Genomic DNA, 88240 nt, shown 5'->3' on the forward strand with positions numbered 1-88240 from the left:
CATGATCACCGACGTGATCTCACCCGCTCCACAAAGGCCGCTCACCCCTTGAACTCCCAGCTCAGGGCACCCGTCGGCCGACTACGCAATCACCCTGCCCGTCGAGGTCGTCGGTCAACAGCATGACCACTTTGCGAACCATGAATTCACTCCCTTCGAGGAATTGGTGCCTTGGGCCCAATTTCCGCCTACAAGGCAGTATTGAGGTGATCTCAACAAGAGATGGCGGTTGACGCGGACGACACGCCTGCAACCGTCCATACCGGACAGTACTGGAAGAGGGCGTGGGGCCCTCGATAGGCAGTTCTCACCACAAGATCAGCCATGAGGTGAGGACCCCACGTGATTGCCTATCGTGCCATGACCGACGTGCCCAGGGAACTCGTGCAGCACGTGGCGCGGCTGCTGCGCGCCGAGCGCCGCGCGGTCGGCACCCGCCGCCGAACCCGGAAGCTGACCTGCTTCTACCAGGCGCTTCTGGTCCTGGCGTGGTTCGGCAAGGGTGAGGACAAGACCACCCTCGGGGCTGGCTTCGGGGTGTCCAGGGCCACCGCCTACCGGTACGTCGCCGAGGCGGTGCGGGTCCTGGCGGCGCAGACACCCACCCTGCACGACGCCCTCGCCCGGGTCGCCGCTGACGGCTGGTCGCATGTGATCCTCGACGGCAAGCTGTTCGACACCGACCGGCTGGCCGAGACCACCACCAGCGTCAAGGGCGAGACAATCGACGCGTGGTACTCGGGAAAGCACCGTGACTTCGGCGCGAACATCCAAGCCGTGATGCGTCCCGACGGGCTACCGATCTGGACCTCCGATGCGATGCCCGGCCACCTGCACGACCTGACCTGCGCCCAGCGGCTGGACGTCACCGGCGCCCTGTACTGGGCTGCCTCCACCCTCAACCTGCCGACCCTGGCCGACTCCGGCTACGAAGGCGCTGGCCAGGGCATCCACACCCCGTACAAGCAGCCCACCGACGGCCGCCGCCTCGCCGTCGACAACCGCACCTACAATGCCGTCCTTCGATCCCTACGCTGCCTCGGAGAACGCGGCTTCGCCATCCTCACCGGCCGATGGCGCGCGCTGCGCCACACCACCGCCAGCCCTCGAAGCCTCGGCGACATCGTCCGCGCCGCACTCCACCTCACACATTTCGAATACCGATACCTACCCGAACCTTGTTGAGATCACGTCATTGGCCGCCGCCAGCACCCCCGACGGCGGGGTGTCCCAAAAGGAACACCGAGAGACCGAGCCTGGGAAGCCCGCCTCGAGACTGGCGATCAAGGGCCGATCACGAGCGATTGAGGAGCCCGAGTGGACCAGCATCAACGGCGCGATCCGTGCAGCTGTTTCTGAGGGGCCTACCTTGACGATCAGTGTCCGTAGGCGACTTGACGTCTGGTCGTGGAGCTGGGGGTGGAATGGGGTTCGCGAAGCCGGCGATGATGAGCGCAATGGTGGGGGCAGCTGTTCGTGGATGTCCAGCAGGTGCCATTCGCTTGCGAGCAAGTGGTGCCTGAACTGAGTGATGCATGGCAGCGCCGCCGCCGCGCCGACGGCAGGGTTGGCAACGTGAGACTCGCCGCGCTTGATGACCGAGGCGATGATGTGCTGGACCTGGGCCGTGAGGTCGACGACGTGCTCTGCTTCGACGAACCTAAATTCGGATACCAGCGCCCTGCACGTCTGAACGAGGCGTGGATGCGATGCAGCCACTCCCGCATGACCGCTTCCCGAAGAGCCGCCCTCCGACGGGAAATGCCGGTAGATGCTGCCCGGACTGACCTTGAGCCCTCGCATGGCATCGGCGACGTTAGCCTCTGCCGGGGCCGTAGCGGGGCAGGACATCCTCAGCGCTACCCCTCGGGAATTTCGCCGCAAGATCCCCTAATCCCCTAACGCCAACCGCCGCCCCTGCCCCAACCCGGCCGGATAAGGCTGGGGTGCAACCCCGATGTCCGATACCGCCGCTTCGCCTTACGGTCGATCCCGGGTCCGGGCGATGTTGTCTGAGACCACGTCCGAACAACATCGATCGAGGAGACCGGCAACATGAGTGAAAGCGCCAGCACAAATTCGACCGCCGACGTGAACTCGACCTCTGCAGCCAACTGGACCGGCAACACGGAGGCAACCGCCGATACCAGCGGGACCACCAACGTGGATTCCACCGCCAGCGCGGGGTCGACCGCCGACATGGGCGCAACCGCTGACATGGTGTCGCCGCAGAGCCTGCAGGACTTCGTATTCGGCCTGCTCACGAACGGTGACGCCCGAGCGGCGTACGAGGTCGACCCGCAAGGCGCGCTGGACAACGCAGGTCTCAACGACGTGACCCCGGCCGACGTGCAGGACATCGTTCCGCTGGTGGCCGACTACGTTCCTGTACAGGGCATCACGTCCTTGCTTTCCGGAGACAGCCTTGGCATCACCGCCGGCGCCACCGTCGACGGACTCGGGCTCAGCGGCGCGACCGGCACCCTCGGCGGACTCGGCCTCACGGGTGTGACCGGCCACCTGGGCGGCACCCTCGACAGCGTTAGCCTCAGCGGCGGCGTGACCGGCACGCTCGACAGCACCGTCGGCGGACTCGGCGTCGACGGCGTGACCGGCGACGTCGGGGGCACCGTGTACAGCGCCACCAACCTCGTCGACAGCACCGTCGGCGGACTCGGCGTCAGCGGCGTGACCGGCGACGTCGGGGGCACCGTGTACGGCGCCACCGGCCTCGCCGGCGGCACCCTCGACAGCACCGTCGGCGGACTCGGCGTCAGCGGCGTGACCGGCAACCTCGGTGACACGGTGCACGGCGTCGGAAGCGTCACCGGTGACGTCGGTGTACACGGCGACGCGTACGCCAGCACGGACGGACAGCTTCTGGGGGGCCTCACCGACGGCCTGCTCCTGAGCTGAAGGCGCTGTGCTATGCGGAGGCCGGGATCTGCCCACTGCGCGGTCCCGGCCTCCATCTTGGTTTACCTACCGCGGATTTCCGGCCGCACGTATGCGTTGTGGAACCGGTGGACGTGTTGTGCAGGCGCCGGGTCCGCGGTCAGATCGCTCTACGCCACGCATGCGGGCCGCGCTTCGCCGGAACTGAGGTTCTGGTCGAGGAGGACCTGGCCGCCACGCAGCGCCAGCGCATCACGCGACGCTGGCGGCGCCGTTGATGCGGCACATCATCGCGGACCAGAGGTGGCTGACGGCCACTGGTAACGGCCAGCCACCTCGCATCGAGCTCCTTGGCCAGTTCTTCAAACTGAGGGCCGTAGACGTCGTGGTTGAGCGCCGCATGGAATGTTCGACATGGTCGCGTGCCGTGACCATGGCGCCCCGACACCTGGGCCTGCCTCGGCCACGGCCCCTCTCGCCGGCCCTCGTCATCTGATCCGCCGTGCCCTGGATCGGTGACCTCGCCCGACGGCGCCCCGTCCGTGAAGAGACGGGGCGCTCTGGTCGTCGCCGAGTGTGCTGTCAGCGCAGGTGGGGTGGTCCAGCCCGCCCACCCGGCGGGCGTATCAGTCGGCGGCGACCTCGATCCGTGGGGTCGGGCCCGCCGGCAGGTACGCCATGTCGGAGATGATGACCACATCCACCTCACGGTTCATCACCATCCAGCTCACCGACTCCCACGGCCCGCGGACGATGCCCTCCAACCGGTAACCGCGCCGGCGGCTGTAGTCGAAGCACTTCGCCACGGCGGGCTCGGTAGGTTCGATGCCGCCGGGTATCCAGATCACGGCCGTGTCCATGCAGCCTCCTGATCAACTTCTGAAGGTTAAGCGAGCGAGGATGATCAGGAGCCCCGGGGGGCAGGGATAGACGCGGTGCCGGTGGACAAGCATCGTGGTGCGGTCCCGGCAGGGTAAGAGGCGGCCGCCATGAACTTCCGGTGGTTCGCTACCCCAGCGGCGGAGCCGGCGATCGCGGGTGAGGAGCCTCGGCCCTCACGTTGCCGTTACTCGCGTCTGCTCCCAGGTCCGCCGTGGTCGGCTATTGGGTGATCTCACCGCTAGGGGAATGCGCTGGTCCGCGGTCTCGCGCCAGAGTGCGTGGACGATCGTGCCGTCGGGGAGGGCGAAGGGATCGCGGGCGGTGTAGCCGTGCCGGGTGTAGAGGGCAGCCTCGGCGGCGGTGGTGGCCTCTGCGTAGGTGGGAAGCCCGAGACGGTCCATCCGGACGAGACTGCGGGCGAGCAGGGTGGAGGCGCGGGCGTGGCGCCAATCGGCGGGCGGGGCCGCGAGAAACGCCAGGTGGTTGTGGGCGTCGGTGGGACGGTGGGTGTTGAGGACGCCGTCCAGGGTCCGGAAGCGGTCGAGGTGGTCACCGCAGGCAGCCGCGAGGCGTTGGCGGTAGTTGGCCGGCGGCGGGATGGGGCGGTAGCGGTGGAACCAGACGGCGGCGGCGGAGCGGTCGTCTAGGAGGAAGACCTCGCCGAACAGAAGGGCGTGTTCGACCCAGATGCGGGAGACGGCGGTGAGCATGCGGCGTCGCTGGTCATCATCAGGTACGAGCCACGTGCCGATGGTTGAGGTGTGCAGGGGGGCAGCGACGAGGCGGACGACGTCGTCGATGTCGCACCAGCGGGCACGGACCGTGGGCGGAATACCTGTCATGGTGGATCTCCTGTATTGAGCCATTGTTGCCCGGTGGCCGGCGCTGCTGTCCGGTCGGGCGAAGCTGTGCAGTCAGGTCGAGTTGCCCGCCACCGGGACGGACGAGCCGGCGCGTGCCGTTTGGCTTCACGGATCAGCGCGGCGAAGGACACGTGGCACCCGGTTGAGCGGGCGCGTAGGACGCCCAGGGTCACAGCAGGGCGGCGTGGCCGTGAAGGTGCGTGGGGCGATGATGGTGCTCGCCGTTCACCGACAGCGGATCACCACCGCGTCGCCCCACCCGCCGGCTGGAGAGGTGTCCACGACGCGCGGTCGCATCTCAGCTGCCTGTCCGGCCGTGGGTCAGCCGTCACCGCATGAGGTGACGCTCAGGCAGGTCTGGTGCCCGGCTGCGGCGATCGTTGGGCGAACGTGTCGCACGGGGACGAAGCGCAGCGCTGGGATTCCAGCTCCGGCATCCATGGGCGCGGCGAGATGTCAGCCGCCGCCGTGCCGGCGCCTGAGGCGGCGGAACTGGTCACGCTGCCGGACGAGATCGGCGTCAGGCCGCCGGTGCCGGTACCACCGACGCGCCCGGGACGACTACTCACGTCGGCGGCTGCAGCTGGGGCCGGCTCGCCGCCGCTGCACCGCTGCACCGCCACGTTCCAGTAGGGCGGGGGCTGCGTGGCTTCCTGGCGGTTGGCGGTGACAGCTGGCACGCGGACGGGATGCTCGGTAGCGCCTGGAGTAGTGGCGACCGGCACCGGGCCGCCAGACCCGGGCTGCGGTTCTACCGGATCGCCGGGCGGGACCGCCGGGTCCGCCGGCTGGCCGAGGATCGGCCGCGTCACCTCGAGCACCGGGGCGAGGACGGGGTGCAGGGTCTCGAGGATCGGGTCGGCGACCGGGCCGACCACCGCGTCAACGGGTTCGAGCAGTCCCGTGCCGGTGATCCCCCGCACCACCGGAGCCGCCGCGTCCACGACCGGACGCGTCACCGGCGCGACAGCCTCGACGACTCTCGTCAACCCCGTACCGGCCGGCCCGCCCACCGTGCGCCGCACCGGCACCATCGCCGCCGTCAGGTCAACGGGCGGGACCCGCATCGCCGAATCGGGCGTTGCGCGGGCTTGCGCCAGGGTGCCGGCTGGTTCCGGGGTCACGGAGGTTGGCTCCCCGACCGCGTCGGTCCCGGCCGGGCTGGGATCGACGGTCGCCGTCTCTTCGGGCGGGGCGGGCGGGCGTGGAAGGACAGTTTCGACCACCGCCCCGGCGCCGCCGAGCAGGTTGCCGACGATGCCCGGACCTGGCTCGTCGACGGCGTAGGCGGGATCGTTCATGATCGTGTCGCAAGCGCCCCAGGTGGCGATGACGCCACCGAGCAGAAGCATGCCGCGCACCGTCGCCTGAGCGAGTCGTCGGCTGCGGCACCGCATCACGGGCACCCCTCCCGACTTGTCGGTCTACCTCAGGCAATAACCGCTGATTGTTGCCGGATGCGGTCGGCGGGTCACCTTCCGACACGCGGGATTGGCATTATCCGCACAACGACCGAAGGCAACTTGCGCGCGTGCCCTACCAGGCAACCCGGCAGCGGACGGCTGCCGAGCTCGACGGCGTCAAGCCGGCAGAGCTATAGGGTGGATCTACCTGCGGATGAGAGGCGAGTGCGCGTGAATCCAGACTCGACCTGGCAGTATGAGGTCCGAACCGACGGTGACGCGAGGACCATCGTGCTGTCCGGCGAGATCGACATCAATGGCGCCGGCGAGCTGCACCGCCTGTTAGAGCAGGCAATCAATGCTGCGAACGAGGTGAAGGTCGATCTTGCCGAGGTCACCTTCATCGATTCCACCGTGATCACGGCCCTCGTAACATCCCAGAACCTGGCGAGGGCAGCCGGTCGCCGCTTCGCCGTGGTCAATCCCGAGGCCCAGGTGCACCGGGTCCTCGCTGTCACCGGTGTCCTGCAGGCTCTGACCACCGAAACGCGGTGACGAGCCACCACCTTTGACATGAGGCGCGGGGGTCGGCAGCCGACAGTGGCGGGATGCTCCGGGTTGCCGGGCGGGCCCTAGCCTTCGCACGTCGGCGCGGCACCTACCAGGTCTGAGTTAACGATCGTGCACGGTGAGCTGGGTACCGGGGTGTGTGAGCTGGGCTCGCGACAGCGGGATACGCGCCAAATCCCCTCGTCGGCGCGCTTGAGCAAGGTGCGGAAGCCGGCGCGGACCAGCGAATGGTCGTCGGCAGGCCGCCACGAGCGTGAGGTCGTGCTCGACGCGGACCTGGTCTTCCAGGTCGGCTTGTTCATTACTGGTTGTCCGGCATGGGGCCGTTTATCTCGCCGCCGGGTGGCGAGGTGGGCGCGGGGGTGTCGGTGCCAGTAGTCGGCTCGAGGCAGGCGGTCACGGTGGCAGTCACCCCATTGAGCCGGCGGGTGAGGACGAGGCCGTCGGTCAACTGGTGGGCGAGCCACAGTCCGCGGCCCCCGGCGGTATCGACCGCGGGCAGTCGCACCCGCAGGCTGCCCGGCGCCGCGCCTTGGTCGGTGACCTCGCAGATCAAGACGTCGGCCTGGCGGCGCAGCTCGAGGTGGCCGTGGCCACCGCCGTGGCGCACGGCATTGGTGATCAGTTCATGGACGGCGAGGACGAAGTCGTCGCCGGCATCTCCGGTCAGTCCCGCGGCGGTCACCTGCGCCTGGAGTGCGTGTCGGAGCGTGCCAACCGTCGCGCTGGTGAAGTCCTGCGACATGATCGGAACGACGGCAGCGACGAGGGCCGGCGCCGGATGTCCCGGGTCGGAAGCCTCAGCGTCGCCGGTCACTCTCGCAGGCTACCCACCGCTGGCGGTACCGGAACCACTGAGTACAACTACGCGCGATCGCGGAGGCGCGGCCAACGATCTCGGCGTTCCTCGCCTACGTTGGCCCGCATTGGTCATGGGCGAGAAGCGGTCGTCGGCCTGGACGGGCCTGACCCGCTCCCGCCAGTCTGGCCCCACCCCTTCGACGCTTCCCCGTGCCCAGCGCGGACGTGGCGCCGATAGGTCGCCTACGGGACAGCCTCACGGCCGCGGGCCCCGATCGGCGCGGCGTGACATGGAGTCAGCTATCTGCCGTCGGCGGTACTGATCGTGGAGCCGTTACCGCCGTTCGCACACCAGGCCGTCGCCGTTCCGGTCGCGGTACCAGGCGTATTCCGGGTCGATGCCCCTGCGGTATGGGCCGTAGCCGGCCGCGTTCGCCTCCTTGCACGTGCCGAACCGAGGATCCGTCACCGGCACTGGTGGCGGCATTGGCCTGGTGCTGGTCGGGGCCGGTCGTGGACTGCTGGCGCGCGTGGCCGTCGGCTTGACGGTCGCCTTCGGCGCCGCGGTCGTGGTTTTGGCGCTGCTGTCCCCTGCAAGGGGAGCCGGCGCGGTGGGCTCCACTGGTGCAGGGGTCGGACGGGTATCGGCGTCAACGAGGCGGTTGCCGGGCGTGGCGTTAGGCGTGGTGTTACGGGCACTGGGCCGCGCCGTGTCGGAGTCGTTGTCCGCTGCGTTGATCACCGCGCCGCCGCAACACAGCCCGACCACAACGGCGGCGGCAGCGATCAGCCATGGCAATGCCTTCCTCTTGACCGGCGCGGGAGGCGCGGGATATAGCGGCAGGACTGCGGTGTCGTCGAGCGACATCTCGTGCGGGCGGCCGTGGGACGGCGTCGGTGTCGTCATCGGGGCTGTTCCTGACAGTGGGAAGCGAGTTCGGTTTCCGGCAGGACCGGGCCGGGACGAGGGTGTTGGGCGAAGACCCAGGAACACACCCGACCCGACCTGGTCACTCTGGTGGCCGGACGCGTTAGCAATGGTCTGGGGACCAGTGCCGCAGCTTAGGCACCTCCGGCCAATGCGCGCCAGATCTCCCGCGGAGGTCCGGCAATGGTTCCGGCGTGCGGCGGGGCGATGTGACGCCGGGTGGTGGCTGCCAGGCATCCGGCAGCCACACCCGGCAGGCGGTGCGGACAATTTCAGGAGGAGACTGTTGGGGCCAGGTTGTGCCCCTACCTCACCTGGTGTCCGTCACGGTGGGGGTGCCCGGAACTGCGGCGCCGAGCCACAGTTGGGTCAGGACGTAGCGGGCTCCGCTCGGGATGGTGCCGGACTCGTCCGCGGCCGACGACGCCGCCGAGCCGAGCAGGGTGCACGACTCGTCGTAGAAGTACAGGTCGAAGTCGTACGGCGTGACGGTGTCGCTGTGAACACGGACCTCGTGGGCTCCGTCACCGAAGCTGTCCGGCAGCTTGGTGACCCAACCGTCCGCGCCCTGCGCTGGCGTGGCCGGCACCGCGCAGGCCGTCTTGAACGCGGTGGCGTCGTCGGCCGTGCCGGTGGACGGGTTACCCGCGGCGATCACCCCGGTCTCGGTCACCGGCGCGTCCGGCGGGGACGGCGGCAGCGGCTCGACCCCGGTGGCGGTCTTCGAGAAGACCTGCAATTCGGCGGCCTGCACGCCAGTCTTCGTCTCGCCGAGCGCGGTGTCGGTCCAGAACCGCACGTACTGCGCCTGCACCGGCTGCGGCAGCGCGCGTCCCAGGCGGCCGGCCCGTCCGATGGCCGGGGTGCCGGAAGGCGCCACGAACAGGAGTACGGCCGCCATGGTCGAGGCCGGGACGATGAGTTCGCTCGGACGGCCCACCGGCTCGGCCGCCGACTCACCGACACCAGCGGTACGCAGACGACCTCACACGAGGGCGGGGGCGGTCAGTCGTGTCGCTGCGCCCCATGATGCTTCTGGTTTTGTCGCAGGGCTTCCTCGAGTTGGTCTTCGAGGATGATGATCCGGCAGGCGGCCTCCAGGGCGGTGCCCTGATCGACCATCTCCCGGGCTCGGGCCGCCAGGCGTAGCTGGTAGCGGGAGTAGCGGCGGTGGCCGCCGGCGGAGCGGTGCGGGTCGATCAGTTTCGCCTCGTCCAAGCGGCGCAGGAAGTCCTGCGAGGTGCCGAGCATCTCCGCGGCCTGGCCGATGGTGTAGGCGGGGTAGTCCTCGTCGCCGAACATGTCATCAGGGCTTTGGCCCATGTCACCTCCACGTCGAGGGCCCCGGCGCGTAAGCGCCGGGGCCCAGGGTTACGGGTCAGAACACCATCTGCCGACAGGAACGTCGGCTTGTCGTATCCGCACCAGCCGTCACTGACGGCTTCGGGTGCGAGGATCGCATAAGCGTGACCGGAGACCACCTCTCGTTCGATGGAAACTGCGGTGTCCGCCCGGCCTGGATTGACGGCCAACGGCGGGCGATCCAACGGTGTACGGCCCTCCCTTTCCTCTGCCTTCTCTTTCCCTTGCTGACGTGCGGTCCACCGGTGTCGGAGCCCACGCGACTTCATGGCCCCTACACGTACGGCAAACATCAGATGGAGCCCTGAAGACGCCTTGGCCCCACCTGTGGTGCCCCGTCGCGCATCACGTCGGGGCTGACGTGCTTCTACTGCCGAAAGGAAACGGTGAAACTCGTTCCCGCTTCCCGCCGCCCGTCGTGACCTCACGGCCGGGCGGTCCGTCTGCATCTTGTGGCTCTCTGTTCTCGACTCGAAGAAGAGTACCCCGCACCACTAAGGATGTCTAGTCGTTTCAGCATAGATTTTCGGGCTGGCTGTCAGTAGCCTCGGCGGCCAGCCAGAGGGGCATCAGGGAGAGCTGGCGGGTGGCACGGTCGCGCATCGGCACGGACGTCGACATGAACGGCGTCGCCATTCTCGGCCCCGTCGGCGACCTCGATGCCGACACCAGCGAAGACCTCACCGAGGCGATCACCGCGTCCTGACTCGCCTCCGGGTGACGCACCTGGTGGTGACCCTCGTCCGGGTGTCATCCCTTGACTCGCGGCCTGCCCGTGCTCGTCGAGTGCCACGGTCACCCGACGGCGTCCGGCCGACCGTGGCGTCGTCCAGTCACTGCCCGCCCCCGGCAGTGACCTTACCGGGATCGTTTCCTGATCCGATCGATCTGTGATGGTCCCCAGTCTTGCCCGGCTGTGTTCACCCACGCGGAGGGGGCGGGCGGTCCTGCCGGCGCGGTTTGGGTGAGAGACGCCGGCGGAGCGGATAGCGGCCGAGGGACAACCTGAGTCGTGCGATGGCTTAGGTGGGCGGCGTTTTGGTGATACGCGTTGCCGCGGTGACCAGCCGCTTGCGTACGGTGTGTTCGGTGCGCTGGAGGTCTGCCGTCGACAGGACGCACGCCAAAGCTGCCGGCTGACCCGCGGTCGAGACGAGCACAGCAGCCGTGGCCGTGGCCGGATGGTAGTGGCCCGACTCGCTGTGCAAGCGGCCCCGGTTGGCGGTGGTCAGCGTCGGGTTCAACGCCTCGACGTCGCTGACAGTGGAGGTGCCAAGGTTGGACGTTGGGGCCTGTTTGAGGTAGCTCGCGCGGGTGGGAGTGAGCGTGGACAGCAGCGCGAGGCCCCAGGCGGTGACGTGCGGGGCCTCGTGGAATCCGGGGACCAGCTGGTCGTGGTGGGCAGTCCGAGGACCGGGGGCGACGGCGGTGAGCGTGATCCTGCCGTCGACGAACTGTGCGAGGCAGTGGGTGTATCCGGTGTCGACGGCCAGGCGCCGCAGCTCGTCGGTCACCGCGGCAGACGGGCGGATGGCCTCGCGGAGGTCCCGGTATCGGTGGGCTACCTGCAGGCCGGCAGTGAAGGTGCCGTCTTCGCGCCGAACGAGATAGCCCTCGTAGGTCAGTGTCCGGACTATGTGGTAGACGGTCGCGGAGTTCAGGCCACACCGGCTGGCCACTTGTTTGACGGTCAGACCGCGCGGCGTGCCACCGACGGCTTCCAGCACCCGCAGCGCCCGGGACACGCTGGAGAGCAGATCCGATGGCGGTATCAGGGGCTGCTCACCCACAGCGGTCCTCCGATTAACGCTCGACTCGTAGCGGCCGGTTCTCCCCTCACGTCATACCCGCGTCGGGTCCCGCTATCTCGCATCGCGGCTCACCGCGAGGACGACTGACGGCCCCGCAAACGAAGGTGAGACCTGGGCGATGACCAGCGCGGGGGGCATCTCATGGTCAACATATCGCGCCATCGCACAAGGACGGGACGCGTCTTGCGGGAGTCCCGTACCCAGGCCAGGGTCTTGGGCCACCGCGGGACGGCCGCAGTGCCGGAGGCTGACGCCGCGGGTGATTTCGCCGCCCGCGATTGCGGGCAGGTCGGCGTGGGGCGGCTACCGCGGGGCAACTCTCCGGGGTGATGATCCGGTACCGCAGGGCCCTGGCCGCCACCCCGGTCGGCGACGACCAGCAGCCCGGCCAGCACCAGCAGAAGGACGACGAAGGTCGGATTCGCTATCCGCTCCGAACTGGCCGCCTACGTGATCAGCTTAGCGGAGGAGCACACCTACAAGGCGCGACCGTCGCTACGAGCTGGTCACCGGCTGCGGCCACTCCTGAACTCGCATGTTCCGGCTGACGTGGTCGTGCCCATCGAGGGCGCTGCATCATGTGGAGGCCTGGTGCTGTTGCGTTGCCGGATCGACAGACGTGTTGAGCCCCGAGGGCTGGTCTCGTGTCAGATCGCCCGGGCGAGTTCGGTGAATGCAGCCGCGACCCGCTGAGCGGGCGGAGCGTCGATACCGAGCTCGTAGTGGCCGCGCCGGAGATTCTGCATGAACGCGTGCCCGGTGATAACCACCTGGGCTGTGTTGTCCTTCCGCAGCCCACGCATCGGTCTCAGCCTGTGTTTGAGCTGGCTGTGATCAGCCTCTATCGGGTTGTTGGCGTGCTGCTCGACGTGGTGCCATGCGTGCGGGATCAACTCGTCGAGCACGGCGGGGTAGACCGCGGCGGCGTCGGTGACCACCTCGGTCGGCTTGACCTTGAGCGTGGCGATGGCGCGTCGGAAGAACCGCCGGGCCGCGTCGGCGTCGCGGCGGGTCGAGACCAGCACGTCGATGACCTGCCCGTACTGGTCTATCGCACGGTAGACGTAGCGCCACACGCCGTTGACCTTGATGTAGGTCTCGTCGACGTGCCACCTGTCGCCGGGCGCGTGCCGGCGGAATCTGGCGGCGCCGGCCAGCAGCGGGGTGAACCGTTGCACCCACCGGTAGACGGTGACGTGGTCGACCTCGACGCCGCGTTCGACCAGCAGTTCTTCGACGTCGCGGTAGGACAGGTTGAACCGCAGGTACCACCGGACCGCGACGATGATCACCTCGGGTGGGAACCGGAACCCGGCGAACGCGGACTTCGGCGGTAGCCAGGGGCGAGGACGGTTCGACAGCTTCACTGGTCAAGCCTGCCTCGATCTTGCCAACGACCAACGCAACAGAGCCCTGCGGACAGGCCAGCGCGTGGGTGGTGCAGACTGGGCCGATGAGTCCTGCCGGCCGTGGCCCACGAGGCAAGCAGAATACGACATCCGGTCGCCGCTCCGACCTCGTCGTGGTGGGCAACGTGGAGGAGAAGTGCGACTGTCCCGCGTGTTCAGGCGGGGAGCTGGATCCCGAACAGATGCTCGCCGAGTTGGTGGACGGTGCCGCCGACCTGGCCGGTTGCGAGGATCCGCTGGAGGCGGAGCTGGCCGGCGCACTGTTCGTGGCGATGGCGGTGGCCGGCGGTGACGACACCGTACCCGCTTTCGCCCAGGCATTTATCCCGGCGATCGAGGCACGCGGTAACGATGCGGCCCTGACGCTGCTGACCGCGATCGGCGCCGCGGCCAGTGCCGGTCCCGAGCAGGTGGCAGAGGCCGCCGTGGCAGCCGCCGGCCGGTTGGCCGTCGACGGAGTCCCCGCGCCGGCCTGGGCCCGGAAGCTGGAGCAGCCGCTGCACTCTGGCCCCTTCACTCGGCTGTACGACACCGAGGGGACCATGTCGGTGTTGGTCGGCTCGTTCCAGCGGGCGGGGCACGAGCACGCGGTCATGGTCCTGGTGGATCACGACGACTGCGGCGCCGCCGACGGCATCCTCGTCGTGGACGGGGCGGACCTGCCGGTGGCGCTGAAGGACATCCGCGAAAGCGGTCGGCGCGACGGCCTGACCATCAAGACCCAGAAGCTGGGCGCGCCTGAGTTCCGCTGGTACGTCGAGCAGGCGATGCAGGCGCGTGCCGTGCACGACGCCGAGAACGGCGACGATGGCAGCCAGGACGCGCCGGAGCTTGTCGACGAGGAGGACGGGCCCGGGTATGACGTGCTGGCGGTGCTGGTCCGTACCCGGTTGGCTGCTCTCCCGCAGCCGCGTAAGCCCAAGGGGGCGGTCGTGTCCGGGCACGGCGCTGGTGGCCGGGACGCGATGGCGGTACTGCAGCAGTTCGCCCAACTCGTCAACCGTTCGGGCGACCCTTCCGATCTCGGTCTCGACTTCCTGACAGCAGGGCGGGCGCAGCCGGCGAAGCTTCCGGCCAAACGGAAAAAGACCGCCGGCCCGGCACAGGTGTATCAGCTCAAGGTGAGTCTACGTGGGGCGAAACCACCCATCTGGCGGCGGCTGTTGGTGCCTGCGGACATCAGCCTGGCCCGGCTGCACGACACCATCCTTGCGGCATTCGGTTGGCACGGCGGCCACATGCACGTGTTCGAGACGGCGTACGGCGACTTCGGGCGCGCCGACCGCGAGTTGGGGCACCGGGCGGACGGGTCGGTGACGCTGGAGCAGGTCGCGCCCGAGGCGAAGGACAAATTCCGATACACCTACGATTTCGGGGACGACTGGGTACACGACATCCTGGTCGAGAAGGTGCTCGCCCCAGACCCGTCGACAGACCATCCCAGGTGTACCGGCGGGAAGCGGGCCGCCCCGCCCGATGACTGCGGGGGAATCTGGGGATACCAGGAGCTGGTCGAGGTACTCACCGACCCCGCACACCCCGAGCACGAAGAACGCCTGGAGTGGCTGGGACTGGCCGATGCCCGCCAGTTCACCCCGGACACCTTCGACATGGAGGAAGTGAACCGCCGGCTGCGTGCCCTTCGCTGAGCGGCCAGCCATCGCCAACCCGGGATACTCGCCGGACCGGGTGACGACGTCACCCGGATCGTGCGGGTTAAGTGGGATGGACAGCATCGAACCTGGTTTGCTGGCCTTGCGAACCGGGCTGTCACACCTTGAGGACGTCCACGTCGTACAGCGCGATCGACACGTCACGGGTGACCAACGTCAAGCCTTCGGTGACCGCCTGTGCCACCAGCATGCGGTCGAAGGGATCACGGTGATGGAATGGGAGGCGCCCGGCAGCGATCGCGTGAGCGTGAGTCACCGGCAGTTCACGGAGGCCCATATCCCGTACCCGTTCGGCGAGGTCCGCCGGTCCAGCGAGCTTTCCAGCGGTCTGCTTGATAGTGATCTCCCACAGGCTGACCGGGGACAGGAAGATGTCAGGGTCATAACGCAGCCGGTCAAGGAATTCCTCGCCAAGGGTGGCATCGCCGGTGATGGCCCACAGCGCGATGTGGGTGTCCAGCAGCAGGGTCATTCGCCGATACCAAAGTCGGCAGCGATCTCGGCGTTGGTGTGTGGCGAGTCCCAGTCGCCCGACAGGTCTACCTGCCCGGCAAGGGAGCCGACGGCGGTGCGGTTGACCCGACGCACCAGTGGAACCACTCGCGCCACAGGGGTCCCCGCCCTATCGATGATGATCTCCTCGCCGCGTTCCACTCGCTCGATGATGCGCGACAGGTGCGTCTTCGCATCATGCATGTTGTAGTGCACGGCCTCCGCCGACATGGCTCCACCTCCCCGGCTAGCTAATAGCTTAGTCCACCCGGCCTGACTGTGCCACAGACTGCTCGACTGCCCAGCCCCTGAATTATCGGCGGGCGGCCGGTCCCGCCTGGCCGGTGTCCGGTCCACGCTCGCGGCGGCGTGGCCGGCCGAGGTGACCGGCGATCGGCGGCGACGGCCGGTCCGCCGGAGGCGGTCGCCGCCGGGAGTGAACAGGCTGGCCGGGCGGGCGGGCGGCACGGTGGGCGGTCGGAGCCGGCCTTGTCGGGACCCCGTGGTGAACCACTCGGGCAGCCCGGTCGGAAGTCCGGAAATCAGATGGGTGGGGCCTCACGACCGTCACCACCGTCGCTCGCCCTGACCGGGACACCTGCCCGACATCACCGCCAGGCCAGCGGCGGCCGACCGCCCTGCAACCATACCGACAGCGAAGATCCACAACTCCGACCACAGTGGCAGAGGCCCCGCACCGGTGCGCCAACACTGGAATCATGATCCAGACCAGGCGACACGCATAACCACTGGTCAGCACGGACCGGCACGAGCCCTCGCCAGAACGGCACAGCGACAACGGAGCACCATCGGAGCACCAGATTCCAAATATTGGGAAGATCCGTCCCAAGGCTTAGAAGCAGTCAAGGTCGTGACCTGCGTTTCCGCATGTCACGACTTGATCATCTGTGCGCCCGAAGGGACTCGAACCCCTAACCTTCTGATCCGGAGACCGATGCTTGTCTATGGGCATGATCGGGCTGGTCGATCGTCCGCCCCGGTCCCTCCCGGTCCGCGCGGGTCCCCATAGATACCGGCAGGTCCAGGCCCTACATCAGGTTTTGTCGATCACTGCTCGCCGCCAGATGAGACCCCGGAATCCGAACGAGTCCCTGCACGTCCGGACCAGTTTTCCGGCGTCCGAGCAGCCACGGAGCAGCATGGATCGCCGTTCACGCCACCTTGCCTCGAACCACCGCGGACGTATGGATCTTCTTTGCGGAGCCGGCACCGGCGCTGGATGCGCGGGCGTTGGGGTTCGGGTTGCTGCGCGAGGCGATAGCCGTCCGCGCGGGTCGGCACCACGACCCAGATGCAGGGTCGCCAAGATTGCGTGAAGATCACCCGTCGGCGCGTTAAGAAGATGTCAAGATCTACGGATCTTGCCGGCGGCCGCGTGACGTTGGAGCCGTGTTCGAGTTCTTGAAGCGGCTACTGGTCGGCGCTCCGCTGCGCAGCGACCGGCTCGGCGAGCAACTGCTGTCCAAGCGGATCGCACTGCCCGTCTTCGCGAGCGACCCGCTCTCCTCGGTGGCGTACGCCACGCAGGAGATTCTGCTGGTCCTGACGCTGGGCGGGCTGGCCTACCTGTACCTGGCCCCGTGGATCGGGCTGGCCGTCATCGTGCTGCTGGCGGTGGTTGTCCTCTCCTACCGGCAGGTCGTGCGGGCGTACCCGTCCGGCGGTGGCTCCTACGAGGTGGCGACCCGCAACCTCGGAGCCTCGGCCGGTCTGGTCGTAGCGGCGGCGCTGCTGGTCGACTACATCATGACCGTGGCGGTGTCGGTGGCCGCCGGGGTCGACAACATCATCTCGGCGTTCCCCGATCTGAACCCCTGGCGGGTGCCGATCAACCTCGGCTTCGTCGCCTTGGTGACGGCGATGAACCTGCGTGGCGTGCGCGAATCGGGCCGGATCTTCGCGGTGCCGACCTACATGTTCGTCGTCGGCGTGCTCGCGCTGATCGCTACCGGGGTCATCCGGATGGCGTTCGGCGACACTCCGGTCGCCGAGAGCGCCGCCTGGTCCGTCACGCCCGAACCCGGACACGGCAACTTGACCGGCCTGGCCCTGCTGTTCCTGGCGTTGCGCGCGTTCTCCTCCGGCTGCACCGCGCTGACCGGCGCAGAGGCCATCTCCAACGGCGTACCGGCGTTCAAACCGCCCAAGGGCGAAAACGCGGCCGGGACCATGCTCTTGATGGGCGCCCTGTCGATCACCATGTTCGGCGGCATCACCGCACTGGCGCTGATCTCGAAGGTGCGCTACGTCGAAAACACGTGCGACCTGATCGGGTTCCCCGGCGACTGCGCCACCTCGGCGCAGCGGACCGTCATCGCGCAGCTCGCGGCGGCGATTCTCGGCGGCACCAGCTCTCCCATGTTCTTCTACATCCAGGCGGCCACCGCCCTGATCCTCATCCTCGCGGCCAACACCGCCTTCAACGGCTTCCCGCTGCTCGGCTCGATCCTGGCCGAGCACCGCTACCTACCCCGTCAGCTGCACACCCGCGGCGACCGGCTGGCCTTCTCCAACGGCATCCTGCTGCTGGCGCTGATCGCCGGTGCGCTGATCTACGCGTACAAGGGCTCGGTCACCAGCCTCATCCAGCTCTACATCCTCGGCGTGTTCACGTCGTTCACTCTGTCGCAGACCGGCATGGTCCGGCACTGGAACACGCTGCTGCGCACCGAACGCGACCCCGGACGGCGGCGGCGCATGCACCGATCCCGGCTGATCAACGCGTTCGGCGCCGTCTTCACCGGCCTTGTCCTGGTCATCGTCACCATCACCAAGTTCACCCACGGCGCGTACCTCGTGGTGATCGCGATCCCGGTGCTGTTCGCGATGATGCGGGCGATCCGCCGCCACTACGACCGCGTGGCCACCGAGTTGGCGCCGGAACCGGGCGGCATGGTGCTGCCCAGCCGCATCCACGCGGTAGTACTGGTCTCCCGCCTGCACCGGCCGACGATCCGGGCGCTCGCCTACGCCCGCGCGACCCGGCCAGACACGCTCACCGCGCTGACCGTGGCGATCACCCCAGAGGAGGTGCGCCAACTGCAGGCGGAGTGGGACGAGCACGACATCCGGGTGCCGCTGACCATCGTGGACTCCCCATACCGGGACATCACCGGGTCAGCGCTGGCCTTCATCGACAGCCTGCGCAAGGAGCACCCGCGTGACCTGGTCATCGTCTACATCCCCGAGTACGTCGTCGGCCGCTGGTGGGAGCACCTGCTGCACAACCAGTCGGCGCTGCGACTGAAGGCCCGACTGCTCTACAAGCGGGGCGTCATGGTGACCAGCGTGCCGTGGCAGCTGGAGTCGAGCCGCACCGAGCCGGAGATTCATGCTCCAGCCCAGGTCGGCCGATAACTTGGGCGGTATGCGGGACAGGTCGCGGCGGGCGTACCAGCGGATGCTCACCGGCGTGCTACTGGCGGCCGCCGGGCTGGCCGGACTCACCGCACTGCTGGTGCCGGTGCGCGGCGACCTCGCGCTGGCCAGCGTCGTGCTGCTCTACCTGGTGGTCGTGGTGGCGGCTGCCGTAGTCGGCGGGCTGACCGCCTCGCTCGCCGCTGCGGTCGCCTCCGACCTGCTGGTCAACTTCTTCTTCGTCCCGCCGTATCACACGCTCACCGTGGAGAGCCGGGATCACCTCATTACGCTCGTCGTCTACGTCGCGGTCGCGATCACGGTCAGCGTCGCGGTAGATCTGGCCGCCCGCCAGCGCGCGGCCGCGGCCCGCACCGGCGTCGAGGCGGCCGTGCTCGCGCGGATCAGCGCCGAGCCGATCGGCGCCGGCTCCGTGCACGCCTTGCTTTCCCGGGTACGCGAGGCGCTGCACATGGACAGCGCGGCGCTGATCGAGACCGATCCGAGCGGCGCCGAGCACATCGTCGCCGTAGCCGGACGGGAACCGACCGGAGTGCCGTCGCTCTCCGTGACAGCTCGGCCGAATCTGCGCCTGGTCGTCGAGGGGCCGGACCTGTTCGCTCCCGATCCCCGGTTCCTGGCCCGGCTGGCCGCGGCCGCCGCCCGCACCCTGGACGCGGAGCGCCTGGCCGACCAGGCGGCCCGCGCCCGGGAGCTGGCCGAGATCGACCGGTTGCGGGCGGCCCTGCTGGCGGCGGTCGGCCACGATCTGCGTACGCCGCTGGCAGGGATCAAGGCCGGGGTGTCCAGCCTGCGCGACCCGGACCTGGAGTTGGCCCCGGCCGAACAGGCGGAGCTGCTGGAGACCATCGAGGAGTCCGCCGACCGAATGTCCGACCTGGTAGAGAACCTGCTGGCGATGAGCCGCCTGCAGGCGGGTGCCTTGATAGTCGAGAGCCGTCCGGTCGCCGTAGACGAGATGGTCGCCGCGGCGCTGCTGCATCAGGGGCCGGCCACGGTCGAGGTCGACGTGCCGGACGATCTGCCCTTCGCGTACGCCGATCCGGGGCTGCTGGAACGGGTCGTGGCGAACCTCGTCGCCAACGCCGTGCGCGAATCGCCTTCGGTGCGCGTGGTCGGCCACGCTTCCGGTGACCGGCTGTCGTTGCAGGTGGTCGATCACGGTCGCGGCATACCGGCCGAGGACCGCGAGCGTGTCTTCGCCCCGTTCCAGCGCCTCGACGACCGGTCCGCCGAGGGCGGGCTAGGTTTGGGGTTGGCCATCGCCCGCGGCTTTACTGAGGCGATGGGCGGCACCCTGACGGCGACCGACACCCCGGGCGGAGGACTGACGATGACGATCATCCTGCCGCAGGCGGCAGCCCAGTGACCCCAGTCCTCGTCGTCGACGACGATCGTCAACTGGCGCGGGCGCTGCGCATCGCCCTGTCGGCCCGCGGCTACGAGGTCGCCGTCGCTACCGACGGGGCCAGCGGGCTGGCGGCCGCTGAGCGAACGCCGCCCGGCCTGGTCATCGTCGACCTCGGCCTGCCCGACATGGATGGGGTCAGCGTCGTCCAGGCGCTACGTGGCTGGTCGGCCGCCCCGATCATCGTGCTGTCGGCCCGGCTCACCGAGCAGTCGAAGATCAACGCGTTGGACGCCGGGGCTGACGACTACGTGACCAAGCCGTTCGCGATGGGTGAGCTGCTGGCCCGGATGCGGGCCGCACTGCGCCGAGCCGCTGCCGGTGAGCAGACCTTCCCCGTCGTCACGACGGCGGCGTTCACCGTGAACCTGTCCGCGAAACGGGTCACCACGACCGCCGGGGCGGAGGTTCGCCTGACCCCGACCGAGTGGCACCTGCTGGAGGTGCTGGCACGCAACCCGGATCGGCTCGTCACCCACCAGCAGCTGCTGCACGAGGTGTGGGGGCCGCGCTACGAGACTGAGACCAACTACCTGCGCGTGCACCTGGCAAACCTGCGGCGCAAGCTGGAGCCCGACCCGAGCCGGCCGCGCTATCTGCGTACCGACCCGGGCATGGGCTATCGGTTCACCCCTGAACAGTAGGAGACGATCAGGCCTCGGCCACGTCGAGACAGCGCTATACCGCTACGAATTGCGCCGACGCAACCACCGACATCGTTACCGCAAGCCCCCGAACAGCGTGAATGCGGTTCGGTTCCGCCACATCGGGTCCACCCGTGTTGGTTGCATGAACACTGGCTGCCGCGCGAACTGGCAGGTGGTTGCATTCCCGCAGCGCCACGGCGACCCTCCCGTCGCCGACTATGGAGGGCAATTCGGCAGGCCAGAGTCATGTGATAGCGACCGGCCTGGCGGGCGGCGAACGAGCCGACCTGGTCAAACGAGGCCGAATCAGATCGGCGCGTTTCATGGTTCCGGTGCGGGGACTGGTGTGCGGGTTGGTATGCCTGTGGGGTGGCAGAGCAAGCGAACAACGAGCAGCCTCCGCAAGGCGAGGGGCCGGCGGAGGACGGTGGGACCGCGTCTCAGACATCGCTGGCGGGTCGCCGGACGGCGGGGCTGGGGTTGCTGCTGGGCGCGTTGGGTGTGGTGTACGGCGATATCGGCACGAGCCCGCTGTACGCGCTGAAGACGGTCTTCACCCTCGACCGTGGCCTGGTGCCGGACGCTCCCGACGTGTTCGGCGTGATCTCGCTGGTCTTCTGGTCGATCATCCTGATCGTGTCGGTCAAATATGTCGTCTTCATCCTGCGGGCCGACAACGAGGGCGAGGGCGGGGTGATGGCCCTGGCCGCCCTCGCCCGAAAGTCGCTGCTCAAGGACAGCGGGAGGCGCGCCGGTGCGGTGTTGGCGCTCGGGGCGCTCGGCGCTGCCCTGTTCTACGGCGACAGTGTGATCACCCCGGCGATCTCGGTGTTGTCGGCGGTGGAAGGTCTGGAGGTCATCTCCCCGCAGTGGGCGGTGGTGGTGCTGCCGGTGTCGGCGGTGATCCTCACCCTGCTGTTCGCCATCCAGCGATGGGGCACCGGACGGGTCGGGGCTGTGTTCGGGCCGATCATGCTGCTCTGGTTCGCCAGCCTGGGCGTGGCCGGCACGGCCGAGGTGATACGTCACCCGAGCGTTCTGGCCGGGCTGTCACCGACGTATGCGGCCCTGTTCATCGTGGGCCACCCGGTCATCGCGTTCATCGCGATGGGCGCCGTGGTGCTTGCGATCACCGGTGCCGAAGCGCTCTACGCCGACATGGGTCACTTCGGCCGCGCCCCGATCCGCCGGGCCTGGTTCGCGATCGTTTTTCCCGCATTGACACTCAACTACCTCGGCCAGGGCGCGTTGATCCTCCGGGCACCGGACAGCCGGGACAATCCGTTCTTCCTGCTGCTACCAGGCTGGGCGCAACTGCCGATGGTCGTCCTGGCCACCGTGGCCACCGTGATCGCGTCCCAGTCGGTGATCTCCGGAGCGTTCTCGGTGTCCCGGGAGGCCATGCGGCTGGGCTTCCTTCCGCACCTGCGCATCCGGCAGACCTCCCGCCGCCAGTACGGACAGATCTACGCCCCAGGAGTGAGCTGGGCCCTGTTCGCCGCAGTCTTGCTGGTGACGTTCGCGTTCGGCTCATCCACGAACCTTGCCGCCGCCTACGGGGTGGCGGTCACCGGCACATTCCTGATCACCACGACCCTGTTCCTCGTCGTCGCGCGGGTGCTATGGCACTGGACCACCTGGCAGGTCGCGCTGTTCGCGGTCGTCGTCGGCAGCATCGAGCTGACCTTCTTCACCGCGAACCTCGCCAAGGTCACCCACGGCGGCTGGCTGACCCTGCTCATCGCGATCATCCTGTTTACGATCCTGCTGACCTGGCGGCGCGGAGCCGAACTGGTCACCGCCCGGCGGATCGGGAAGGCCCACTACGGGACTTCATCGACACCCTCCACGCCACAGACATCCCATGGGTGCCGGGCATCGCCGTGTTCCCCCACCCCAACAAGGAGACAACGCCCCTGGCACTACGCGCCAACGTCGCGCACAACCACGTACGACACGAAAGAATCGTGATCATCACCGGCCGCACCGCGAACGTCCCGCACATTCCCTGGGATCAACGACTGACCATCGACGACCTCGGCGACCCCAATGACGGCATCATCCACATCACCGCCGTCTTCGGCTTTCAGGACCCCCACCGACTTCCCCGAGGTCCTGCGCCGCGCCGCCGCCCACCCCCTCGCACAAACGATCGACCTCGATCACGTCTCCTACCTCGTCTCGAGGATCACACTGCGGTGCACCCGTCAGCCCGGTATGGCCATCTGGCGTAAACGCCTGTTTATCGCCCTCGCCCACAACGCCGCCAGCCATGCCGAGTTCCTTCACCTACCCGAGGAACGCACCATCGTGCTCAGCGCCGAAGTCCCCGTCTAAACCCGCCCCGAGCAGCGCCTCCCATCGAAACGGGTAAGCAGGGGTCGGGCTCAATTAGTCAGGTGCGTCGACGTCGCCGGGTGGCGGCAACGGAAGTGGGTCGCCTTGCAGGACCGAAGTCACCGACGAGCGGCCCGTCACCCCTGCCAACACCGCTCTGGCGGCATGCCGTTCTCACGATTCGGCTCGCACTCTCACCGCCGCTGCGCTCCACCGACACAGGCCGAATCCCTGTGATGGCATTAGCACTCCGAGCGCCCTTGGGCGGAGTAGGAGTCTCGCCGGTAGAGAGACCTCCAGCACGGCCGTCCCACGATCGCATGCCGAAGATCAAGGGCTCATTCCGGCGTGCAGGTCAACCCTTCCGTCCCATCAGGTCAGCCCCTGTGCACGGCGGTCGACCTATCGATTCTTTGAGGGCTGGTCGTGGTCGGTCGTCTTTGGCCAGCACTTGGGGGCCCCGGGCAGGCGGCCCAGAAACGGCCCAACCGCCAGATCAAACGGGCCAAGGTGATGATCACCACGCACGCCCGACTCTCCCCTTACGGAAGGGTAGGGTCTGTCGAGGTCGTCAGGGTCTGACCGAAGGTCCCCTTGACGACCGTGCCGCGTCTTGGCCGATGAGGTCCAGGATCCGGATCCGGCGCGGCCGTCGCTGATCGTTCCGTAGTCGTCTGCCCCGACCCCGGGGCGGTTGCTGTGCGCCCGACCGAGTGCGCCCGAGTGGAAATGGCTCCATGTCCTCTGTGCTGTCCGCGGTCGTCCGGCCGCGCCTGTCCCGTCCGTCCTGGCTGTCACCGAAGGTGTTCCGCACCGAGGTCCTCGCCGGCCTGGTCGTCGCTCTCGCCCTGATTCCCGAGGCAATCTCCTTCTCGATCCTGGCCGGGGTCGATCCTCGGGTGGGCCTGTTCGCCTCGTTCACGATGGCGGTCACGATCGCGCTGTGCGGCGGTCGGCCGGCGATGATCTCCGCCGCGACCGGTGCCATCGCCCTGGTCGTCGCGCCGCTGGTCAAGGAGCACGGACTGGACTACCTGATCGCGGCGGTGATCCTCGGTGGCGCGATCCAGGTCCTCCTCGCGGTGCTCGGCGTAGCGAAGCTGATGCGGTTCATCCCGCGTAGTGTCATGGTCGGCTTCGTCAACGCCCTCGCCATTCTGATCTTCGCCGCGCAGATCCCGCACCTGATCGGCGTGCCGTGGCTGGTCTTTCCACTCGTCGCGGTCGCGTTGGCGATCATCGTGGGGCTGCCCCGGCTCACTCGCGCGATCCCCGCGCCGCTGGTCGCGATCGTCGTGCTGACCGTCGTCACAGTGGTCGCCGGCGTAGCCGTGCCGACGTCGGGGATGAGGGCGCCCTGCCGGACAGCCTGCCCGCCCTCGGTGTTCCGCAGGTGCCCTGGACCCTGGACACCCTCACCCTGATCGCCCCCTACGCCCTGGGTGTGGCGCTGGTCGGGCTGATGGAGTCGCTGATGACCGCCAAGCTCGTCGACGACATCACCGACACCCACTCCAACAAGACCCGCGAATCCTGGGGCCAGGGCGTCGCCAACATCGTCACCGGGTTCTTCGGCGGTATGGGCGGCTGCGCGATGATCGGTCAGACGATGATCAACGTGAAGGCGTCCGGTGCGCGTACCCGGCTGTCGACCTTCCTGGCCGGCGTGTTCCTCCTGGTTCTGGTCGTCGCGCTCGGTGACGTGGTCGCGGTCATCCCGATGGCCGCTCTGGTCGCCGTGATGATCATCGTGGCGGTGTCGACCTTCGACTGGCACTCCGTCGCCCCGGCCACGCTGAAGCGGATGCCCTACGGCGAGACGATCGTCATGCTGGCCACCGTCGCGACCACCCTGGCCACCCACAACCTGGCCGTCGGCGTCGTCGTCGGTGTGCTCACCGCCATGGTGATCTTCGCTCGTCGGGTCGCCCGTCTGGTCGAGGTCACCAGCGTTCTTGACCCGGACGGCACCACCCGGATCTACTCCGTGCATGGTGAGCTGTTTTTCGCCTCCAGCAACGACCTCGTCGGTCAGTTCGACTACGCCGACGACCCCGGAAATGTCGTGATCGACATGACCCACGCCCATGTCTGGGACGCCTCCTCCGTCGCCGCGCTGGACGCGATCAGCACGAAGTACGCCGCCCGGGGCAAGACCGTCGAGATCGTCGAGCTGAACACGCCCAGCGCCCGCATCCACGACACCCTCGCGGGGCAGCTCGGAGTCGGCCACTGATGGCCGCTGCCAGCCGCAGCGCCGGGCCGGAGCACGCCTCCGGCCCGGCCTCGGCTCGTTTGATGCAGATCGGGGAGGCCGCCGAACGGGTCGGGCTCAACATCCGCACCATCCGCCACTACGAGGAAGCCGGCCTGATCGTCCCCAGCGCGCGCAGCGAAGGCGGCTTCCGGCTGTACACCGAATCCGACCTCGACCGTCTCGCCGTGGTCAAGCGGATGAAGCCCCTCGGCTTCACCCTCGACGAGATGCGGGATCTCCTCACCGTCCTTGACGCCCTCGACACCGCCACCGACCACAGCGAGCTGCTCGACCGGCTGGGCATGTTCCACACCGCCGCCACCACCCGCGTCACCGCGCTACGCGACCAACTCGCCCTGGCCGAAGGCTTCGCTGGCACGCTCCGCGCAAAGCTCGACCACCACACCGGCCCAACCGCCTGACCCCCGCCGAGCCGGTTGCCGACCACAGCGCGTCCGTCAGCGGCGGACTGCCGTCTTGCTCCGATGAACGGTCACCGCGTCCTCGTGGGACGCCTGGCTCGTCAACACCAGCACCGGCACCAACACAGCGGCGACCGCCAGATGCATCAGGCCGAGCACCAGGCGGGTCGACAGTGCGGTGCCCGAACCGGTCAAGGGCAGGAACGACACCAGAAGCACCAACCCCGCCGTCACCACGCACACCACCCGACCAAGGCGGGTAAACCGCTCCAGCAGGGCGATCGGGCCCCACCCGGCCACGGCGGCGCTGAGCAGTTGCTGCGGCCATGGACGAACGCTCTGGCGCTGCCCACATTCGCGCTGTTCTCAGCCGGGGTTGCGTTCGGGTCGTTCGGAGATCTGCTCGGCAACACCGTGGCGATTGGCGTGTTCCTCGGTCTCGTCGTCGGCAAGGTCATCGGCATCGCCGGCGGCACGTGGCTGACCACCAGAACTCAATGTGGCCGAACTGCCCCAGCCTAGGGTGGCCCGACATCATCGGCATGTCTCAGCTCGCCGGGATCGGCTTCACCGTCTCTCTGCTCATCAGCGAACTCGCCTACCCAAACAACGAAGGGCTGCTCAACGCCGCGAAGAGCGCAATCCTTGTGGCGTCCGCCGCTGCCACCGTTCTCGCCGCTGCCACCTTGCTCTGGCGCGGTAGGCACCACCGACGAGCGAGACACCAGGCTCATTCCCACACGTCTCGTGGGTGAGCATCGCTAGGAGTAGCAAACGTTAAGGAGCCACCTGCGCCCGGGCCGCGTCCGGGTCACGTTGCGCCATTTGCGCACATCCCGTCGACAACGATCATCGTTGGTTGGCCTTGTCCGACCTTCGACGGCCTAGATGCTTCTGTTGTCGGGGCTTGCATCTGGTACCTAGGTACAGGCTTACCGTCGAAGTATGAGCGACCGACACGTCACGACAGACGACTCCTGGGTCCCGGATGCGTGCACCTTGCCGACGGCTGAACGGCCGCTGCGGCTTGCTGAGTTCAATCAGTTCTTCCGCGATGCTGTCCGGGGTGCCGACCGGCTGTCGCCGCAGCATCTGCGGTTGCAGCTCGACAGCGCGAAGCATGTGGAGGAGACGGCGCGGGATTTGACGGCCCGTGAAACGTCCTGCTGCTCGTTCTTCACTTTCGACATCGTGCGGCCCCGCCCGGATTCGCTGACGCTGGACGTTCGGGTACCGGCGGCACACGTCGACGTGCTCGATGCCCTCGCCGAGCGGGCGACGTCTGTCCGGGTCCAGAGATGACCGGATCGGGGCTGCGCAGCGGGCAGCTCGCCGACGCGGCCGGGGTCAACCTACAGACCCTGCGCTACTACGAGCGCCGGGGACTGCTCGCCTCACCGCAGCGGTCGCCGGGCGGACATCGGCTCTACCCGTCCGACACCGTCACCCTGCTGCGGATCATCAAGACCGCACAACGCCTCGGCTTCACCCTCAACGAAGTCGCCGACCTGCTCGACGCCGGCCGACATCAGCACAGCGGCCGACCCGACACCGGCCTCCAGGCACGGGCCAGAGAGAAGCTCGTCGAGGTGGAACAGAAGCTGGCCGACCTCACCGTCATCCGCGACACCCTGCGCGCCGCCATCTCAGCAGGCTGTGACGACCTGGTCGCCTGCGCCGGCAGCTCCTGCTGCCCCCTGCCGTTTGCTGAACTCGTCGAAAGGAATGACCGTGCCGACACCTGCTAACCGGCTGCGCCGCCTGCTCCCCTCCAGCATGACCGGATTCGCAGGAGCGGCCTGCGCCGCCTGCTGCATCCTGCCGCCGCTGCTGGCCGCCGGAGTTCTCGGCGCGCCGGCTGGGCCGCCGCCAACCGCTTCATGCCCGGCGTCGCCGTCGCCCTGGCCCTGCTCGCCGGCCTGTCCTGGTGGTGGGCCAGCAAGCGCCGCCACACCACCGGCTGCGCCGGCGGCAACTGCTCCTGCGGCCAGGGTGACCAGAAGGACCGCCAGGTGGTCAGGCTACGGTCCGACGCATGACGGTTGCCCGCTCGATCCTGCTGTTCCTCGTCGCCGCGCTCGCCGAAATCGGCGGGGCCTGGCTGGTATGGCAGGGCTGGCGGGAAAACCGCGGGCTGCTCTGGATCGCGGCCGGAGTCATCGCGCTCGGGTTCTACGGCTTCGTCGCCACCTTCCAACCCGACCCGAACTTCGGCCGCATCCTGGCCGCCTAAGGCGGCGTCTTCGTCGCCGGATCCCTCGCGTGGGGCATGGTCGTCGACAAGTTCCGCCCCGACCGCTACGACCTCATCGGCGCATCCATCTGTCTCGTAGGGGTCGCCGTCATCATGTACGCCCCGCGCAGCAGCTAGCGCAAGCCGTCACGCTCGATAACGCCGCATCCGGATCCGTTACGGCTGCGGGCGTTCCTTGTGCCCGGCTTCGAGGAGTTGGACCATCTCGGCGATACGTTGGGGGCGTTGATCGGGTCGGCGTGTGGTGGCGTCGATCCAGCGTAGGTAGGCCCGGCGGTAGAACTGGGCCAGGGAGTCGAAGAACGCGGCGGCCTGCGGATGCGTTTCTAGGGCGGCGGCCACGTCTTCGGCGAGGTCGTCACGTTGGGGGCCTTCCGGCTCGATGGTCACGGTGACGCTGTCGCCGGCGGCAAGGCCGCAGCAACGTAGCCACGCCGGGCCGAGGGTGAATCCGAAGCCGTCACCGTCTAACGACGCCACGCACACCCATGCCGTTGACGGTGCCCCGGATGTGGTGGCGGGGCTTGGTCCCCCAGACGGTGTCCGGGCTGAAGGGGACCGGGATCAGGACTCGACCGCGAGTGGCGGCGGCGACGGTGGCGGTGGCGGTGGCGGTGAACTGTTGACCCTTCACGGAGTTGTCCATGTGAGGCACCTTTGTTCGGTTCGGCAGCGGGCGGGCCGGCGATGCCGGGTGTCGGCCTCAGGCGAGCAGCGGCTCGAAGATGTAGCGGCCTCGCGTGACGGCCTGGTCCTGGTCGAGGACGGTGGCAGCCAGACCGGGATGGGCGGCGATCCACGCCTGGGCGCTGGAGGCGTTGGTGAAGAAGTTGATGGTGGAGCAGCAGGTATCGACCGAGCGGCCGGTCGCTCCGGTGGCCGCGTACACGATCACCGCTTCCGCCGGTTGGTAGGTCGCGGCACCGTTGGTGATGGTCACGCGGACCTGTTGGCCGGTGTGCGGATCGGCAGAGGTGATCGTCGCGTCGGTGCAGAGCATGAACGGCATGCCCAACGCGTCGATGGCGCACATCGCGAACACCTCGACGTCGCCGAGTGACACCACGTGCGGCGTTGGCGTTGGTGAGAACGGGTAGGCGGCGACCAGACGCCCGGTGCGGTCGACTGCGACAAGGTCCTGCCGAGCAAGTTCCCGCAGTGCGTTGGCTGTGTCCAGGTCCGCCACGTTCACGGCAGCGCGTATGTCGGCGTCGCCGGGGGCGGTCCCGGTGGCGGCGAAGTGACGCAGGATCGCCCGATGCACCTGCCGCAGCCTGTCTGGCAGCTGCTCGGCACGGCGGGGCCGGTCGGTCCGGAGAGCGTTGCCCGGCTGTGCGCAGCAATCCGCCAAGCTCGGCTCAGACCCGCCGGTAGCGGATTCGGCGCCCATTGCCTGGCGCAGGGCAGCGCGTATGCGCTCACCGGTGGGCAGATCCAGCCGACACGCCGCCGGCCCGTCGCCGGTGCCGCCCATCACGTCCACGCCGTTGACCAGGATCGACGGCGACGGATAGTCCCCCACCACCTCGGTCACCACCGCGGGCAGCCCGACGTCGACCAGCGCGGCGTGCAGCGCATGCCGAGCCGGGGCAAGGTTCGGACAGTCCGGCACGGAACGGAGTTCGACATTGACCTGGCCATGCAGAGCTGATCCGACGAGGGCGTCAATGAACCGGCCCGCGCCGTCGATGGCCAGGTCGACAGGGAACGCCGCGATGTCCTCGCGTCCTTGGGCCCCAGCCCAATGACGTGCAGCCTGCCCGCTGGGAAAGAACAGCTGGTCATGGCAGTAGCTGGACAGCACTGCGGGAACCGTGTCGCCCACACTCTTGCTGCGAGCTCGCACGAAGGACAGGACAGCGCCACCGACGGAGATTTCCTCGATGCCGTTCGGTCCGATGAGCAGTAAAATCGGCTGTCCGGTGGTCTCCAGCGACGACTGCACCGCGATGGTCTTGCCCAGCACACGCGGTAGCCACAGGGTGTCCGGCGCGCACCACGCATACAGCGTCTTCCCGTCGACCGTCAGTCGGTGCGGCGACGGCATCTCGGGCAGAGACAGGCCCCAGAAGGCGATGATCCTGCCCTGGTTGTCCTGATGGTGAGTGCCGGCCAACACGCCATCGATAGCGCCGGCCACCTGCTGTTCCGGCAGGCCGAGTCGCCCGGCCAACGCTGAGGCGGTGACCGGCGTGCCCTCGGCGAGCAGCCGCCACAGCCCGACGCCGATGCGCGCCTGCGCCGGATCGAGCACCGGCATGATCTTGAGGTACTCCGCCAGGAGCCGGTCAAGCTCGCCCACCTCGTCCCCTACAGCATCTGCCGCTGCGGTCATCAACAGCCTCCTCACGGCAAGCGGCCTCGGTGGCAAAACGCACACCGCCTGGCCGTCACGGCTCTACCCGTACCAGACTGGACCTTCCAGTACAGGGGAAGGTCAAGGGCGACGACAGGAGGTCGCCGGATGCGGATCGGGGAACTCGCCGAGGCAACCGGCACCACCACCAAGACCCTGCGCTTCTACGAAGCCAGCGGCCTGCTCCCGCCCGCCGCCCGCACCCGCGCCGGCTACCGCGACTACGGCGACGATGCCGTTGCCCGGCTCGACTTCATCCGCCGCGGCCGTACTGCCGGGCTCACCCTTGCCCAGATCCGCGACATCCTCACCGTCCGCGACACCGGCCACGCGCCCTGCGGACACGTACGCCAACTGCTCGCCCAACAGCTCGACGCCATCGACGCCCAGCTCGCCGACCTACACGCCCTGCGCGCCACCGTCGCCCAGCTCCACCACTCCGCCACCAACGCCGAACCCGACGTCTGCCCGCCCGAGCAGGTATGCCGCTACCTATAGCCGCCCAGGTGTCCTGGGGCTCTCGACGTTGAAGCGGAGCTGAAACAGGCCCTGGTCCTCGCTGACCAAGTGGCCGAGCGCTTCCCGGCCGCGGCGGTCCTCGGTCCGGTGGAGTCGGGCAGCCGCGGGCGGTGGGGGCCATCGCCGCGACGCCTCGCCAGTCGCCTCGCGACGAACGGCCAGGCTCGCGACAAGCCGGTCAGTGTGCGCGTGCTGTCGGCAAAGATCGCAGGGTCAGGCCGATGCGGGCCAGGCTGACCGGAACCGCCACGAGCATTGGCCACACCAGGGTTGGGGCGACAAGTAGAACGGCGGCCACCATCGCCACGTCCAGGGCGACAAGGCCGAGCCCGCCGGCGTCGCCGAGGCGAGCGCGGCGGTAGCTGCGCCGGCTGGTCGCCGAGGTGACCAACGCGGCGACGACGGCCAGCAGCGCGAGTCCGAAGATGGCCGCGGCCGGTGGGGGAACCGGCCACTTCCAGGCGTGGCCGGCGACGAGGGTGGCGCCCCAGCAGGCACCGACAAGCGGGCCGGTGGCCAGCAGCATCCGGGCGGTGCGCCGGCTCGGGGAGTGCACGACGAACGCGTCGGTGATCTGGTCGACGGTGCCGAATTCGGCGATCGCGGCGCGGGCCGCGTCCGCCGGCGGCAGCCCGGCGGCGAGGTGGTGGCGCCAGGTCTCGGTCAGCCCGTCGGCGAGTTCGTCGACCGCGTCGGCAGGCAGGCGGCGGGCCAGGACGCCGAGGTGGGCGTCGATCAGCTGGTGGCTGGCCACGGTCTGGTCTCCAGCAGTGTGGTGATCGCGGTGGCGAACTCGCGCCAGTTGCTGCGGTCGGCGTGCAACCGCCGCGCGCCGGCCGGGGTGAGCTGGTAAGTGCGCCGGCGCCGGCCGTCCATGCTCGACCAGGACCCGGCGATCAGACCGGCGCTTTCCAGGCGGTGTAGGGCCGGGTAGATGGTGCCGGTGGGCAGGTCGAACCGGCCGCCGCTGCCCTCCCGCAGGGCCTCCTTGACCGCGTACCCGTGCCGCGGACCGTCTTCCAACGCGGCGAGGAGCAGCACGTCCAGATGACCCTTGAGTTCCTGTGCGCCCACCTTCATGAGCGGAGCCTATCCGCTCGATAGGTAGTTATGCTACTGTCCCGCCAATAGGTAGTAATCCTAGCTATTGGCGGGGTGGTCGAGATGGGTGAGCGGCCGGCGGTCGAGGCGCAGGGCCTGGTCAAACGGTTCGGTGAGGTGCCCGCCCTGGCCGGCGTGGACCTGCAGGTGCCGGCCGGCGGGGTGCTCGGGCTGCTCGGCCCGAACGGGGCGGGCAAAACCACTGCGGTGCGGATCCTGACCACGCTGCTGCCCCCGGATGCCGGGCGGGCCAGGGTGATGGGGTTGGACGTGGTGCGTCAAGCGGACGCGGTGCGACGGGTCATCGGCCTGTCCGGCCAGTACGCCGCCGTGGACGCCTACCTGACCGGTCGGGAGAACCTGCGCATGATGGGTCAGCTGTCCGGGCTGCGCCGGGCCGCTGCGCGGCGGCGGGCCGATGACCTGCTGGAGTTGTTCGACCTCACCGACGCGGCCGGCCGCACCGCCCGAACCTACTCCGGCGGGATGCGCCGCCGCCTCGACGTGGCCGCAAGTCTGGTCGCCGCGCCTGCCGTGCTGTTCCTGGACGAGCCCACCACCGGTCTGGACCCGCGCGGGCGGCTCGGGCTGTGGCGACTGATCGGTGAGCTGACCACGCAGGGCACGAGCATCGTGTTGACCACCCAGTACCTGGAGGAGGCCGACCGGCTCGCCGACACCATCGTGGTCCTCGACCACGGTCGGGTCATCGCCACCGGCACCGCCGACGAGCTGAAGACCCAGGTCGGCGGTGACCGCCTGGAGTTGCAGGCACCCCCCGGCGCCAACCCGCACCTGCTCGCCGCAGCGATGACCGGCCTCGGCTCGGCGCCACCAACCGTCGACGTCGAGGCCGGCCGCATCGTCGTTCCGGTCGCCGACGGGCCCGGCATCCTGCCTGACATCGCCGCTCGCCTCGCCACGAGCGGGCTGCGGATATCGGACCTCGCGCTGCGCCGCCCCACGCTCGACGACGTGTTCCTCACCCTCACCGGGCAACCCACAACTGCGCCGTCCGCATCGGACACGATTGCGGCCGGGAGCGTCCGATGACCGCGACCATCGCGCCCGGCGACGCTGTGCGAATAATCGGACCGGGCTGGCTGCTGGCAAACATCGCCACGGTCACCGGCCGCAACCTGCACCGCCTGGTGCGGGTACCGACGCTGATCGCGTTCGCCACCGTGCAGCCGCTGCTGTTCGTTCTGCTGTTCACCTACGCCTGGGGCGGCGCCATCCACCCGCCCGGCGTCACCCGCTACATCGACTACGCGCTGCCGGGCATCTGGGTCCTCGCCATCGCGTTCGGCGCCTCCCAGACCGGGGTCGCCCTCGCCGACGACCTGGCCACCGGCATGATCGACCGGTTCCGGGCACTGCCGATGGCCCGCTCCGCCGTCCTGGCCGGCCGCGTCGCCGCAGACGCCGCCCGCAACCTGTTCGTCCTCGCCCTCATGACCGGCGTCGGCTACGCGATCGGGTTCCGCTTCCACGCCGGCCCCGCCGCCGCGCTGACCGCGATCGGGCTCGCCCTCGCGGTCGGGATAGCGTTCTCGTGGATCTTCGCGCTGCTCGGACTGCTCGTCCGCGACCCCGAGCCGGCGGGTATCGGCGGACTCTTGGCCGTCATCCCGCTGATCTTCACCAGCTCCACGTTCGTCCCGGTGGCCACCTTCCCCGGCTGGCTGCAAACCTTCGCCAACGTCAACCCGATCACCGTGACCGTCGACGCGCTGCGGGCGCTGTGCCTGGGCGGCCCGACCGCCACCTACGTGTGGCAGGCCCTGATCTGGACCGGTGGGCTACTTGCCGTGGCAATACCCGCAGCTGTCATCCGCTACCGGCGCACCACCGCCACATGAACATCGAGCCGGCGCTCGGCTACGACTGAGGTGCCAGGCCCGACACGCGACTTCGAGGAGATGACCAGCGCGCCTCACCGCCTGCTGGGCCCGCGCTGCGGACAGGCTCCCCGTTCTAGGCCCTCCCCTCCTGCAGGTCAGCGTTCGAGGCCATCTGCGGAGAGGTTTGTGCGCGTAGCAGCATGCCCGCTGTGGCGAAAGCGCAGCAGATCGCGACGGCGATGAGCAGCGACTTGTAGTTGCGCGTGGCGTGGAGCAGGCCGGCGGCGCGCCAGCTCGGGAGATGGTGACGGGCGGAGCGACTGGATCGGCCCACCCTGACGTGGTGCCCGGTTTCACCATTTTGTGAGACCTCTGAGGTTGGCCAGCCCAGCATCAACTCCTATGCTGGTTAGGTGTCGTGATCGGAGGTGTTTTGTGCGAGGGTTCGGCGAGCTTGAAGCGGTGATCATGGACCGGTTGTGGGTCCGTGGTGAGCCGGCGACGGTGCGGGAGGTTCATTCCGATCTGCTCCCTGATCGGGACATTGCCTACAACACGGTGTTGACGGTCGTGGACAACCTGTACAAGAAGGGGTGGCTGCGCCGCGAACGCGAAGGCCGGGCCCACCGGTACGAGCCGACGCGACCGCGTGAGGAGTACGGGGCGCGGCTGCTGCGCGACGCCTTGGACGAGGCGGGCGACCCGGCGGACGCCCTGGTGCGGTTCGTCGGCCGGATGAGCACCGACGAGGCCGCAGCGCTGCGCCAGGCCCTGCAGGCGCACGAGCGGAGCGACGCCAAGTGACCGGAATTCACCTGCTGCTGTTCGCCACTGCCGTCTCGATGCTGGCGCCGCGGGGCCTTGCCAGGGCGGGCTGGGTGTACCGGTCGCCGGGGCTGGGCATCGCCGCCTGGTATGCGGTGCTTGGCGCGGTGCTCACGGCGGCGGCCGGGGCGGTGCTGGCCGTGGTGGCGCCGTGGCAGGCCACCGACGCTCCGGTCTGTGTGGCGTGGCGGTGGTGTGTGCAGGCCGCTCGCGGCGAGTTCGGCCCGCTAGGTCGGAGTGCGGCAATTGTGGTGCTATTAGCGGGGTTGGGATTGGCCGCCCGGCTGCTGTTGACTGGGGTGCGGCTGGCTCGGGCCGCGTCGGCGCGACGTCGCGCCCATGTGCGGATTCTCGCGATGGCCGGACGGACGGCGCCAGAGTTGGGCGCCACTGTTGTGGAGAACGCGCAGCCGGCTGCCTATGTGGTGGCCGGGCACGGCCGCCGGGTGGTGGTGACCAGTGGTGCGCTGCAACAGCTTGCCGGCGACGAGGTGGCTGCGGTGCTGGCGCACGAGCAGGCTCACGCGGCGGGCCGTCACGATCTGCTGCTGGACGGGGTGCGGCTGCTACACCAGGCGTTCCCGCGTTTGGCGCTGTTCGCGGTGGCGCGTATTCAGTTGTGCCGGCTGGTGGAGATGCGTGCCGACGATGTGGCTACCGCCCGACACGCCCCGATCAGCCTCGCGCGGGCACTGGTAACGATGGCTACCGCCAACGCCATCGACCACGGCTCCCGGACGCCGGCTCTGGCTGGGATGGTGGCGGCGACTGGCGGTGACGCGGCAGAGCGACTGCACCGGCTGTTGACTCCACCCGCACCACTCGGCCGCGCGCAGCGGGCGGGGCTGGTGGCGGGAATCACCGTGCTGGCGTTGACCCCGGCTGTGGCGCTGCTCGCGGTCCAGGTGTTCCCGGTGCTGGGAATGTGTCCGGCGTTGCCCTCGTGACCCGACCAGGATGCCCCGCCCGGCCCTCCATGCGGCGGCTGCTGGTGGCGCTGGTCGTTGTGGTGGCGGCACTGGACGCGCTGGGTCTACGCCACCCACACAGAGGAGTAGCCATCGGCCCAGCCGATCGCCAGTTGGCGCGGCCGTCGCCCTCCTTGGGCGCAGGGGCCGCCGCCTATGACGGCTTGGCGCCGTTGCGGGCCAGCACGGCCATGAACGCCGTGATCTCGTTCTGCTGACTGTTTTTCATGGATTCGGCCAGGGAACGGACCTCGGGGCAGTCGCTGCGGCGCAGGACCTCCTCGGCCATCATGATCCCGCCGAGGTGGTGGCGGATCATCAGCTGGCTGTAGAGGATGTCGAGGTCACGGCCGGTGGCGGCCCGCAGCCGATCCAGCTCCTGCCGGCTGGCCATGCCGGGCATCCGCCCGTCGGCGGTCAGGGTGTGGCCGGGAGTCCAGGCCATCGCCGGGCGGCTTCCGGTCGGCGGCAGCTGCCACTGGTCGAGCCAGTCGCGCATCGTGCCGACTTGCGCCTGCTGAGTCAACGCCACGTCCAGGCCGATGGTCTGGATCTCGGGGTCGCCGAGCGCCGGTAGGCGATCATCGACATCTCCACGGCTTGGGCGTGGTGGGTCTGCATGTCGCGGGCGAACCCGGCCTCGGCCGACCCGTCGCCAGGGCGGGAATCCGGTACGAGTAGGCCGATGGCGACACCGACCGCGAGTGCCACCACCGCGGTGATGAGCCCGCCGAGCAGGTAGGCACGGCGGCCGGTGCGGGCGGCGGGTTCGCCGGTGGGTGGTTCGGTCATGGCGTTGATGCGTCTCCCGCTCGGGCGTTGTGGCTGCGGCGTCTGAAGCGCGGGTCCGTGGTCCGCGGTGGGTGAGGGTGCCGGTGTCACCCGCCGGGCGTGTTGTGCGGGGTGGTGCCGGTGGCGGTGACCCCGTTCGAGCAGGGCGCGCCCGGCTCCGGTGCGGCCTTGATCCGGAAGTCCCGGATGAACTGGTCGACGCGCGGGTCGGCGGCGGTGTCGAGCTTGAGCTGGTAGCCCCACGCCTGCAGGGAGATCGGCCGGTCCAGTCCGGGGAAGGGCGACATGAACAGGTAAGGCGTGCCCCGTACCTTGCCGGCGAGGGTCTCGATCTGGTCGGCGGGCAGATCCGGTCGGTAGGTGATCCACACGGCGCCGTGTTCGAGGCTATGTACCGCGTTCTCGTTCGCGATTGCTGCCGGGTACACGTCGCCGATGCAGTCCTGCCAGATCGGGTTGTGATCGCCACCCACCGGCGGGCTCACCGGGTAGGCGACGGCGCCCCTGACGTGGTTGCGGGTGAGCATCTTCGGGTCGCTGGCCCGGTAGTTGGTCAGCCCGGCGATGTTCGTCCCAGCCGGCTGTCCGCCATCGCCGCGGGTGACCGCGTATATGGCGTAGCCGATGATGGCGGCGGCGAGGACGCCTACCGCGACGAACGTCGCGATCAATGCTGGCGAACGGCCCCCAGCCACTGCTTTCGCCACGGGGCGGCGCGGCTTCGGCCTGGCGCCTGATCGGTTGGGTTTCGCCATGGCTACCTGACCCCACATCGCTCATGCGTGGCCCCGCCGCGCAACCGGGCCAACTGTTCGCTGCTCGTGTTCTGCGGCTTCTCGTGCCGTGTGCGGCACGGACACACCGGAGGCGTCTCGGCGGTGGCGAGCGTCAGGTCGGTCATGCCGTCGCGCCCGTTCCGGTCGATGCCTGCTGGCCGGGCTGGCCGGCGCGCAGGGTCGCGACCTCAACCCGCAGGGCGGCGATCTCCTCCTGGCTACCGGGCTGCGGCGCAGCGCTAGTGTGGTTGCCCCGCATCATCATCCACATCATCGCGCCCATCATGAGCGGGCAGACGAGAATGGGCAGCAGGTAGACGAGCTTCTCCATGGTGGGTTACTTCCTGTCGTGGGTGAGGTTGCGACGGTCGAGGGCGCGGCGCAGCGCCCGTTCGGACAGCCGGCCGAAGGTGAACGGCGCTCCGTCGAGAAAGATGCCGGGAGGAAACAGCACCCCGGCTTGGGTGGCGAGCAGGCTGCCCTGTTCGCTGCCAAGGGCGATCTCCTCCACCACCACCCCGGCAAGCAGGGAGGTGGCTAACACCGGCCTGACCAGCAGATCTCCCACGGCGGATACCCCCAAGAGCCGACGACCTAAACTCCTTAGGAGATTAGGAGGTAATGTGGCGAGCGTCCACCGAAGGAGGTGCCTGTTGGTCCGCCGACCTCACGCGACCGCGCTGCCTGGCGCAGCTCCGCGCCACCGTCGGCCCCGGCCAGACCGGCATCTAACCAACCGAAGGGATCACCTGTGAATCTGGGTGCTGTACTGGTCACCGGCCTGTTCGCCGGTGGCGTCTCCTGCGCCGCCGTACAGGGCGGGCTGCTCACCGGCCTGGTCACCCGCCAACGCAACGCCGCACCGGCGGCTCAGCCCGGGGCGCGGGCCAAGGCCACGGTGGGCGCCGCCCAGGGGCCCGCGTCAGCAAAGTCGTCCGGTAAGGCGCCCGGCAGGACCGCACCGCCGGCTCGCAAACCGCAGCAGCAGTGGCGTGCCCGCACCATCGAACCTCCGAAGCCGCTGGGCGTGCGCGCGGTGGCCGGGCTGCGCACGCTGCAGGCCCAGGCGGGTGACGACTTCGCCCCGGTCGGGGCGTTCCTGGGCGGCAAGCTCGTCTCCCACACCCTGCTGGGTGCGCTGCTCGGCGCGGTCGGCGGCGCGGCACAACTGTCCCCGACGGTGCGGGTGTGGACCCAGCTGGCTGCCGGGGCGCTGATCATCGCGTTCGGGCTGGCCCAGCTGGGTGTCCCCGGGTTCAAGAAGTTCACCCTCGAGCCCCCGGCGGCCTGGATGCGGTTCGTGCGCGGCCGGGCCCGGTCCCAGGCCGCTTTCGCCCCCGCCCTGCTCGGCTTCTTCACCATTCTCGTCCCGTGCGGGATCACCCTGTCCATGGAAGCCCTCGCGTTGACCTCCGGCTCCGCGCTGTCCGGCGCCGCCACCATGGCCGTGTTCGTCATCGGCACCAGCCCACTGTTCGCGATCCTCGGCTACGCCGCCCGCAGGGCAGCCGCCGCCTGGCAGGGCCGCCTCGCGGTCGTCACCGGCCTGGTCGTGCTCGGTATGGGCCTGTACACGCTCAACGGTGGCCTGACCCTCGCCGACTCTCCGCTGGCCGCCCGCAACCTGCCCCAGACCGTCGGCGTCCAAGCCCCGCCGCCGGTCACCGACCCGGCCGTGGTGCACCCGGTCGCCGACGGCCGGCAGGAAGTCATCGTGACCGTACGCGACACCTCCTACAGCCCGAAGAACATTGCCGTCCGTGCCGGCGTGCCCACCACGCTCGTCATGCGCTCCGACGGCGTCGTCGGGTGCACCAGCTATTTCGTGATCCCCTCGCTTGACAAGCAGTTGGCCCTGCCGCAAAGCGGTGACACCCGCATCGACCTCGGCGTTCTGCAACCCGGCACGCTGCACTACACCTGCGCCATGGGCATGTACAGCGGCCAACTCACCATCACCCCCTGACAGGAACGACAGGAGCCTGACCATGGGACAGACAGTCACCCGCACGTTCACCGTCGAGGGCATGCACTGCGCCAGCTGCGGCATGCTCATCGACGACGCCCTCGAAGACCTCGACGGCGTCACCTCCTCGGCGACAAGCCTGCGCGCCGGCCAGGCGAAGGTGGACCTGGACCCGGACCGGTGCGCCCCCGACGACGTGATCGCCGCCATCGCCGAGGCCGGCTACACCGCCCGGCTGGACGCACAATGAGCAGCCTCGCGGGCGCGGCGGGGATGCCGGCGGCGCCGGACCGTCCGCGCGGGTGGGTACGGTTCGCGCCGCTCTGGGCGCTGGGCGTGCCCGCCGCCTGGTTCGGCTACGTCCTCGCGTTCAACCCCACCGACCGCGTCGGTGACCCGACCGGCCCCTGCCTGTGGCACATGGCCTTCGGCATCGACGGACCGACCTGCGGCATCACCCGAATGACCTGGTACCTGCTACACGGTGACATCATCGACGCCGCCCGCATGCACCTGGCTGCCCTCGCCCTGGTCCCGGCCGGCGCCTACGTGTGGCTGTGGTGGATCGCCGGCTGGGTTTTCGGCAGGCAGCTACCCACGCCACGGATCAGCAGGCGCATCGCGATCGGCATCGCCATCGCGTTCGTCGTCTACTCGGTGGTGCTGCGCAACCTGCCTTGGGCGCCGTTCACCTGGTTCTACGTGCCGGACCTGATGGCCTGACGGCCCCCCGGCCGCCACGCAAGATCAGCACCAAGAAAGACGAGATCGGCGAGCCGTGGATACAGACGTCGCATGAGACAACCCGACAAGCGGCCACCGATGGGGTGGCGGCAGTCCCACTCACCGCCGCCTGATCCGAAATTGAGGAGACAGAGCATGACGTCGCAGACCACCGGGCCTGCACTGCCGGCCGCCACCGGCCTGATCGAGCTGCAGATCGGCGGCATGACCTGCGCCTCCTGTGCGGCCCGGATCGAGAAGAAACTCAACAAGCTCGACGGCGTTACCGCCACCGTCAACTACGCCACCGAGAAGGCGCGAGTCCAGTTCTCGCCACAGCTGAGCCCGGCCGACCTGATCGCTACCGTCGAGCAGACCGGCTACACCGCGCACGTCCCGCAACCACCCTCGCCCACCCCGGCTACGGGCCCCGATTCCGAGGAAGACAACCTTCGGCGGCTGCGCCAGCGGCTGTGGGTCAGCGTCGCCCTCGCCGTCCCTGTGGTGGTGTTGGCCATGGTGCCGGCGTGGCAGTTCACCAACTGGCAGTGGCTCTCGGCGATCCTCGCCGCACCGGTCGTCGCCTACGGCGGCTGGCCGTTCCACAAGGCCGCCTGGACGAACCTGCGTCACGGCGCGGCCACCATGGACACGCTCATCTCCGTCGGCACGTTGGCGGCGTTCGCCTGGTCGATGTACGCGCTGTTCCTCGGTGACGCCGGCCAGCCTGGGATGACGCACCCGTTCACCTTCACCATCGAACGCGGCTCCGGCGCCGACAACATCTACCTGGAGGTGGCCGCCGCGGTCACCGCGGCCATCCTCGCCGGCCGCTTCTTCGAGGCCCGCGCCAAACGCCGCGCCGGCGCCGCACTGCGGGCCCTGCTGGAACTGGGTGCCAAGGACGTCGCCGTGCTGCGTAACGGACGGGAGGAGCGCATCCCCACCGACCAGCTCGCGGTCGGGGACCGGTTCGTGGTCCGCCCCGGCGAAAAGATCGCCACCGACGGGGTCGTCGACGAGGGCGCCTCCGCGGTCGACCAGAGCATGCTCACGGGCGAGTCCGTACCCGTCGAAGTCGGCCCCGGTGATGTGGTGGTCGGCGCAACCGTCAACGCCGGCGGCCGGCTCATCGTCCGGGCCACCCGCATCGGCGCCGACACCCAGCTCGCCCAGATGGCCAAGCTGGTCGAGGACGCGCAGAACGGCAAAGCGCAGGTGCAACGCCTCGCCGACCGGGTCTCCGCCGTCTTCGTCCCCATCGTCATCGTCCTGGCCATTGGCACCCTCGGCTTCTGGCTCGGCACCGGAGAACCGGCCGGGGCGGCGTTCACCGCCGCGGTCGCCGTCCTCATCATCGCCTGCCCCTGCGCCCTCGGCCTGGCCACCCCGACCGCGCTGCTGGTCGGCACCGGCCGCGGCGCCCAGCTCGGCATCCTCATCAAGGGCCCCGAGGTGCTGGAATCCACCCGCCGGATCGACACCGTCGTGCTGGACAAGACCGGCACCGTCACCACCGGCCGGATGGCGCTCACCCGCCTCGTCACCGACGAGGCTGTCGAGGAGGCCGAGGCGCTGCGTATCGCGGGCGCGCTCGAGCACGCTTCCGAGCACCCCATCGCCAAGGCCATCGCCGCGGCAGCAATCGACCGGGTCGGCCAGCTGCCGGCCGTCACCGACTTCACCAACCTGGAAGGACTCGGCGTATCCGGGATCGTCGAGCAGCGGGCCGTCTTGGTGGGCCGGCCGCGGCTGCTCACCGACCACGGCCACGAGCTGCCGGCTACCCTCGCGCAGGCCATCGATGCAGCGCAGGCTGCCGGTAAGACTGCCGTGGTGGCCGGCTGGGACGGCGTCGTACGCGCGGTGCTGATCGTCGCGGACGAGGTGAAACCGACCAGCCGTGAGGCGATCGCGCAACTGCGGGCGCTTGGCCTGACCCCGGTGCTGCTCACCGGGGACAATGAGACCGTGGCCCGGACCGTGGCTGCCGACGTCGGCATCACTGCGCACGCGCCGGGCGGCGAAGGAGCCGGGCAGGTGATTGCCGAGGTGCTGCCGGCCGACAAGGTCGAGGTGATCAAGCGGTTGCAGGCCGACGGCAAGGTGGTGGCGATGGTCGGCGACGGCGTCAACGACGCCGCCGCCCTCGCCCAAGCCGACCTCGGACTCGCCATGGGCACCGGCACCGACGCGGCGATAGAAGCCTCCGACCTGACGCTCGTCCGTGGTGACCTGCGAGTTGCCGCCGACGCGATCCGGCTATCCCGCCGCACCCTGGGCACCATCAAGGGCAACCTGTTCTGGGCGTTCGGCTACAACATCGCGGCCCTGCCACTAGCCGCCGCCGGCCTGCTCAACCCCATGATCGCCGGTGCCGTCATGGCCTTCAGCTCAGTTTTCGTCGTCTCCAACAGCCTGCGGCTACGTACCTTCCAGCCACATGCTTCCAAGGGGTAGCGGCGGCAATAGGCGCGGCAGGGAGGGCTGCCGTACGGATCAGACCCGGGTGAGGCGTGGCAAGGGCTGCTCAGCGACATTTAATCGGCTCGGAAATTCGGCTGCTGGAGGTAGGTATGTGTATGAACGGGATGGGCCCGGCGATGATGGCGTTCATGGGCCTCGCAATCCTGGCCGTGCTGGCCGTGCTGGCAGCACTGGTCGTTGGCGTGATCTGGCTCGCCCGCCGCAGTTTCTTCCCGGGTCGTAATGAGCAGGGCGAAAAGGGGGAGGATGTGTTGCGCCGCCGCTACGCTGCCGGCGAGATTGGCGACGACGAGTACCGCCAGCGCCTAGCAATGCTGCGCGGCCATCCCACCGAACCCGGCCCTGCCGATACGACGGACCGGAAAGGCAACCCGCAGCTATGACCGGCGGCGGGAAGGCAGGCCGCGAGCGGTCACGCCGCCAGTCGACTGGGCACCTGGCCTCTACGGCAGGTCAATGACCCGGATCGATCGCCCGCTGTCCGCACGCGGGTGATCATCAACCACACCCCGATTTGCGGCGCCGCAGCAGGCTGCCGGCTGCAGCCCTGCTGCGCCGCCGCTGCTGCAACAGCCGGGCCACCTCCCCTACCGGCGTGCCCAGCCCCAACGATCAGGTGCCGGGTGATCAGGACCGCGTCGAGCGTCGCGGCGGGGAGCGCGAGCAGGCCGAGGACCTCATCGCCACTTGGCGCTATCATCACGGTATGGCGATTGGTTATTCTCTGGATCTGAGCCCGGCTGTGGCGCTGTTCCGCTCGCTGGCCGACCCCACCCGACTGGCAATCTTGCAGCTTCTCGCTGCGGGCGAGGCGCGCGTCGTGGACCTGACGGGGGAGTTGGAAACTGGCGCAGTCCACAGTGTCGAAGCACCTGGCGTGTCTTCGTGACTGCGGCCTGATCGACTACCGGGTTGAGGGCCGCCAGTCGTTCTACTCACTGACCCGCCCGGAGCTACTCGACCTGCTGCGCTCAGCGGAACAGCTTCTGGCCGCCACGGGCGAGGCGGTCGCCCTGTGCCCGGTCTACGGCACGCCGGCCGACTCCCCGGCGGCGGTGACGGCGTGAGCGTGTCGCTGCTGACGCCGGAGCGTCGGGCGGTGCTGTCCCGGCGCAGCCTGTGGCTGGCCTACGCCACCGCCGGCTACAACCTGTTGGAGGGCCTGGTCGCCATCGCCGCCGGCGCGGCCGCCTCCTCCACGGCACTGATCGGCTTCGGCCTGGACTCGTTCGTCGAGGTGTCCAGCGCCGCCGTCCTGATCTGGCAGTTCCGCTCCCGAGTGCCCGAGGATCGAGAGCGGCTGGCACTGCGACTCATCGGCCTGTCGTTCTTCGCCCTGGCCGCCTGGGTGACCTTCGACGCCGCCCGCTCCCTGCTGGCCGGCGGCGACGCCGACGCCAACTCGGCGGGCTGCGCGCCGCTATCCTGCCCGGTCGGTATGACACCCCCACCCTCTGCAACCATCGCGGCGAGCGCATCCGCCAGCTCAGCGACCGTCCGCTCCGTATAGATTCGTCCATCAAACGGACGAGCAAGCTCGGCCGTGGTGTTCCGTTCTGCCCAACCCGGGCCGACCAGAACCACGCTGCAAGCGATGCCCAGGCGCGCCGGAAGCGTGCCCAGCCTGGCACCGCTTTTCCTTGCCGTTCCGCCGTCCCGTGCAACCGAGACGGCGACCGCGTGCGTCACCGCCGGCGAATGCACAAGCACGGCGAGTTGCCCACCCTCGTTACGGCCATCCTCTGCGGCAGCGGCCGGGTTGGCTCCCACGCGGGTCAACAGCTCACGTGACGCACCGTTCATCGCAAGCCGGTGGTACGGGACCGGACGGTCGTCAAGCAGCTCGCACAGGGAGGTCGTTACCGCAGCTTGCACCTTTTTGCCGGTACTGCTCCTATGGGCGACCCATGCACTGCCCACCGCTCGCTGGGTCAGCAAAAGTTCGTAGGGGACGCCGTGAGCCCGCATCTGCTCAACCAGCGCCCATCCGCGCTGCCGTCCAGGCTCGTCGTCGATCTCAGGCAGCAGGTGTTCAACTGGCCGGGCCGGCTGGGCGGCCGGACTGCTCGCCGTCACTCGGCCGGTGATGACCGCGTCGATGACGTCAAACACGGCCTTCAGCTGGTCGTTTTTCCACTTGCCACGTAGGTCGGTAGGGACCGACGCGTCGCGGACTCTGGCGCGCAGGTCCCGATAAGACAAGCCCGCTGCTGCGCAGAGCGCGGTCACGACATTGCCGTCGTCCTGCTGTGCGGCGATGACGGCGGCCAGCGTCACGCTCGCCAGGGTTCGAGTCGCGGTCCGGGCGGCCAGCGTGTCAAGGGCGGCCCTGTACTGCGCCGGACGCAACACCTCATCCAACGCGAGAAGCTCCTGGCTCGGATCCAGTTCGGAAACCACCTCGGCGCGGCAGACCTGCCGAATGACCCGGCCAGCTAGTCCTTGGACATCGGCCACCGGCGCCTGATCTTCAATCGTCAGCAAGGACGCCAAGAGGTTCGGCAGATTGATCGGCTGAGACACCGCGCGTTCCTCGCTGAGCCACGCCAGCGCATCCCTGGTAGACGTTCTCCGGGTGACTTGCCTGACGTACGCCTCGGCGTCTTGCAGCTCCAACCTAGATCCTTCCAATTTGCGAGACGAACCCCAGGCACCCACACCAGATGCGCCATCGCCGGCGCGGGGACGGCGACCGCCAGGGCGGCCCGGTCCGATTCTGCCGCACGACGAGTGGTTACGTCCCACCCCGAAGGGGCAGCTTCTAGTGAGCAGGACGCACCGGCACGACGTGTGGCAGCGAGCCGTGCCGCCACGTCGCGGGCAACTAGGCGAGCAACACTGCTTTACGCGGCAGGCCCGCCGTCGGTCTGCATCCCCGACCCTCAACCCATCAATGATGTTCACGCCGACCAGCCCTTACGGCATCGCCCCAGTCGGCACGAAATCATCGCGTAACGGCACATAGCAACTCTCCACCGTCAGCTAGGGCGCCCGGGCTCGCCGGGCACCGCCGATGGAATAGCGCCGACGGCTACGAAGAGATCGAGGCCGGCATCAACGGCAGGATCGTCTATGCGGGGATCAGCACGAACATGAGCCTGCTCGACACCGCACCGCGGGCCGGTTGGCCGGGCCAACGCAGGTCAACGCAGGTCAGTCTCTGCCAACGCGGGTCGACGCGCAGGTCGTTACACTGACCACTCGCGCCCCCGTAGCTCAGGGGATAGAGCATCGGTTTCCTAACCCGACGCTCCGCTTGTAGCCGCAGGCTGATGACCTGCGGCTTTCCGTTTCGCTGCCCATGTGTTCCGGTCGCAGCGGGGTGTTGCTGTGGTCGCTTGCTAAAGATCAGCCAGGCGGTGTTCGTAATGGTCCAACCGCAAAGAGTAGGACCACGGTGGACAGTGCATCGTTGCCCCTGCCCATGCGATGCAACCCTGACTCGAACCTTCTGATCCGTAGAAGGGTGACCCACCTCCCCTCCAAATACAGAGTCTCAGGTCTTGGTCGGGTCGGTCCGGAGCGAGAAGTCTCGCCGCAGCGCTGTGATCTTGATTCTGAGGTCATCGTGGGCGGCGGAGTCGTCGAGGCTGTTCTCGAGCCGACGACGTTGAGTAGCCGAGCGTTGTCCGACAGCTTTCCCAAGCTGCATGGCGACCCGGGCGAACGGCCGTCACTCGTCTTTGAAGAACGCTGTTTTGAACAGGTCGGCAGCGTCGATGAGCTCGGCTGTGGTGACCTCGAACTCGCCCCTGGTGACCGCGTCGTTACCGTCCTCTGTCAGGACCCACGTCACGGACACCAACCTCGCTTGCGGGTCCCGCGCGAGGATCACGTAGTCGTCTTGGTCGCTCGTCCATGGCACGTTGGGTCGGAACGACTCCGGCGTGAGCACGACCTCGGCGTCGTCGCCTCGATTGGTCCATACGATGGGGTAGCCGCGCGGCGTGATCCGAAGTTCGCCGGGGTCGAATCCCGTCCCGAACGGGTCGTGCCGTCGCATGACGGGCTCGACCACCTTCTCGTAGTCGGCATCGTCAGCCTCGCGGTAGTCGAAGGCTTCGCAACCATGAAAGTTCACGATGAGATGGGGCTTCGCGACGAACCGGTCACGGCTGACGACCCTGACTCCTACGCCAGGCAGACCGACGCCGAGGAAGTGCTCTCGCCCCTGCGCGATATGGGCGGACTTCTCGCTCCGCCACGCGTCCAGACGCTCCGCTCGCTCCTCTGCCGTCGGCGGCGGTCCCCCTGTGAGGATGCTTGATGCCAGGGGCGCCGATGTGGACGCGAAAGTGCTCTTCTCCGGCTCGTGCTGCTTGCTGAACTGTTCTTCTTCCAACTGGTACAGGCGCTCCAGCACCTCGTCAACGAGATTAACGCGCCCGATGGGGCCGAGAATCTCCACGTCGATATCGATCGGCGCTCTGCCGCCTCCGCGAGCCCGCTCGACGAGAGCAAGCACCTCGCCGGCCCGGGCTGGGCGGGTATTGCTGGTTCCCCGCACATAGACCGCACCGTCCTCGAGATTGTCCCGACGGTCATCTCCCTGGAAGCTCTTGTGGCATGGGTAGATCGGCTGACCATCCTGCGGCGGCTGCGCGATGACGAACAGCACCTCGCGATCGTCACCGACGCCGATCCTCCCGAATTCAAACGCGGGGAACTGCGACCCGAGATATGGGCGGAGCCGGTCCTCCAGCTCGTGAGCCTCAACGCCACGGGGCACGCCCGGCGTGCTGCCCTTCTGCGCGCCGATGACCAGCACCGCGTAGCCGTGGAAGTGCCGTGCCGCCTCGTGCGGACGTCGGTTGGCCGCTCCCAGCAGGAACTTGGCCACCTTCGCCACGCCGGCCTTGCTGCCGAGATCAAGGCTGCTCTTGACCTCGAGGTAGGTTGTCTCGGCCTCGTCGCCGACTGCGATCACGTGGTCGAGAATGCTCCGCTGAGCGCGCTCACCGAGAGGGATGACGTCGGTCGCAAACGTCACGGGCTTCGGCTCGGGCGGCTCAGCCGCAGCGGCATCAGCAGGCATGGGTCGATTGTCCCACCCACCGCCGACACCACGGTATGTCGAAAGTCGGGCTGATGAGGGCCTCGGACACACACGCATCATCAGGACGCGTAGCCAATGGCCGGGAAGCTTCGTGTGTCGGTAGCCCCGGCCATACTCGGAACATGTGCAGCGATCGTCGTTAGGCGTCGCTCTCCCGGGAGGAAGAGGCCCGGGAGAGTACCTGCTGGGCGCGAGAGGCTCGTCGTAGCCTTGGCCGCGATACCACCCGTCGGCCAGCCAAGCCTCGCTCCAGCACACTCCGCTGCCGCATGGTCGGGCCAGCAGCGGCGTCCAGACCGCGGGGGCCGGCCGGACTCCTATAGGTTGCCGCCTCTCAATACACTGGGCCGGGTCGTGACTACGGAGGTGCCGGGAGTGCGGGATGTCCTGCTCGCGGATCTCGTAGGCCGGGTGAGCGACTTCCAGGCGGGTGGACCCCCGCAGCGGGTATTGGATGCCGAAGGGTTGGGCGTCGCGGCCGATCTGCTGCGTCTTACGGCTGATGAGGTGACTGACCGCGAGTCTGTCGACACCGACGCTCTCTACGCGGCCGCAACATACTACACGCGCGGTCTGTCGCCTGGCAGAACCTCGTGACGTCCGTACAACGCGACTCACAGGCGCCGTCCGGCGAGGATTCGCACGGCAGTGCCAAGGACGATCTTGCCACAGCGCTCGACCTGTACGGGCAACTGTTCCTGGCCGACCACAGGCGGGTACCGCGGGACCTGTGGCCCTACGTGATCCGAGAGACCGGACACGACCCGTGGCGAGATCCTCTTGACCGCGCGGCTGATCTGATCATCGATGGGGAAGAGTCCGGGGACTTGGCCCCCGTCGGGCTTCGGGAGCCGGTGACAGGACGAAGCGCTGACGTCGCCGGCCCCCGGCGAGGGCCGCACCGTCGTATTCTGGAGCGCGTCATGACGGAACACGTCCGCGTCCCTGAGGACAGCAACCTGCCGGAGCCAGCAGACACATCGTCTGCGGAGGCGGACGACAGGGTGCTGCGGGCCCTCGCCGGGTCCAGGGCACGGCATGTCACGCTGCCGAGTGGACGGACGCTCACTGCGGACGAGTTGGCGACGTTGGCAGCCGCCGACACACCGGCCATCGCGTCCTATACCTGGGCGTTTCAGGATCTTGCTGTGATGTGTCTCATATGGACATAGAAAAGTGCCTCTGATCTGGGAAAATCTGAGTGTCTAGGTCAGAGAGAACCCGAATCGAGAGGCACTTTTCGCGTGAACGACTCTACCCGATGGTCGCAGCGGCTGACCATCACGGCCAACGGCACCGGCGTCGTTTCCCACGCAGACGCCACCCTGCTACGGCTGACCGCCGACCGCACCGGCCTGACCAGGGCCCTGTCACACATCCTGCACCGTGACGATTTCAGCCCCGAGCACGACCGGGGTCAGGTCTTGACCGACACGGCAGTCATGATGGCCGACGGCGGCAACACGATGCGGGCCATCGAGGTGCTGCGCCATCAGCGGGATCTTCTCGGCGAGGCCGGCGAAGTAGCCGCCGGGCAGCGCCAGCCCGACCGGGTCGGTGGCGAGCCAGACGAGCGTATCGGCGCCGCCGGTTGGGCCGGTCATGGTCATCGGCAGCAGTTGGCCGGCCAGACAGCTGGGGCTGATGCGGGCGAACCTGGTGCGAACCAGGCCGGGTTTGGAAGCAGGTCGGCACCACGCCGCGGTCCGTCCAGCGGCGGGGCGGCCTCGGCGGTGTGAACAGGATTTTGGCCTGCTTGCTCGGCGTACGCCAGCCACCTGCTGTACCAGCGGCGCCGCGGACGGCCCACGCGGTCCGGGCGCACCCTGCCCCACCACTCGGCCAGCGACGCGGTCGTGATCAGCCGCCCGGGCGGGTCGTCGGCCAGCCGGTCCAGCAGCAGGTGCGTGAGCAGGTACCCGGCGAGGTGGTTGACCTGCATAGTCAGCTCGTGGCCGTCGGCGGTGCGGCGGGGTCGGGGCGCCAGCAGTCCGGCGTTGTTGGCCAGCACGTCGATCCGGTCGTACCGCCCGCGCCGCCAAGCGCCGAGCCGCCGCACCTGGTCGAGGACCGCGAAGTCGGCCAGCTCGTGGTCGGGCGCCGCCTCGACCTCGGCGACCGCGTCGCGCAGCCGGCCGGGGTGGCGGCCGACGAGCACCACCCGGTCACCGCTGGCGGCCAGCCGCACCGCCGCGGCGCGCCCGATACCGGAACTGGCGCCGGTGATCACGACAGTGCGCATGCCCTCCCTGAGCATCGCCGGACCCAGCGACCAGGATTCCAGGTGGGTCAGGGCAGCAGCTTCTGGACTGCGGTTTTCAGGTCGGCCATGGCTGCGCGGTAGAAGCGGGGTCCGTAGGACACCCGCGCCACACCAAGTTCCTGGAGCGTGGCCAGGTCCAGCTGCTCACCGGTGTTGCCGTTGACCGGGCCGGGTAGCTCCCTGATGAGGGTGGCGATGTCGCGCTTGTGGCGCACGCCGATCGGGTAGATGCAGTCGGCACCGGCGTTCCGGTAGAGCAGGCCCCGCCGGATCGTCTCCGCGACTCGATCCGGTTCCGGTATCCCGCTGGGGGGCAGGAAGGTGTCGACGCGGGCGTTGATGACGATCGGGACTCCGGCATCGCCAGCCGCGGAGCGGACGTCCGCGAGCCATTGCGCGTGCGCGCCGGCTTCGACCAGACCGCCCGCCCGGTGGTCGGTATCCTCCAGGTTGCAGCCGACCGCGCCGATGGCCAGCAACCGGTCCACCAGTTCACGAGGCCGCATGCCGTATCCCGCCTCGGCGTCCACCGTCACCGGGACCGGGACCGCCCGGATGACCCGTCCGGCTGCGGCGAACATCTCCTGCCACGGCGCACCCTCGCCGTCGGGATAGCCGAGCATCGCCGAGATGGCAGCGCTGGCAGTGGCTACCGCGGGAAATCCCGCTTCGGCCACGATCCCTGCACTGGCCGCATCCCACACATTGGGCAGCACGAGCATCTTCCCGCCGTGCAGCTGGCGGAGCCTTTCGGCGAGGGCCTTCAGATCCGTTACCTGTGTCATGCTGGTATCCTGGTCGTAAATTTGGGCCGAGTTATGAAGTCGGGCAGGCTCACCGCAAGCCGGTGTGTGGTCGGTGGCAATCCCATGAGGGACCGCGCATCCCTCGGTTCGCCCTCCGCTGGAGTACACGAAGTGCCGGTGGAGGCCCTGGCCGGCGGCACGCCGATAGCGAGCCCGCCACACGGCCCAACCACTGCGGGCCTGCCGGGCAGGGCCTGCATCGCCTTGGGGGCTGTCAGTCGACGACCAGGCCGCCGGTGAGGTTGGCGATCGCGCCGGTGATCGCACTGGAGCGGTCCGAGGCGACGAATGCGGCAACGTTGGCGATCTCGGCGACCGTGGGCAGGTGCTTGCGCACCGTCAGGTCACGAATGCGGGCAGCGAACGCGTCGCGGGTGATGCCGTAGGCGTCGGCGTGCAGGCCGTACACCTCGGTGAGCTGCGGTGTCTCCGGCATGCCGGCCGCGTTCAGGCATACCACCCGCACACCGTGCGGACCGACCTCGGCGGCCAGCCCCCGGGACAGCGACTCGATCGCCGCCCACGCCGGCGCCATACCTCCCATGCGTGGAGTGGCCGTCCGGGAGGGGCTCGCGGTGATCATCAGGATCACGCCCGAGCCCTGGTCGGTCATGCGCCGCGCGGCGGCCCGAGCGGTCAGGAAGTTGGCCTTGGGGTAGGTGGCCATCGGCAGGTCGAAGCTGTCGGGTGACAGGTCGACGATCTGGGTGCCCTGAATGCCCGTCTGAGGGAGGCTGACGAGGTTGAACGAGATGTCGAGGGATCCAGCGTTCTTGACCACCGCGTCGGCGTGCGCTTCGACAGCGTCCTCGTCCAGGACATCCACGGTGGCGACGTCGGCGACCCCGCCGGCGGCCTTGATCTTTTCGGCGACCGCCTCCAACGCAGCGCGGGTGCGGCCGGCGAGGAACACGCGTGCCCCCTCCGCGGCGAAGGCCTGCGCGACCTCGGCTCCGATGTACCCGCTCGCTCCGTAGATGACCGCGTTCTTCTTCTCGAGCAACACTGGTTCCTCCTGGTTTCGTGATGCAACCACATGACCGTAGCAGTAGCCAGTAGTGTCATGCAACCAGTCGGAGGTACGCTGCATCCATGCTTGGCCGTACGTATGACACGCAGGACTGCTCGGCGGCGCGGGCGCTCGAGATCGTCGGTGAGCGGTGGAGTCTGATGATCATCCGTCATGCGCTCTTCCGTGGTGTCACCCGCTTCGGAGACTTCCAGCGCAGCCTCCGAATCGCCCGCAACGTGCTTGCGGCGCGGCTCGACCGGTTCGTTGAAGACGGGCTGATGTCGCGGCAACCCGATGTGGCCGGGTCGGCGTACCAGGAGTACGTCCTGACCGAGAAGGGCCGCGAACTGCAGCCGGTCATCATCGCCCTCACGCACTGGGGTGACCGCTGGGCCGCGCCAGACGGCCCCCCGATCATCTTGAGGCACGCCAGCTGCGGCGGTGAGGTCCACGAGCAGACCTTCTGCGACGACTGCGGCCAACCCGTGCCCATAGACGCAGTCGAAGCCCACCCCACGCGCCGATCGCACCTAGCGTGACGCGCTCGACTGTGAGCGCGGGCAAATCTGGCCGTAATGATTGATCGCTGTGCCGAAGTCCACGGCGCCGCGAGGCGGCGTAACAACCTGGTGGGCCCGCGTACACCGCGCTGACCCGGGGCCTGGGCCGGCCGGCCCACCACCTACCGCGCATCGGCGGCGGGCTGCTCGCGGTCTCCGGCGCGTACCTGGCCGCCACGTGGGCAACCGCCCAGTGCGGCGCCCCCACCAGCTTGTGCGGTGCCAAAACTGTGTTTCGGGCTGTGAGCTGGGGATTCGCAGGTGGATCAGGCAGCTCGGTGATACTCGTTGATGACGCCGCTCAGGACGCGGCGTCGCTGGATCGGTTTGTCGATCGCGACGACCACGGCGGGGTCGTGGTCGGGTGGATGCTGGTCCAGGCGCTGGTGCGGCCGGTGCCGGTCGAAGTGGTCCTCGTAGTCGTGGAGCACCGTCCGGGCGTGCTGCTCGTTGTAGATCAGGACCCGGTCGGCGCACTCGGCCCTGACACTGCGCACGAAGCGCTCCGCGAACGCGTTTGCCCGAGGTGTGCGCGGCGGGATCTTCACGACGTCGATGCCTTCGGCGGCGAACACGGCGTCGAAGGACGCGGTGAACTTGGCGTCGCGGTCGCGGATCAGGAACCGGAACCGTGTCACATGCTCGCCGAGGTCCAGCACCACGCGTGCGCCATACTGCCGCACGCGTCAATGATCATTCGGATTGTGTGACGATCACGCATCCGTTCCACCCGTTGGCGGGGCAGCGTGTCACAGTGCTGTTCACCGCCCGGCGTGGCGGGGTACGAATGTTGACATGCCGGTCTGGATCGAGGCAGGTCACCGTGGCGGAGTCCTGGACTGACCACGGCCCCGAGCCGCAGCAGCAGCGACTGTCGGTGGAGGGCCTGCAGGAGTTGCTCGCCTTGGTTGCCGCGTTGCGGCAACGGCGGGACGTCCAGCAGGGGGCCGACGGCGAGGGTGAGCGGGAGATACGGTCGAAAGGTGACAGCCGAGGCTCGACGGGTCGAGATGGTGATGGTCCTGGCGAACATGACCATGACGGCCCTGGGAGGCGGCCATGAACGGCGAGCAGAAGGTCACCGCCGGTCACCGGCAGCGGTTGGCTGTCGTCTATCTGCGACAGTCCAGCCTCGCTCAGGTTCGTGACAACACCGAGTCGACGCTGCGGCAGTATGACCTGGCCGAGACCGCCATCAGGCTGGGCTGGCCCTCGACGCAGGTCAAGGTCATCGATGCGGATCTGGGCTGCTCCGGTCGACAGGCGGCCTCACGCGCGGGTTTGCAGGAGCTTGTCGGACAGGTCTGTATCGGCGAGGTCGGCATCATCCTGGTCCTGGAAGTCTCCCGACTGACCCGTTGCTCGGCAGATTTCGCCCGGCTGTTGGAGTTGGCCCGTCTGGCCGACACCCCATCAGAACTCGAAACACCAAAGGAGAAGGGCACTATGAAGCCATCATCAGGTTGCGGGCCTGCCGGGTGGTCCACGCCGCGGTCGGGTGGGCGGTGACACCGAGAATGTGGACCCGCCGGGTCGCAACCTCCATGACGAACAACACATAGTGCTCAACGAAGATCCGGAGGTTCCGGACATGGGTTCCTTCAACATCACCTTATCGAACATATGTTCGACAAGCACCACAAACTCGGTCCGTCACTGCATCTTTACTGAGCGCAAGCTGGAGGCGTTAGGTGCGCGGCGGTAGGCAAGCCGTCGACATGACCGACCAAAGGCCACGTCAACGACGCCAGGACGCATCGACTCGAACGCAACGGTGGTACACCGGCTCTCGGGACGCCCTGTCGCCGGAGGCGATCACGAAGGGATCCACAGTGGACGGACAATCCACTGGATTTCCGGTGTAATCGGGCCCACTGAGCGAAGCCGATCAAGGCTCTGACCAGGGACGCCGACCTTCTGGACTAGTTGAGTCGGCCTGGAGCGCGGTGCCAGCATTGCTGCTGGTCCGTTTCTCCAGGCCGCTCGCCGAGTGAAGTGGGCCGCCAGCGAGGTGCCCGTGGCGTGGGTCCTTTTCTGTCGGCCTCTTCCCGAACCGTGCTGGTCGGTTTCCCTGACACACGGCTCTCCAGTGGTCAGTTCCGGAGGGATGTGCCTTTCCGGCCGGCGTGGATGTCCTCGTGGCAGGTCCGGCAGATGACCAGGGTCTTGCGGCGCCGTTTCGCCATGAGGTGCACCCATGCGGGTTTGTCGGGCCGGTCGTGACGGTTGAGGTCGGCGAGTTTGCGCAGGTGATGGACTTCCAACCTGTCGGTGGACTCGCAGAGCTCGCATTGTCCGGCCAGCAGCCGGTGGATCAGTTCGTTGCGTTTGGCGCTGGCCATGATCGGTGACTGGTCGGTCAGGACTGCTGCGCGTTGGCGGCGTAGCGGGATTCCGCCGAAGCGGGCGACCAGTGGTTTCCTGCCCCGGTCCCGGGTGACGGTGACCTGGAAACAGGTCCGTGGCCCGTCGGGGGTGCCGATGACCGTCTTGTACTTGCTGGCCATCTTCGTGACGGTGGACCGGTGTTTGCCCGCGAGGGTCTTGAGCATCGAGGTCTCCATGACCCAGCGCAGGGTGTCCAGGCGGAACACGTCCTGGGCGAGCAGGTAGTACTGGACCAGGCCCCGGTACTCGGCCTGGTACTTCGCGACGATGGTGAAGTCGTCGTCGTGAAGCAGCGCACCGCGTTGAGCGGGTTTGCCTTCGCGCAGGTAGTTCGCGCATCGCTGCCTGATGACGTCGCGGGGCACGAACAATCCAATCGCTCCGTTGACCGCTCGGCGGCCTCGGGTGATCTTCGTGTCCGAGTGTTGCGTCTTGATCTCGTAGCCGAGGAACCGCGCCGCCTGGCTGGTGGCGTGGGTGATCAACGTTTTGGACGGCGAGAGTTCCAGCTTGAGCTGGTCACGCAGGAACGTCGCGATCCTCGTCTTGATCTGTTCGGCTTCGTGCCTCGGTCCGGCAAATCCGAGTAGCCAGTCGTCGGCTTATGCCGGATGGCCAGTTATGCCGCGCTCTCGCTCGGATGGCTGGCCGATAGGTGTTTGTCAGAGCGGTGGCTCGGCATAATCCTCAGACCTCGACGGGTGCCGTGATGCCATAGATAGATCCAGTATGGGTGTTAAGGCCCACACTGGAGGTAATCGTGGAAGTGGATGTGGTTCAGCGAAAGTTTGGTCATCGGTCTCGGATCGAAGTACGCGGGCCGCTGGCGCCCTATGCGATCGGGTGGCGGGCTGAGCTCGGCCGACAGGGTTATGTCCTGCACGCGATCACCCAGCAGATGTCGCTGATGGCGGACCTGAGCGGCTGGATGCATGACCGGGATCTGGCAGCTACGGGGTTGACGACACCGGTCGTGGTGGAGTTTCTCGACGGGAGGCGAGGGCGCGGGCAACGCAAGATGATCTCGCCTCGGGCGCTGGCGCCGTTGCTGAGCTATCTGCATGGCTTGCGGGTTGCACCTGACCCGTCCCTGCGGTACGCCATCACGCCCCTGGACGAGGTGCTGGAGTCATACCGCGTCTTCCTGGAAGGTGAGCGGGGTCTGGCACGGGCAACGGTTGCCAAGTACGAGCGGCTTGCTCGTGTGTTCATGGCGGACGTGGCCGGCCCTGACGGCATCGTGGTGCAGGAGCTGACGTCCGGGCACGTCACGGGCTTCATGGTGCGTTACTGCGCCGGGTTGAACCCGTGGTCGGCGAAGGGCATGGTAGTGGCGTTGCGGTCACTGCTGGGGTTCCTGCATGTGGCAGGCCATGTATCGACGTCGCTGGTCGCGGCGGTGCCATCCGTGCCGGGATGGTCGCAGTCCGCATTGCCACGCGGCCTGGACACAATGAAGGTGACCGCGCTGTTGGACAGCTGCGACCGCGGCACCGCCAAGGGCCGCCGCGACTACGCGATTCTCGTCGTGCTTGCCCGGTTGGGGCTGCGTTCGATCGAGGTCGCCAACCTGCGGCTCGACGATATCGACTGGCGTGGCGGAGAGTTGATCATCTGCGGCAAGGGCAATCAGGTTGAACCGATGCCGCTGCCCACAGACGTCGGAGACGCTCTGGCGGACTACGTGCGGCATGGCCGGCCGCGCGGCCCAAGCCGGGCGCTGTTCCTCATCACTCGAGCACCGTGGAACGGTCTGACTCCGATGGGGGTGCGCGAGGTGGTGTCCACCGCGGGGAAGCGGGCAGGACTCGACGGCCGGGTCGGGACGCACCGCCTGCGCCACGCTGTGGCCTGTGACCTGCTGCGCCGCGGCGCGGCGCTGACCGAGGTCGCGCAACTGTTGCGACACCGGGACCAACGAATCACGGCGACCTACGCGAAAGTCGACCAGGCGGCGCTGGTCGCATTGGCCCAGCCCTGGCCAGGCGCGTCGTGAACCCGCTGCGTCGAAGGGCCGAGGAGTACCTGACGATGCGCCGCGCGCTGGGCTACCAACTGGACCGGCACGGCCGGCTGCTGTTGCAGTTCATTGACTACCTTGAGCGCGCGAGAGTGTCGACGATCACCGTCGACGCCGCGGTGACCTGGGCGAGGCAACCGGTCGATGCGACGCCGGCCTGGTGGGCCTCCCGGTTGTCGGTCATCCGATGTTTCGCCCGGCATCTGCACGCTCTCGACCCGGCGACCGAGATCCCACCAGCCGACCTGCTGCCCGGCCACTACCACCGCACCGCCCCACGCCTGTATTCCATCGCCGAGATCACCGACATCGTGCATGCGACGGGGCTCCTGTCCGCACCGTTGCAGGCCGCGACGTTTCGCGCGTTGATCGGATTGCTCGCGGTGACCGGCGTCAGGGTGGGCGAAGCCGTCCGCCTTGAGCGTGACGACGTCGACCTCGACACGGCGACGTTGACGATCATCAAGTCCAAGCACGGCCAGTCACGCCAACTACCGCTGCACCCCTCGGCGGTGACGGCGCTCGGCGAATACGCGCGACGCCGCGATCACCTGCTGGCAACAGCAGTCGCGGCCCCGAGCTTCTTCGTCTCCACCACCGGCACCCGCCTGGCGGTGGCAAAAGTCGACATCGTGTTCGCCCGATTGCTCTACCACTGCGGCATCCAACCGTCCCCGGGTCGGCGAGCACCCCGCGTCCACGACCTTCGCCACAGCTTCGCCGTGGCGACCGTCCTGCACTGGTATCGCACCGGCGCGGACGTCCATGCTCTCCTGCCGTCGCTGTCGACCTACCTCGGTCACGTCGCCCCCGAGTCCACCTATTGGTACCTGCAAGCGGCGCCCGAACTCCTCGCCCTGGCCGCCGCCCGGCTCGAACACCCTCGGGAGTCGACATGACCTCCTTCGCTCCGCTCCTCGAAGCATTCTTCTCCGACAGGTTGATCAACCAACGCCACGCCAGTAGCCACACCGTGGCGGCCTACCGCGACTCGTTCAAACTCCTCCTCACCTTCACCGAACAGCGCACCGGAAAGCAGCCCGCACAGCTGGACACCGCCGACCTCGACGCACCCCTGATCGGCGCGTTCCTCCAGCACCTGGAACACGACCGCGGCAATTCCGTACGCACCCGTAACGCGCGTCTGGCAGCGATCCAATCCTTGTTCCGCTACGCCGCCCTGCGCACCCCCGAACACGCCGCGCTCATCCAACGGGTGCTGGCCATCCCTACCAAACGCGGCGACCGCAGGATCGTCAACTTCCTGACCAGCGACGAAATCGACGCCCTACTCAGGGCACCCAACAGGTCAACGTGGATCGGAAGACGTGATCACGCGCTGCTGCAACTTACCGCCCAGACCGGGCTACGCCTGACTGAACTGACCGTCCTGCAACTGCAAGACCTGCACCTCGACACCGGTCCGCACGTCCGATGCCACGGCAAGGGCCGCAAGGAACGCTGCACCCCGCTGACCACCCAAACCGTGAAAGTCCAACGAGTCTGGCTCGCCGAACGAGGCGGAGGCGACACCGACGCCCTCTTCCCGTCCCATCGCGGCGGCGCATTGGGCCACGACGCGGTCCAACATCTCGTCGCCAAACACGCCGCGACAGCCGCGGTCAGCACCCCGTCGCTGGCCGCCAAGAACGTCACCCCGCACACCCTGCGCCATAGCGCCGCCATGGCGCTGCTCCACGCTGGCGTGGACATCACCGTCATCGCGCTCTGGCTCGGCCACGAGTCCACCCAGGCCACACAGGCATATCTGCACGCGGACATGAAACTCAAAGAACAAGCCCTCGCCCGCACCTCGCCCGCCGGCACCAGCCCCGGACGCTACCGCGCACCAGACACCCTGCTCGCGTTCCTCAACGGCTTGTAGCTGATCCGATCCGATCAACCCGACCCGTTATGCCGCGTCCTCGCCACAAGCCCGACCGGCTCACCAGCGGACCAAATCGAGAGCGCGGCATAACTGGCCATTCGGCATAAGCGCGTAGGCACAGCCAGCTCGTGTCGTACCCGATCGAGGCCAGATCACTTTCGACGACGTCGAGTCCGCGTCGGAGGAGGGCGGCGACGTTCTCCACGAAGACGAGCGGCGGTCGAAGTACGCGAACGGCGTGGGCGACGCAGGTCCAGACGCTGGAGTGCTCGCCGCCGATGCCGGCGCGCTTGCCCGCGTTGGAGATGTCCTGGCATGGAAACCCGGCAGTGAGGATGTCGACGGGTTCGACGGTGTTCCAGTCGACGGCGCGGATGTCGCGGAGGTTGGGCACGCCGGGCCAGTGGTGGGCCAGGACGGTGCGGGCGTGCCGGTCGGTCTCGGCGTACCAGGTGAGCTGGCCGCCGAGCACCAGCTCGACGGCCATGTCGAGTCCGCCGTATCCGCTGCACAGCGATCCGATGCGCGGTTCGGGCCCCGGCCCGGCACGGTGGTCACTCACTCCACCTCCCGCACAGGCATCGCCTGCAGGTCCGCGTCGGCGCCGAGGCTCAGGTACGGTGTGGCCCGTTCGCTCATTCGCGGCCCTCCCGTTGCTCACTCGGGGTCTTGGCGAACACGAGGACGTCTTCGTGTGCGATGAGGTGCATCGGGGTGCCTGCGGTGCGGGCCCGGCGGACCTGCTGGAGCTGGAAGAAGCTGGGCCGGGCGACGAGGTGCCCGTCGCGGACGGCCGCCAGGAGTGCGACGCACCGGTCGACCGGGGTCAGGCCTGCGCGGATCCCCGCGCCGATGACCGCGGACGGCAGGTCGACCAGCTGGCCGTGCTTGCGCCACGGCCGTGCGGTGACCACGACGACGCCGCCGGGGCGCAGCAGTGTGTGGCAGCCGGCCAGGATCTGCGCGAACCCGTCGGCGAGTCCGGTGAGGTCGCGGTAGGCGAGGTTGCCTCGGTCGGTGCCGTCGTTGTAGGCGTTGGCGAACTTCGCCACCCCGTCCGCGCCTGGGCGGACCAGTCCGTGGACGGTCGGCCCGTACGGCGGAGATGTCACCACCAGGGCGACCTGGCCGGCAAGTGCGGCGGGAACGAGGGACAGGATGCGGGTTGCGTCGCCGCGCATCACCGCCGCCCTGCCGGTCGCCCCTTGGCCCTGGGCGTGGGTGGTGTTGGCGTCGGCGATGTCGGACCAGCGGGACTCGTATTCGACGCCGATGGCGTCGCGGCCGGCGTGGATGGCCTCGACGAGGGTGGTGCCGATGCCGCACATCGGGTCGAGGACCAGGTCCCCGGGGTTGGTGTAGGCGGCGACGGCGTGGGCGGCGATCGCCGGCAGCATCCGGGCGGGGTGCTTCACCGATTCGGGCACGTAGCGGCCTCGACGCTGCACCGGCCCGGTGCTCTGGGCGGTCGCCCACACCGACAGGCCCTCTGGCCCGGTCGGGGCCGGGTGGCGTCCGTCGTACTCCCGGTGGCGATCCTCGGTGTCGCGGTGCATGCCGCCGGTGCCCTCCGGCCGACCGGCTCGTCCGGTCCGTGGGTGGTGGGGTGCTCAGCCACGGCGGTCACCGCCCTCGCGGTGCCGCCGCCGTTGCGACGGGGTGGCCGGTGGGGGGCTGAACACCAGCAGGTCGGCGTGGACGCGGTGGTGCGTGAGCGTCCACTGCTGCCCGGCCGTCTCCTGGGCGAGGGCGAGGAGTTCTTCGTCGGTGACGTGGTAGACGAAGGTGTCGACGTCGGTGTCGGCGGTGACCGCGACGATGTGCTGCAGGTAGCCCAGCTCGACGTTCGCCGCCGCGGCGGCGAGAGGGCCGAAGTCCTCCGGCGTCGCGATGGCGCCGGCGGGGACCGCGACGATGAGCACGAGGCAGCCGCCGGGGCGCAGCAGCCGGGCGCACGCGGTCAGCAGGCACGCCAGGCGTACCCGGTTGGCGGCCTCGTTGGCGTCGAGGGGCCAGGAGGCGACCAGCAGCCCGGTCGCCTGCGGCGAGCCAGCGGGGTCGGCCGGGTCGGTGAGGTCGTCACCGAACCAGGCGCTCACCTCCGGCACGTCGTCGTACTGCTGCTGCTCGTCCGACGGGTTGGGTTCGGCAGGTTCGCTGGCCGGACCGATGAGGAGGTTGGGTCCGTCGGTGAACCAGCCGGGGTGGTGTCGGCGCCGTCCGGCGAGGCAGGCGGTGGTGAGGGCGTGGTCGTCGGTGCAGTCGACGACAGTGTCGCCGGGCCGGCTGTAGGCGGACACGAGGCGGTAGGCCAAGCGGGCGCCGACGGTGCGGCCTGCGTCGGCGGAGGTTCGGGCGGTCCGCCACACGGTGATCGGCACCGGCGGGTCGCCGGCCACAAGATCGGTCAGGGTCGGGTCGGCGCCGGAGCGGTCCGGGTCGACGGGGCGGGCGGGGGCCTGGTGCTGCGGCGTGTGCTCGCTCATGTGGTGTCGGCTCCGCGCCGCGCGGGCAGTGCGCTGACACCCTCAAACCCGTGTTTGTGTGCTCTGGCGAACGCCCCCCGTTCTCACAACGGCTCACAGCCGCTCACAACCAGCGCGAAATGAGGTACTTAGCCCCGATGTCTCGCCTCACGACCGCGTGGTTGCTCCGCTTCGCAGCGGAACGGTGTCGCCGGTGCCGCGCCATTGGGTCAGGGTGCGCCAGCCGAAGGCGAGCAGCAGACCCAGCAGGTAGAGCAGCAGCGCGAGCCAGGCCACGGGTTAGGCCTTCCGGTCGGTGCAGCAACCATCGGTGCAGCCCGAGCCTTGGCCGGTGGCGGCGTCGACGGCAGGCAGGGGTGCGCAGTCGTCGCAGTGTTCACCGCGCCAGGCTTCAACGCCTTCCTTGACCGCGACCCCGGCGATGACGAGCGCGGCGATCGGGTCGGCCCACGACCAGCCCCAGACGGCGTTGAGGACCAGGCCGACGAGCAGCACCGCCGAGAGGCAGGTGCACAGCATGGTCTGGGTCGAGTCGGCCATGACCGTGGCCGAGCCGAGCTCCCGGCCGGTGCGGCGCTTGGCCCGCACGAGCAGCGGCATCACGAGCAGCGACGCGATGGCAAGGCCGATCCCCACCGGGCTGGCGTCAGCGTCGCCGCCGGCCAGCAGCGACCGGACGGCATCGAACGTCACCCAGGCGGCCAGAGCGAAGAACGACGCGCCGATCAGCCGCAGCGCCAGCCGCTCCCGATCCTCGGGCACCCGCGAGCGGAACTGCCAGATCAATACGGCCGCGCTGGACACCTCGACGAACGAGTCCAGGCCGAAGCCGATCAGCGCCGTGGAGGAAGCCGCAGCGCCAGCGGCGATCGCGACCAGGCCCTCCAACAGGTTGTAGCCGGCGGTGGCGTAGGCGAGCCACATGCTGCGCCGGGACAGCACCACACGACGCTCCGGGGTGAGCAAGGAGGCGCTCATGCCCTCAGCTCCGCCGGGGAATCGGCCGGGCTCCCGTAGGCCGGGCACAATGCGACCGCCTCGCCGGTCGCGGCTAGAACCTGTTCTGCCGAGCGCAGCAGGTCCAGCAGCTCTGGGCGGGTCAGGGCATAGAACGACTGGCGACCCTCGACGCGGTAGTCGATCAGGCCGCAGCCACGAAGACACGCCAGGTGCTTCGACACCGTCGACTGCGCCAACCCCAACTCGCCTGTCAGGTCCACCACCCGAGCCTCACCGGTCGCGATTCGGCGCAGGATGGCCAGCCGGGTCGGGTCGCCGAGGGACCGGAACAACGCCACGGCAGGGTCGAGCCCCGGGGTGCAATTAATCGCCACACCGTGATGATAGCCAGATGTAGCGATGGCTTGCCAAGGCGGGGCGGCATGCAATCTACGTGCAACAGGCGGCCGGGATCACCGGCCAAGCGCGGCCAACCAAGGCAACGGCGACCAAGGCGGCGGGGGCAGATACAAAGAGGTCCCCACCCACGCTTGCGCAAGTGGGGACCGGCAGCCCGGTGAAAGGCCATGTGGCCAAGGGCGGGGCCGAACCGCCGACCTTCCGATTTTCAGGCATCCGCATTTCCGCAGGTCAGGCAGCCGCCGCACCCCGTCGTGCGATGGTCTGTGCGATTAGCTCCGCGTAGTGACAGCCGTGCGACATCGCGGGTGCAGAGGCGCAACAGCGTAGGGATCTTGACAGCCGGGAATTGAGGGCCCCATGAGCCTGAATGACGCGGACCCGGTGTTGGTCGCCGTCCGGCTGGTGGTGGCGGTCATCAGCCTGGGGCTACTCGTGTTCGGCGTCCGCGTCGCCGTGACGCGCCAGTTGCCCCGGAAGCAGATCCACTTCGGGCGGTCAACAGCGGAGCAGCGTCCCCAGCCGGTCCGCATCGGGGGCGGCGTTGCGCTGGCGGGCGCGAGCCTGTTGATCCAGCAAGTCGCGTCGCTCATCTCTATACCCTCCGCACTCGAACTTGCCCTGCTCGGGGTGGCACTGGTTCTTTTCGTAACTGCGGTTGGATGGTTTGCCCTCCGGCGGGATTAGCCGCCCTAAAGGACGTCTCGTAACTCGGTGAAGGCGTTGCCCGTGACCGCGCTGGGGCTCAGCCGACGAGGGCGATGTTGTGGAGGTGGGCGATGGCGGAAGCGGTGTCGGTCAATGTGCTGGCAGCGCGGCGGTAGTCGCGCAGGATCTTCCAGCACTTCATCCTGGCCAGGGCGTGTTCGACCTGGGCGCGGACGGTGCGGTGCTGGGCGTTCAGTTCTTCCTTCCAAGCAGGTAGCGGGCTGCCGTCGCGGTTCTTGCGGTAGGGGATGATCACGTCGGGGTTGCCGCGGTAGGCGCCGTCGGCCATGACGGGCCTGCCGGCCAGCTTTTGGTCGATGCCGCTGGTGCGGTAGACGATCGTGTCGTTGCGGTTGCCGGGTTGCGGGTCGCCGAGGGCGATGACGAGGCGGGCGGTGGCGTCGATGGCGACCTGCAGATTCGTCGAGTAGCGGTAGTTCTTGCTCGGTGCGGCCAGACGGTGGTCCCGGGTGGGGATCAGGGTGCCGTCGACGATGGCGATCTGGTCGACCGGGCGCCGTCGCACCGGGGCCAGGGCCAGTAGCGGTCCGAGCGTGTCGATGACTCGGTGTGCGGCGGAGTGCGAAACTCCGAACAGCGGGCCGATCTGGCGCATGGTCAGGTTGGTGCGCCAGTACACGGCGACCAGCAGCACCCGGTCGGGCAGGTCGAGGGCCCACTGCCGGCCCGGCCGGCAGTCAGCGATGGCGTCCCCGCCGCGTTCGGCGACCAGACGGACCAGCCGGCGGAACTGCGCCGGCTGCAGGCCGGAGAACGGGAAGATCCACTCCGGCCGGGCTGAGGAGATCACCTGCACCACGACATCTTCGACAACTGTCCTGGGGGGACAGACAGTCGGTTACGAGGCGTCCCTGAGCCCGCTGTGGCGGCGGCCGCCGGAATGACGTCGCGAGCGGGAATCAGGATGAGGAGGCGACCTGTGGCAGGTGGCGGGCGAGTTCGGTACGCAGGACGCCCGTCGCGGGCGGAAGCAGGCCAACGTTGACCGTGTAGACCGGCTGGCCGGCACGGATCCGCGGATGAAGCGTCGTGGCCGATGGCACGACCGCTCCGGGGCGGAGGGTGACTTGGAGCACGGCGTACGGCCCGCGACGGCGGACCGCCGCCGACTGGATCGCCTGCCACGGGAGGACGGCCATCCGCCCCTTTTCGACGAGCCCCAGCGCCGGGCTGGTGACTTGGACCGATGACCAGTTCCTGCGTTGCAGGACGACCCAGAGAGTGCTGAAGATGACGGCGTAGAGGACACCCGACGCGGCGATGCGCGTCAGGTCGGCCGGCGACCGGTCGGCGACGAGTGAGAACACGGCTTGGACGAAGACCCAGGCCAGGAAGCTGATCAGCAGCATGACCACGAACATGAGGCGGGCGGACGTGCGGAACGTCGTTCCCTCGCTCTCATCCATGAGGGGTCCTTCCGTCGACCGATGCCGTCGACTGTAGGGCAGTTCCCGTCCGGCGGATGACCTCAGCTGTGGTGCAGGTGTCGGACGAGGGCGTGCCTGCTATCCCGGCCCCACGAATTCGGCCCCTCGGACAGCGGTCATCCTCAAGGGATTAAAACCGAGTTACGAGACATCCCTTACCCGCGCATGGTGATGTGCCGGGGGCAGCCGTGCGACATCTCCGTGCGCTGCCATCTGGGACAGGGCTTTGGCGATCTCTCGGTCACGCCCGTCGACGGCGTGCAGGTATCTACGGGACGCCGCCATCAAGGCGGCCCGCAAAGCGGGCCGCACCGGCCCGGCTCCGGCCTGCTGGCGACCTGCGGCCGGCATCGGCCGGGCGGCCGGCCACGCTGAGGGACGACAAGACCGTGAAGACCTCGGGGCTCCGCCCCGAACCCCGACCCTCCTCAGAGATGCCGCCGCAGATCACCTCGCCGGGCACCACAAGGGCTACCAGCCTCCCCGGACGGGGCCATGGTCGTTCGTCCGGTAGGGCGCTCCACCTTGTCCCCGTCGGGGAGCTGGACGGTCTACGACTGCCGACGAGGAGATCCGCTCACCGGAAGCCAGTCTGATCCCCCGCTGCCGTCAAGCCGAGTCAGCCGGTCAGGACGGGCGCTAACAGGTCCAGCAGGGCGTCATGATGGCGTCCGGTGCTGAGCAGGGCAGTTCCGTCTCCGGTAAGTAGGGGGCCACCGTGAAGGTCGGTCGCTCTTCCGCCAGCCTCTTCAAGAATCAGCGGTAGCGGTGCGAGGTCCTCGTATCCCATCTCAGGACCCGCGATCACCAACGCGTCTACCAGGCCGGTGAGCAAACCGCCGAGGCCGCCCAGGTGACCGGTGATGCGCGTATGGCGGTGCAGCGTGAGTAGCACATCAGCGGGCCAGCCGGCCGGATTGACGAGCTCCACCCGGGCGGCGGCCAAGTCGGGGTTGTCCCGCAGCACCGGTACGAGATCCCTGCCGTCAGTGCGGACACGGCACCCGCGGCCGCGGCCTGCGTAGATCAGTTGGCGGGCCACTGGCTGGTTGATCACGGCAAGGGCTGGACCGTGCTCGTCCTCAAGCGCAAGGTTGGTACCGAAGATGGGGATGCGATATGCGAAGTACTTGGTGCCATCGATCGGATCGATGACCCACCGCCGGCCGGAGGTGCCTGCCGTCGCACCGGTCTCCTCGCCGTAGATCTCGTCCGGCGGAAAGCATGCCGCCAGCTCGCCACGGATCAGCGCCTCGACGGCGAGATCAGCATCCGTGACCTCAGTACCGTCCGCCTTGATCGCCAGCGCGAAATCAGCCGCGAAAAACCTTTCGGCGGCGAGCGTGCCCGCGCGCTCTGAGAGCCCGATCGCAAACTCCAACGTCGTCCGATCGAGCCGGGGCGCATTCACCCGTCCAGACTAGCCACAGCGCTCGTGCAGCTTGATCAAGCAACACCTGGCTGGGGCACTTGGGCCATCCACGGGCCAGTAACCGTGGCACCCAGCGGTCACGAGCGGGCAGCAGATGCACCCACGCGGACCGCCTGCGGCAGGCGTTTCGGGCATCACGACCGGTTGAGCACGCTCTTCCAAACTGAGGCTCCCGAGCGCCGTGCGGCCTGAGGGGCGCGGACGCCTGCCGTGCCAGGTTTGAGGCCGGCCACACCGAGGCGCTCCACGCGTAGCAAGGTCCGTCTGTGCGATCCACGTGCGATAAGGTGCGGCCACTAGTGGGATTCCGGGGTCAACGAGGGGCAGACCGGACAGGCGGGTCCCGGGGCGCAAAAGCAGAGCGCCGACCGGCGTTTCCCCTGGTCGGCGCTCCTGTAGCCCGGCGAAAGGCTATGTGGCCAGGGGCGGGGTCGAACCGCCGGCCTTCCGATTTTCAGTCGGACGGTTGGTGCATAGGTTGGTGGCCGCCGGGTCACTGCTGCCGCCCCACGGCCGAACAGAAGAGCTGCGGTCCGTGGCCGTCCGTATTGCCGCTCAGCTCCTTACCTGAAGGCGGAACCAGCGAGCTGGCGTGCTACTGCCCCCGCTCGCGCACGCGCGCCGACACCTGTAGAGCACGCCGTGGCTGGCGACGTTCTGGAAGGACCTGGTGTTGTCCGAAGTTCCTGGCCTCCGCATCGTGATGTACCCGCACCTACATAAATCGACCTCTATGACATCTGCCGGTCGGCCCCTGCGGTGATAGGTGCGGTCATCGTCGCCCCCTCGCCGGCCCTGTCATGACACCGTCTCCGATGACATCGGGCTGCCACGTCCCAATGACTGCACCGTCGTCTCAGCGGTCGACGCCGCGATGACATCGACGGCGTCCGGTGTGACATTGCGGTCTGCGGCCGTGTCGCCGTAGCCGGACGCTAGTCGTTGTGAGCGCTCGTGAGCGGCTGTGATTGTCATCGCCGGCGTTGTCATCGTCGCCGTCACCAGTCGGGCGGACACCTCGCCCGCCGCGCGGGGAGAGTCGATGCCATGGCGGTTGGCCGTGTCATAGTGCAGTTCAGGGGCTGTGTCACACGCCGCTGTCAACGACCACAGTCGATGCCAGGGATTCGGCGTCAGAGATCGTGCCATCGTCGGCGCGGCGGTGTCAGACCCGGCGCAACCTGCGCTGTGAGTGCTTGTGAGCGGCTCGTGTCGTAATCGGTGCCTCCTGACGCAGCGACACCACCACGGCGTCAACCGACGATCTTGGTTGCTGGAGTGTGACATGACCGCCTCTGACATCGACTGGCCCGCCTCCCCGCTGGACGCCGCCGACGCCGCGTTCGCGGCACTGACCTGCGACCCCGCACCGATGACACTCGACCTTGACACGTTCGACCCTGGCACCGGCCTGCCCTGCCCGGCGGCGCTCCCCTTGACCGCCCGCGCAGCTAGCGCCCCGCCGCCCCGCCCCTGGTGACGGCGACGGGGCCGGAGGTGACCCCACTCATGTCCCGCATCCCGGCACTCCTGCGTGCCCTCACCCACCACCGCACCATCCGCCTCGCCGGCCGGACTACCGCCCTCGCAGCCCAGGTCGCCCTTTTCCTGTCCGTTCCCACTGCGGCGTTCGCCGACATCGGCGAGCCGGTGTACCTGGCGGCGAACTCGCTGCCGGTCGTGATCGGCAACCTGCAGACGTGGCTGATGGGCATCCTCGCCGCCGTCGCCACCCTGTTCCTCGTCCTGGCCGGCGTGTACTGGGCTACCGCCGGGGGTGACCCGGCCCAGGTCGACAGGGCCAAGGGCGCGCTGAAGAACGCCCTGGTCGGTTACGGCCTGGCGGTTCTCGCGCCGGTGCTGCTGCAGGTCGTCCAGGGCATCGTCGGGGTCTGACGATGAGTTGGCTGCTGGATCAGATCCTGGACTGGCTGGCGGCGGCGATTCTGGCCTGTCTGGACGCGCTGATCGGGGTGATCAGCAGCGCGCTGCTGGTCACCCCGAACGTGACCGCGCTGCCGCAGGTGCAGGCGTTGACCGGCCGTTCAGTGCTGGTCGTGGACACCGTGTTCGTCCTGGCGTTCGTCGCCGCCGGCGTGCTCACCATGACCGCCGGCGGCAGCGAGGGCTCCCGCTACACGGCCAAGGACCTCGTCCCCCGGTTGATCGTCGGGTTCGTCGCCGCTCACTTCTCGCAGCTGTGGTGCGGCATGCTCATCGACCTCGCCAACGCCCTCACCGCCGCCCTGACCACGCCCGAGGATGACAGTGACGGAGCGCTGCGAGCGGTCAAAGCTCACATCACCGCCGGTCAGGACAAGATGGCGGTGCTGCTGTTCGTCGTCTGCGTGGCCATCATCGCGGTCCTTCTGGCCAGCACCGCGTTCAGCGTGATCGTCCGGTTCGCCGTCGTGCTGGTGCTGACCGCGTTCGCTCCCCTGGCCCTGGCGTGTCACGCCCTGCCGCAGACCGATCCGGTGGCGCGGCTGTGGTGGCGCTCCTACGCCGGCACCCTCGCGGTGCCGGTGGTGCAGGGTTTCACCCTCTACGCCGGGCAGTGGATGCTCACCGACCCCGACAATCTGCTGCCCGTGCTCGGGATGCCGGTGGATCCGGGCGGGGCGATCAACCTGTTCGTGGTCATGGTGATGCTGTGGACCACGCTGCGGGTGCCTGTCCTGATGCGCCGCTTCGTCTCCACGACCGGCGGTGGCGGGGGCGCGAACATGCTCGGCGCGGCGGTGCGGGTGATCGTGGTGCAGCAGGTCACCCGGTCGATACCCGGCCTGGGCCGGATCCGGGCGGTGACCCGATGAGCGGGCGCGACCGGGACGCCGAGCCGGGGCGGGCGCGGATGCCCGCCGACGTCGACGCACCCGACAAGGTGCTCTACGGGCTGACGTTCCGGCAGCTGGCCATCCTCGCCGTCGCCGCTCTCGCCTTCTACGGCGCATGGCGGGCCCTGCACGACCTGCTGCCGGCGCCGGTGCTGCTCGGCGCGGCTGTTGTCATGGGTGGGCTGGTGTTCGGCATCGCCGTGGGCCGCCGCGACGGGCTGTCCCTGGACGTGTGGCTGCTCGCCGCCGTGCGGCACTCGCGGGCACCGCGGGCGCTGTCGACCACCGACACGACGTCGAAGACGCCGGACTGGGTGCACGCCCCGAAGAGCGCCGTGGTGCTGCCCGCGCCGTTGAAGCTGCCCGCCGACGCGATCGCCGACAGCGGGGAGATCCGCCTCGGCGGGACCCGGGCGGCGATGGTCGCCGCCACCAACGTCAACCTCGCCCTGCGAACCCCGGACGAGCAGGCCGCGCTGGTCGACACGTTCGGCCGGTGGCTCAACTCGCTGTCCACGCCGACGCAGATCGTCGTGTCCGCGCAGCCGGTCGACCTGCGCTCTCACGCGCGGAAGCTGGCGCAGGCGGCGGAGGACCTCCCGCACCCGGCCCTCGCGGACGCGGCGGCCGATCACGCCCGGTTCCTCGACACCCTCGCGACTCGGCGGGATCCGCTGCGGCGGCAGGTCCTCATCGTCACCCGCACCGGCGCGGGGGAGCGGGGTGAGCACACCGCCCGCCGCCGCGCTGACGACACCGTCCGGGCCCTGTCTGGCCTCGGCGTCGCCACCCGCGCCCTCGACGGGGCGGCGGTCACCGCCGCGATCGCCGCGTCGGCCGACCCGTATCGGCCGCCCCGTCCTGGCGGCTTGGCCGCACCCGACACCGTTATCAGCTCACCCCGCCCGGTTGAGCGGGGACCGCGCAGAAAGAAGCGACGGACATGAGGATTCCCAGAAAGTCCACCACGACCGGCCCAGCCGCTTCATCCAGCGGAGTGGCGGCCGCGGTCGCTCCCGCCTCGGTGGAGGTCACTCCGCGGATGTTGCGGGTCGGCGACGGCTACGCCGCGACCCTCGTGGTCACCGGCTACCCGGCCGAGGTCGGCCCCGCCTGGCTGGAGCCGCTGCTGTCCTGGCCGGCCGGCTCGACCTGGCCCTGCACATCGACCCACTACCGGCGCCGGTCGCGGCATCACGGTTGCGTAGCCAGCGGGCCCGGTTCGAATCGTCCCGGCGGGCTGACAGCGGGCGGGGCAAACTGCCCGACCCTTCCGTCGAGGCGGCAGCGGACGACGCGGCTGACCTCGCCGAGCGTCTCGCCCGCGGGGCGGCGAAGCTGTTCCGCGTCGGCCTGTACCTGACCGTGCACGCCCGCACCGAGGACGAACTACTCGAGGCGTGCGCGCAGGTCAAGGCCGCCGCCTCCTCAACGCTGATCGAGGTGCAACCCGCCACGTGGCGGCACCTGGCGGGGTGGACCACCACCCTGCCCCTCGCGACGGACTCCCTGCAGATGCGGCGCACCATGGACACCGCTGCCCTGGCCGCCGCGTTTCCCCTGGCCAGTGCCGACCTGCCCGCGCCGCTGCCCGGCGACCCGCTGACCGAGGGTGGACTGCTGTACGGGGTCAACCCGGACTCCGGGGGCGTCGTGTGGTGGGACCGGTGGGCGCAGGAGAACCACAACTCGGTCGTCCTCGCTCGCTCCGGCGCGGGCAAGAGCTACTTCGTCAAACTCGAGATCCTGCGGAACCTGTACCAAGGGGTTCAGATCGCAGTCATCGACCCCGAGGACGAGTACCTGCGACTCGCCGACGCCGTCGGCGGGGCCATCGTGCGCCTCGGCGTCGCGGGAGTGAGAGTCAATCCGCTCGACCTGCCCGCCGGGGACACCCGCCCCGACGTGCTCACCCGCCGCGGCCTGTTCCTGCACACCCTCACCGCGGTACTGCTCGGGCAGCAGCCGCCGCCGGCCGAACGCGCCGCCCTGGACCGGGCGATCCTGGCCGTCTACCGGCAGGCCGGCATCACCGCCGACCCGGCCACCCACCACCGCCCGGCCCCGCTGCTGCGCGACCTCGCCGTCACGCTCGACGGCGACGCGGACCCCGCGGCGCGGCAGCTCGCCGCCCGGCTCGCCCCCTGGGTCGAAGGGTCGTTCTCCGACCTGTTCGACGGGCCGACCACCACCCGCCCGGAGGGGCATCTGGTGGTGTGGTCGCTGCGGCACCTGCCCGACGAGCTGCGCACCGTCGGCACGCTGCTCGCCCTCGACTCCATCTGGCGGGACGTTGACGCCCCCGGCCGGGCCCGCATGGCCACCCGCCGGCTCGTCGTCGTCGACGAGGCGTGGCTGCTGATGCGCGACGGCGAGGGGGCCCGTTTCTTGTTCCGCATGTCCAAGGCCGCGCGCAAGCGCAATGCCGGGCTGACCGTCATCACCCAGGACGTCGCCGACGTCCTCGGCACCGACCTCGGCCAGGCCGTGGTCGCCAACGCCGCCACCCAGGTGCTGCTCAAGCAGGCCCCTCAGGCCATCGACGCCATCGGCGACGCGTTCGGTCTCACCGCCGGGGAACGGCGGCTGCTGCTCGCCGCCCGAACCGGGCAGGGGCTGCTCATCTCTGGCACCAACCGCAGCAGCTTCGAGGCCATCTCCTCGGACGGAGAGCACCTGCTGTGCACGACGCGGCCGGCAGAGCTGGCCGCCCTCGACGACGAGGAGGCAGACGACCTATGAGAGCACTAGAGATGACCATGCCGGCCTCACCGGCACCGGCGCCCAGCCCTTCGGGGCCGGGCGCCGGGTTCGTGGTGCCCCCGACCGGCCCAGGCCGATGGGTCGTCGACGGCGCGCAGTGGGCCACACAGCGGCCGTGGCTGCTCGCCGTGGCCGCCGCCGGGCTCATCGCCTACGTCGCGGCACGCAACCTCCTCCAGGTGTGGCGGCACCGCCGGCACGCCGACGGCGCTCGGCTGGTCACGATCGCCCCGCCACCTGAAGTCGACCCGCACGGCGCCGCCGCCCTGTGGGCGAACCTCGCGGGAACGCTGACCCCGTCACGGCGGCGAAGGCTGCTCTACGGCAGCCCTCACGTGGCGTGGCAGTACACCTGGACCGGGCGGCAACTGCTCATCTCGGTATGGGTGCCCGACACCGTGCCGCCCGGCGCCGTCGAGGCCGCGATCCGCGCCGCGTGGCCCGGCGCCGCCTGCACCACCGACGACACCGCCACACCGCCGATCCCCCTCGACGTACCGGCGGCGGTCGGCGGGCACCTGCTGCCCACCGCCGCCGAATGGCTCCCCCTGAACACCGACCACGACAACGACCCCCTGCGGGCGCTGATGTCCGCCGGGTCCGGGCTGCGGGCCGACGAGTACGCCTGCGTGCAGGTCCTTGCCCGTCCCGCCACACCCCGACGCGCCCTGCGCGCCCGACGGGCCGCCAGCCGGCTGCGCGACGGCAAGACCGCCGTACCGGCGATCAACCCCGCCGCCCCGCTGCTGTGGCTCATCGAGCTGTTCCTGGCGGCGCGCACCGGCGGGGCGAGCCGGCCCGCACAGCCAGCCGGGCGGCGGGACCCGGGGGTGGAGCGGGACGTGCGGGCGATCCTCGACAAGACCTCCCACCCGCTGTGGCAGACCGCAGTCCGCTACGCGGTGGCCAAGGACAGCCAGCGCGGCGGCTCGAGCCCACTGGAACGACTGCGCGGGGTGGCTGCCAGGATCGCCTCGTCGTTCGCGGTCTACTCCGGCCGCAACCGGCTTACCCACCGCGCCCGCATGTCCGCGCCCGTCGCAGTCCTCGCTGGCCGGCGCCTCGGCTCAGGGTTCCTGACGTCCACTCCCGAGCTGGCGGCGCTCGCGGCGCTGCCCCGCGACCTCGCCGTCCCCGGTCTCGACAGGGCCCGCGCAAAGTCCATGCCCACCCCCGTCGCCGTCCCCACCGGCGGACGTGGCACGAAAGTCCTCGGCACCGCCGAGGTCGGCGGCCACGGCGTCGCCCTGTCCGTGCCGGATGCGCGCTATCACCTGCACGTGATCGGATCCACCGGCTCGGGGAAGACCACGCTGTTGGTCAACATGGCCGTCGACGACATCAAAGCCGGTCGCGGCACCGTCGTCATCGACCCGCACGGCGATATGGTCCTGGACATCCTCGACCGGCTCCCCGCGAGCGTGGCTGACCGGGTGGTGCTGTTCGACCCCGACCAGCCCAACCCGCCCACCCTCAACCCTCTCGCCGGCGATGACCCCGACCTGGTCGTGGACAACCTCGTGTCGATCTTCGGGAACATCTTCGCCAAGGCCTGGGGGCCGCGGATGGATGACGTGATGCGGGTGGCCTGCCTGACCCTGCTCCGCCACGCCAACGTCACCCTCCAGCACATCCCACCCTTGTTGAACTCGGCGCAGTTCCGGTCGGCGATGACGGTCAACCTCGACGACCCGGCAGGGCTGTCCGGGTTCTGGCAGTGGTACGACGAGCTCAACCCCGCCCTGCGCTCCCAGGTCATCGGCCCCGTCCTCGCCCGCCTGCGGGCGTTCCTGCTCCGGGACTTCGTCAAGCGCACCATGCGCTACCCGCACTCCAGCTTCGACATGGGCAAGGTCCTCGACGGCGGAGCGCTGCTCGTGCGCATCCCGAAGGGGCAGCTGGGCGAGGACACCAGCAAGCTCCTCGGCTCCCTCGTCCTGGCGCAGGTGTGGCAGGCCGCCACGGCCCGCGCCCGCATCGACCCCGACAAGCGCCGCGACGCCACGTTGATCATCGACGAGGCACAGAACTTCCTCACCCTCGCCAACTCGCTGGACACGATGCTCGCCGAGCCCCGCAAGTACCGGTTGTCCCTGGTCCTGTCCCACCAGGACCTGGCCCAGTTCCCCAAGGACCTCCTCGCGGCGGCGTCGGCGAATGCCCGGAACAAGATCTACTTCTCCTGTGCGCCGGAAGATGCCCGGGTCCTCGCTCGGCACACGCTGCCGGAACTCGACGAGCACGACCTGACCCACCTCGACGCCTACACCGCTGCCGCCCGCCTCGTCGCCGACGGACGGCAGACACCGGCGTTCACCATGAAAACGCGCCCGCCCAAGCCGGTCGTCGGCGAGGCGACCGCGATCCGGCAGGTCGCCGCGGCAGCCATCACGCCGCAGGACGCCAGCACCATCGACGCCCTCGTCGACCGGCTCTCCTGCGGCGAGCGGACCGGCACCAGCACCGACGCGAGCAGCGCTGGCGACATCGCCGGCACCAGGGGCGGCAGCCGCAGGGCCCGTAAAGCCTGACCCCGTCCCGCCGGCCTACCAGGCGATGGCGGTGCTGCGGCGAATCTCGGCCTTCCGTGACGCCTTCCGCTGAGGCTTCACCGCTCCTTCACCACCTCCCACCACCTCACGTCGCTGACAGGTGCCCGGATGGGTCTGTCAGCGCAGCACACCGCCCGTGAGTGCCCATCGTCATCGGCGTCGACAGTTCCAGACTCCCTCCCCATGGGAGGGATCCACTCCTTCTACTTCCTGAGGAGATCCCCTCATGTCCAGCGAATCCCCCACTCCAGCGTCTCGTCCGCCCTCCTCCCGTTCCCCCGCCGGCAAGCGGCAGCGCCTGGCCTACTTGCGTCGCCTGACCCTGCGCGACCGGCAGCTTCTGGCCTGGCTTGCCGAGCACTACGTGCTGTCCACCGACCAGGTCACCCAAGCCCTGTTCCCGTCGGCTCGCTCGGCCCGGCTGCGGCTGGCCACCCTGCACGCCATTGACGCCGTGCACCGGTTCGTCGATGTCACCACCGGCGACAACCAGCACCTCTACACCCTCGGACCGCTCGGCATGCTCGTGCACCCCACCACCTACACCGACCCCCAGCGAGCCGACGCCCGACCGCCACGCAGCAGCATCGAACGCACCGAACGCATCATCGGCAGCCCGAGGCTGCGCCACCTGCTCGGCACCAACCAACTCTTCGTCGACCTACTCGCCTACGCCCGCACCGACGACAACGCCCGCCTCGCGCGGTGGTGGTCCGAGCAGCACACCACCGCCGCCTACGCCCTCGCCGAGATCCGACCCGACGCCCACGGCATCTGGCAGGCCGGCGGCCGAACGGTGGGGTTCTTCCTCGAACACGACAACGGCACCGAACCCCTAGCGGTCGTGGTGCGCAAGCTGCGCGCCTACGAGCGCCTCGCCGAGTTCGGTCCCCGCTACCCGGTTCTGCTGCGCGTACCGAACCGCCGCCGCGAGACCAACCTGATCGACGCCCTCACCGGCGTACCCACCGCCATGCCCATCGCCACCGGCCTGCACAGCGAGCACCCCGCCGGGCCCGCATGGACCCTCACCGCCGACCCCGGACCCCGTCGCTGGCTGCACGAACTGCCCAGCGACCACGGGCCCCGCAACATCGCCACCAACCCCCACCGCTTTCACGCCGAGGACGACCTCTGACATGGGTGTAGCGCAAATCCTCAGATAGCCGCAGCGTTCACGGCACATACCCACGCCTGGCTCTGACGGCCTGAGTTGGCCCCACCAGGACGGCTTGATCTGGCCCCACGACCCTACTGAGCACCGGACACGCCGTAACGCTGCGTTAGTTTGGGTCGCCACTGACTGACCGCTGTATCCGCGGGCTCGTAGAGCGCTTCGCGGCAAATGCGCGCATCCATTCCTTACCGGCTATGGAGTCCAGCGGGCGCGCAGGACTCCATCGGAATCGGGAAGTACGGCCGTCATTAGGGGGCGGCGTTGCTCGGCGTACACCGATAAAGCTGTTGCGGCAGCGGCATCCGCTAGTCGCGCGCGTACTGCAGGCTGGTCGGACTCCTCGATAAGACGGCTGGTGATCCGGCCGGCATGGTCCTGCCAGACCACCTCGACAAGTCCTTCGTCGGGCAGCGAGTCCAGCACACCCGGGACATCGGCGCTCAGGTTGGGCCAGACCAGCAGTCGCGCGCGAGGTGCCAACCTGTCACGGACCGTGTCAACGGTGCTCGGGGTCAGCCGGTGCCATCGCGAGTCGTTGTGCACGTAGCCCTCCTCGAGCAGCGCGGTGCCGAGTTCGTCAACCAACCCCGCCAGGTCGGCCCAGAATGCCGCGTCGGCGGAGCGGACGTCGATGTGGTCGTCGTCGTCCAACCCGAAGACGTACGGCGAGCCGGAGATCGGCTCCGCGAACAGACCATGCTTGTGGGCGAAGGCGACCGCCCTGGGGCAGCCAGCGCTGCTGCCGACATAGACGTACTGGTCCCAGCCGACGTGAACGAAGAAGTCGTCCCCCGCTTCCAGCCGGCACCATACGCCGTCGCCACGCAGCATCAACCGCACCAGCTCCACGGCATGATCCAGCTGAAGAGGAGCGCCGTCGTGGTAGCCGTTCCGGTCGACGCCGAACAGCTCGACGAGCCCACCGAAGCGTTCGTGGATGTCCGATCCGATGCCCGTGACGATGGGGACCGACGGCTCCCGGATCTGTAGGACGTCCACGCCGGTGTCCTCGGCGAAGGCCGCCACCGTGTCCAGATAGGCGGCCTCGACCGGACCGTAGTCGCTGTCGGTGTCTTCGCGGCCGATGTAATGGCCCCGCTCATTTCGATCAGCCGGGTTGTACTTCGTCACGCGCCAGACGCGAAGCGTCGGAGCCTGGCTCCCCATAGTCACCTCACGATCATGGCAGAACCTATGACGCGGACCGACGGCTCGATGCGCGTGGTTTCCGGGTTCACTGACTGGTTCGAGCGCACTACTTTCGGCAGATGAGTGACTCGCGAGCCAACGCGGGCCGGCGTCAGCATTGCGCCCTATTACTATCCCTTCCATGATCGGTCGCGCTTGATCTCAGTGGGACTTGCCAATGGAGTCTGTGAGACCTGTTGGGCTCGTAAATTCGGTTCGGTGGCTGTGACGTGCGGCTTTGTGCGAGGTCGGCCCAATCAGGGCGGCGACGATCCAAGGTATGGCGGCCTCGCTGGTGTACCTGCTCCTGCGTCAGATCCTGCAGATGCTGACCCAGCTCGCCCGGGACGGCGGCGCGAAGGACGTCGAACTCCTGGTCTTACGGCATCAGGTGGCGGTGCTGCGCCGGCAGGTGCACGACCCGATCTCCAGCCCGCGGACCGGGTGGTGCTGGCGGCGTTGTCGCGGCTGCTGCCTCGGCAACACTGGGCGGCGTTCTTCGTCACCCCGGCGACCCTGCTGCGCTGGCATCGACAGCTGATCGCACGACATTCGACCTACCCACACGCGCGACCCGGCCGGCCACCCGTAGACCGCGAGATCCGGGAACTGGTCCTGCGCCTGGCCGCGGAGAACCCGACCTGGGGGCATCGCCGGTGCAGGGCGAGCTGGCTCGTCTGGGCCACCCGCTCGCGGCCAGCACGGTATGGAAGATCCTGCACCAAGCCGGCGTCGACCCGGCACCCCGCCGAACGGGACCGACCTGGAAGCAGTTCCTGACCGCTCAGCCGCACACCATCTTGGCCTGCGACTTCTTCACCGTCGACACCGTGCTCCTGAAACGGATCTACGTACTGTTCTTCATCGAGCTCGCCACGCGGCACGTCCACGTCGTCGGTGTCACCGCACACCCGACCGGCACCTGGGTCACTCAGCAAGCACGGAACCTGCTCATGAGCCTCGACCAGCGCGCCGACGGGCTCCGGTTCCTGCTCCGCGATCGCGACACGAAGTTCACCGCCGCCTTCGACACGGTCTTCACCGCAGTGGGCATCGACGTGATTCGAATACCGCCACAAGCGCCGAGGGCGAACGCCTACGCGGAACGGTGGGTCGGCACGGTACGGCGCGAGTGCACTGACCGGATGCTCATCGCCGGCGAACGGCACCTGTCGAGCGTCCTGACCGAGTACACCAAGCATTACAACGGCCACCGGCCACACCGATCACTCGGCCAGCGACCACCGAACCCGCCACCGCAGGTCGTTGACCTCAGCAGTGCTCGCGTCCAACGACGCCCGATCCTGGGCGGATTGATCAACGAATACTCGCAGGCAGCGTAGCCCGAATCTGATTTACGAGCCCGACAAGCCGTCGGCGGAACGGGCGACGATCGAGAAGGGCACCCGCGGATGGTATCGCCCGCCGGCGACATGCGGGTGTGCTCAGTAAGGGGGTGCCGCCGCCTCGGGCGGCTTGCCCCGGGCCCGCCGGGCGTCGGCCACCGCCACCGCCAACAGGGCCGCGGCGGCCAGGATCGCGGCGAGCAACGGCGTGGCATGCGGCAGGAACGGTGTCAGCGCCAGCAGGACGAGGATCGCGCGGTCCAGCGACGCCCGGTTGAGCGCGAACGACTCGGCCAGATTTGCATCGCTTATCGCCTCGAACTCCCGCTGCACGGTGGCAAGGTGGGCGTGCGCCGCGGCGATCTTCTCGGCGTCACCGTCCTTCAATGCCTTGGTGACCCTGCCCCGCGCAGCGGCGATTCGCCGGTACGCCTTCGTGCTCTCCTCGCCGAGTTCCCGCATCCGCGAGTGGGCCACCGTGTTCTCGGCGGACGTCACGACCTGGTGCTCGGCGAACTCGGCGCCCTTGGCTCTGGCCGCAGCGCGCAGCTCCTCCAGCTCATCGGCCATCGAGCCTCCCCTGGGCAGGGCGGAGGGCTCCCCGGTGCCGGCCCAGCTGGCGGCCAGGAATCCGCGCACCGCAACCGCCGGGGGTACCGGATCGCCGTCCGGATCGAACCCGCGCAAGTTGACGTACAGCTGCCCGTCCGGGAACCTTTCCAGGTTGTCGTGCGACCACCGCAAGGCCGGCCAGGTCTTGCCCACGCCGCCCGCGCCGCCGATCGCCGAAATCACCACCGTGCCGCGGCGATCGGACCGACCGCCGATCACGCTGTCGAGCTCGAGGAGCTCGCGGACCCGACCGGCGAACGACTGCGGCGACGCCGGCAGCTGGCGGGGCACCGGCAATCGCGGCGGACCGGGACCGACGTCAGCAGCGACGGCGAGCGCCGGGTCGGCGGTCAGGATCCGGTGGTGCAGCTTACGCAGCGGCGGGCCGGGGTCGGCCCACCTCGCTTGCCAGTCTCTGCCGGATCAGCTCGTACCGGTCGAGGGCGTCGGCCTGACGACCGCAGCGGTAGAGCGCGAGCATCAGCTGGGCGGTTAGGCGTTCGTCCAACGGGCGCTCTTCGGCACGCGCGGAAAGCTGACCCAGCAGCCAGTTGTGCCCGCCACGGTTCAGCGCGAGGTCATTGCGATCGAGCTCAGCCGCAAACCGCTCCGCGTCCAAGGCGTTTCGGACGGCGTTCAGCCACGGTGTGCCGAGCGTTTCGAACGCATCCCCACGCCACAGGTCCAGCGCCTGCCCGAGCAGCGTGGCGGCCTCGTCGTCGCCGGCCGAGCGGGCCCGGGCGATCAGGTGGCGGAACCGGTAAAGGTCAACGGACATGGGGTCGACCGTGAGGACGTACCCACTCGACCGGCGCACGAGGCTGACATCGGCGACGCCGGCGAGGGCGCGCCGTAGCCGGTAGAGATAGCCGTAGAGGGTGCCACGGGCCCGCTGCGGGCGACGGTCTCCCCACACCCGCTCCAGCAACTGATCGATGGGTACCGTGCGGTTGGCCTCGACCAGCAGGGCCACGAGCACGCACTGCTGCCGAGCATGGCCGAGTTCGACCAGGGTCCCGTCGATGCGCGCCTCCACGTCGCCGAGCAGGCGGAACTCCACCGGCACCGCGACCACGCCCCAAGTCCTTGGCTAGGCGCCAACCCCCCGAATAGCAGTCTGGCCAGCCAGTTCACGGCTTGCCAAGGGTTCACGGGCGGCCGTGCATCGTCGGATCGATGACACCGCGGCCCCGAATCGAACCGCGGCGAAGTGGACTCCGGCCCCCGTGGCGGACGGTTGGGTGGGGCGCCGACAGCGTGTTCACTGCGGCCGGAGCCGCGACGAGGCAGACGGCACGGCCGCGAGTGCGGAGGCGAGTCGGTGCCCGACGAGGACGGCGAGCTCCTCACGGAGCTCATGGAGGCGCGCCTCGTCGATGCCGCTGTTGATACCTTCGCGGTGAAAGAGGTGGACCAGGTCGTCGGTGCCGACGTTGCCCGAGGCACCTGGAGCGAAGGGGCAGCCGCCGAGCCCGCCGAGGGATGCGTCGAACCGCCGGACCCCCAACCTGATGGCCTCCCAGGCGTTCGCGGCCGCCATGCCGTACGTGTTGTGCAGGTGCAAGCCGACCGGCGTGGCGGGATGCTGGTCCTGGACCGCGCTTACAGCGCGGCGCACCTGGCCCGGGCTCCCGGCGCCGATGGTGTCGGCCAGGTGGATAACCTGGGCACCAAGCCCGACGAGCCGGGCCGCGATCCGGGTGACCTGCTCGACCGGCGTATCTCCGTCGAAGGGGCAGACGAAAGCCGTCGCGATGGACGCCTCGAGTGAGATCCCCGCTGCTGCCAGAATCTCCGTACAGCGTTCGATCCGGTCCAGTGACTCCGCCACCCCGACGCCCGTGTTCGACCGGCTGTGCCCCTCACTCGCCGAGACGACGAAGCGAACATGGCGCGCCCCGGCGGCGGCGGCGCGCTCCGCACCGCGGGTGTTGAACACCAATGTGTGCAGTCGTGCCGGCAGGCCAGCGCCCAACGTCCGAAGCAGCTCGTCGGTGTCGGCCATCTGTGGCACGCGTACGGGGTTGACGAAGGCACCAACCTCCAAGGAGGTCAGGCCAGCCTCCACGAGGCCGGTTGCGAGCCGTGCCTTATCGGCGGTGCGCACCACTGTGGCCTCGTTTTGCAGGCCGTCGCGAAGCACGACCTCGGTGATGACGACGCTGTCCGCCGTTTCGCCCACGTCAGATCACGCCCTGGTCGCGCAGTTCAGCGAGGGCGTCGGCACCGAGGCCGAGCTCGCCAAGCACTGATGCGGTGTGGGCGCCCAGTTCCGGGCCGAGCCAGTTGATGCGCCCGGGGCTGGTCTCAAGCTTGGGGACGATGCCGGGGAACGTAATCTCGATCTCCTCCTCTGCGTCGATGCGCACGCCATGCCGCTGGTGCATGTCGCGCGCCTCGTAGTGCGGATCCTTGGCGATGTCCTCGGCGGTGAAGATCGGCCCGCACGGCACCTGGGCACCCTTCAGCCCTTTGAGCACATCGTGCTGGCGGCGCGCCCCGGTCCACTGGCCGATCGCCTCGTCGAGCTCGTCGACGTGCTCAACCCGCCCGGCGTTGTCGGCCATGCGGGGGTCCGCGGCCAGGTCGTCCCGGCCGACCAGGCGCATGAGGCGCTTGAAGATGGCATCGCCGTTGCCGCCGATCACGACGTACTTTCCGTCGCCACATCGGTAGGTGTTCGACGGTGCGATGCCGGGAATGGAACTGCCGGTGGGACCACGCACCACTCCGAACGCGTCGAAGTCGGGCATCAGCGATTCCATCAGCGAGTAGACCGCCTCGTAGAGCGCGACATCGACCACCTCACCGGTGCCCCGCCGCATTCGCTGCTGGAGACCCATGAGCGCGCCGATGACGGCGTACAGGCCGGCGACGGAGTCGGCCAAGCTCACCCCGACCCGGGTCGGGGGCTGATCGGGGTATCCGGTCAGGTGCCGCACACCGCCAATCGCCTCGGCGACCCCGCCGAATCCGGGGAGGTCCCGGTAGGGGCCGGTCTGGCCATAGCCCGAGATACGCACCAACACGACGTTCGGGTTCACCGCCCGTAGTTCCTCGGGGCCCAGTCCCCACCGCTCCAGCGTGCCGGGCCGGAAGTTTTCCAACACCACCTCGGCTCGCCGAACCAGTTCCAGGGCGATCTCTCGACCTCGTGGGTGCCGCAGATCCAGGGTCACCGACCTCTTGTTGCGCCCCATCACCCGCCACAGCAGGGAAGTGTCCCCGGCGTGCAGCCGCCAGCGCCGCAACTCGTCCCCGGTGCGCGGGCGCTCGACCTTCGTCACGTCGGCGCCGAACTCGGCCATCAGGCGACCCGCGGTCGGAGCGGCGATGAAGTTGCCCAGTTCGAGCACCCGGATGCCCTGCAGCGGCCCCGAGCCGCGCGGCTCGGCTACGACGTCGTCGGGCAGGGCCGCGGTGTCCGTGCTCATGTCTGTTGGCCTCCTGGCCGGGTTCGCTCATCACGCTGGTCGCGCCTCGAAGGCGCGCCGCGTCCGGATTGCGGGTAACCGTTCCAACATCAGACCCATATCGCGGGTCTCAAACCCATATTGCAGGCCGCCTCTCACGGGGTCAAGGGGAGGCGAGCACGAGTCAGGCCGCCGACTGCGGGATGCTTCCCCCCGCACACGTCATCCAGGCGGCCCATCCGGCGCTGCCTTTCCGTCTCGGAAACAGGCTTGCAACGGTTCAGTCACCCACGATGTGGTGTGGCCACGATAGAATCGTCGCCGGCTGGGAGGTGCCCATGACGAAGAGCGCGACCGGTGGCAGCGCCCTACAACCAATCCTGGTGCTGAAGAAGGTGCGTGCCCTTCTGGAGTGCTTCAGTGTCGAGCGGCCCACGCTGACCCTGCAGCAAATCCGCCAGGCCAGCGGACTACCGGCGAGCACGTGTCAGCGGCTGGTGCAGAACCTGGTCCGCGAGGGCTTCCTGGACCGCGACGGGGACGAGTATCGCATCGGGCTGGGCCTGGTTCGCTGGTCCGCACCAGGCACCTACGGGCTGGACCTGGTCCGTCTCACCCGGCCGGTGCTGCAGCAGTTGCGAGACGAAACCGGCGAGACCACCTGTCTGTACGTTCGGGACGGGCCGTACCGGACCGTGGTCGCGCTGGCCGAGACTCGGCACATCGTCATGCGGCTGTTCCGCGTCGGCATGGTCATGGCACTCCACGCCGGATCCGCGGGCAAGGTGTTCCTCGCCTACGACACGGGCGCCTTCCGCGACGCCGTGGCCCATGGCCTGAGCCGGTTCACCCCGGAGACGGTGACCGACATAGACCTCCTCACCTCGCAGATGAAGCAGGTCCGCCGCGACGGATACGCCGCCTCGTTCGAGGAACGCGAGAAGGCCGCGGCGTCGATCAGCGCACCGGTGTTCGGGCTCAGCGGTGAACTGGTAGCGGCCCTCGGCATCGGGGCACCTTCGCAGCGGCTAACCCCCACCGACGTGCCGAGGCTGGCACCGCTGGTGATCGAAGCCGCAGCCGATGCGTCCCGTCGCATGGGCTACGACTCTGGCGTTTCCGCCGCCACCACCGCCTCTCGCTGAACCGGAGCGATGCGGAGTTAGCGCACCAGGTCGAGACCAGCCTGGCCGCCGATGATCCCGGTTGGGACGTCGGCGGCCGCGCCAGCTGCTACTTGACGAACTCGTTCGTGTAGGTCTTGCTCAGGTCGACGTCAGCACCCTTCATCTCCGGATTGCTGACTCGCTGCGTCTCCAGCACCGCCGCCGGGCCGTCGGCCGGCATCTTCCCGTCGGCGGAGAACATCGGCTTCGCGGCGTCGATCGCCTTTGCGTAAAGGTCGACATCGCCACCGGCGTACGACGCGGGCATCTTGGCTGCGATCTCGGCGCCGCTGTGCGCGGCGATCCACTCCAGCGTCCGGGCGATCGCCCGCGACAGCTTGCGAGCGGTTTCCTGGTTTTTCTCCAGCCATGCCGACTTGGCGTACAGGACAGCGCCTGGGAAGGAATGAGTGGCGTAAACGGACTCCACGCCTGCCTCGGTCCGCAGGTCATAGAGCACCTTCAGGTTGCCCGCGCGCCTCTCCACCTGCGAGACCGCCGGGTCAAGCATCACCGCGGCGTCGACCTTTCCCTCTTCCATGGCAGCAACTGCGGTGGGACCGGCACCGATAGCGGTGACGCTGACGTCGGTGGCGGACATGCCGTTCTTAGAAAGCAGGTACTTGAGGAAGAAGTCCGTCGACGAGCCCGGCGAGGTGACTCCCACCACCTTGCCCCTGAGGTCCGCCACCGAGTTGATACTCGACGCCTTCTTCGGCGACACCGCGAGCACGATTCCCGGCAGCTTCAGAATGGTGACAAACGCCTTGATCTCCTGGTGCTTTTGCTGCATCTGGATCGTGTGCTCGTAGAAGCCGGACGTCACCGTCGTGCTGCCACCGATCATGGCCTGCAGCGCCTTGGACCCCGCCTGCAGGTCCAGCAGTTCGACGTCGAGGCCCTCCTCCTTGTAGTAGCCCAGTTGAGCGGCCAGGGTGGTGGGCAGGTAACTCAGCAGCACCTGACCTCCGATTCCGATCGTGACTTTGCTGGTCCCGCCGGAACCCGCTGCGGCCGATGGCGCGGCCGAATTGCAGCCGGCCGTTGCGACCAGCGCGGCAAGGGCGACACCAAGTCCAACCAGTCGAATTCGTCGGATAATGCGCATCGAGGCACCTTTCAACGATTTGTCGCGGACGGTGAGAGCGGAGACGGGGGCTCAGGCGGTCCTGGCCGAGTGCTGCCAACGGAGCAGACGTGCTTCGAGGCGGTTGACCAGTAGGTCGATGACGAGGACCACGAGCATGAGGATGATCATCCCGGCGAATACGCCGGTGGTGTCGAAGACGCCCTCGGACTGGGCGATAACGTAGCCGACGCCCTTGGCCGCGCCGAGGTACTCGCCCACCACGGCGCCGGTGATCGCGAAGCCCGCGCTGATGTGCAGGCTGGAAAAGATCCACGTCAGCGCGCTGGGCAGCAAAACGTGGCGGATCAGTTCCTGCTCACTCGCGCCCAGCATCCGGGCGTTGTCGACCAGAACCCGGTCGACGTCGCGCACGCCCTGGTAGGTGTTGAAGAAGACGATGAAGAAAACCAGCGTCACACCGAAAGCGACCTTGGACCAGATTCCCAGCCCGAACCAGAGCAGGAAGATCGGCGCCAGTACGACCCGGGGCAACGCGTTGAACATCTTCAGGTACGGATCGAGCACCCCCGCCACAAGTGACATCCGCGCCAGCACGAATCCGACGATCAGTCCGAGCGCCGAGCCGATGACGAAGGCGAGCAGCGCCTCCTCCAAGGTGACGTACAGGTCGTCCAGGATGTAGCCGGTCGAGATCCATTCCCAGATCCGCGCAGCGATGTCGGTGGGCTTGGGAAAGAAGAACGGGTCGACCAGCCCCAGCGACGTGAACAGCTGCCAGCCGCCTAGCACTGCGGCGGCCAGTGCGACCTGCAGGCTGTGGATCAGGGGGCGGCGACCACCGCGGCGCCGACGAGGCGGCCCAACCGGCGCCTGGTCGGCTGGCTCCGTCTCTGTGCCGGTGGCGCCTGCAGGTTGGCCTGCCAGCGAAACAGCGGAGCTCGTGACCACGAGAATCTCCTCGGCCTCAGACCGCGAGGGCAGGCGTCCCTTGGGCATAGGTCTTCATCACCTCTTCCTTCAGCTGCGACCAGATTTCTCGGTAGATACGGGTGAACTCCGGCCGTGAGCGGATGTCCATCAGGTCGCGAGGGCGCTCCAGGTCGATCTCGTAGCGACCGACGACCCGGCTGCCCGGCCCGACCCCCAGCAACACGACTTCGTCCGACATGGCGATCGCCTCGTCGAGGTCGTGGGTGACGAAGAGGACGGCCTTCTCGGAGCCCTGCCACAGCTGGAGCAACTCGTTCTCCATCAGCTGGCGGGTCTGGACGTCCAGCGCCGAGAAGGGCTCGTCCATCAGCAGGACGTCCGGGTCGACGATCCACGTCTGGGCGACCGTCGTGCGCTTCCGCATGCCACCGCTGAGCTGGTAGGGGTAACGGTTGCCGAAGCCTTCCAGCCCCACCCGCCGGAGCCACTCGCTGGCCTTCTCGTTGGCTTCCTTAGCCGCGACTCCGCGCATCCGCAGACCCAGCGTGACGTTGTCCCGAACGGTCTTCCAGGGAAGCAGGGCGTCCTGCTGGAACATGTAGGAAGCGCGGCGGTTCAGCCCGCGCAACGGCTCTCCGAAGCTGAACACCTCGCCGGCCGACGGCCGCAGCAGCCCTGCCGCCATGTTGAGCAGCGTCGACTTCCCACAGCCGGTGGGTCCGACGATGGAGACGAACCGTCCACGCGGGATCGTCAGGTCGACGTCACGGACGGCCACATACTCGCCTCCCGCCGGAGTGTCGAAGCGGCGTGTGCAGCCCTTCAGCTGCACCGCAGGCGCACCGTCGGTCATACGGCTCCCTCCAGGTGGCTCGGTGACGGTCAGCGACCCCACCACCACCGGTACGGGCGCCACGTGGGACTGCCGCCCTCGGGAGATCAGCACCCGGATCGACGACTGGCGCGCCGACTCCGCATGGTGGGTTCCTGAACCACTATGTGACCCAAACCATAGGGCCCGCCCTGCGGGCGGCGCAAGGCCTTGCGGCGTCGAAAGATGTGGTGTGCACGAGCCTGAGGGCGGGCTCGCCACGCCGTTTCGGAAATGCCCCGGTACGCCAGAGCCCGCGTAGCGAGTCTCCGCCCGGCAATGTGGGTCGGGCCCTCGCTCGCTGTCCTTCGCGTCCTTGCTCGGGAACCGAAGGATCATTCAGACGGTGGCCGCTCTCCCGTCTCCACGACACGCCGCATCTACAGAGGATGGGCCGCGGCCGTTGAACGCCGAGGTTAACGACAAGCTCACGGCCGGTGGAATGGTCAGGACCGTCCACGCGCCGAGATAGATCTTGTCGCCGTCCATGACGGGTACGGGAACGTTCGGATCGATCGGATCCGACGACGGGTCGTTGAGGTACGTGCCGTTGGACGATTCCAGGTCGACCACCGCCCAGCCGTCCGGTTGGGCGACCAGCAGCGCGTCACGCGGGTCACGCCGACATCATGCGCGAGCAGCACGACGGGGCGATCGGCTTGCGGCGGGAGAACACCAACGTCCCCCACGACCATGACTGGCCGGCGTACGTCACCAAGCTGACGAAGCTCTCTGACCAATTCGAGTAGCCGCCCGGTCCGTCGATACGACGGTGAGGTACGCATCCGCTTACCTGCATCAAGGGTGTGCGTCAACGAGGTGTTTCGAGTACTGACCAGGTGGTTTTGGGCGTGGTCCATTTTCCTCCCCGCCCCCGATGGGTGCTGTAGACCGCCTGCGGGTGGTCGGGTCAAGGGCCGCGCGTGCGCGGTCGCGGAGCGACGCCGTAGGCGCCCTTGACGCGGCCGGCGGTGGGCGGATGATCAGGCGCCGGGGGCGGGGGAAGAGGTTGGCGGGAGCGGTGTTGGTGTGCGGGGTGGGCGGCTCCTCGGGCGGTGGCTGGTGGGGTCCCTGGTGGTGGTGCGGGGTGTGGGCGGGGGCAGCCAGGCTTACCTATGGCCTTCGGGCACGAGTTGGCTGAGCCCGAGACATGATGATCGATTGGGTGACCCCCGCCCGGCGGGGGTGCGGCCGCTCAGTCTCATAGGGCCGTCCGCGGCGCCGATGGCCGGCGGGGACGCGGTCTGACAGCGGATTGGCGGGAGCTGGCCGCGGTTGGTACCCCATCGCGATGACTGTTTGCCGGTCCACGTCCACATCCCCGGACGTCACCGGGCGGCCACTGCGGACGACGAGGTGGGTTGGCGGGTGATGGTGAATGCGTCATCGCCGAGGTCGGTGAGGATGTGCACGGCGTGGCGGACGATGCGCCGGGCCTGGGACAGCGCGGCCCGGTTGCCGTCGTAGCGTTCCCGCACCGAGGTGTAGTAGCCGTGAGCCGGGGCGTGGCTTCGCGCGGAGGTCTTGGCCGCCTCGAACAGCAGCCAGCGCAGCACCTCGGGCCCTTGCCGCGACAGCCGGCCCGGGCTTCGTTTGCTGTCCGAGGAGCGCACGGTGATGTCCAGGCCGACGAACCTCACCGCCTTGCGGGAGGCTGAGAAGCGGTCCGCGCCGCCGAGCCAGCACACCAGCGCCAGGCTGGTCATCGGCCCGACCCCGTAGATGGCGTCCATGAGCGCCTGCGCCCCGGCCACCTGCCGGGCGGTGGCCACGATCCGCTGGCGCAGCCGGCCAAGATGCTCATCCAGGGTATCCATGACCGACAATGCGGTGTTCACCTGCAGCCGTCCCGCCGGCGACAGCTGCTCCGAGACGATGCGCATCAGCCTCTCGCGGCTGCCGCGAACCACCCCCGCCTGGCCCAGCGCGGTGGTGCCCTGGTGGAAGCAGGTCGCATGGACACGTTGCGCCCACCCGGTGTGCTCGGCCCGCAGGTCGCTGTAGAGCTCCAGGATGGCCCGCCACTCCAGCACCGGTTCGGGCGGGATGTAGCACTCCGGCAGCCTGCCGGCGTCGAGGAGCTCCCGCAGGTGCTTCGCGTCCGCCTTATCCGTCTTGGCGCGCCTCTTAGGTCCGCGCAGCGCGGCGGTGTCGGCCGGCTCGGCCAGGTGCGGATGCACTCCGGCCTTGTGCATCTCCTCCACCACGTATCGCCAGCCCGTGCACCCCTCCAACGCAAACGCCACCGACGTGCTCATGTCGAAACGGGTCAGCCAGGCGGCCAGGCGCTCCCGGTCGGCCGCGGCGATACGGCCCCGCTCCTGCCTGCCCGTCTCCGTCTCGACGTAGTCGAACGTCAACTGGTTCCGGTGGATGTCCAAGCCACCTACGATTGACATCGCGGGACCTCCTCAAGCTCCGTGACCACCGATGTCCAACGCACCGAGAGCCGACTCTCGTCAATGCGTCTGAGCTGAGGAGGCCCCCGCGAAACCGGATCTGTCATTCCTGAAGGAGTGGGGCCGTGTCAACCCTTTTTGGTCGGACTGCTGCGACCGGTTTGTGCTGATTCCCGGCTCGGTGCAGGCAAACGCCGGTAAGGGGTCGGGGTCAAGGCTCGACCGGAGGTCGACCGCGTCAGCGGCTTGGTCTTGACGCCGATCCCGTGCGGCGCAGAATCGGTGCGCCGGGAGACACAC

The 88240-nt window shown here is 68.8% G+C and carries 89 protein-coding genes, 1 tRNA gene and 8 pseudogenes; 49 read left to right on the forward strand and 49 right to left on the reverse strand.

Annotated features, from left to right (window positions below; genetic code table 11):
- The first annotated feature begins 342 nt into the window (after positions 1–342).
- Complete coding sequence (locus tag JNW87_RS01095; RefSeq protein WP_238452743.1) at positions 343–1185, forward strand: transposase family protein; 843 nt, start codon at positions 343–345, stop codon at positions 1183–1185.
- Here the strand turns inward: JNW87_RS01095 and JNW87_RS41175 are convergent.
- Complete coding sequence (locus JNW87_RS41175; RefSeq protein WP_375373443.1) at positions 1168–1851, reverse strand: hypothetical protein; 684 nt, start codon at positions 1849–1851, stop codon at positions 1168–1170. The two genes, JNW87_RS01095 and JNW87_RS41175, sit on opposite strands and share 18 nt — an antisense overlap.
- A 204-nt stretch (positions 1852–2055) precedes the next feature.
- On the opposite strand from JNW87_RS41175, the gene JNW87_RS01100 reads away from it, so the two are divergent.
- On the forward strand, positions 2056–2916 hold the full coding sequence (locus JNW87_RS01100) for an IniB N-terminal domain-containing protein (protein WP_238452744.1): 861 nt from the start codon (positions 2056–2058) through the stop codon (positions 2914–2916).
- 605 nt (positions 2917–3521) lie between these two features.
- On the opposite strand, the gene JNW87_RS01105 is transcribed toward JNW87_RS01100, so the two are convergent.
- The 3 genes from JNW87_RS01105 to JNW87_RS01115 all read right to left on the reverse strand — a co-directional run bounded on the left by JNW87_RS01105 (position 3522) and on the right by JNW87_RS01115 (position 5992).
- Entirely contained in the window at positions 3522–3755 is a 234-nt protein-coding gene (locus JNW87_RS01105) for a hypothetical protein (protein ID WP_109801496.1), read from the reverse strand.
- A 195-nt stretch (positions 3756–3950) separates the two neighbouring features.
- Positions 3951–4619 (reverse strand): hypothetical protein, encoded by a 669-nt coding sequence (locus JNW87_RS01110; RefSeq protein ID WP_238452745.1) that lies wholly within the window; start codon positions 4617–4619, stop codon positions 3951–3953.
- 368 nt (positions 4620–4987) lie between these two features.
- A complete protein-coding gene (locus tag JNW87_RS01115) occupies positions 4988–5992 on the reverse strand; it encodes a hypothetical protein (RefSeq protein ID WP_238452746.1) in 1005 nt (334 codons plus the stop codon).
- A 105-nt stretch (positions 5993–6097) separates the two neighbouring features.
- Between JNW87_RS01115 and JNW87_RS39110 the strand changes: the two genes are divergently transcribed.
- A complete protein-coding gene (locus tag JNW87_RS39110) occupies positions 6098–6598 on the forward strand; it encodes an STAS domain-containing protein (RefSeq protein ID WP_109804126.1) in 501 nt (166 codons plus the stop codon).
- 316 nt (positions 6599–6914) lie between these two features.
- Here JNW87_RS39110 and JNW87_RS01125 read toward each other — a convergent pair whose 3' ends face one another.
- From JNW87_RS01125 to JNW87_RS01150, 6 genes are all read right to left on the reverse strand, one after another.
- Entirely contained in the window at positions 6915–7430 is a 516-nt protein-coding gene (locus JNW87_RS01125; RefSeq protein ID WP_236648354.1) for an ATP-binding protein, read from the reverse strand.
- A 318-nt stretch (positions 7431–7748) separates the two neighbouring features.
- Positions 7749–8321, reverse strand: a complete 573-nt coding sequence (locus tag JNW87_RS01130; protein WP_236648355.1) for an excalibur calcium-binding domain-containing protein — start codon at positions 8319–8321, stop codon at positions 7749–7751.
- Positions 8322–8652: 331 nt separating this feature from the next.
- Positions 8653–9243 (reverse strand): hypothetical protein, encoded by a 591-nt coding sequence (locus JNW87_RS01135; protein ID WP_238452747.1) that lies wholly within the window; start codon positions 9241–9243, stop codon positions 8653–8655.
- 104 nt (positions 9244–9347) lie between these two features.
- A complete protein-coding gene (locus JNW87_RS01140) occupies positions 9348–9665 on the reverse strand; it encodes a helix-turn-helix domain-containing protein (protein ID WP_109804128.1) in 318 nt (105 codons plus the stop codon).
- A gap of 1061 nt (positions 9666–10726) precedes the next feature.
- Positions 10727–11449 carry an IclR family transcriptional regulator gene (locus JNW87_RS01145; protein ID WP_236648356.1) on the reverse strand — a complete coding sequence of 241 codons (723 nt, stop codon included), beginning with the start codon at positions 11447–11449 and terminating at the stop codon, positions 10727–10729.
- Between the two features lie 713 nt (positions 11450–12162).
- Positions 12163–12876: an IS6 family transposase gene (locus JNW87_RS01150; protein WP_109804141.1), complete on the reverse strand. Its 714-nt coding sequence runs from the start codon at positions 12874–12876 to the stop codon at positions 12163–12165.
- Between the two features lie 320 nt (positions 12877–13196).
- Between JNW87_RS01150 and JNW87_RS01155 the strand changes: the two genes are divergently transcribed.
- The gene (locus JNW87_RS01155) at positions 13197–14573 is read left to right on the forward strand and encodes a plasmid pRiA4b ORF-3 family protein (protein WP_238452813.1); all 1377 of its coding nucleotides are present in this window, start codon (positions 13197–13199) and stop codon (positions 14571–14573) included.
- Positions 14574–14694: 121 nt separating this feature from the next.
- On the opposite strand, the gene JNW87_RS01160 is transcribed toward JNW87_RS01155, so the two are convergent.
- The gene (locus tag JNW87_RS01160) at positions 14695–15069 is read right to left on the reverse strand and encodes a type II toxin-antitoxin system VapC family toxin (RefSeq protein WP_238452748.1); all 375 of its coding nucleotides are present in this window, start codon (positions 15067–15069) and stop codon (positions 14695–14697) included.
- Complete coding sequence (locus JNW87_RS01165) at positions 15066–15320, reverse strand: type II toxin-antitoxin system Phd/YefM family antitoxin (protein WP_109804132.1); 255 nt, start codon at positions 15318–15320, stop codon at positions 15066–15068. The genes JNW87_RS01160 and JNW87_RS01165 overlap by 4 nt, the downstream gene beginning before the upstream one ends.
- 1179 nt (positions 15321–16499) lie before the next feature.
- Here JNW87_RS01165 and JNW87_RS01170 point away from each other — a divergent pair.
- From JNW87_RS01170 to JNW87_RS01195, 8 genes and pseudogenes are all read left to right on the forward strand, one after another.
- The gene (locus JNW87_RS01170) at positions 16500–18467 is read left to right on the forward strand and encodes an APC family permease (protein WP_109804133.1); all 1968 of its coding nucleotides are present in this window, start codon (positions 16500–16502) and stop codon (positions 18465–18467) included.
- Between the two features lie 10 nt (positions 18468–18477).
- Positions 18478–19857 carry an ATP-binding protein gene (locus tag JNW87_RS01175; protein ID WP_109804134.1) on the forward strand — a complete coding sequence of 460 codons (1380 nt, stop codon included), beginning with the start codon at positions 18478–18480 and terminating at the stop codon, positions 19855–19857.
- Positions 19854–20540 (forward strand): response regulator, encoded by a 687-nt coding sequence (locus JNW87_RS01180; protein ID WP_238452749.1) that lies wholly within the window; start codon positions 19854–19856, stop codon positions 20538–20540. Before JNW87_RS01175 ends, JNW87_RS01180 begins: the two co-directional genes overlap by 4 nt.
- A 372-nt stretch (positions 20541–20912) precedes the next feature.
- Entirely contained in the window at positions 20913–22514 is a 1602-nt protein-coding gene (locus tag JNW87_RS01185; RefSeq protein WP_375373444.1) for a potassium transporter Kup, read from the forward strand.
- Positions 22475–22567 (forward strand): annotated as a pseudogene (locus JNW87_RS41180) (hypothetical protein); the annotation flags it as partial. The gene JNW87_RS01185 and the pseudogene JNW87_RS41180, both read left to right, overlap by 40 nt.
- A 25-nt stretch (positions 22568–22592) precedes the next feature.
- Positions 22593–22880, forward strand: a complete 288-nt coding sequence (locus JNW87_RS41185; protein WP_375373445.1) for a hypothetical protein — start codon at positions 22593–22595, stop codon at positions 22878–22880.
- 737 nt (positions 22881–23617) lie between these two features.
- A pseudogene (locus JNW87_RS01190) lies at positions 23618–25116 on the forward strand (SulP family inorganic anion transporter).
- Positions 25116–25559, forward strand: coding sequence for a MerR family transcriptional regulator (locus tag JNW87_RS01195; RefSeq protein WP_238452750.1), 444 nt, complete (start codon positions 25116–25118; stop codon positions 25557–25559). Before JNW87_RS01190 ends, JNW87_RS01195 begins: the two are co-directional and overlap by 1 nt.
- A 36-nt stretch (positions 25560–25595) precedes the next feature.
- Here the strand turns inward: JNW87_RS01195 and JNW87_RS01200 are convergent, their stop codons facing one another.
- Positions 25596–25859 (reverse strand): DUF6069 family protein, encoded by a 264-nt coding sequence (locus tag JNW87_RS01200; RefSeq protein WP_238452751.1) that lies wholly within the window; start codon positions 25857–25859, stop codon positions 25596–25598.
- Positions 25860–25871: 12 nt separating this feature from the next.
- On the opposite strand from JNW87_RS01200, the pseudogene JNW87_RS01205 reads away from it, so the two are divergent.
- The 6 genes and pseudogenes from JNW87_RS01205 to JNW87_RS01225 all read left to right on the forward strand — a co-directional run.
- Positions 25872–26081 (forward strand): annotated as a pseudogene (locus JNW87_RS01205) (Na+/H+ antiporter NhaA); the annotation flags it as partial.
- Positions 26082–26101: 20 nt separating this feature from the next.
- The gene (locus JNW87_RS41190; protein ID WP_201749867.1) at positions 26102–26314 is read left to right on the forward strand and encodes a Na+/H+ antiporter NhaA; all 213 of its coding nucleotides are present in this window, start codon (positions 26102–26104) and stop codon (positions 26312–26314) included.
- Between the two features lie 190 nt (positions 26315–26504).
- Positions 26505–26861, forward strand: coding sequence for a hypothetical protein (locus JNW87_RS01210; RefSeq protein ID WP_238452753.1), 357 nt, complete (start codon positions 26505–26507; stop codon positions 26859–26861).
- The gene (locus tag JNW87_RS01215) at positions 26858–27307 is read left to right on the forward strand and encodes a MerR family transcriptional regulator (protein WP_238452754.1); all 450 of its coding nucleotides are present in this window, start codon (positions 26858–26860) and stop codon (positions 27305–27307) included. Before JNW87_RS01210 ends, JNW87_RS01215 begins: the two co-directional genes overlap by 4 nt.
- A 132-nt stretch (positions 27308–27439) precedes the next feature.
- The gene (locus JNW87_RS01220) at positions 27440–27598 is read left to right on the forward strand and encodes a hypothetical protein (RefSeq protein WP_238452755.1); all 159 of its coding nucleotides are present in this window, start codon (positions 27440–27442) and stop codon (positions 27596–27598) included.
- Positions 27595–27930 (forward strand): annotated as a pseudogene (locus tag JNW87_RS01225) (YnfA family protein). Before JNW87_RS01220 ends, JNW87_RS01225 begins: the two are co-directional and overlap by 4 nt.
- 39 nt (positions 27931–27969) lie before the next feature.
- On the opposite strand, the gene JNW87_RS40350 reads toward JNW87_RS01225, so the two are convergent.
- The 3 genes from JNW87_RS40350 to merB form a co-directional block, all read right to left on the reverse strand.
- Positions 27970–28203, reverse strand: a complete 234-nt coding sequence (locus tag JNW87_RS40350) for a YdeI/OmpD-associated family protein (protein WP_238452756.1) — start codon at positions 28201–28203, stop codon at positions 27970–27972.
- Between the two features lie 70 nt (positions 28204–28273).
- A complete protein-coding gene (locus JNW87_RS01235; protein WP_238452757.1) occupies positions 28274–28459 on the reverse strand; it encodes a hypothetical protein in 186 nt (61 codons plus the stop codon).
- A gap of 57 nt (positions 28460–28516) precedes the next feature.
- Positions 28517–30148: an organomercurial lyase gene (gene merB / locus JNW87_RS01240; RefSeq protein ID WP_238452758.1), complete on the reverse strand. Its 1632-nt coding sequence runs from the start codon at positions 30146–30148 to the stop codon at positions 28517–28519.
- 129 nt (positions 30149–30277) lie between these two features.
- Between merB and JNW87_RS01245 the strand changes: the two genes are divergently transcribed.
- Complete coding sequence (locus JNW87_RS01245; RefSeq protein ID WP_238452759.1) at positions 30278–30667, forward strand: heavy metal-responsive transcriptional regulator; 390 nt, start codon at positions 30278–30280, stop codon at positions 30665–30667.
- A 199-nt stretch (positions 30668–30866) separates the two neighbouring features.
- Here JNW87_RS01245 and JNW87_RS01250 read toward each other — a convergent pair whose 3' ends face one another.
- Complete coding sequence (locus JNW87_RS01250) at positions 30867–31442, reverse strand: permease prefix domain 1-containing protein (RefSeq protein WP_238452760.1); 576 nt, start codon at positions 31440–31442, stop codon at positions 30867–30869.
- A complete protein-coding gene (locus JNW87_RS01255) occupies positions 31424–31762 on the reverse strand; it encodes a helix-turn-helix transcriptional regulator (protein ID WP_238452814.1) in 339 nt (112 codons plus the stop codon). Before JNW87_RS01255 ends, JNW87_RS01250 begins: the two co-directional genes overlap by 19 nt.
- Before the next feature lie 90 nt (positions 31763–31852).
- Between JNW87_RS01255 and JNW87_RS01260 the strand changes: the two genes are divergently transcribed.
- The 4 genes from JNW87_RS01260 to JNW87_RS40355 all read left to right on the forward strand — a co-directional run bounded on the left by JNW87_RS01260 (position 31853) and on the right by JNW87_RS40355 (position 35405).
- Positions 31853–32842: an ATP-binding cassette domain-containing protein gene (locus tag JNW87_RS01260; protein ID WP_238452761.1), complete on the forward strand. Its 990-nt coding sequence runs from the start codon at positions 31853–31855 to the stop codon at positions 32840–32842.
- On the forward strand, positions 32839–33651 hold the full coding sequence (locus JNW87_RS01265; RefSeq protein WP_238452762.1) for an ABC transporter permease: 813 nt from the start codon (positions 32839–32841) through the stop codon (positions 33649–33651). Before JNW87_RS01260 ends, JNW87_RS01265 begins: the two co-directional genes overlap by 4 nt.
- 417 nt (positions 33652–34068) lie before the next feature.
- Positions 34069–34437, forward strand: a complete 369-nt coding sequence (locus tag JNW87_RS01270; RefSeq protein WP_238452763.1) for a BlaI/MecI/CopY family transcriptional regulator — start codon at positions 34069–34071, stop codon at positions 34435–34437.
- Positions 34434–35405 carry a M56 family metallopeptidase gene (locus JNW87_RS40355; RefSeq protein WP_238452764.1) on the forward strand — a complete coding sequence of 324 codons (972 nt, stop codon included), beginning with the start codon at positions 34434–34436 and terminating at the stop codon, positions 35403–35405. Before JNW87_RS01270 ends, JNW87_RS40355 begins: the two co-directional genes overlap by 4 nt.
- A 175-nt stretch (positions 35406–35580) precedes the next feature.
- Here JNW87_RS40355 and JNW87_RS41195 read toward each other — a convergent pair.
- The 4 genes and pseudogenes from JNW87_RS41195 to JNW87_RS01300 all read right to left on the reverse strand — a co-directional run bounded on the left by JNW87_RS41195 (position 35581) and on the right by JNW87_RS01300 (position 37562).
- Positions 35581–36218: pseudogene (locus JNW87_RS41195) on the reverse strand (DUF305 domain-containing protein).
- Positions 36219–36304: 86 nt separating this feature from the next.
- Positions 36305–36913: a DUF3105 domain-containing protein gene (locus tag JNW87_RS01290; RefSeq protein WP_238452767.1), complete on the reverse strand. Its 609-nt coding sequence runs from the start codon at positions 36911–36913 to the stop codon at positions 36305–36307.
- Positions 36914–37115: 202 nt separating this feature from the next.
- On the reverse strand, positions 37116–37325 hold the full coding sequence (locus tag JNW87_RS01295; protein ID WP_238452768.1) for a hypothetical protein: 210 nt from the start codon (positions 37323–37325) through the stop codon (positions 37116–37118).
- 6 nt (positions 37326–37331) lie between these two features.
- A complete protein-coding gene (locus JNW87_RS01300; protein WP_238452769.1) occupies positions 37332–37562 on the reverse strand; it encodes a hypothetical protein in 231 nt (76 codons plus the stop codon).
- 183 nt (positions 37563–37745) lie between these two features.
- Here JNW87_RS01300 and JNW87_RS01305 point away from each other — a divergent pair, with 183 nt between their 5' ends.
- From JNW87_RS01305 to JNW87_RS01340, 8 genes and pseudogenes are all read left to right on the forward strand, one after another.
- Complete coding sequence (locus JNW87_RS01305) at positions 37746–38960, forward strand: sulfite exporter TauE/SafE family protein (protein ID WP_238452770.1); 1215 nt, start codon at positions 37746–37748, stop codon at positions 38958–38960.
- 22 nt (positions 38961–38982) lie between these two features.
- Positions 38983–39210, forward strand: a complete 228-nt coding sequence (locus JNW87_RS01310) for a heavy-metal-associated domain-containing protein (protein WP_238452771.1) — start codon at positions 38983–38985, stop codon at positions 39208–39210.
- On the forward strand, positions 39207–39683 hold the full coding sequence (locus JNW87_RS01315; protein ID WP_238452772.1) for a DUF2752 domain-containing protein: 477 nt from the start codon (positions 39207–39209) through the stop codon (positions 39681–39683). The genes JNW87_RS01310 and JNW87_RS01315 overlap by 4 nt, the downstream gene beginning before the upstream one ends.
- 156 nt (positions 39684–39839) lie before the next feature.
- Positions 39840–42143: a cation-translocating P-type ATPase gene (locus tag JNW87_RS01320; protein WP_238452773.1), complete on the forward strand. Its 2304-nt coding sequence runs from the start codon at positions 39840–39842 to the stop codon at positions 42141–42143.
- Positions 42144–42265: 122 nt separating this feature from the next.
- The gene (locus JNW87_RS01325) at positions 42266–42553 is read left to right on the forward strand and encodes a hypothetical protein (protein ID WP_238452774.1); all 288 of its coding nucleotides are present in this window, start codon (positions 42266–42268) and stop codon (positions 42551–42553) included.
- A 323-nt stretch (positions 42554–42876) separates the two neighbouring features.
- Positions 42877–43237, forward strand: a pseudogene (locus JNW87_RS01330) (ArsR/SmtB family transcription factor).
- Positions 43234–43581 (forward strand): annotated as a pseudogene (locus tag JNW87_RS01335) (hypothetical protein); the annotation flags it as partial. The pseudogenes JNW87_RS01330 and JNW87_RS01335, both read left to right, overlap by 4 nt.
- Before the next feature lie 545 nt (positions 43582–44126).
- Positions 44127–44318, forward strand: coding sequence for a hypothetical protein (locus JNW87_RS01340; protein WP_238452775.1), 192 nt, complete (start codon positions 44127–44129; stop codon positions 44316–44318).
- Between the two features lie 1525 nt (positions 44319–45843).
- Here the strand turns inward: JNW87_RS01340 and JNW87_RS01345 are convergent.
- The gene (locus JNW87_RS01345; RefSeq protein WP_238452776.1) at positions 45844–47205 is read right to left on the reverse strand and encodes a hypothetical protein; all 1362 of its coding nucleotides are present in this window, start codon (positions 47203–47205) and stop codon (positions 45844–45846) included.
- A 432-nt stretch (positions 47206–47637) separates the two neighbouring features.
- Here JNW87_RS01345 and JNW87_RS01350 point away from each other — a divergent pair, with 432 nt between their 5' ends.
- On the forward strand, positions 47638–47823 hold the full coding sequence (locus JNW87_RS01350; protein WP_238452777.1) for a hypothetical protein: 186 nt from the start codon (positions 47638–47640) through the stop codon (positions 47821–47823).
- A gap of 773 nt (positions 47824–48596) precedes the next feature.
- Here the strand turns inward: JNW87_RS01350 and JNW87_RS01355 are convergent.
- The 4 genes from JNW87_RS01355 to JNW87_RS01370 form a co-directional block, all read right to left on the reverse strand.
- Positions 48597–48836, reverse strand: coding sequence for a hypothetical protein (locus JNW87_RS01355; RefSeq protein ID WP_238452778.1), 240 nt, complete (start codon positions 48834–48836; stop codon positions 48597–48599).
- Positions 48833–49468 (reverse strand): SDR family NAD(P)-dependent oxidoreductase, encoded by a 636-nt coding sequence (locus tag JNW87_RS01360; protein WP_238452779.1) that lies wholly within the window; start codon positions 49466–49468, stop codon positions 48833–48835. The genes JNW87_RS01355 and JNW87_RS01360 overlap by 4 nt, the downstream gene beginning before the upstream one ends.
- 47 nt (positions 49469–49515) lie before the next feature.
- Positions 49516–50274: an isocitrate lyase/phosphoenolpyruvate mutase family protein gene (locus tag JNW87_RS01365; protein WP_238452780.1), complete on the reverse strand. Its 759-nt coding sequence runs from the start codon at positions 50272–50274 to the stop codon at positions 49516–49518.
- A gap of 235 nt (positions 50275–50509) precedes the next feature.
- Positions 50510–51385: an SDR family NAD(P)-dependent oxidoreductase gene (locus JNW87_RS01370; protein WP_238452781.1), complete on the reverse strand. Its 876-nt coding sequence runs from the start codon at positions 51383–51385 to the stop codon at positions 50510–50512.
- Between the two features lie 2 nt (positions 51386–51387).
- Here JNW87_RS01370 and JNW87_RS01375 point away from each other — a divergent pair, with 2 nt between their 5' ends.
- The gene (locus tag JNW87_RS01375) at positions 51388–51846 is read left to right on the forward strand and encodes a helix-turn-helix domain-containing protein (RefSeq protein ID WP_238452782.1); all 459 of its coding nucleotides are present in this window, start codon (positions 51388–51390) and stop codon (positions 51844–51846) included.
- 287 nt (positions 51847–52133) lie between these two features.
- On the opposite strand, the gene JNW87_RS01380 is transcribed toward JNW87_RS01375, so the two are convergent.
- Positions 52134–52529: a transposase gene (locus JNW87_RS01380; protein ID WP_238452783.1), complete on the reverse strand. Its 396-nt coding sequence runs from the start codon at positions 52527–52529 to the stop codon at positions 52134–52136.
- Positions 52530–52573: 44 nt separating this feature from the next.
- On the opposite strand from JNW87_RS01380, the gene JNW87_RS41200 reads away from it, so the two are divergent.
- Both JNW87_RS41200 and JNW87_RS01385 read left to right on the forward strand, forming a co-directional pair.
- Positions 52574–52930: a DUF5372 family protein gene (locus JNW87_RS41200; protein WP_375373446.1), complete on the forward strand. Its 357-nt coding sequence runs from the start codon at positions 52574–52576 to the stop codon at positions 52928–52930.
- A complete protein-coding gene (locus tag JNW87_RS01385) occupies positions 52927–53376 on the forward strand; it encodes a recombinase family protein (RefSeq protein ID WP_238452784.1) in 450 nt (149 codons plus the stop codon). The genes JNW87_RS41200 and JNW87_RS01385 overlap by 4 nt, the downstream gene beginning before the upstream one ends.
- 584 nt (positions 53377–53960) lie before the next feature.
- Here JNW87_RS01385 and JNW87_RS01390 read toward each other — a convergent pair.
- Positions 53961–54740, reverse strand: a complete 780-nt coding sequence (locus JNW87_RS01390) for a group II intron reverse transcriptase/maturase (protein WP_238452785.1) — start codon at positions 54738–54740, stop codon at positions 53961–53963.
- Positions 54741–55015: 275 nt separating this feature from the next.
- Between JNW87_RS01390 and JNW87_RS40360 the strand changes: the two genes are divergently transcribed.
- From JNW87_RS40360 to JNW87_RS01405, 3 genes are read left to right on the forward strand one after another with little or no spacing between them, the layout of a single operon-like run.
- Complete coding sequence (locus JNW87_RS40360; protein ID WP_201749946.1) at positions 55016–56251, forward strand: tyrosine-type recombinase/integrase; 1236 nt, start codon at positions 55016–55018, stop codon at positions 56249–56251.
- Positions 56248–57174 (forward strand): tyrosine-type recombinase/integrase, encoded by a 927-nt coding sequence (locus JNW87_RS01400; RefSeq protein WP_109804953.1) that lies wholly within the window; start codon positions 56248–56250, stop codon positions 57172–57174. The genes JNW87_RS40360 and JNW87_RS01400 overlap by 4 nt, the downstream gene beginning before the upstream one ends.
- On the forward strand, positions 57171–58160 hold the full coding sequence (locus tag JNW87_RS01405; RefSeq protein ID WP_238452786.1) for a tyrosine-type recombinase/integrase: 990 nt from the start codon (positions 57171–57173) through the stop codon (positions 58158–58160). The genes JNW87_RS01400 and JNW87_RS01405 overlap by 4 nt, the downstream gene beginning before the upstream one ends.
- Here the strand turns inward: JNW87_RS01405 and JNW87_RS01410 are convergent.
- The 6 genes from JNW87_RS01410 to JNW87_RS01430 all read right to left on the reverse strand — a co-directional run bounded on the left by JNW87_RS01410 (position 58147) and on the right by JNW87_RS01430 (position 61983).
- Complete coding sequence (locus JNW87_RS01410) at positions 58147–58725, reverse strand: DNA cytosine methyltransferase (RefSeq protein WP_238452787.1); 579 nt, start codon at positions 58723–58725, stop codon at positions 58147–58149. The genes JNW87_RS01405 and JNW87_RS01410 overlap by 14 nt on opposite strands.
- A gap of 73 nt (positions 58726–58798) precedes the next feature.
- Positions 58799–59719, reverse strand: coding sequence for a DNA methyltransferase (locus JNW87_RS01415; RefSeq protein ID WP_238452788.1), 921 nt, complete (start codon positions 59717–59719; stop codon positions 58799–58801).
- A gap of 54 nt (positions 59720–59773) precedes the next feature.
- The gene (locus JNW87_RS01420) at positions 59774–60649 is read right to left on the reverse strand and encodes a hypothetical protein (RefSeq protein WP_238452789.1); all 876 of its coding nucleotides are present in this window, start codon (positions 60647–60649) and stop codon (positions 59774–59776) included.
- A 147-nt stretch (positions 60650–60796) separates the two neighbouring features.
- A complete protein-coding gene (locus JNW87_RS39130; protein WP_255543271.1) occupies positions 60797–60925 on the reverse strand; it encodes a hypothetical protein in 129 nt (42 codons plus the stop codon).
- Positions 60926–60928: 3 nt separating this feature from the next.
- Positions 60929–61627, reverse strand: coding sequence for a cation diffusion facilitator family transporter (locus JNW87_RS01425; RefSeq protein ID WP_238452790.1), 699 nt, complete (start codon positions 61625–61627; stop codon positions 60929–60931).
- On the reverse strand, positions 61624–61983 hold the full coding sequence (locus JNW87_RS01430; RefSeq protein WP_238452791.1) for a helix-turn-helix transcriptional regulator: 360 nt from the start codon (positions 61981–61983) through the stop codon (positions 61624–61626). Before JNW87_RS01430 ends, JNW87_RS01425 begins: the two co-directional genes overlap by 4 nt.
- A gap of 385 nt (positions 61984–62368) precedes the next feature.
- Here JNW87_RS01430 and JNW87_RS01435 point away from each other — a divergent pair, with 385 nt between their 5' ends.
- A complete protein-coding gene (locus tag JNW87_RS01435) occupies positions 62369–62695 on the forward strand; it encodes a hypothetical protein (protein ID WP_238452792.1) in 327 nt (108 codons plus the stop codon).
- A 58-nt stretch (positions 62696–62753) separates the two neighbouring features.
- On the opposite strand, the gene JNW87_RS01440 is transcribed toward JNW87_RS01435, so the two are convergent.
- From JNW87_RS01440 to JNW87_RS01455, 4 genes are all read right to left on the reverse strand, one after another.
- Positions 62754–63533 (reverse strand): transposase family protein, encoded by a 780-nt coding sequence (locus tag JNW87_RS01440; protein WP_238452793.1) that lies wholly within the window; start codon positions 63531–63533, stop codon positions 62754–62756.
- 103 nt (positions 63534–63636) lie between these two features.
- On the reverse strand, positions 63637–64143 hold the full coding sequence (locus JNW87_RS01445) for a hypothetical protein (protein WP_238452794.1): 507 nt from the start codon (positions 64141–64143) through the stop codon (positions 63637–63639).
- 640 nt (positions 64144–64783) lie between these two features.
- The gene (locus JNW87_RS01450) at positions 64784–65575 is read right to left on the reverse strand and encodes an inositol monophosphatase family protein (protein WP_238452795.1); all 792 of its coding nucleotides are present in this window, start codon (positions 65573–65575) and stop codon (positions 64784–64786) included.
- A gap of 437 nt (positions 65576–66012) precedes the next feature.
- Positions 66013–66111 (reverse strand) — tRNA-Phe (locus tag JNW87_RS01455).
- 770 nt (positions 66112–66881) lie between these two features.
- Here JNW87_RS01455 and JNW87_RS01460 point away from each other — a divergent pair.
- The 7 genes and pseudogenes from JNW87_RS01460 (at position 66882) to JNW87_RS01490 (ending at position 74886) form a co-directional block, all read left to right on the forward strand.
- Complete coding sequence (locus JNW87_RS01460) at positions 66882–67076, forward strand: hypothetical protein (RefSeq protein WP_238452816.1); 195 nt, start codon at positions 66882–66884, stop codon at positions 67074–67076.
- Positions 67077–67105: 29 nt separating this feature from the next.
- Positions 67106–67492, forward strand: coding sequence for a pilin (locus JNW87_RS01465; protein ID WP_238452796.1), 387 nt, complete (start codon positions 67106–67108; stop codon positions 67490–67492).
- A gap of 2 nt (positions 67493–67494) precedes the next feature.
- Entirely contained in the window at positions 67495–68412 is a 918-nt protein-coding gene (locus tag JNW87_RS01470) for a conjugal transfer protein TrbL family protein (protein WP_238452797.1), read from the forward strand.
- Complete coding sequence (locus tag JNW87_RS01475) at positions 68409–69380, forward strand: PrgI family protein (protein ID WP_375373447.1); 972 nt, start codon at positions 68409–68411, stop codon at positions 69378–69380. The genes JNW87_RS01470 and JNW87_RS01475 overlap by 4 nt, the downstream gene beginning before the upstream one ends.
- Positions 69377–71175: pseudogene (locus JNW87_RS01480) on the forward strand (VirB4 family type IV secretion system protein). Before JNW87_RS01475 ends, JNW87_RS01480 begins: the two are co-directional and overlap by 4 nt.
- On the forward strand, positions 71172–73727 hold the full coding sequence (locus JNW87_RS01485; RefSeq protein WP_238452798.1) for a helicase HerA domain-containing protein: 2556 nt from the start codon (positions 71172–71174) through the stop codon (positions 73725–73727). The pseudogene JNW87_RS01480 and the gene JNW87_RS01485 overlap by 4 nt, the downstream one beginning before the upstream one ends.
- A 247-nt stretch (positions 73728–73974) precedes the next feature.
- On the forward strand, positions 73975–74886 hold the full coding sequence (locus JNW87_RS01490) for a replication-relaxation family protein (protein WP_238452799.1): 912 nt from the start codon (positions 73975–73977) through the stop codon (positions 74884–74886).
- 231 nt (positions 74887–75117) lie between these two features.
- On the opposite strand, the gene JNW87_RS01495 is transcribed toward JNW87_RS01490, so the two are convergent.
- Positions 75118–76056, reverse strand: coding sequence for a hypothetical protein (locus tag JNW87_RS01495; protein ID WP_238452800.1), 939 nt, complete (start codon positions 76054–76056; stop codon positions 75118–75120).
- 337 nt (positions 76057–76393) lie between these two features.
- On the opposite strand from JNW87_RS01495, the gene JNW87_RS01500 reads away from it, so the two are divergent.
- Both JNW87_RS01500 and JNW87_RS40365 read left to right on the forward strand, forming a co-directional pair.
- The gene (locus tag JNW87_RS01500) at positions 76394–76654 is read left to right on the forward strand and encodes a hypothetical protein (RefSeq protein WP_238452801.1); all 261 of its coding nucleotides are present in this window, start codon (positions 76394–76396) and stop codon (positions 76652–76654) included.
- A gap of 115 nt (positions 76655–76769) precedes the next feature.
- Complete coding sequence (locus JNW87_RS40365) at positions 76770–77456, forward strand: integrase core domain-containing protein (RefSeq protein ID WP_238452802.1); 687 nt, start codon at positions 76770–76772, stop codon at positions 77454–77456.
- 102 nt (positions 77457–77558) lie between these two features.
- Here JNW87_RS40365 and JNW87_RS01510 read toward each other — a convergent pair whose 3' ends face one another.
- From JNW87_RS01510 to JNW87_RS01525, 4 genes are all read right to left on the reverse strand, one after another.
- Positions 77559–78362 carry a hypothetical protein gene (locus JNW87_RS01510; protein WP_238452803.1) on the reverse strand — a complete coding sequence of 268 codons (804 nt, stop codon included), beginning with the start codon at positions 78360–78362 and terminating at the stop codon, positions 77559–77561.
- A 79-nt stretch (positions 78363–78441) separates the two neighbouring features.
- On the reverse strand, positions 78442–79146 hold the full coding sequence (locus JNW87_RS01515; RefSeq protein ID WP_238452804.1) for an AfsR/SARP family transcriptional regulator: 705 nt from the start codon (positions 79144–79146) through the stop codon (positions 78442–78444).
- 186 nt (positions 79147–79332) lie between these two features.
- Positions 79333–80253 carry a hydroxymethylglutaryl-CoA lyase gene (locus tag JNW87_RS01520; protein WP_238452805.1) on the reverse strand — a complete coding sequence of 307 codons (921 nt, stop codon included), beginning with the start codon at positions 80251–80253 and terminating at the stop codon, positions 79333–79335.
- A gap of 1 nt (position 80254) precedes the next feature.
- Complete coding sequence (locus JNW87_RS01525) at positions 80255–81505, reverse strand: CaiB/BaiF CoA-transferase family protein (RefSeq protein WP_255543272.1); 1251 nt, start codon at positions 81503–81505, stop codon at positions 80255–80257.
- A 317-nt stretch (positions 81506–81822) separates the two neighbouring features.
- On the opposite strand from JNW87_RS01525, the gene JNW87_RS01530 reads away from it, so the two are divergent.
- A complete protein-coding gene (locus tag JNW87_RS01530) occupies positions 81823–82629 on the forward strand; it encodes an IclR family transcriptional regulator (RefSeq protein WP_238452807.1) in 807 nt (268 codons plus the stop codon).
- Between the two features lie 88 nt (positions 82630–82717).
- Here JNW87_RS01530 and JNW87_RS01535 read toward each other — a convergent pair whose 3' ends face one another.
- The 5 genes from JNW87_RS01535 to JNW87_RS01560 form a co-directional block, all read right to left on the reverse strand.
- Positions 82718–83758, reverse strand: a complete 1041-nt coding sequence (locus tag JNW87_RS01535) for an ABC transporter substrate-binding protein (RefSeq protein ID WP_238452808.1) — start codon at positions 83756–83758, stop codon at positions 82718–82720.
- A gap of 51 nt (positions 83759–83809) precedes the next feature.
- Positions 83810–84688 carry an ABC transporter permease gene (locus JNW87_RS01540; RefSeq protein WP_238452809.1) on the reverse strand — a complete coding sequence of 293 codons (879 nt, stop codon included), beginning with the start codon at positions 84686–84688 and terminating at the stop codon, positions 83810–83812.
- 16 nt (positions 84689–84704) lie between these two features.
- Positions 84705–85523 carry an ABC transporter ATP-binding protein gene (locus JNW87_RS01545; RefSeq protein WP_238452810.1) on the reverse strand — a complete coding sequence of 273 codons (819 nt, stop codon included), beginning with the start codon at positions 85521–85523 and terminating at the stop codon, positions 84705–84707.
- A 357-nt stretch (positions 85524–85880) separates the two neighbouring features.
- A complete protein-coding gene (locus JNW87_RS01550; RefSeq protein ID WP_238452811.1) occupies positions 85881–86114 on the reverse strand; it encodes an FHA domain-containing protein in 234 nt (77 codons plus the stop codon).
- A gap of 755 nt (positions 86115–86869) precedes the next feature.
- Positions 86870–87940: an IS110 family transposase gene (locus JNW87_RS01560; RefSeq protein WP_238452812.1), complete on the reverse strand. Its 1071-nt coding sequence runs from the start codon at positions 87938–87940 to the stop codon at positions 86870–86872.
- Between the last annotated feature and the right edge of the window lie 300 nt (positions 87941–88240).

Source organism: Micromonospora sp. ATA51 (genome assembly GCF_016802855.1).
GTDB classification, from domain to species: domain Bacteria; phylum Actinomycetota; class Actinomycetes; order Mycobacteriales; family Micromonosporaceae; genus Micromonospora; species Micromonospora sicca.

Excerpts from the sequence above, each read along its gene's own strand:
- JNW87_RS01105 (WP_109801496.1), bottom strand. The coding sequence starts at position 3,755 with ATGGACACGGCCGTGATCTGGATACCCGGCGGCATCGAACCTACCGAG.
- JNW87_RS01360 (WP_238452779.1), bottom strand. The coding sequence starts at position 49,468 with ATGCGCACTGTCGTGATCACCGGCGCCAGTTCCGGTATCGGGCGCGCC.
- JNW87_RS01385 (WP_238452784.1), top strand. The coding sequence starts at position 52,927 with ATGAACGGCGAGCAGAAGGTCACCGCCGGTCACCGGCAGCGGTTGGCT.
- JNW87_RS01475 (WP_375373447.1), top strand. The coding sequence starts at position 68,409 with ATGAGCGGGCGCGACCGGGACGCCGAGCCGGGGCGGGCGCGGATGCCC.
- JNW87_RS01500 (WP_238452801.1), top strand. The coding sequence starts at position 76,394 with ATGGCGGCCTCGCTGGTGTACCTGCTCCTGCGTCAGATCCTGCAGATG.
- JNW87_RS01110 (WP_238452745.1), bottom strand. The coding sequence starts at position 4,619 with ATGACAGGTATTCCGCCCACGGTCCGTGCCCGCTGGTGCGACATCGAC.
- JNW87_RS01445 (WP_238452794.1), bottom strand. The coding sequence starts at position 64,143 with ATGGATGAGAGCGAGGGAACGACGTTCCGCACGTCCGCCCGCCTCATG.
- JNW87_RS01560 (WP_238452812.1), bottom strand. The coding sequence starts at position 87,940 with ATGTCAATCGTAGGTGGCTTGGACATCCACCGGAACCAGTTGACGTTC.
- JNW87_RS01320 (WP_238452773.1), top strand. The coding sequence starts at position 39,840 with ATGACGTCGCAGACCACCGGGCCTGCACTGCCGGCCGCCACCGGCCTG.
- JNW87_RS01415 (WP_238452788.1), bottom strand. The coding sequence starts at position 59,719 with ATGCACCGCGACACCGAGGATCGCCACCGGGAGTACGACGGACGCCAC.
- merB (WP_238452758.1), bottom strand. The coding sequence starts at position 30,148 with ATGACCGCAGCGGCAGATGCTGTAGGGGACGAGGTGGGCGAGCTTGAC.
- JNW87_RS01135 (WP_238452747.1), bottom strand. The coding sequence starts at position 9,243 with ATGGCGGCCGTACTCCTGTTCGTGGCGCCTTCCGGCACCCCGGCCATC.
- JNW87_RS41175 (WP_375373443.1), bottom strand. The coding sequence starts at position 1,851 with ATGTCCTGCCCCGCTACGGCCCCGGCAGAGGCTAACGTCGCCGATGCC.
- JNW87_RS01365 (WP_238452780.1), bottom strand. The coding sequence starts at position 50,274 with ATGACACAGGTAACGGATCTGAAGGCCCTCGCCGAAAGGCTCCGCCAG.
- JNW87_RS01490 (WP_238452799.1), top strand. The coding sequence starts at position 73,975 with ATGTCCAGCGAATCCCCCACTCCAGCGTCTCGTCCGCCCTCCTCCCGT.
- JNW87_RS01100 (WP_238452744.1), top strand. The coding sequence starts at position 2,056 with ATGAGTGAAAGCGCCAGCACAAATTCGACCGCCGACGTGAACTCGACC.
- JNW87_RS01470 (WP_238452797.1), top strand. The coding sequence starts at position 67,495 with ATGAGTTGGCTGCTGGATCAGATCCTGGACTGGCTGGCGGCGGCGATT.
- JNW87_RS01370 (WP_238452781.1), bottom strand. The coding sequence starts at position 51,385 with ATGCAGCGTACCTCCGACTGGTTGCATGACACTACTGGCTACTGCTAC.
- JNW87_RS01295 (WP_238452768.1), bottom strand. The coding sequence starts at position 37,325 with ATGGAGAAGCTCGTCTACCTGCTGCCCATTCTCGTCTGCCCGCTCATG.
- JNW87_RS01435 (WP_238452792.1), top strand. The coding sequence starts at position 62,369 with ATGAGCCTGAATGACGCGGACCCGGTGTTGGTCGCCGTCCGGCTGGTG.
- JNW87_RS01265 (WP_238452762.1), top strand. The coding sequence starts at position 32,839 with ATGACCGCGACCATCGCGCCCGGCGACGCTGTGCGAATAATCGGACCG.
- JNW87_RS01140 (WP_109804128.1), bottom strand. The coding sequence starts at position 9,665 with ATGGGCCAAAGCCCTGATGACATGTTCGGCGACGAGGACTACCCCGCC.
- JNW87_RS41190 (WP_201749867.1), top strand. The coding sequence starts at position 26,102 with ATGTCTCAGCTCGCCGGGATCGGCTTCACCGTCTCTCTGCTCATCAGC.
- JNW87_RS01425 (WP_238452790.1), bottom strand. The coding sequence starts at position 61,627 with ATGAGCGCCTCCTTGCTCACCCCGGAGCGTCGTGTGGTGCTGTCCCGG.
- JNW87_RS41185 (WP_375373445.1), top strand. The coding sequence starts at position 22,593 with ATGACGGCATCATCCACATCACCGCCGTCTTCGGCTTTCAGGACCCCC.
- JNW87_RS01245 (WP_238452759.1), top strand. The coding sequence starts at position 30,278 with ATGCGGATCGGGGAACTCGCCGAGGCAACCGGCACCACCACCAAGACC.
- JNW87_RS01545 (WP_238452810.1), bottom strand. The coding sequence starts at position 85,523 with ATGACCGACGGTGCGCCTGCGGTGCAGCTGAAGGGCTGCACACGCCGC.
- JNW87_RS01235 (WP_238452757.1), bottom strand. The coding sequence starts at position 28,459 with ATGGACAACTCCGTGAAGGGTCAACAGTTCACCGCCACCGCCACCGCC.
- JNW87_RS01355 (WP_238452778.1), bottom strand. The coding sequence starts at position 48,836 with ATGACCATGACCGGCCCAACCGGCGGCGCCGATACGCTCGTCTGGCTC.
- JNW87_RS01460 (WP_238452816.1), top strand. The coding sequence starts at position 66,882 with ATGACCGCCTCTGACATCGACTGGCCCGCCTCCCCGCTGGACGCCGCC.
- JNW87_RS01215 (WP_238452754.1), top strand. The coding sequence starts at position 26,858 with ATGACCGGATCGGGGCTGCGCAGCGGGCAGCTCGCCGACGCGGCCGGG.
- JNW87_RS01165 (WP_109804132.1), bottom strand. The coding sequence starts at position 15,320 with ATGTCGGCGGAGGCCGTGCACTACAACATGCATGATGCGAAGACGCAC.
- JNW87_RS01530 (WP_238452807.1), top strand. The coding sequence starts at position 81,823 with ATGACGAAGAGCGCGACCGGTGGCAGCGCCCTACAACCAATCCTGGTG.
- JNW87_RS01525 (WP_255543272.1), bottom strand. The coding sequence starts at position 81,505 with ATGAGCACGGACACCGCGGCCCTGCCCGACGACGTCGTAGCCGAGCCG.
- JNW87_RS01405 (WP_238452786.1), top strand. The coding sequence starts at position 57,171 with ATGACCTCCTTCGCTCCGCTCCTCGAAGCATTCTTCTCCGACAGGTTG.
- JNW87_RS01485 (WP_238452798.1), top strand. The coding sequence starts at position 71,172 with ATGAGAGCACTAGAGATGACCATGCCGGCCTCACCGGCACCGGCGCCC.
- JNW87_RS01375 (WP_238452782.1), top strand. The coding sequence starts at position 51,388 with ATGCTTGGCCGTACGTATGACACGCAGGACTGCTCGGCGGCGCGGGCG.
- JNW87_RS01210 (WP_238452753.1), top strand. The coding sequence starts at position 26,505 with ATGAGCGACCGACACGTCACGACAGACGACTCCTGGGTCCCGGATGCG.
- JNW87_RS01155 (WP_238452813.1), top strand. The coding sequence starts at position 13,197 with ATGGCGGTGGCCGGCGGTGACGACACCGTACCCGCTTTCGCCCAGGCA.
- JNW87_RS01195 (WP_238452750.1), top strand. The coding sequence starts at position 25,116 with ATGGCCGCTGCCAGCCGCAGCGCCGGGCCGGAGCACGCCTCCGGCCCG.
- JNW87_RS01115 (WP_238452746.1), bottom strand. The coding sequence starts at position 5,992 with ATGCTTCTGCTCGGTGGCGTCATCGCCACCTGGGGCGCTTGCGACACG.
- JNW87_RS01325 (WP_238452774.1), top strand. The coding sequence starts at position 42,266 with ATGAACGGGATGGGCCCGGCGATGATGGCGTTCATGGGCCTCGCAATC.
- JNW87_RS01260 (WP_238452761.1), top strand. The coding sequence starts at position 31,853 with ATGGGTGAGCGGCCGGCGGTCGAGGCGCAGGGCCTGGTCAAACGGTTC.
- JNW87_RS01465 (WP_238452796.1), top strand. The coding sequence starts at position 67,106 with ATGTCCCGCATCCCGGCACTCCTGCGTGCCCTCACCCACCACCGCACC.
- JNW87_RS01535 (WP_238452808.1), bottom strand. The coding sequence starts at position 83,758 with ATGCGCATTATCCGACGAATTCGACTGGTTGGACTTGGTGTCGCCCTT.
- JNW87_RS01420 (WP_238452789.1), bottom strand. The coding sequence starts at position 60,649 with ATGAGCGAGCACACGCCGCAGCACCAGGCCCCCGCCCGCCCCGTCGAC.
- JNW87_RS01160 (WP_238452748.1), bottom strand. The coding sequence starts at position 15,069 with ATGACCCTGCTGCTGGACACCCACATCGCGCTGTGGGCCATCACCGGC.
- JNW87_RS01315 (WP_238452772.1), top strand. The coding sequence starts at position 39,207 with ATGAGCAGCCTCGCGGGCGCGGCGGGGATGCCGGCGGCGCCGGACCGT.
- JNW87_RS01345 (WP_238452776.1), bottom strand. The coding sequence starts at position 47,205 with ATGCCTGCTGATGCCGCTGCGGCTGAGCCGCCCGAGCCGAAGCCCGTG.
- JNW87_RS01220 (WP_238452755.1), top strand. The coding sequence starts at position 27,440 with ATGCCCGGCGTCGCCGTCGCCCTGGCCCTGCTCGCCGGCCTGTCCTGG.
- JNW87_RS01130 (WP_236648355.1), bottom strand. The coding sequence starts at position 8,321 with ATGACGACACCGACGCCGTCCCACGGCCGCCCGCACGAGATGTCGCTC.
- JNW87_RS39110 (WP_109804126.1), top strand. The coding sequence starts at position 6,098 with ATGCGGTCGGCGGGTCACCTTCCGACACGCGGGATTGGCATTATCCGC.
- JNW87_RS01175 (WP_109804134.1), top strand. The coding sequence starts at position 18,478 with ATGCGGGACAGGTCGCGGCGGGCGTACCAGCGGATGCTCACCGGCGTG.
- JNW87_RS01310 (WP_238452771.1), top strand. The coding sequence starts at position 38,983 with ATGGGACAGACAGTCACCCGCACGTTCACCGTCGAGGGCATGCACTGC.